The 113,695-nt window shown below is 42.4% G+C and carries 114 protein-coding genes and 9 tRNA genes (2 of these 123 running past the window's edge); 84 read left to right on the top strand and 39 right to left on the bottom strand.

Translation table 11 applies throughout. The features are described 5' to 3' along the window. From LRM42_RS03025 to rpmH, 3 genes are all read right to left on the bottom strand, one after another. A protein-coding gene (locus LRM42_RS03025; RefSeq protein WP_243816692.1) for a YidC/Oxa1 family membrane protein insertase crosses the window boundary here: on the bottom strand, window positions 1–363 show its beginning. The gene continues 558 nt to the left of window position 1, outside the view; 363 of the gene's 921 nt are visible here — the first part of the coding sequence; it begins with the start codon at window positions 361–363; its stop codon lies off the left edge, out of view. Window positions 364–387: 24 nt separating this feature from the next. Beyond that, window positions 388–735: a ribonuclease P protein component gene (rnpA, locus tag LRM42_RS03020; RefSeq protein ID WP_129631947.1), complete on the bottom strand. Its 348-nt coding sequence runs from the start codon at window positions 733–735 to the stop codon at window positions 388–390. Between the two features lie 61 nt (window positions 736–796). After that, window positions 797–934 (bottom strand): 50S ribosomal protein L34, encoded by a 138-nt coding sequence (gene rpmH, locus LRM42_RS03015; protein ID WP_129631950.1) that lies wholly within the window; start codon window positions 932–934, stop codon window positions 797–799. 223 nt (window positions 935–1,157) lie between these two features. On the opposite strand from rpmH, the gene dnaA reads away from it, so the two are divergent. Next, on the top strand, window positions 1,158–2,513 hold the full coding sequence (gene dnaA / locus LRM42_RS03010; protein WP_243816691.1) for a chromosomal replication initiator protein DnaA: 1,356 nt from the start codon (window positions 1,158–1,160) through the stop codon (window positions 2,511–2,513). 245 nt (window positions 2,514–2,758) lie between these two features. Then, the gene (dnaN, locus tag LRM42_RS03005; RefSeq protein WP_178143072.1) at window positions 2,759–3,856 is read left to right on the top strand and encodes a DNA polymerase III subunit beta; all 1,098 of its coding nucleotides are present in this window, start codon (window positions 2,759–2,761) and stop codon (window positions 3,854–3,856) included. Here dnaN and LRM42_RS03000 read toward each other — a convergent pair. The 12 genes from LRM42_RS03000 to LRM42_RS02945 all read right to left on the bottom strand — a co-directional run bounded on the left by LRM42_RS03000 (window position 3,846) and on the right by LRM42_RS02945 (window position 20,379). Next, window positions 3,846–4,496 (bottom strand): hypothetical protein, encoded by a 651-nt coding sequence (locus LRM42_RS03000; protein WP_243816690.1) that lies wholly within the window; start codon window positions 4,494–4,496, stop codon window positions 3,846–3,848. The two genes, dnaN and LRM42_RS03000, sit on opposite strands and share 11 nt — an antisense overlap. A gap of 2 nt (window positions 4,497–4,498) precedes the next feature. Then, a complete protein-coding gene (locus LRM42_RS02995; protein WP_243816689.1) occupies window positions 4,499–5,107 on the bottom strand; it encodes a hypothetical protein in 609 nt (202 codons plus the stop codon). Then, window positions 5,107–6,327 carry a phage tail tip lysozyme gene (locus LRM42_RS02990; RefSeq protein WP_243816688.1) on the bottom strand — a complete coding sequence of 407 codons (1,221 nt, stop codon included), beginning with the start codon at window positions 6,325–6,327 and terminating at the stop codon, window positions 5,107–5,109. Before LRM42_RS02990 ends, LRM42_RS02995 begins: the two co-directional genes overlap by 1 nt. Beyond that, window positions 6,320–6,808: a hypothetical protein gene (locus LRM42_RS02985; protein WP_243816687.1), complete on the bottom strand. Its 489-nt coding sequence runs from the start codon at window positions 6,806–6,808 to the stop codon at window positions 6,320–6,322. The genes LRM42_RS02990 and LRM42_RS02985 overlap by 8 nt, the downstream gene beginning before the upstream one ends. Continuing rightward, window positions 6,778–9,762: a M15 family metallopeptidase gene (locus LRM42_RS02980; protein WP_243816686.1), complete on the bottom strand. Its 2,985-nt coding sequence runs from the start codon at window positions 9,760–9,762 to the stop codon at window positions 6,778–6,780. The genes LRM42_RS02985 and LRM42_RS02980 overlap by 31 nt, the downstream gene beginning before the upstream one ends. 17 nt (window positions 9,763–9,779) lie before the next feature. Continuing rightward, window positions 9,780–11,639 (bottom strand): VirB4-like conjugal transfer ATPase, CD1110 family, encoded by a 1,860-nt coding sequence (locus LRM42_RS02975; RefSeq protein WP_129631974.1) that lies wholly within the window; start codon window positions 11,637–11,639, stop codon window positions 9,780–9,782. Then, complete coding sequence (locus LRM42_RS02970; protein ID WP_243816685.1) at window positions 11,639–12,514, bottom strand: TraC-like domain-containing protein; 876 nt, start codon at window positions 12,512–12,514, stop codon at window positions 11,639–11,641. Before LRM42_RS02970 ends, LRM42_RS02975 begins: the two co-directional genes overlap by 1 nt. Before the next feature lie 9 nt (window positions 12,515–12,523). Next, window positions 12,524–13,435, bottom strand: a complete 912-nt coding sequence (locus LRM42_RS02965) for a PrgI family protein (protein ID WP_243816684.1) — start codon at window positions 13,433–13,435, stop codon at window positions 12,524–12,526. A gap of 30 nt (window positions 13,436–13,465) precedes the next feature. Next, window positions 13,466–16,000 (bottom strand): type IV secretion system protein, encoded by a 2,535-nt coding sequence (locus LRM42_RS02960; protein ID WP_243816683.1) that lies wholly within the window; start codon window positions 15,998–16,000, stop codon window positions 13,466–13,468. A 69-nt stretch (window positions 16,001–16,069) separates the two neighbouring features. Further along, on the bottom strand, window positions 16,070–19,027 hold the full coding sequence (locus LRM42_RS02955; RefSeq protein ID WP_243816682.1) for an MFS transporter: 2,958 nt from the start codon (window positions 19,025–19,027) through the stop codon (window positions 16,070–16,072). A 50-nt stretch (window positions 19,028–19,077) separates the two neighbouring features. Continuing rightward, entirely contained in the window at window positions 19,078–20,139 is a 1,062-nt protein-coding gene (locus tag LRM42_RS02950; protein ID WP_243816681.1) for a hypothetical protein, read from the bottom strand. Window positions 20,140–20,301: 162 nt separating this feature from the next. Continuing rightward, window positions 20,302–20,379: transfer RNA gene (locus LRM42_RS02945), tRNA-Asp, on the bottom strand. Window positions 20,380–20,482: 103 nt separating this feature from the next. Between LRM42_RS02945 and LRM42_RS02940 the strand changes: the two genes are divergently transcribed. The 6 genes from LRM42_RS02940 to LRM42_RS02915 all read left to right on the top strand — a co-directional run bounded on the left by LRM42_RS02940 (window position 20,483) and on the right by LRM42_RS02915 (window position 22,850). Next, entirely contained in the window at window positions 20,483–20,854 is a 372-nt protein-coding gene (locus tag LRM42_RS02940) for a hypothetical protein (RefSeq protein WP_243816680.1), read from the top strand. Beyond that, window positions 20,854–21,285, top strand: coding sequence for a pilin (locus LRM42_RS02935; RefSeq protein WP_243816679.1), 432 nt, complete (start codon window positions 20,854–20,856; stop codon window positions 21,283–21,285). The genes LRM42_RS02940 and LRM42_RS02935 overlap by 1 nt, the downstream gene beginning before the upstream one ends. Window positions 21,286–21,295: 10 nt before the next feature. Then, window positions 21,296–21,571, top strand: coding sequence for a pilin (locus LRM42_RS02930; protein ID WP_243816678.1), 276 nt, complete (start codon window positions 21,296–21,298; stop codon window positions 21,569–21,571). Window position 21,572: 1 nt separating this feature from the next. Further along, window positions 21,573–21,995 carry a pilin gene (locus tag LRM42_RS02925; protein ID WP_243816677.1) on the top strand — a complete coding sequence of 141 codons (423 nt, stop codon included), beginning with the start codon at window positions 21,573–21,575 and terminating at the stop codon, window positions 21,993–21,995. A gap of 2 nt (window positions 21,996–21,997) precedes the next feature. Beyond that, window positions 21,998–22,411, top strand: a complete 414-nt coding sequence (locus LRM42_RS02920) for a hypothetical protein (RefSeq protein WP_243816676.1) — start codon at window positions 21,998–22,000, stop codon at window positions 22,409–22,411. 61 nt (window positions 22,412–22,472) lie between these two features. After that, complete coding sequence (locus LRM42_RS02915; protein ID WP_243804133.1) at window positions 22,473–22,850, top strand: pilin; 378 nt, start codon at window positions 22,473–22,475, stop codon at window positions 22,848–22,850. 100 nt (window positions 22,851–22,950) lie between these two features. Here LRM42_RS02915 and LRM42_RS02910 read toward each other — a convergent pair whose 3' ends face one another. Next, window positions 22,951–23,445, bottom strand: a complete 495-nt coding sequence (locus LRM42_RS02910; protein ID WP_243816675.1) for an Hsp20/alpha crystallin family protein — start codon at window positions 23,443–23,445, stop codon at window positions 22,951–22,953. Window positions 23,446–23,645: 200 nt separating this feature from the next. Here LRM42_RS02910 and LRM42_RS02905 point away from each other — a divergent pair, with 200 nt between their 5' ends. After that, window positions 23,646–24,224 (top strand): ComF family protein, encoded by a 579-nt coding sequence (locus LRM42_RS02905; RefSeq protein WP_243816674.1) that lies wholly within the window; start codon window positions 23,646–23,648, stop codon window positions 24,222–24,224. Here the strand turns inward: LRM42_RS02905 and LRM42_RS02900 are convergent. The 5 genes from LRM42_RS02900 to LRM42_RS02880 all read right to left on the bottom strand — a co-directional run bounded on the left by LRM42_RS02900 (window position 24,219) and on the right by LRM42_RS02880 (window position 25,929). Continuing rightward, window positions 24,219–24,671 (bottom strand): 23S rRNA (pseudouridine(1915)-N(3))-methyltransferase RlmH, encoded by a 453-nt coding sequence (locus LRM42_RS02900; protein ID WP_243816673.1) that lies wholly within the window; start codon window positions 24,669–24,671, stop codon window positions 24,219–24,221. The two genes, LRM42_RS02905 and LRM42_RS02900, sit on opposite strands and share 6 nt — an antisense overlap. An 8-nt stretch (window positions 24,672–24,679) precedes the next feature. After that, window positions 24,680–24,767 (bottom strand) — tRNA-Ser (locus LRM42_RS02895). 12 nt (window positions 24,768–24,779) lie between these two features. Continuing rightward, window positions 24,780–24,856 (bottom strand) — tRNA-Arg (locus tag LRM42_RS02890). 111 nt (window positions 24,857–24,967) lie between these two features. Next, window positions 24,968–25,486 (bottom strand): hypothetical protein, encoded by a 519-nt coding sequence (locus LRM42_RS02885; protein ID WP_243813279.1) that lies wholly within the window; start codon window positions 25,484–25,486, stop codon window positions 24,968–24,970. 35 nt (window positions 25,487–25,521) lie between these two features. Next, entirely contained in the window at window positions 25,522–25,929 is a 408-nt protein-coding gene (locus LRM42_RS02880) for a hypothetical protein (RefSeq protein ID WP_129635082.1), read from the bottom strand. A gap of 72 nt (window positions 25,930–26,001) precedes the next feature. On the opposite strand from LRM42_RS02880, the gene LRM42_RS02875 reads away from it, so the two are divergent. After that, window positions 26,002–26,094, top strand: a tRNA-Ser gene (locus tag LRM42_RS02875). A gap of 17 nt (window positions 26,095–26,111) precedes the next feature. Beyond that, window positions 26,112–26,201, top strand: a tRNA-Ser gene (locus LRM42_RS02870). Between the two features lie 74 nt (window positions 26,202–26,275). On the opposite strand, the gene LRM42_RS02865 is transcribed toward LRM42_RS02870, so the two are convergent. Next, window positions 26,276–27,358, bottom strand: a complete 1,083-nt coding sequence (locus LRM42_RS02865) for a VanZ family protein (protein WP_445083039.1) — start codon at window positions 27,356–27,358, stop codon at window positions 26,276–26,278. 141 nt (window positions 27,359–27,499) lie between these two features. On the opposite strand from LRM42_RS02865, the gene LRM42_RS02860 reads away from it, so the two are divergent. Then, the gene (locus LRM42_RS02860; RefSeq protein ID WP_243816671.1) at window positions 27,500–27,841 is read left to right on the top strand and encodes a hypothetical protein; all 342 of its coding nucleotides are present in this window, start codon (window positions 27,500–27,502) and stop codon (window positions 27,839–27,841) included. Between the two features lies 1 nt (window position 27,842). On the opposite strand, the gene LRM42_RS02855 is transcribed toward LRM42_RS02860, so the two are convergent. The 3 genes from LRM42_RS02855 to tsaD all read right to left on the bottom strand — a co-directional run bounded on the left by LRM42_RS02855 (window position 27,843) and on the right by tsaD (window position 32,575). Then, window positions 27,843–30,398 carry a valine--tRNA ligase gene (locus LRM42_RS02855; protein ID WP_243816670.1) on the bottom strand — a complete coding sequence of 852 codons (2,556 nt, stop codon included), beginning with the start codon at window positions 30,396–30,398 and terminating at the stop codon, window positions 27,843–27,845. Window positions 30,399–30,559: 161 nt separating this feature from the next. Next, window positions 30,560–31,486: a lipid II:glycine glycyltransferase FemX gene (locus tag LRM42_RS02850; RefSeq protein WP_243816669.1), complete on the bottom strand. Its 927-nt coding sequence runs from the start codon at window positions 31,484–31,486 to the stop codon at window positions 30,560–30,562. Window positions 31,487–31,504: 18 nt separating this feature from the next. Further along, window positions 31,505–32,575 (bottom strand): tRNA (adenosine(37)-N6)-threonylcarbamoyltransferase complex transferase subunit TsaD, encoded by a 1,071-nt coding sequence (gene tsaD / locus LRM42_RS02845; RefSeq protein WP_243816668.1) that lies wholly within the window; start codon window positions 32,573–32,575, stop codon window positions 31,505–31,507. A gap of 41 nt (window positions 32,576–32,616) precedes the next feature. On the opposite strand from tsaD, the gene LRM42_RS02840 reads away from it, so the two are divergent. Next, complete coding sequence (locus LRM42_RS02840; protein ID WP_243816667.1) at window positions 32,617–33,933, top strand: UDP-N-acetylmuramoyl-L-alanyl-D-glutamate--2,6-diaminopimelate ligase; 1,317 nt, start codon at window positions 32,617–32,619, stop codon at window positions 33,931–33,933. On the opposite strand, the gene LRM42_RS02835 is transcribed toward LRM42_RS02840, so the two are convergent. After that, a complete protein-coding gene (locus tag LRM42_RS02835) occupies window positions 33,890–35,179 on the bottom strand; it encodes a Mur ligase family protein (RefSeq protein WP_243816666.1) in 1,290 nt (429 codons plus the stop codon). The genes LRM42_RS02840 and LRM42_RS02835 overlap by 44 nt on opposite strands. Window positions 35,180–35,262: 83 nt before the next feature. Here LRM42_RS02835 and LRM42_RS02830 point away from each other — a divergent pair, with 83 nt between their 5' ends. From LRM42_RS02830 to groL, 4 genes are all read left to right on the top strand, one after another. Then, window positions 35,263–36,123 (top strand): hypothetical protein, encoded by an 861-nt coding sequence (locus tag LRM42_RS02830; RefSeq protein WP_243813288.1) that lies wholly within the window; start codon window positions 35,263–35,265, stop codon window positions 36,121–36,123. 7 nt (window positions 36,124–36,130) lie between these two features. Then, a complete protein-coding gene (locus tag LRM42_RS02825; RefSeq protein ID WP_129637131.1) occupies window positions 36,131–36,460 on the top strand; it encodes a hypothetical protein in 330 nt (109 codons plus the stop codon). A 94-nt stretch (window positions 36,461–36,554) separates the two neighbouring features. Next, a complete protein-coding gene (locus LRM42_RS02820; protein ID WP_243804154.1) occupies window positions 36,555–36,824 on the top strand; it encodes a co-chaperone GroES in 270 nt (89 codons plus the stop codon). A gap of 16 nt (window positions 36,825–36,840) precedes the next feature. After that, entirely contained in the window at window positions 36,841–38,484 is a 1,644-nt protein-coding gene (gene groL / locus LRM42_RS02815) for a chaperonin GroEL (RefSeq protein ID WP_129632049.1), read from the top strand. Window positions 38,485–38,545: 61 nt separating this feature from the next. On the opposite strand, the gene LRM42_RS02810 is transcribed toward groL, so the two are convergent. Then, entirely contained in the window at window positions 38,546–39,055 is a 510-nt protein-coding gene (locus LRM42_RS02810; protein WP_243816665.1) for a hypothetical protein, read from the bottom strand. Between the two features lie 77 nt (window positions 39,056–39,132). On the opposite strand from LRM42_RS02810, the gene LRM42_RS02805 reads away from it, so the two are divergent. Then, window positions 39,133–40,173, top strand: a complete 1,041-nt coding sequence (locus tag LRM42_RS02805) for a bifunctional phosphoglucose/phosphomannose isomerase (RefSeq protein WP_243816664.1) — start codon at window positions 39,133–39,135, stop codon at window positions 40,171–40,173. Between the two features lies 1 nt (window position 40,174). Here the strand turns inward: LRM42_RS02805 and LRM42_RS02800 are convergent, their stop codons facing one another. Next, complete coding sequence (locus LRM42_RS02800; protein WP_243816663.1) at window positions 40,175–41,386, bottom strand: ABC transporter permease; 1,212 nt, start codon at window positions 41,384–41,386, stop codon at window positions 40,175–40,177. Continuing rightward, window positions 41,383–42,177 carry an ABC transporter ATP-binding protein gene (locus tag LRM42_RS02795; RefSeq protein WP_243816662.1) on the bottom strand — a complete coding sequence of 265 codons (795 nt, stop codon included), beginning with the start codon at window positions 42,175–42,177 and terminating at the stop codon, window positions 41,383–41,385. Before LRM42_RS02795 ends, LRM42_RS02800 begins: the two co-directional genes overlap by 4 nt. Before the next feature lie 78 nt (window positions 42,178–42,255). Between LRM42_RS02795 and LRM42_RS02790 the strand changes: the two genes are divergently transcribed. Next, window positions 42,256–42,345, top strand: a tRNA-Ser gene (locus LRM42_RS02790). Window positions 42,346–42,366: 21 nt separating this feature from the next. Next, window positions 42,367–43,440, top strand: a complete 1,074-nt coding sequence (locus LRM42_RS02785) for a hypothetical protein (protein ID WP_243816661.1) — start codon at window positions 42,367–42,369, stop codon at window positions 43,438–43,440. Between the two features lie 4 nt (window positions 43,441–43,444). Here LRM42_RS02785 and LRM42_RS02780 read toward each other — a convergent pair whose 3' ends face one another. Further along, window positions 43,445–44,683, bottom strand: coding sequence for a bifunctional folylpolyglutamate synthase/dihydrofolate synthase (locus LRM42_RS02780; protein ID WP_243816660.1), 1,239 nt, complete (start codon window positions 44,681–44,683; stop codon window positions 43,445–43,447). Window positions 44,684–44,881: 198 nt separating this feature from the next. On the opposite strand from LRM42_RS02780, the gene LRM42_RS02775 reads away from it, so the two are divergent. From LRM42_RS02775 to LRM42_RS02730, 10 genes are all read left to right on the top strand, one after another. Then, entirely contained in the window at window positions 44,882–47,284 is a 2,403-nt protein-coding gene (locus LRM42_RS02775; RefSeq protein ID WP_243816659.1) for a ribonucleoside-diphosphate reductase subunit alpha, read from the top strand. Window positions 47,285–47,297: 13 nt separating this feature from the next. Next, window positions 47,298–48,275, top strand: coding sequence for a ribonucleotide-diphosphate reductase subunit beta (locus LRM42_RS02770; RefSeq protein WP_039327939.1), 978 nt, complete (start codon window positions 47,298–47,300; stop codon window positions 48,273–48,275). A gap of 14 nt (window positions 48,276–48,289) precedes the next feature. Beyond that, window positions 48,290–48,685 carry a pyridoxamine 5'-phosphate oxidase family protein gene (locus LRM42_RS02765; RefSeq protein WP_243816658.1) on the top strand — a complete coding sequence of 132 codons (396 nt, stop codon included), beginning with the start codon at window positions 48,290–48,292 and terminating at the stop codon, window positions 48,683–48,685. A gap of 57 nt (window positions 48,686–48,742) precedes the next feature. Beyond that, window positions 48,743–48,916, top strand: coding sequence for a hypothetical protein (locus tag LRM42_RS02760; RefSeq protein WP_165000163.1), 174 nt, complete (start codon window positions 48,743–48,745; stop codon window positions 48,914–48,916). A 62-nt stretch (window positions 48,917–48,978) separates the two neighbouring features. After that, window positions 48,979–49,884 carry a hypothetical protein gene (locus tag LRM42_RS02755; RefSeq protein ID WP_243816657.1) on the top strand — a complete coding sequence of 302 codons (906 nt, stop codon included), beginning with the start codon at window positions 48,979–48,981 and terminating at the stop codon, window positions 49,882–49,884. Between the two features lie 18 nt (window positions 49,885–49,902). Continuing rightward, window positions 49,903–50,913 carry a hypothetical protein gene (locus tag LRM42_RS02750; RefSeq protein WP_243816656.1) on the top strand — a complete coding sequence of 337 codons (1,011 nt, stop codon included), beginning with the start codon at window positions 49,903–49,905 and terminating at the stop codon, window positions 50,911–50,913. A gap of 86 nt (window positions 50,914–50,999) precedes the next feature. Further along, window positions 51,000–51,158, top strand: coding sequence for a hypothetical protein (locus LRM42_RS02745; protein ID WP_164999857.1), 159 nt, complete (start codon window positions 51,000–51,002; stop codon window positions 51,156–51,158). A 45-nt stretch (window positions 51,159–51,203) separates the two neighbouring features. Then, complete coding sequence (gene argS, locus LRM42_RS02740; RefSeq protein ID WP_243816655.1) at window positions 51,204–52,835, top strand: arginine--tRNA ligase; 1,632 nt, start codon at window positions 51,204–51,206, stop codon at window positions 52,833–52,835. 31 nt (window positions 52,836–52,866) lie between these two features. Beyond that, window positions 52,867–54,045: a hypothetical protein gene (locus LRM42_RS02735; protein WP_243816654.1), complete on the top strand. Its 1,179-nt coding sequence runs from the start codon at window positions 52,867–52,869 to the stop codon at window positions 54,043–54,045. Between the two features lie 27 nt (window positions 54,046–54,072). Beyond that, the gene (locus LRM42_RS02730) at window positions 54,073–54,522 is read left to right on the top strand and encodes an MscL family protein (RefSeq protein ID WP_243816653.1); all 450 of its coding nucleotides are present in this window, start codon (window positions 54,073–54,075) and stop codon (window positions 54,520–54,522) included. 4 nt (window positions 54,523–54,526) lie between these two features. Here LRM42_RS02730 and pyrH read toward each other — a convergent pair whose 3' ends face one another. After that, complete coding sequence (gene pyrH, locus LRM42_RS02725; RefSeq protein ID WP_243816652.1) at window positions 54,527–55,231, bottom strand: UMP kinase; 705 nt, start codon at window positions 55,229–55,231, stop codon at window positions 54,527–54,529. 247 nt (window positions 55,232–55,478) lie between these two features. Between pyrH and LRM42_RS02720 the strand changes: the two genes are divergently transcribed. The 4 genes from LRM42_RS02720 (at window position 55,479) to LRM42_RS02705 (ending at window position 60,059) form a co-directional block, all read left to right on the top strand. Beyond that, window positions 55,479–57,959, top strand: coding sequence for a helicase-related protein (locus LRM42_RS02720; RefSeq protein ID WP_243816651.1), 2,481 nt, complete (start codon window positions 55,479–55,481; stop codon window positions 57,957–57,959). Window positions 57,960–58,095: 136 nt separating this feature from the next. Next, window positions 58,096–59,160: a hypothetical protein gene (locus tag LRM42_RS02715; protein ID WP_243816650.1), complete on the top strand. Its 1,065-nt coding sequence runs from the start codon at window positions 58,096–58,098 to the stop codon at window positions 59,158–59,160. A gap of 12 nt (window positions 59,161–59,172) precedes the next feature. Further along, entirely contained in the window at window positions 59,173–59,724 is a 552-nt protein-coding gene (orn, locus tag LRM42_RS02710; RefSeq protein WP_243816649.1) for an oligoribonuclease, read from the top strand. Then, window positions 59,721–60,059: an MmcQ/YjbR family DNA-binding protein gene (locus LRM42_RS02705; protein ID WP_243816648.1), complete on the top strand. Its 339-nt coding sequence runs from the start codon at window positions 59,721–59,723 to the stop codon at window positions 60,057–60,059. The genes orn and LRM42_RS02705 overlap by 4 nt, the downstream gene beginning before the upstream one ends. On the opposite strand, the gene LRM42_RS02700 is transcribed toward LRM42_RS02705, so the two are convergent. Beyond that, window positions 60,056–60,667 carry a hypothetical protein gene (locus LRM42_RS02700; protein ID WP_243816647.1) on the bottom strand — a complete coding sequence of 204 codons (612 nt, stop codon included), beginning with the start codon at window positions 60,665–60,667 and terminating at the stop codon, window positions 60,056–60,058. The genes LRM42_RS02705 and LRM42_RS02700 overlap by 4 nt on opposite strands. Before the next feature lie 53 nt (window positions 60,668–60,720). Between LRM42_RS02700 and dnaG the strand changes: the two genes are divergently transcribed. Further along, window positions 60,721–62,454, top strand: coding sequence for a DNA primase (gene dnaG / locus LRM42_RS02695; protein WP_243816646.1), 1,734 nt, complete (start codon window positions 60,721–60,723; stop codon window positions 62,452–62,454). An 8-nt stretch (window positions 62,455–62,462) separates the two neighbouring features. After that, on the top strand, window positions 62,463–63,413 hold the full coding sequence (rpoD, locus tag LRM42_RS02690; RefSeq protein ID WP_376787544.1) for an RNA polymerase sigma factor RpoD: 951 nt from the start codon (window positions 62,463–62,465) through the stop codon (window positions 63,411–63,413). Here the strand turns inward: rpoD and LRM42_RS02685 are convergent, their stop codons facing one another. Further along, a complete protein-coding gene (locus LRM42_RS02685; RefSeq protein ID WP_243813306.1) occupies window positions 63,414–64,001 on the bottom strand; it encodes an AAA family ATPase in 588 nt (195 codons plus the stop codon). 62 nt (window positions 64,002–64,063) lie between these two features. Between LRM42_RS02685 and LRM42_RS02680 the strand changes: the two genes are divergently transcribed. The 6 genes from LRM42_RS02680 to LRM42_RS02655 are packed head-to-tail and all read left to right on the top strand — an operon-like array spanning window position 64,064 to window position 70,290. Then, a complete protein-coding gene (locus LRM42_RS02680) occupies window positions 64,064–64,591 on the top strand; it encodes a hypothetical protein (RefSeq protein ID WP_243816645.1) in 528 nt (175 codons plus the stop codon). A gap of 42 nt (window positions 64,592–64,633) precedes the next feature. Further along, on the top strand, window positions 64,634–67,171 hold the full coding sequence (gene polA / locus LRM42_RS02675; RefSeq protein ID WP_243816644.1) for a DNA polymerase I: 2,538 nt from the start codon (window positions 64,634–64,636) through the stop codon (window positions 67,169–67,171). 21 nt (window positions 67,172–67,192) lie between these two features. Beyond that, window positions 67,193–67,840 (top strand): hypothetical protein, encoded by a 648-nt coding sequence (locus LRM42_RS02670; RefSeq protein ID WP_243816643.1) that lies wholly within the window; start codon window positions 67,193–67,195, stop codon window positions 67,838–67,840. A gap of 10 nt (window positions 67,841–67,850) precedes the next feature. Next, window positions 67,851–68,729 carry a bifunctional DNA-formamidopyrimidine glycosylase/DNA-(apurinic or apyrimidinic site) lyase gene (gene mutM / locus LRM42_RS02665; RefSeq protein ID WP_243816642.1) on the top strand — a complete coding sequence of 293 codons (879 nt, stop codon included), beginning with the start codon at window positions 67,851–67,853 and terminating at the stop codon, window positions 68,727–68,729. Then, window positions 68,726–69,628: a DNA polymerase III subunit delta gene (gene holA, locus LRM42_RS02660; protein ID WP_243816641.1), complete on the top strand. Its 903-nt coding sequence runs from the start codon at window positions 68,726–68,728 to the stop codon at window positions 69,626–69,628. Before mutM ends, holA begins: the two co-directional genes overlap by 4 nt. Before the next feature lie 29 nt (window positions 69,629–69,657). Next, entirely contained in the window at window positions 69,658–70,290 is a 633-nt protein-coding gene (locus tag LRM42_RS02655; RefSeq protein ID WP_243816640.1) for a DNA alkylation repair protein, read from the top strand. Between the two features lie 56 nt (window positions 70,291–70,346). Here LRM42_RS02655 and rpsT read toward each other — a convergent pair whose 3' ends face one another. Next, window positions 70,347–70,694 carry a 30S ribosomal protein S20 gene (gene rpsT / locus LRM42_RS02650; protein WP_275973074.1) on the bottom strand — a complete coding sequence of 116 codons (348 nt, stop codon included), beginning with the start codon at window positions 70,692–70,694 and terminating at the stop codon, window positions 70,347–70,349. A 159-nt stretch (window positions 70,695–70,853) separates the two neighbouring features. Here rpsT and LRM42_RS02645 point away from each other — a divergent pair, with 159 nt between their 5' ends. From LRM42_RS02645 to rpsO, 3 genes are read left to right on the top strand one after another with little or no spacing between them, the layout of a single operon-like run. Further along, window positions 70,854–72,548 carry a hypothetical protein gene (locus LRM42_RS02645; protein ID WP_243816639.1) on the top strand — a complete coding sequence of 565 codons (1,695 nt, stop codon included), beginning with the start codon at window positions 70,854–70,856 and terminating at the stop codon, window positions 72,546–72,548. 3 nt (window positions 72,549–72,551) lie between these two features. Beyond that, window positions 72,552–73,208 (top strand): tRNA pseudouridine(55) synthase TruB, encoded by a 657-nt coding sequence (gene truB, locus LRM42_RS02640; RefSeq protein ID WP_243816638.1) that lies wholly within the window; start codon window positions 72,552–72,554, stop codon window positions 73,206–73,208. 38 nt (window positions 73,209–73,246) lie between these two features. Further along, window positions 73,247–73,513 (top strand): 30S ribosomal protein S15, encoded by a 267-nt coding sequence (gene rpsO, locus LRM42_RS02635; RefSeq protein WP_129632131.1) that lies wholly within the window; start codon window positions 73,247–73,249, stop codon window positions 73,511–73,513. Window positions 73,514–73,571: 58 nt separating this feature from the next. Here the strand turns inward: rpsO and LRM42_RS02630 are convergent, their stop codons facing one another. After that, window positions 73,572–74,180 (bottom strand): sortase, encoded by a 609-nt coding sequence (locus LRM42_RS02630; RefSeq protein WP_243816637.1) that lies wholly within the window; start codon window positions 74,178–74,180, stop codon window positions 73,572–73,574. 116 nt (window positions 74,181–74,296) lie between these two features. Between LRM42_RS02630 and LRM42_RS02625 the strand changes: the two genes are divergently transcribed. The 14 genes from LRM42_RS02625 (at window position 74,297) to LRM42_RS02560 (ending at window position 89,222) form a co-directional block, all read left to right on the top strand. Next, entirely contained in the window at window positions 74,297–74,653 is a 357-nt protein-coding gene (locus tag LRM42_RS02625) for a hypothetical protein (RefSeq protein WP_243816636.1), read from the top strand. Between the two features lie 41 nt (window positions 74,654–74,694). After that, complete coding sequence (locus LRM42_RS02620; protein WP_243816635.1) at window positions 74,695–75,486, top strand: hypothetical protein; 792 nt, start codon at window positions 74,695–74,697, stop codon at window positions 75,484–75,486. A 275-nt stretch (window positions 75,487–75,761) separates the two neighbouring features. Next, complete coding sequence (gene pnp / locus LRM42_RS02615) at window positions 75,762–77,879, top strand: polyribonucleotide nucleotidyltransferase (protein WP_243816634.1); 2,118 nt, start codon at window positions 75,762–75,764, stop codon at window positions 77,877–77,879. A 39-nt stretch (window positions 77,880–77,918) separates the two neighbouring features. Continuing rightward, a complete protein-coding gene (locus LRM42_RS02610; RefSeq protein WP_243816633.1) occupies window positions 77,919–78,842 on the top strand; it encodes a hypothetical protein in 924 nt (307 codons plus the stop codon). A 60-nt stretch (window positions 78,843–78,902) separates the two neighbouring features. After that, window positions 78,903–79,484: a uracil-DNA glycosylase gene (locus LRM42_RS02605; protein WP_243816632.1), complete on the top strand. Its 582-nt coding sequence runs from the start codon at window positions 78,903–78,905 to the stop codon at window positions 79,482–79,484. An 85-nt stretch (window positions 79,485–79,569) separates the two neighbouring features. Continuing rightward, window positions 79,570–80,004, top strand: coding sequence for an RrF2 family transcriptional regulator (locus tag LRM42_RS02600; protein WP_146423662.1), 435 nt, complete (start codon window positions 79,570–79,572; stop codon window positions 80,002–80,004). Next, window positions 79,997–82,081: a YhgE/Pip family protein gene (locus LRM42_RS02595; protein ID WP_243816631.1), complete on the top strand. Its 2,085-nt coding sequence runs from the start codon at window positions 79,997–79,999 to the stop codon at window positions 82,079–82,081. The genes LRM42_RS02600 and LRM42_RS02595 overlap by 8 nt, the downstream gene beginning before the upstream one ends. A 142-nt stretch (window positions 82,082–82,223) precedes the next feature. Then, window positions 82,224–84,383 (top strand): ribonuclease J, encoded by a 2,160-nt coding sequence (locus LRM42_RS02590; RefSeq protein ID WP_243813318.1) that lies wholly within the window; start codon window positions 82,224–82,226, stop codon window positions 84,381–84,383. Between the two features lie 106 nt (window positions 84,384–84,489). Continuing rightward, the gene (locus LRM42_RS02585) at window positions 84,490–86,703 is read left to right on the top strand and encodes an FtsK/SpoIIIE family DNA translocase (RefSeq protein ID WP_243816630.1); all 2,214 of its coding nucleotides are present in this window, start codon (window positions 84,490–84,492) and stop codon (window positions 86,701–86,703) included. Between the two features lie 130 nt (window positions 86,704–86,833). Then, entirely contained in the window at window positions 86,834–87,187 is a 354-nt protein-coding gene (gene rpsF / locus LRM42_RS02580) for a 30S ribosomal protein S6 (RefSeq protein WP_165000188.1), read from the top strand. Window positions 87,188–87,222: 35 nt separating this feature from the next. Beyond that, window positions 87,223–87,645 (top strand): single-stranded DNA-binding protein, encoded by a 423-nt coding sequence (locus tag LRM42_RS02575; RefSeq protein WP_129632164.1) that lies wholly within the window; start codon window positions 87,223–87,225, stop codon window positions 87,643–87,645. A 13-nt stretch (window positions 87,646–87,658) separates the two neighbouring features. After that, window positions 87,659–87,856, top strand: coding sequence for a 30S ribosomal protein S18 (gene rpsR, locus LRM42_RS02570; protein WP_129632167.1), 198 nt, complete (start codon window positions 87,659–87,661; stop codon window positions 87,854–87,856). Between the two features lie 73 nt (window positions 87,857–87,929). Continuing rightward, on the top strand, window positions 87,930–88,490 hold the full coding sequence (gene efp, locus LRM42_RS02565; RefSeq protein ID WP_243816629.1) for an elongation factor P: 561 nt from the start codon (window positions 87,930–87,932) through the stop codon (window positions 88,488–88,490). A gap of 9 nt (window positions 88,491–88,499) precedes the next feature. Then, window positions 88,500–89,222, top strand: a complete 723-nt coding sequence (locus tag LRM42_RS02560; RefSeq protein WP_243816628.1) for a TlyA family RNA methyltransferase — start codon at window positions 88,500–88,502, stop codon at window positions 89,220–89,222. Here LRM42_RS02560 and ychF read toward each other — a convergent pair. Then, window positions 89,212–90,291: a redox-regulated ATPase YchF gene (ychF, locus tag LRM42_RS02555; RefSeq protein WP_243816627.1), complete on the bottom strand. Its 1,080-nt coding sequence runs from the start codon at window positions 90,289–90,291 to the stop codon at window positions 89,212–89,214. The two genes, LRM42_RS02560 and ychF, sit on opposite strands and share 11 nt — an antisense overlap. 44 nt (window positions 90,292–90,335) lie before the next feature. Between ychF and LRM42_RS02550 the strand changes: the two genes are divergently transcribed. The 17 genes from LRM42_RS02550 (at window position 90,336) to LRM42_RS02470 (ending at window position 105,904) form a co-directional block, all read left to right on the top strand. Next, the gene (locus LRM42_RS02550; protein ID WP_243816626.1) at window positions 90,336–93,314 is read left to right on the top strand and encodes a hypothetical protein; all 2,979 of its coding nucleotides are present in this window, start codon (window positions 90,336–90,338) and stop codon (window positions 93,312–93,314) included. 44 nt (window positions 93,315–93,358) lie between these two features. Further along, the gene (gene pilM, locus LRM42_RS02545) at window positions 93,359–94,405 is read left to right on the top strand and encodes a type IV pilus assembly protein PilM (protein WP_243813323.1); all 1,047 of its coding nucleotides are present in this window, start codon (window positions 93,359–93,361) and stop codon (window positions 94,403–94,405) included. Further along, complete coding sequence (locus LRM42_RS02540; RefSeq protein WP_129637147.1) at window positions 94,402–95,127, top strand: PilN domain-containing protein; 726 nt, start codon at window positions 94,402–94,404, stop codon at window positions 95,125–95,127. Before pilM ends, LRM42_RS02540 begins: the two co-directional genes overlap by 4 nt. Beyond that, window positions 95,127–95,795 (top strand): hypothetical protein, encoded by a 669-nt coding sequence (locus LRM42_RS02535; RefSeq protein WP_129637148.1) that lies wholly within the window; start codon window positions 95,127–95,129, stop codon window positions 95,793–95,795. The genes LRM42_RS02540 and LRM42_RS02535 overlap by 1 nt, the downstream gene beginning before the upstream one ends. Next, window positions 95,792–96,022, top strand: a complete 231-nt coding sequence (locus tag LRM42_RS02530; protein ID WP_129637149.1) for a hypothetical protein — start codon at window positions 95,792–95,794, stop codon at window positions 96,020–96,022. The genes LRM42_RS02535 and LRM42_RS02530 overlap by 4 nt, the downstream gene beginning before the upstream one ends. A 13-nt stretch (window positions 96,023–96,035) precedes the next feature. Then, window positions 96,036–97,796: a GspE/PulE family protein gene (locus LRM42_RS02525; protein ID WP_243809661.1), complete on the top strand. Its 1,761-nt coding sequence runs from the start codon at window positions 96,036–96,038 to the stop codon at window positions 97,794–97,796. A gap of 11 nt (window positions 97,797–97,807) precedes the next feature. After that, window positions 97,808–98,878 carry a type IV pilus twitching motility protein PilT gene (locus tag LRM42_RS02520; RefSeq protein ID WP_129632198.1) on the top strand — a complete coding sequence of 357 codons (1,071 nt, stop codon included), beginning with the start codon at window positions 97,808–97,810 and terminating at the stop codon, window positions 98,876–98,878. A 3-nt stretch (window positions 98,879–98,881) separates the two neighbouring features. After that, on the top strand, window positions 98,882–100,096 hold the full coding sequence (locus LRM42_RS02515; RefSeq protein ID WP_243816625.1) for a type II secretion system F family protein: 1,215 nt from the start codon (window positions 98,882–98,884) through the stop codon (window positions 100,094–100,096). 81 nt (window positions 100,097–100,177) lie between these two features. Continuing rightward, complete coding sequence (locus tag LRM42_RS02510) at window positions 100,178–100,657, top strand: type II secretion system protein (protein WP_243816622.1); 480 nt, start codon at window positions 100,178–100,180, stop codon at window positions 100,655–100,657. Between the two features lie 72 nt (window positions 100,658–100,729). Next, entirely contained in the window at window positions 100,730–101,080 is a 351-nt protein-coding gene (locus LRM42_RS02505; RefSeq protein ID WP_243816624.1) for a prepilin peptidase, read from the top strand. Beyond that, on the top strand, window positions 101,058–101,225 hold the full coding sequence (locus LRM42_RS02500) for a hypothetical protein (protein ID WP_243816623.1): 168 nt from the start codon (window positions 101,058–101,060) through the stop codon (window positions 101,223–101,225). The genes LRM42_RS02505 and LRM42_RS02500 overlap by 23 nt, the downstream gene beginning before the upstream one ends. 81 nt (window positions 101,226–101,306) lie before the next feature. Then, a complete protein-coding gene (locus tag LRM42_RS02495) occupies window positions 101,307–101,786 on the top strand; it encodes a type II secretion system protein (RefSeq protein ID WP_243816622.1) in 480 nt (159 codons plus the stop codon). Window positions 101,787–101,858: 72 nt separating this feature from the next. Beyond that, complete coding sequence (locus LRM42_RS02490) at window positions 101,859–102,740, top strand: prepilin peptidase (RefSeq protein ID WP_243816621.1); 882 nt, start codon at window positions 101,859–101,861, stop codon at window positions 102,738–102,740. Between the two features lie 32 nt (window positions 102,741–102,772). Then, complete coding sequence (locus LRM42_RS02485) at window positions 102,773–103,513, top strand: type II secretion system protein (protein WP_243816620.1); 741 nt, start codon at window positions 102,773–102,775, stop codon at window positions 103,511–103,513. Further along, complete coding sequence (locus LRM42_RS02480) at window positions 103,506–104,087, top strand: type II secretion system protein (protein WP_243816619.1); 582 nt, start codon at window positions 103,506–103,508, stop codon at window positions 104,085–104,087. Before LRM42_RS02485 ends, LRM42_RS02480 begins: the two co-directional genes overlap by 8 nt. Next, window positions 104,071–104,769 (top strand): PilW family protein, encoded by a 699-nt coding sequence (locus tag LRM42_RS02475; protein ID WP_243816618.1) that lies wholly within the window; start codon window positions 104,071–104,073, stop codon window positions 104,767–104,769. The genes LRM42_RS02480 and LRM42_RS02475 overlap by 17 nt, the downstream gene beginning before the upstream one ends. After that, complete coding sequence (locus tag LRM42_RS02470) at window positions 104,762–105,904, top strand: hypothetical protein (RefSeq protein ID WP_243816617.1); 1,143 nt, start codon at window positions 104,762–104,764, stop codon at window positions 105,902–105,904. The genes LRM42_RS02475 and LRM42_RS02470 overlap by 8 nt, the downstream gene beginning before the upstream one ends. Before the next feature lies 1 nt (window position 105,905). Here LRM42_RS02470 and xerA read toward each other — a convergent pair whose 3' ends face one another. Next, window positions 105,906–106,829 carry a site-specific tyrosine recombinase/integron integrase gene (gene xerA / locus LRM42_RS02465; protein WP_243816616.1) on the bottom strand — a complete coding sequence of 308 codons (924 nt, stop codon included), beginning with the start codon at window positions 106,827–106,829 and terminating at the stop codon, window positions 105,906–105,908. Between the two features lie 86 nt (window positions 106,830–106,915). Here xerA and LRM42_RS02460 point away from each other — a divergent pair, with 86 nt between their 5' ends. The 7 genes from LRM42_RS02460 to LRM42_RS02430 all read left to right on the top strand — a co-directional run bounded on the left by LRM42_RS02460 (window position 106,916) and on the right by LRM42_RS02430 (window position 111,272). Further along, a complete protein-coding gene (locus LRM42_RS02460) occupies window positions 106,916–107,440 on the top strand; it encodes a nucleoside-diphosphate kinase (RefSeq protein ID WP_129743549.1) in 525 nt (174 codons plus the stop codon). A 41-nt stretch (window positions 107,441–107,481) separates the two neighbouring features. Beyond that, window positions 107,482–107,558, top strand: a tRNA-Arg gene (locus tag LRM42_RS02455). A 5-nt stretch (window positions 107,559–107,563) separates the two neighbouring features. Further along, window positions 107,564–108,094: a PH domain-containing protein gene (locus LRM42_RS02450; RefSeq protein ID WP_146554927.1), complete on the top strand. Its 531-nt coding sequence runs from the start codon at window positions 107,564–107,566 to the stop codon at window positions 108,092–108,094. Next, complete coding sequence (locus LRM42_RS02445; RefSeq protein ID WP_243816615.1) at window positions 108,072–109,070, top strand: SurA N-terminal domain-containing protein; 999 nt, start codon at window positions 108,072–108,074, stop codon at window positions 109,068–109,070. The genes LRM42_RS02450 and LRM42_RS02445 overlap by 23 nt, the downstream gene beginning before the upstream one ends. Window positions 109,071–109,122: 52 nt before the next feature. Then, window positions 109,123–109,198, top strand: a tRNA-Thr gene (locus LRM42_RS02440). Window positions 109,199–109,202: 4 nt separating this feature from the next. Further along, window positions 109,203–109,580, top strand: a complete 378-nt coding sequence (locus tag LRM42_RS02435; protein WP_178143152.1) for a hypothetical protein — start codon at window positions 109,203–109,205, stop codon at window positions 109,578–109,580. A 3-nt stretch (window positions 109,581–109,583) separates the two neighbouring features. Next, on the top strand, window positions 109,584–111,272 hold the full coding sequence (locus LRM42_RS02430) for a glycosyltransferase family 2 protein (RefSeq protein WP_243816614.1): 1,689 nt from the start codon (window positions 109,584–109,586) through the stop codon (window positions 111,270–111,272). On the opposite strand, the gene LRM42_RS03980 is transcribed toward LRM42_RS02430, so the two are convergent. Continuing rightward, the gene (locus LRM42_RS03980; RefSeq protein ID WP_445083038.1) at window positions 111,190–111,675 is read right to left on the bottom strand and encodes an NrdR family transcriptional regulator; all 486 of its coding nucleotides are present in this window, start codon (window positions 111,673–111,675) and stop codon (window positions 111,190–111,192) included. The two genes, LRM42_RS02430 and LRM42_RS03980, sit on opposite strands and share 83 nt — an antisense overlap. 369 nt (window positions 111,676–112,044) lie before the next feature. Then, a tRNA-Val gene (locus tag LRM42_RS02425) sits at window positions 112,045–112,121 on the bottom strand. A gap of 60 nt (window positions 112,122–112,181) precedes the next feature. Between LRM42_RS02425 and thrS the strand changes: the two genes are divergently transcribed. Next, on the top strand, window positions 112,182–113,695 hold the 5' portion of the coding sequence (gene thrS / locus LRM42_RS02420) for a threonine--tRNA ligase (protein ID WP_243816613.1). Its footprint extends 298 nt past the window's final position; 1,514 of the gene's 1,812 nt are visible here — the first part of the coding sequence; its start codon is at window positions 112,182–112,184; the stop codon falls past the right edge of the window.

Raw genomic sequence — 113,695 nt, 5'->3', positions numbered from 1 at the left:
ATCAGCGCGACTGGAAACAAAAATCTGCACCACTCGATACATCGCAATCAAAATTGGCAGCTGAATAATCATAACGCCAATTGAGCCAAAGGCACTGACGTTGTGTTTTTTATAAAGCTCCACCATCGCTAGGTTACGCATTTGTGGATTTTTTGCGTATTGTTTTTTGATTTTCACTAGCTCTGGCTGCATTTTACGCATTGCCTTTGCTTGATGAAGCTGCTTCTTAATTAGCGGCCAAAGTAAAAGTCTTACAATAATCGTAAAGATAATGACGCTAACACCAAAATCCGGAATCAGACTATAAATAGTCATTAGCAAATTTAAAATCGGTCGAACAATAAACTCATCAAAAAAACTCATGTCTTAATTATAGCAAAAAAGCGCCTATTTATACAGTTGAGCTTGAGAGAAAAGATTCTTTATTGTCTGCTTCAAGTCTTTATGTGGCATCGATAAAACTTCCGCTGAAAATATAATAACAGCCACATCTTGGTCATTTTTCATATTAGGCAGCTCCAGGCGAATAATTTCATAAACACGTCGACGTATACGATTCCGACGCACCGCTGATTTTAGGACTTTTTTACTAACAACAACCGCAAACCTGCTGTGATTTCGATACGGATTTTTTACGTATTTTATCGTGGCTATAGACGAACGAACCGCCTGTCCATTTTTATAGACAAACTTAAGACTGCCATGACCATGAAACCGATTACATTGTTGTAACATACTTTACAATTATATCAAAAAATCCCGCCTTCATCGACGGGATAATTTTTAGCTATTAAAATTAAATAGCAATTTTAGCGCGACCCTTTAGGCGGCGGCGCTTCAAAACCAGCCTACCAGCCTTGGTAGAAACTCGTGCCCTAAAACCATGCGTCTTTGCACGGTGTCGGGTGTGTGGTTGAAATGTTCGCTTTGGCATATCAACAAATAGTATATATTCTTTCAGTACTTTTTGCAAGTCGACAATGACTTTTCCACTATCGGCGTATATTTTTCCACAGTTTTAACAGATGAGAATTTTAATTGTGGAAAACTCCACCCCTGTTTTGAATATTACCATTTCTACTCCGTTTATACTTGTGGAAAACTCCCCATATTTGCTATAGTAAAGACAGTTAACAGAATTTGAGGGAGTAATTTTCGTGGATAGTCATGCGGTTTGGCAGGGTGTTTTAGGTGAGATTGAAGTAACTGTATCGTCTTCGTCATTTACTGCGTGGTTCAAAAATACCAAATTGGAAATAATCTCCGACAAAGAAGTTCTTATAATTGCGCCGAATATTTTTGCTAGGACTCAACTTGAAAAGCGATTTCATCCGCAAATATTAGAAGCCTTGGCTCACAACGGCATCAATGCTCCGTCTATTTCCTATAACGTCGAATCTAGTAATAAAAAACCGCGCGTTAATCGTGAAGTTGATAAAAGTGGACAACAAGAAACAGCGAAGCCGCTGATTTTACCATCGAGGAAATCTCATTCTAGTAATCTTAATCCCAGGTACACCTTTGACAACTTCATCGTTGGCTCAAGTAACGATTTGGCCTATGCTGCTTGCCAAGCGGTCGCCGCACATCCAGGAGAAAAATATAATCCGCTCTATCTTTACGGCGGTTCTGGACTTGGTAAAACTCACTTAATGCAAGCTGTTGGTAACGAGATAGTTAAAAAACAACCTTCGGCGCGCGTGCTTTACATCACTACGGAAACGTTTGTTAACGAGTTTCTGGATTCTATTCGTTTCAAGAAAAAAGGTTTTTCCGATAAATATCGCAATGTCGATGTATTGATTGTCGATGATATGCAATTTATCGCCGGGAAAGAAAAAACTCAGGACGAATTTTTTCATACATTTAACGACCTTCATCAGAACAATAAGCAAATTATCATTAGCTCAGACAAACCACCAAAAAGCATTCCTACTCTAACCGATCGTTTGCGCAGTCGATTTGAATGGGGTATGGCGATTGATATTCAGATGCCCGATTATGAAACTCGTTGCGCTATTGTTAAAGCGAAAGCCGAGCTCAGCAACACTGAACTAGATTCCAATGTCGTAGAATATCTGGCGACCAATTTTAAGACGAACATTCGCGAACTGGAAGGCGCTTTGAATCGACTGCTTGCTTATGCGGAAATGCAGAATTTCACGCCTGATTTGGCGGCAGCTGAAGGAATTTTGGGAGATATTAAACGCAACAGACCACAACATATAACCGCCAAACAAATAATTGATAAGACGGCGCGCTATTATAATATTGATGTAAAAGATATGTGCTCATCAAGACGAGATAAATTTATCGCGATGCCAAGACAAATTGCGATGTTTCTTCTACGTAGTGAGCTGAAAATGAGTTTTCCGAAAATTGCCCAAGAGCTTGGACGAAAAGACCACACAACCGCTATGCATTCAATTGAAAAAATCACCAAGGAAAGCCTTACAAATGTCAGTATTCGCGAGCAAATTAACGACATTAAGGATAAATTATATGTTCATTAATTGTGGAAAAGCTGTGCAGATGTTGTGTTTTTGCGGCGACTTACCAACACACAGATCTGTGGAAAGAAAACGACAAGTCAGCAGACAGTGGAATAATACACAAATATCCACTATAAAGTCCACAAATAACACACAGAGTTTTCCACCTATTTTATCGCCACTCTACCCCTGTTTGAACACATTTTTTACCCAGTTTCCACAGCACCTATTACTATTAAGACTAATTAAAAATTAAGGAAAGTATAATGAAAGTATCAGTCACCCAAGAAAAACTCGCAAAAGCACTTAATCTAATCAAAGATATCGCATCAAGTCGTAATGAACTGCCGATATTGAATAATATTTTACTTCGTACTGACGGAGGAAGATTATTGATTGCTGGAACAAATTTGGAAATTGCTTCTACTCAATACATTGGTGCGAAAATTGAAGATCATGGATCTATTACAATCCCTGCCCGATTGGTGTCAGAATTCATCACAAACTTACCAAGCGGCCCAGTGGAACTTGAAACCAAAAACGAACATTTGCATATAACTTCAGGAAAATTCTCATCAGTTATCAATGGCGTAGTGGCTGATGAATATCCTGAGCTGCCTACAATTGACGAAAAAACCGCTATGCAATATGAAATTGATGTCGAGGATCTTAAGAAAGCCATAGTCCAAACGAAGTTGGCTGTCAGCTCTGACGTTACGCGAGCGGTGCTCACGGGAGTTTATTGGCATAATTATGAAGGGTCGCTATACTTGGCTGCTACTGATGGCTACAGGCTGGCAGAAAAGCGCCTAATAAAGTCAGACAATGAAGTGTCGGCTATTATTCCCGCTTCTACTCTGGCGGAAGTCAGTAAGAGTGTCGGTGATGAGAAGAAAATTACGGTTCTTTTTGACGATTCTCAAGTTTGTTTTAAGACGGGAGATATGGAAATTGTTAGTCGATTGATTGACGGGAAATTCCCTGATTATCGCCAATTAATTCCAGCAACCGCCGAAACTGAGATTGTTATTAAGAAGTCTGATTTTAGTCGAGTTACGAAAATTGCGGCGTTATTTGCGCGTGAATCTGGCGGTGGAATTACAATTACCGCATCAGAGGAAAATTCCCTGCTTTCTATTCATTCGATTGCGTCTGAGCTTGGCGAGAACACTTCAGAGGCAACAGCTAAAATATCCGCAGATGGTCAAGTAACTCTTAATTCACGCTACCTAACGGAAGTTTTGAATATTATTGACGCGGATGAAATTGTATTTTCGTTCAATGGTAAATTGTCGCCGTGCGTAATTCGCGAGCAAGTAAAAAATCCTGATTATACACACATTATTATGCCGCTTAAGAGCTAGTAGAAAACGGAGATAATCTGGAGGCTGTTTCTGATAAAATATCTTCTGGTATATCTTTAGTGTTGTATATAGTGTTGATTATTTGTGGCTTAGTTTTAATCACCCATTTGTTATTTTCTTTCTTCAGAATAACAGTGTAGATATCGCCGGAATTTCTATCTATGACGTCTCTCTGATAACTGGCTGCATACCAGTCAGCATTATTTCCTAGGATAATTTCTTTTTGAAGTATAAAAGATGATTTTAACTCTGGATATTTGGCAAATAACACCTCTGAAATATCACTTCTATATTCATTTATTTTACTAGACATGAATTTTTGGCTATATTCAGTTTTTACAGATATATTTTCATCCGATCCTTTTACGGTAAATTCCGTGGAATTCTCATTGATAGATCCAGATTTAGATGACGTCTTTATTATGTATTTGCCGTCTGATAACTGTATCTTAGAATTACCGTTTATCGACGTAATTTCGGAAGTGCTTTTGCCTGTGTTGCGATATATTTTCGCTGACAGATTTTCCTTGTCGAAAGTTATAGATATAGTGTGTGTTGGCTGGATGAACATAATCGCTAGTAATATTAACGTTAATATTGCCAATGTAATGCTGCCGATGATAATATTCCTTCGATTCATAATTACTCCGTAAATGTATTAGCGTAGTTTCTAAATGTGATATTTAGTTTTGACGGATCAAATCCCTGCTCTTTAATCTTATTGAGAGCAGCATTTCTATATCCTTCTATGGTATCGATTTCTACGATAACTCCATTCTTATGATTAGGGTCTGCTTTATATCCAATTGAATAAATTAAGTTTTTTATTGGTAATTTTTTAATTATAGGATTGGCGTATTCTAGCTTTTTTTGTTCATTAGCAAGTCTGTCTGTTGTAGCTCTGTCTATTTCTGACGTTTTGGACGAAGATTGTAATTCTTTAATAGCATTCTCTGTCGTGGGTGTGAGTGAAAAAATTATCCTTAACGGATTACCCTTTTTTACTTCGACATTAATATTCTCATCTTTAAAGCCACTTCTTGATGCTTTAAAATTGTATGTTCCTGGTTTTAAATATACGACTTGCGAACCGATAAATTTTTGATTGCCAGTAGTAATTTCAGCTTTATCGGGCGAGGTTAGTAGGTAAATTGGAGTGGTGTCATATCTATTTACGTAGGTTATGGCGCCATATACTAATGTACTGGCTGATAATAATATTAATATACTGCTAATTATTTTTTTATTCATCATTTCTTCCTAAACCAAGTTACGCTTGGTGATGTTAAGCTCTCGTTGCCTGCCTTTGGGGCGTATTCACACAATGAGGCGGACGCTATATTTGAGTTAAATCCGTCTATGTTACCAACAAAAACAAATGTATGTCCTGGACTATGGGCGACATCCCCAGGTTTAAGGTCGGCTACGTTAATTGAACTGCCGTTGCCAAGAGTTTGCCAGTTGGCTTCTGCCCACGCTCTCTGTACGCCAGTCGGTCCAGCTTTGCCGCCCTCACCTCCATAGTTGTAATTTTTATCAAACCCACTGTCGTTCAAAATTGTTGTTACAAACGCGCCACAATCGACACCGCCGCCATAACACGTACCGCCAGTAAATCTGTTCTCGCTTTTTGCCTTTTCTATAGCTTTTTCGTAATCAGGTTTTTTATCTGTACGAACTTTTGTTTCTGGCCAGGCATAACGTTTGACATAGTCAATAAAGTCGCCGCCACCACTTGATGAAGAACATCCTCCTCCACTTCCGCCTGTACCATTAAACCTTTCATAGATTTTTTGAGCGGCGGTACCGCGTATATTTTTAACTTCATCTTTTGTCATAGCCGACTTTTCAAAATCGTCATGCCAAAAAACAGTGGCGTCATCAACTGTCTTCAGGGTTTTTAATAATTCCCATGAATTTGAAGCGGTACCAAATCCACGAGCAGTAACGGGTCTTTCTGTCCCCTCTTGCACTAAATACTCTAATTCGAAGATCAATAGCTTGTCATTGTCTTCTACTGGAATAGAATCGACCATACCCTTGTCGTTAGGTGTGCCACCATACTCTTGGCTGTAATATTTTTTTAACTCAGACGGTATTTTGTTAGCTATAAGCGTTCGCCTTCCGAACGTCCACTGGGCGAGTCCCCAACCACCAGACCCCCATCCTTGACCTACTTCGTGTCTGGTAGGACTAAATCCTGACTCTGCCTGAATATTAGCCATCACGCCAGCTGTTTGTTCGGCGCTTAATCCTGCGTTGCGTAGATATCCCCAAATCTTTTCTTGATTATCAGATCCTGATACTCCGTTAGAAGATGATCCGGAACAAGTTGTTGAATCATTTTCTTTATACCAAAGAATATCGTTTGTTACGTATGAATCGGGATATCCTGCCGCTAAAGATACTGGTTGTATAGTAATAGCAAAAGATATAGCAAAGCAAAGAGCGATAGACAACTTTTTATACATCAGACTGGTTCCTTTTATATTCGTTTATAATATCTGCAGGAACGCTAATACTTTTTAAGGCGTCTGGAGATTTTCTATCATTAACGCCTGTTATGACTGAATTATTTCTTAGAATTGCATATATATTATAGGTAGATTTGATTTTCTCGCTATAAATTTCTAGTGCAACCAACTTAAATTCGCCCTGCTCTTTTACTATTGAATACTTTTTTAATTCACGATTACCGTAGGTGCTGGAAGTAGAGTTTAGTAGTTCGGTGATAACTTTCTGTTCTGATGATTGCTCGTGAGCGTTATTTGGACTACTTGAGTTTTCGTTGGTATTTTGGGATGATGACAGAATAGTTGTGTATTGATTGCTGTCAGGGTTTTTAATAATAAGGAAAGTTGCCGTAATGCTTATTAAAAATAATACGGATGATATTAGTATGACTTTATTTTCTTTATTCATTAGACCTTCCTCGCATATTCCCAGTGCCATTGTTCGGGGTTACTCCCACCCGGCTCAGCCCAAGCGGGATGTACATAACCGTATTTGTGGGCGTTAGCCTTTAGCCAATTATATGCAGAAGATCCAAATGGACCAACTTCAATATCCACGGCAAGTCCCCATCCGTGGTTTGATACGCACGGAGGAGCTGGAGCTGCTCTTGATCCTAGCTCTTTACTATATCTAATTTGCGTTGCACAATCTCGATACGCTTCATTAATTGTTAAGTCTGACCCGTTATCTGCTTTATACGCTTTGTTCATTTCTTCCATGGCCGCTGCAGCTTTCTTATTCATTTTATTGCCTGGTGAAAAAGATAGAGCTTGTAGTTCTGAGTCTGGAATTTTACCATTTTCGTAGCTACCCCACTTAGCCTGTGCTTCTTCTAATTGCGGCTCACCAACCGCCTCGCCATTGTCTGGAGTTTTAGTCGTGGTTGAAGGAGCGTCTTCTTCGTCGTCTTCGCCATTGATTGATTGGGCAATTTGGAAGTCAATTAGCAATACTGACATTGCGGAAAGCTTTCTATCGTCGTATTGCTTAGCGGAATTTTCAGTTCCAAATGACTCATTGGTAATATCTTTCCCTTCTTCATCTTTATATGTTTTTTCAGTAATTTTTGCGACACGTGTTGAATCTGATGGCGCTGTACACCCGCCATTGCTAAACCAATAACTTCCGGTGCTAGCATCTCCACAGTCTTCTACAAAGTCATGAAGAGGAGTGTCTTTAACTATGTATCCATTATTCATGAGATCGGATATATCTGCGCCATCTGGAATGTCCATATCTTTCTGTATCCATCCTTCATCTTCGGCAATTTGAATAGCCTCCTCTACTGACATGTTTGCCTGGCTGTTGGTTATGCCAGTACACGGTAATCCTGCCATGTTCACGGCTGGATCTTCCGATGATCCGCTGCCCATAGAAAAGTCTTTTGCATATCCGCAATATTTATCAGAATACATACCGCTTGCTGCTTTTGCGGTGGATGAATAAGATAATGCCATAGAAGGTAGCCTGAGAATATTAGATAGCATTGCTACTGGAGTTTTACTATAAGTCCCATTAGCCATCATCATATTGCCCATATTATGGAATATACTGCCCAAGAATGTATATCTACTGGACGTATCAAATGGGCTTAATGAAGCAATATCCATTTCTTTTTGGAATTCTTCGTTTGCTATTTGGATTCCATTGAATTCTGCCAATTGACTCATTTTAAGTCCTGGCAACATCTGTCCCATAGATCCGCTTGCAAAGAACGCTGCCGCTCCAACGCCAAGTGCATCACCCAAATCCTTATACTGAGCATTATTTGATGTAAGCATACTTACTGCCAATTCTTTGAGGACTCTCTTTACGGTATCGCCAACGGCATACTTAAGTAGTTCTGTGGTTACTGTGGCTAATGTCTTTTTTGCAATCCAGTTTGCTAATGATGTTAATCCAAAACTGGCTGCCCCAGTAGCTTCTACTGCTAGGTCTACTAATTGAGAAGTATACATAGCAACTGGACTTAGTATATAATTGCACACTGGTTCGCTAGCCTCTTCGGCGGAATTGAGAGTGCGAACTATAGGATTTGTAGCCACTGAATATCCTGGAATGTAGTTTTTTGCAATTCCAGGCTTGTCGTTATTTACGCCCATTGCTGCTAGTAAATACGGAGAATCCAATGCCGATCCTTCGGCGTTATCGGACCCTTTCATCTTTCCTCTTTCGGTTAACATAGTGCCGATGGTTTCCATCGTTTCTTGAGAGAATCCACTGCCACTAGAGTCGAGTCCAGAAGCCTTAGCTTGTGAACCAGGAGATAATATTACATCCATAACTAGCCCTAATAAAGGCACTAGCTGAATTGCTGCTACTCCTGATGCGATGATGTTGGGAAGTTTTAGTGCAAGGCATATTCCTGCTGCTGCGACGTATACTAGCCCGCCTTTTTTTAGTTTCTCTGTTGATTTTGTAACTCTTTCATTGATTCCACCGATAGCCTTGTCGTCGTTAAAGCCTGGTAATTTTTCTTTAAGTTTATTTGCCTTTTCTTTTACTCCGAGTTTTTTGTCAATTTTTGAAATTGCACTATTTCTTTTAAGACCAAATTTCTTGTAGAGCTTACTTATATGTTTTCCAGTCCAGGAGCGGAAACGCATTTTAAATAAGCCAGTTCTGCCATAGACTTTACTGGCAATTTTACGATTCTCTTTCTTCAGCAATTCGTCTTTTAATTTCGACGACTCAATAGGTTTCCCATCGTTTAATCCTTCCACCTTCCAATGGGTTGGATTTTTTTCTGGATAACCAGTTTTCTTCAGCTTCATTTCATTGCCGTCAGCGTCGACTGGAATAATTCCCGATTTATTGAACTTCGTTAATGCTTTATAGGACAACTTTCCTGTTCTACATCTTATCTTCTTACTACTATTAGCACAGATTCCTGGACCATCTTTAGAATCCAGGAATCCGTTCATAACCTGTTTAATTCTGGATATTTTAGAGGGTGTGGCGGAGTCGTTCTTCCAGGTTAAGCTTTCCATTATATTTTGTAACATTGTTGCTGGACTAAGGAATATTCCCAGAATTCCACCGCCCAGTCCCAATATTCCGGCAATAGCTGCAATTGGTCCGCGTTTTTTCAGTAAAGACTTGAATGTTACTGGACTTTTCTTCTTCCCGGCAGACGGCTGATAAAAACCGTTGCCTGGAACAGAAGATTCTTGGTCATTAACGGCAGCGCTGGCGGAATCGTTTTGATTAGGATTCAAATCCGAATCTTTATTATCAAACTGAGATTTAAGGTCATCTATGACACCTCTTTCGCGAGCATTTAACTCTGACCCACTGTCAGAACCAGCCGAGATTTGATCAAACTTAGCCTGCTCAGCAGGATTTAATCTGCTGTCAGTTTCGGAATCCGTCGTATAATCAACTCGTGCCATATTTTCTCGCTATTTTTCTACACCGCTCCATAGCCGCCGATTGGTGAATCTGACGGTTTTATTTGTTGTGATACGGGATTTGTATTGATCAAATTATATTCGGTATCGCTAGCCTGAATCTGAATGTGAACATGATTTTGTCCAGCAAAGAATAAACCTTGTCCAACCGGGAAATTAGCTAGTCGTTTCTGCTCTTCATCTGTCAATTTAAACACTTGCGCCAAAACATCAACGGCGCTGGCAGACTGCTTCAAAAGTAGTTGCATTGAGGAGTTGGAAACGATTGCTCGCCCCATTTTACTTCCGACGAAGTCTTCCACATCCTGCGTGATCGTCGTTAAGCCTAATTGATATTTGCGGGCGCGCTTGGCTAATGAGAATAAGAAGTTGGCGGAATCGTCATATTTCATTAATTGCCAAGCCTCGTCAACAATCAGCATACGTTTCCTCTGGTCGGTACGCGTAATATTCCAGATGTGGTTCAGAACAATATACATCGCCGTTGGTCGCAGCTCATCTTCCAAGTCGCGAATGTTAAAGACGACCATATTATTATTAATATCAATATTACTCTGTTGTGAAAATATTCCCGCAAACGTTCCAGAGGTAAACTTACGGAGTCGCTGAGCCAGACTTGGTCCAGTTCCGCCCATATGAAGCAAAGTGTCGTATAAGTCAGAAATTGTTGGTGGCGTAGAATTGTGCGTCAATGGGTCTGAAGTAATACCAACACGTGCGTAAGTGTCAATCAATGCTTGATCAATATCAGCTTCTTCTGCTGGTGATAGTCCTGCTACGACTTGCCCGCCGGCTCCTACTCCTGCACCGCCTAGCATTTGCCTGAGTAGTCCGTGTAACGTAACCAAGTTAGCTCGCAGTGCGTCATCTGCTTCATCAGTGTCAATAACACGCGGCAAATCAAACGGATTGATCCTCGTGTCACTACTTAAACTCAATCGAATATAACTGCCACCAACCGCGTCACATAGTTTTTGGTACTCATTTTCTGGGTCAATAATCACAATATCAGCCCCAACCATCATGCTTCTCAAAGCTTCCAACTTAACGGTAAATGATTTACCAGCACCAGACTTAGCGAACACGACCATATTGGCGTTTTCCAGAGAGAATCTGTCAAAAATCACCAAGCCATTATTATGCATATTAATTCCGTAAAGTACGCCCTTATTGTCTGTCAAATCGGCTGAAGTGAATGGGAAGCTGGTTGAAATTGCGCCAGTATTCATGTTGCGGCGAATCTGTAGTTCATCGGTCAATTGTGGAATAGAGCTATTCAATCCCTGCTCCTGCTGGCTGGAAGCTACTTTTGAGAACACCAATTGCTGGCCAAAAATAGTTTCAATTTTATGCTGGATGAAGTTTAGCTCGTCCAAGCTGTCGGCGTAAAGCGTAATATATAAGCCGTAGCGGAAGAACTTTTCGGCGCCAATCTGCAATTGATCGCGCAATTCTTCGGCGTCTTGCAATGCTGCCTCCAAGCCTGGATCGCGCACCTTTCCCTTTTCCATGTTTATATTCATGGTTGCTTCCAGCTGAGTAACTTTTTTACGCAGGTTATTCAGGACAATTTGCGTATCAACTGGATAGATAAACATACTAATATCCAGCACCTCATCGATGTTAATTATCGAACTAAGCCAGCCGGTGTAAATTTGACGAGGATAGCCATAAACATACATTGTGCGACCGTATTTTGAGCCAAGTCGGAAATGGTCGGAATGAAGCTCAATACTACTTGGCGCAATAAAATCACGCAAAGTTCGAACACCGGTTAAGAAGGCCTGTTCGACTTCGGCTTGTTCTCGTGCTCGTTGCTGAGCAGCAATATCAACGGCATCTAATTTCTTCTTTGCCATTATGACCTTCCTCCTCTCGGTGACGGACCAGTTCCCTTAGTTACGTAAGTGGTCGTAAGCTCGCTCGGGTCAATGTCCTCTAACGATTCACGTGACGACGTGTCGGGATTATATGAAGTGTAGAATAGCTCACCCAGTTGCCTGGTGTTTAGTTGCCAGCTTTTTACGCCCATTTGGAATAGTCCGTTCATAACCGAATCAATGCGGTTTTTAATTTCATCTTTGGCTTTGGTGTAAGTAACTTGGTCAATTTTTGTTACGGTTGCCTCTTTTTTTCCGCTGAAGAAGCTATTGAACAATCCCTTAGTCTGTTGCTTGAAGGCATTTTCCTCGCCAGCTGGATAATATGGAACGACAACATAAAAACTCTTATCCATAATGTTTGCCTCTTGTGCCAGAATATCAATGAAATCCATATAATCGTCCATTAGGACGTTGAGGAGCATATTATCTTGATTGCGGCGAATTTCAGCCAATCTGTCCAGATACGGACCAATGTCCACGCGGCGTGAACGGATAAGGACTTGAATTGGGAAATATAGAGAGTTGATAAAGTTTTGATAGCTGAACTCAATTCCCTCTCTTTCGCGTGAACTCATAAGGTCGAAGTTGATTGATTCACATTCTACTACCGCTCGAAAACTACCGTCGCTCATGATGATCATATTTTCGCGCATTTCAGAGAAAAGCAGCGTATTCTGGGTGCTAATTGGTCCTTTTTGCTTTTTGTCGTCAGGGGTTTTATCTGGAGACGGCGCAGTTGGATTTGGTTCCGAACCAATTGCCCCTGGTGATTGCTGAGGGACATTAGGAAGAGCCGCATTGGTTTGCGGAACCTGCTGATAAGATTGTTGATTTTGTAACTCTGGTTGCATAAACCCCACCTAACGTAGTGAAATCACCACTTCCTCATCTGATAATTTATTTTCTTGCTGAATTCGATTTGCCTCACGCGCAATCGTTTCAATCGAGAGGTCACGGTTATTTGCCAGTTCTATTATAGCAGGTGACACCTCGTTTACGCTAGTTTGCGGCGTGGGTGTCGGTCGAGTTTGAGTCGGAGCGCTCGCGGCAGGCCGTTCGGACGCTGGATTTAATACAGATTGACGCATTGTTGGGTACGGATTCATTTGTAGCGGTGTGGCTGGAGCAGGATTATCTGGTTGGGATGGTTGCGGTGGCTGCGCGGGAGACGGCGTAGCGGATTGTCCTGTTTGCATCTTTTGGATGACTTCTTGTCGCCTACGAACATCTGACTGATTTATTAAGTGATTGATATTTTGTGCCGTAGTGCTATTTTCATCCAATATGTCGTTAGCTGCCTGTCCTTCGTTGAATAAATCGGCACGCATTGAACTATTTGGATTATTGACGCCACGAATTGACCAACCCTGACTGTCTACCAAATTCGCCAAATATGACAATCTTCGCTGAACTTCGGCTTGATCGTAATTATTACCGTAAGTCTTCTCCTCGACTTTTGGCGCGATAACTTCGACCAATCTTTCAATTCCATCAGGCTGCCATAGACGCTTTTTTGGTTTTAGCATAAAAGAAATGACTGCTGCCAAATAAACTTCCATCGGTTGATCTTTTTTAAGCGGTAAAGCTAGCGCTCCAAAGAATAAAATTATCGGCACAGGAATTATTGCCAAAGGTAGTAAAATTGTACTCAAACCGTACGCAATAGCGATTCCGATAACAGCTATAATTAAGAACACAAACTGTCGGAAACTAAACGGCCCGAGCAGTTTGTCCTCCGCCTCGACATCTTGAGGAACTTTATACACCGACATACTGCTTATATTATATCAAAATCACAGCTATTATAGTATGTTTAGGAAATTCTTAAATTCCTCTTTGGCTGCGTCAGTTGCATTAGCTGACAACCTCTTATCGGTAAGAATTGTGTTGATGACTTTCTTAAGATCTTGACGTTTCTTATCAGTAATAATAGATGTATTATTTACAGCTTCTATTAACAATTTAACGGCATCAGCATCCGTAGACGCTAAGGTCTCAGGCTTGTATTTACCGCCCTGTAGCCATTCAGCAAAGTGGTTCATTAGGTCTCCCCTGTTATTAATATCGCCCTTCAGCATATCATCGATGAGCTTACCTCCCATAAAGGACGCCTTATTCCTTACACCAGATTCCGCTAGCGCTGAAGCTGCAGAAGAATAGAATTCTGGCGGTAATTCGCTAAGAAGCTCGGCGACTTCTGCTGCGGTACCGTATTTAATCTGCTCCTCAATTGCGGCTTCACGTACAAATATGTTATTACTATCCAGTACTGTTCCATCTGAAAGCGTCACGGAATTGCCTAAAGCTATCTTTTGTCTTTGCCCAGCGCTCAGCTTATAATGCTTCATAATCTGATGAGCTTCATCAACAGACTTGGCATATTCGCTACGACTGGTTGCTATGGCTGAAGCTAAGGCCGCATTTACACCAATCAAATTGCCATTTGCATCTTTGAATACGTTGCCGCCAGCCTTCTCTTGAAGTTCCTTGCTGTTTTTCAATTGCTCTGCAAATTCACTGTGCTGTTGACGTTGAGCATTATTCTTAATCAGACCTGCTGTTGCAATTTCGGTTTCTAGGTCTTTAATGTCATTCATAAATGCAGTTTGCTGCTGATGAGCTTTCAAATCTTGTCGAGTTGCATAGGTAGCTGACACGGTTCGTAGAGCACGATCGTACAGAGGTCTCTTCCCATACGTATCAGTTGGTGCATGACCCAGTGTAGCTTCGGTGTAGCGATTATCATCTTGTGCGGATAACAGATCTGCACGCCTGGAAGCCTGTCTGGCTTCTAAGTCTAACTTCTTATACCTGGCTGTATCTCTAAATGAATTCTCGGCATTTTTCTGTGAAGTTTCCAGGTCTTTTTTACGTAATCTACTGTTATGATCTGCCCAACGGCGTAAACGATTTGGGTTGAATCGCGCCATATTGGGATTAGCCAACTTCTTGTTTTTAATAGTTTCGCGGCGATCTTTAGCCCAGTTCTTAGACCTGTCGTATAAGCCCTTGTTTTTGTCGTTGACAATTCCAGCAAATTTACCTAATACTCCGCCACTGAACTTCATAATTAGAGGAGTTATAGCCAAAGGTATTATTTGAACCAGCATGCCTAGTATATGCATTATTGCGCCATTTGAGCCAGAGGCATTTTGTATAATTATTATTCCCGCCAGTTGAGCCCCACCGAATACTACAGCAAATGCTGGGAAAAATACTAGCATTGTTAAGAATGAATCTCGCCATTTTTTAAACCACTTTTCTGTTCCGGGCAGTAAGTAGCAAACAAATGCTAGTGGTGAAACTATAATTAGTATAATAATAAGTGCTTGGCGAGCCGCCATAATTAGGAGTACGAATAGTAAAGTTAAGCCAGCTAATGTCGCGGCAGGTACTAGCATCGGTAATAATTCCGTAGTAAGTGCTAGTGATACGGCGTATCCTGCTCCTACCGCCAGCGCTCCATTTGACAGTGCTGTACTGATAACTTCTGACCACGTCCATGTACTTGTATTTTCCCCTACGGTGGATATTGTGTTTTTAATTCCCATAAAAGCGTCCTGGAAAGCGTAGCCGGCTATGTTTGACAGATCCAGTAAAATAGCACAAATCGTAAATGATAAGTTGACCAACACCGCCGCAATTACTAATCTAGGGAGCATTTTCTTAACGCCGTAATTGCTAATTCCTACAGAGGTTAATTGTGAGTAGATAATCACCAAAAACGCCACGATAAACGCCACGTTGCTGATGTTGCGCATAATGACCCACGCCAGATAAATTCCGCTATTTTGGTTGGTTGTTTCTAATGGCTTAGTTTTTAAGAACTCCTGAAGCGCACTGTACATATAGTCTATGCCATCAGCCAGCCAGTTGGAGAGTGGACAGATAATCCACCCTATTCCCTGCACATCACAGGAAGTACCTGTTGAATTTTCTGAGGGAGATTCAATTGAAATAGTTGAGTTACTGGTTTGTTCATAGGTGTTCGGTGGCGTAAATGAATAAACTGCGTAAGTTGCGGAACTTAACGAAGATATTTCGTTTGCTGGGAAATAAATAACCTTGGTTTCTTTTTTATTCTTATCTTCATTAACATAAACAAGCGAATTATCAGGTAGGTTGAATTGTTTGATCTTTTTATCATCACTTACCTTTGTATATTTTTCTTTGTTGTAAGTTAAATTATGACCACTCCATTCTGCATCTACAGCATAAACAGAGGTTGAGTGCGTTAGGGTATTAAGAAAAATGCCCACCAGCATCCCTGCTATCAGCAATACAAACCACTGCAGCCACTTGTTAAGAAGCTGCTTACGGGAAATTAACCACTCCATCTGGTGTTATATTAGCATTTTTGATGGAAAAAGTCAAGAGAGAGCGTATGAAGCATGCGTCTAGCTACCTCATCGTCTAGAATCCTCTAATGCCTTTCTTACATCTTCTTGAGATGTAGCAATAATTATTCCCCCCCCAGAACTACTATTATTCTCATTATTATTCTCATTATTAGCAATTTTATTTAATGCTTGAACGACTTCTGGGTCAAGCTTAGAAAAAGTTGATCCTGATGGGTTTATTGCACTTGTCGCTTGGTCACTGCTTATACCGCCACCGTTAATCCTATCAAGCTGGGAACTTTTTGTCATACCAGTAAATTTATCTAGGGAAATAGACTCTCTCGCTGCCGCATTATGAGCACCGTCCATAGATGAGCCTTGTCCGCTTGCCCACTTTAGTAATCCAGGGTCCTTATCGAATACACTGCTATTAGACTCTTGAATATTGCTTCTAAGTTTCGCACCCATGTCGTCGCTCATGTAGCTTTCAGATTCACTAATCGCCTGATTATGTGCGTCAATACCCCCTGGACCTCGACTAGACAAGAGTATGTTTTGTGCGGCTCGAGCTTTTACATCGTCTCCGTTTTTGATGGCATCAGATAAGGCAGATTTCAATTCTTGTATGGAAGCATTTCCGAAACTTATTTGTGCGTTTTTAACTTCTGTAGAAATTAATGAATGAGTCATCTCTTGAATTCGCGCCTTTGATCCAGGCAATTCTAAGCTACGCAGTCTGCTATCATATTTTCCAGAGGCAAGAGATTCTTTGAACCCTCTATCTGCGTATGCTTCATAGTTTGCTTGATCAATTTGACGAAGTTTTTTATTGTCGCTGAACCGCTTCATGGCTTTATGGGCGCCGATAGTGAATGGATTTTTTCGTCCACCTATACCCTTACTTAAAAACTCTGCCCTCCTAGATGACATCATGCCTGAAGCTGTATTTGACACTAATCCGCCAAGCCGTGAAACACCCAATTTATTAGCAAAGCCACCAATGCCACCTACGATTTTGCCCATGATTGAGTTGGATTTTATAGCTATAACAGCTACCATAAATGTTCCAATAAATAGTGCAGCTAAAGCCATGAGTCTCTGTATGCTACTAGACTCCCCTTCTCCTAGCGTGAGTGAAGCTGCAAACTTTAGTCCGCCATAATATATAGATGCTAGAGGATAAAGAAAAACCAATCCAGTAAACATGCTTTTCCATTTGTCAAATAGTTTTTGAGTATTTGGCAATACCCAAGCCACTAAAGCTACAGGAGAAAAAATAGCCAATATAGGAATAAGCATAGATCTTACTTGTAGTGCTAACAGGCCTGCTATAATTCCAATAATTGCTGGGATGATCATGGCGCCCAAGAACAATATTATGGCAGGCCAACCCAATACTGCACCAGCCGCTAAGGTGACTCCAACACTACCAGCAACGGTAGCAGAAAGAAGTATAGAATCTAATAATACAGACCATCCATTTGCTGCTTTAAGCCCAGAGTATGATTCAAATCCACTAAATATACCGTCTATACTTTTACCGGTGATATTAGCAATATCAATTATCACCTGCATGAGATAGTAAGATATATTAATAGCTACCGCCACAATAACAAGTCTTGGTAGCATTTTTTTGATACCGTAATTGGATATTCCAATGTTTGATACCTGAGATATAACAATTCCTAAAAATATAACGACTAATATAGCGTTAGCTAAATCGCGCACCTTTGTCCACGAGTCGTAATAGGCTCCACTTCTATCAAGGGGGTTGTTGATTAGAAGAAATTCAAAAATAGACCAAGCCCCATCCGCAAAACTAATAGCGACGTTTATCACTGGACATATAAAATATCCCAATAGTCCGCTATCCAGCACATCTCCGCAGTCCTTTTTATCTTCTTTGTCTGACGCGTCAGGATTCTCCACCTTTGCAGACTGACCTTGCTTACAGGCGTTTAGTTTTTTGTCGTCACTCTTGTATTTTGTTTTGCAGTATTCAGAATCACCCTTATGTTCTATTCCGTCTTTACAGGCCTCTAGCTCTTCCCCCGCCAGCCCCGCGCATGCAGTGTCTGTGGCTGACTGTTTTAGAGCTTCTTGATACTTTGGCGCTGACTCCACTAGGCGCTGGTATATATTCATACACTGCCATTCAGAAATATTTGCGTCATAATGCTTCTGTGGCCATTCACGGTTATTTGATCCACCCACATTATAACCCTGCCCGTCGCCAGGTAGGTAATATGAGTTAGTCAAATTTCCGTTACCATCTATATTTGGTATTTCCCAATCTTTTGAGCTGTGTCGTTGAGGTTGAGGATTGTCGTCTTTTACGCAACCTTTTATCATGGACCTTGAGACAAGATATTTTATGCTAGGATCGGAGTTTTCTATACCATTTTTATAACCTGATAAATTTGTTAGTACTTCAAATATCTTCCCTTTTGAATATATGTTAACGTCGTCTTGTCTATCATCTTTTCCTCCTGCAGACTTCTTTTTTTTACCAAATGCACCACTTCCATTTATACATTCGTCTTCGGACAGGGTGTAGTTAGTGCCTCTCCTGTATCCTATTTTGCAAAGCAATACCTCTACAGCGGAGGATCTTCCTTGTGGCTGTATATTGAATTGACTAACAGCTGTACTCATAAGTTCAGCTGAGTTGCAATCAAAATATCCTCCCGAGTTATTGTATCCTGTAAAGCCTGGAAAAGTTCCTACGTAAGCTCCGTCGCCAACGTTATTAAATATTTTTCCCTTTTTCAGCTCCTCTACGTTGCTGTTGGGCGCCTTACTTCCCGCACGGACAAAACATGTATCTAATGCGCGCGCATAAACATAGAACTTATATTTTTCTTGAGTACTGAGACCGTCAAAATACCCAGCGGCAAATGCAGGTAAAGAGGTTAATAGCGTAGAAATTGGTAATATAAATAAGGCGCTTACGCACAAATATAAAACTATATTCTTAAAGACGTTTCTACGATCGTACCCACTCATAAACATAATCACCTTCATTTAATCATATATGAAGGTGATTATGCAAATAATTATACAAAATAAGTACTTTATTGATCTTGGACTTTTATTGTCGTCTCTTTGCCGTCTTCATTGTAGTTGAATTCGGAGCTGTTCTCCATGTGTATTATCCATGCGCCTTCGCCTAGATTTGCATTGGTGCTATGGCTATTGTCGCCATATAGATTATCGCCTTTTTTGTGGTGAGTAACCAGTGCCTTAAGTAAACTGTCTGGTTCAACATCTCCTGAATAATTGTTGAACCCATCAAGCTGATAAAAATTAGTACCAAAAATTCCGTACCTATCGATTTGCACATCTCCAGCACCGGTCCCATAGGGATTCCTCAAGTCTTTGCCGTGATACCATGCTCCGTAGCACCCCCCTTCACTAGCTTTTGCCTGTAAAACGGCAGAAGCTTGAGTTCCTGGAACAGGAGCAGGAACGGGATAGTCATCATCTGGATGATCTAGGTTATATCCTATAGATTTTCCAAGGTAATACATGGAATCCTTAAAACCTTGACGATAATCCTCGTCTACAAAAGTTTCTGCCATAGAATCGGTAATAGTATTTACTGATGTTTTGTCAAGACCATATTCTGGGTTTTGCAACATACTTGTCACAGCAATTACTGACCCTACTTGAGAGCCTAATTTATCTGCAGCATCTTTTTTTTCAACTGAAATACAATTCTGAAGTGTAGGGATTTTTTCGTCTATATGCGGAAATGAAAAGCCTTGTTTTTTAATAAATTCTGTTAATGTTTCTAACGGTTCTTCACCTCTATTTAGCTTATCTGCCGTTTCGTCAACATCTACGGGTTTTTGAGGCATAACTTCTCTGTATTCTTGTCGTACCTGCTCTGGGGTTTTTAATAGTGATGGAGAGCTTGTCTCTTCTACTGAAGGTGTAGGATCTTGAGTTTCTTGCGACGTGGATGTTGTATCTGGAGTTGGCTCACTGTAGCTTTCACCACAGGCTGACAGTGGAGCTACTGCAGCTAACAATGCTGCCGCTGTAGCGATGCCCTTTAAGGCCTTTTCTTTAAGTAAAGTTGAAAGTTGTATCTCTGAATCACTTGGGTTAAATTGTTCACGATTTCGAACCATAACGCTTGGGATCCTTCCTCTGACATTGTCAGATATTTTATTATAAAAATTCCTTAGACCTTACAGTCCAATTGGCTATATCATAACATAAACTATACAAAAATGCAATAAAAATGGTATATTTTCCATAAAAAAACACCCTATCAAGGGGTGAATTATCTGTGGCGCGCTCGACCGGATTCGAACCGGCGATCTCCTCCGTGACAGGGAGGCGTGATAGGCCAACTTCACTACGAGCGCATATCAATATCCCTTATATTATCAGATTACTTCTGTCTTTTCAAGGAAAATGTTTGCTTTTTTCGCTTGACTATTTTACAATTTAGGTATAAGAGAAAATTTTATGACAAAAAGAAATATTGTAATCAGTATATTTATCGCAACAGTAATCGCAGGAAGTGTTTTTATACCCAGAATAGCTTTGGCTGCCAAATGTGGTGGCGCGGAAACCTCTGTTATTTCTTGTGACGGCGAAGGCAGCACAGCAATTATCAACATAATCAAGCAAGTTATTAAAATCTTAACCGCTGGAGTTTTGGTCGCGGCGGTTGGTGCTGTTATATATGGGGCATTCTTATATACCACTTCTGAGGGTAGTCCAGATAAGATAAAAAAAGCGCGTGAAGTTTGGACTAATACTGTTATTGGGATAATAATGTTTGCGTTTATGGTGGCAATTACTAACTTTATTATTCCAGGAGGAGTTTTCGATTGATGAAGAAAATTATAATAGCAATGTCTTTAATGATTATAGGGTCGTTTGGGGCGAGTTTAACTTTCCCAGATACTTCTTTTGCTGAAAGTAATAAATGTGATAAAAAAGGCAGAATTTTAACATTGAAGCCGTGGTATGACGGATTAACGAAAGACGACTGTTCTATTAAAGATCCTGGTTCAGACGCTGATTCACAGGCAAATTTTATCTGGAAAATCGTGCTTAATATCGTTGATGATTTATTGCAGCTTATTGGCTACACGACCGTTGGGTATATTATGTACGGTGGTTTCTTGATGATGACTAGTAACGGCGCTCCAGATAAGGCTGCTCATGGGCGAAAAACTATTATGAGTGCCGCGATCGGTCTGGTTATTGCCCTAGCTTCTGTTGCGTTGGTTAACTTTATATCATCAAAGATAGGGGTATAAAATGAGATATATGGAATTTTTTGCTGGATTATTAGGAAAGGCAGATGATCTTGGTGTGCCACAGAATAATGATGTAGATATTATGAAGTTTGTTAATTTGGCACTCTGGGTGGCTGGTGTCGTGGCTGTTATTATGGTGATTATTGCTGGAATAAACTATTCCCTGTCTTCTGGCGATCCAGCTAAGACGGCTAGCGCAAAGAATACTATTCTATATGCAGTCATCGGTTTGGTAATTATTGCTAACGCGATTGCTATAACAGGTTATATTATAGGAAAGGTTTAAAATGAAGATTTTTACGAAAATTCTGACAGCTGGAATGTTGATGGTTAGTCTCCTTGGTGTGTTTACTCCAGTGGTATCTGCAGCTAACGGTATTAATATTTGCTCAGAGGAAAATGAAAACTCTGTCTATTGTAAAAATAAAGATAGCGGCGGAGATCAAGTGGGCGGTATTATAAAAACTATCGTTGAAGTTCTACTTATGGCTGTCGGTGCTATTTCGATTATTATGATAGTTATTGGTGGTATTTTATTTGCGCTTTCCAGTGGTGATGCTCAGAAGGCTGCAAAAGCTAGGAGTACTATTTTATATGCTGTCGTTGGCTTAATAGTCTCTGTATTTGCTTCGGCGATTGTCAATTTTGTGTTTGATGGGTTTAATAAGCCCGTCAAACATGATGAATCTAGTAATCATAATAAGGAGTAAAAATGAAAAAAATGATATTATCGGCGTTAATTGTAGCTTGTTCGGTGTTTGGATTTTCAGCCATATCAGTAGCTTCTCTTCCGACAAACGTTTCCGCGCAAGCTGCTAATAGCGTCGTAAAGAAAGGTATAAAAACTGCTACTACGGCGGATATGGAAAATAAAAGCATTGCAGGTGAAGGTGGATTAATAAGTATATTGATTAATTTTCTACTGTGGGCTGTGGGTATTTTATCTGTTGCTATGATTATCTTTAGCGGATTTCGCTATATCACTTCAGCTGGAGATGCCGCAAAAACGAAGTCTGCTCAAACTGCTCTCACTTATTCGATAGTTGGTTTAATTGTAGCTGTTCTTGCATGGGTTATAGTTAAGATGATTTTGAGACAATTCGGAATTGAGGTAAAGGCTAATTAGTTTTGCAAATAACAGATAAAAATGTATAATAGTAATATCATTAAACAAGGAGAAAATAACAATGAATAAATTAAAATTAATCTTGGCGGGACTACTGGTAGTACCAACTGTTGCTTTGGCTGTAGCTCCAGCTGCAAGCGCTGAAAGTGATTTTACCTTAACTAATGGTGTAAGCAGTGCAAGAGGAGAAGGTGTGAGTGAAACCGCTTCAGATCCTCAAACTTTGGTTAAGCAATTTGTAAATATATTCTTGTTTGCCGTTGGTGCATTGAGCGTTATTATGCTTATCTGGGGTGGTATCCGCTACACTACTTCAGCCGGTGATAGCAATAAGGTTCAGGCGGCTAAGAACACAGTTTTGTACGCAATTGTCGGTTTGGTGATCGCTATTTTAGCATACGCAATCGTCAATATGGTTATCGATAAGTTTAAGGGTTAATCTACCCTACCGGTAAAAAAGAGCCTCGCTGACGAGGTTCTTTTTTTGTGGCTAAAAAAATACCGCCAACTTGTGACGGTATTTTCTGTGAAATGATTTTTTACAGAACTTGAATCTTCTTTGCTTTTTCTTGCTTTATCTTTTCAAAAGTAATTGTCAAAACACCATCTTTTAATTCTGCCTTAACGCCTTCTTCATTTACAGCGGTTGGCAATGCTAATGTACGACTGAATTCGCCCCAGTAGCACTCTTGGATGTGCCATTGGCGAACATCTGCTTCGTCACCGCTAGACAGTGTGCCGCTAATTGTTAAGATGCCGTCAGAAATGCTTACGTCTAGGTCGTTTCGATCTACGCCGGCAGTACGAGCTTTGATAACTAGGTTATTTTCTGTCTCAAAAACGTCAACAGCTAATTGACCCATTGCATCATCAGCTTCATCTTCCCAATTGTCATCGGATCGTGTTGTTGGTGTACTGTTGCTTCTATTATTGTCGTCGTTAAAACCAGGTAGCAGATCGTCGTTATCATCGTCAATAAACGCCGCAGCCAATTCCTGTTCTGTTAGTAATGTATCATCTTGCTTTCGGGCCATAATTTCCTCCACTTTTATAATAGGCTCATTGACAAAGTCTTTATTAGTATAACTGTAATGTGCGTTATAATCAACAGAGAAAGGCTTAAAACGTAAAAATTACAATGTTTGACGCGCTATTATCAATCATCGCTCCTCACCACTGTTATAAGTGTGGTAAAACGGGTGGTATTTTATGCTTAGATTGTAAAAAATACATCATGAGTCGGAAGTATGATATGTGTGTATTATGTGGTGATTTATTGGAGAATGGCAACTTATGTAAAAAACATAAGCTCCCCTGTGATATGATCTGGTGCTTTTCACGACGTACAGGTGTTGTCGCAAAGATTATTGATGATTATAAGTTCAGTCGCGTTCAGGCAGCGGCTGGATTGTTAAGTGAGTTCTTAGACGAAGCTCTGCCTGAATTGCCGTCAGAAACAGTAATTATTCCAATTCCTACAATTTCTAAGAATATTCGGCGTCGTGGATTTGATCATATCCGAAAAATTGCTATTAAATTATCTCGACGTAGAAAAATAGAATGTCGTTCCCTGCTTCGGCGTAGGAATAACGTAACTCAGCACTTTACGAAGTCTTCCACTCAGAGAAAACGTCAAGCAAAGGAGTTTTTTGAAATTGCGGGTAAAGTTGATAAAAATAAGCGATATATCATTATTGACGATATCTTTACGACTGGCTCAACTGTGTTGGCGGCGGCGGAATGTTTTAGAAAAAATGGCGCTAAACACGTGGAAATTGCGGTTATTGCCAGGCATGGGCGTCCGAAGCTATGAGTGATGATAATGACTGCCGCGATGGATTTCTTGGGCGCGGTATAATTGCTCAGCTAAAATAAGACGAACTAATTGGTGTGGAAATACTAAGTTCGATAACGACCAGACGACGTTGGATTTTTGGCGCAAGTCGCTAGTAACTCCGTAAGCGCCACCAATAATAAAAATAATATGCTTATTGATGTTATCTGTAATTAAATTAGATAATTCTGGTGACGATAAGTTTTTACCGCGCTCATCGAGCAAAATAACGAAGTCATCCGAATTAAGGCGTGAAAAAATACGCTCAGACTCTTCCTGGCGCGCTCTGTCGCCTTCAAAGCTTGAATGCGGTAGAATAATCATTTCCGCAGCAAAAGGTGCTCGTAGACGCTCTAAAAAACGAAAAATGCCTGGCTGAACCCAGGCTTCGTGCTTTTTTCCGATTGTTATAATGGTGATTTTCATAATATCTATGGCGGAGAGAGAGGGATTCGAACCCTCGATGAGTTGCCCCATACCGCTTTTCGAGAGCGGCCAGTTCAACCACTCCTGCACCTCTCCATAAAGCTAATGTGGTACACCCGGCAAGATTCGAACTTACGACCTCTGGCTCCGCAAGCCAGCGCTCTATCCAGCTGAGCTACGGGTGCATACAGCCTTTCGAAAAAAAACGATTGGCCGCAACAAAAAATATAAGGTACCTTCATTGCTATAAAGCACTGAACTTTTGTATTCTACCACATAAAATATAGTCAATCAAGCTATAGCTTTATCAGCCGAATAAACTTCTCTAAGGCGTCTGGTTTAATTTCTTGCATTGGTAGGCGTGCTCCGAGCATATCGACAATTCTCTCGCCCTCTGCTTCGGAAAAGTAAATAGTTAAACCTGGCGAAAATCGTTTTACTGGCAATAATAGAATCGAATGTTGGTTGTTTTCGTGAATTAATCCAAATGCGCGAAATTCGCTAAAATCGTGTAAAACATCGGCGATGTAAATACCTTTGGGACTAATCGCGTAGTTTATTATTTGAGGAGTTTTGTTTGATAATACAAACAAGGCTACAGCCATAATTGGCAGTAAAACTGCGAAAGTCCAGTTCTTAAACACTAAAATCGCTAAAGCCATTAATCCTATCAGCACAATGACAAAAAACACATACCACAATTTACCGCGTTGAACCTGCACGCCTTCTGGTGCGTTCCAAGCTATTGGCTCGGTTAAATCAATCCTGTCAGGTGATGGCGTTTCAAAGTCTTGGTTTTCTGGACTATCGTTCATGACGTTAGTATATCACGATGAGAATTAGTGAACAATTAAACGTTAGTGGTTGATCCGCCGCTTAAAGCTGCGCCGAGGATGAAGTTAATTATGGCGTAAGCAAAGACTGCGATTAGTAGACCGATGATTGCATATAAAATTGTGTTTTTGGCGTTTGTGACGGATTCTTTTTTACCGCCAGATATTACATAGCGGAAACCGCCGAAGATTAGCATAACGACGCTTAAGACGCCGACGCCAAATAGCATAATATTGATGGCTCGCCTTACGATTGATGAATCGCCATTAGCTAAGTTAGATGGCGTATTGTCGCCGCGTGCTGCGTTGATTCCGGCTGGCGCACCGCCTTCACCTAATGCGGAAACTGGAGCAGTTACTAAAGCTACGCCGAATCCGATTGTAAGTAATCCTGTTATAATTTTAGAAATATATCCTTTTACCATAATTCTATTATACCCTATTTGCAATAAAGCTATTAATAATTACACTTCTATGGTACACTAAATAGTGAATTTGGAGGAGTACCCAAGTGGCTGAAGGGGACGGTTTGCTAAATCGTTAGTATGGAGAGATCTGTAGCGGGGGTTCGAATCCCCCCTCCTCCGCCAAAATTCAGAGATAGTACGGAAGGGTGACCGAGTGGTTGAAGGTACCGGTCTTGAAAACCGGCGTGCGGTAAAACGTACCGAGGGTTCGAATCCCTCCCCTTCCGCCAAGATAGCGCTATTGAATTTGAAAAATAGGAGATTCATATGGGTCTCCTATTTTTTATTGGTTATGATGGAGATTTTATTTCTCTTGTTTGACTTGAATCGTACTTTCGTAACTTGCGCCAGATAGACGATCAAACATAAAACGTCGGTTAAATAGCGCTACGACAATTGTAATTAATACGAATAATACGAATGCTAAGAACGCAATTGCGAGCAGACAGAGAAACAATAGCGAATCTGCTTCCTTATTAAATTCATTCGCTAGGTAAAACAAGCCTGCGGGAATGATGCAAAAATATATCGTGAGTAAGATTCCTCTGAAAATTGTGCGAATCCATTTTTTATTTTCAAATGTTAACCCAAACTTTAATAATGCGCTACCAAAAGTTTTACCATTCAGTAGAGGAATTAGGCTAAAATAGAGGGCTAAAAATAGCGAAAACGGAAGTTGGGTTTTTGATACGGTGTAAGGAATACGGATGATAACAGCGTCGATTATTAGAGATAAACTAACGCGGACTGCAGAAACTCGCGAACCCGCCTCAAGGGATTTTTCATCTATTTCTTCCCTGGACGGAAGTAGCCATGTCGCAAACCAGCCCAGAAAGTAACCGATGCATCCGCCTATCGTGTTCTGGATGATATCATCGACGTCGGATAATCGATAAGGTCCTGAATAGATGAAATAAAGCCCGGATAATTGAGTTAGCTCAAAGAATAAACTTAAAATAGCTGTTAATAACAACGTTTTTTTAAGGCTACATTTGAAATAGTAGCGCAGGTAAATTCCGAACGGAATGAGCATTAAAACGTTGAAAGCAGGAACGTAAAAAGTGGAATGTTTTATCGCCGTAATCCAAGTTGAACTATTTGTTAATACAAGTGGACTATTCTTTATAAAATCTGCGACGAATGAAAACGGAATTAAATTTAGATTTTCCGCGTAAGTCGTGTGAACGGATTCTGGATTTGGTAACGGTAAAATAACTAAGAAATACACAGTTAATAAATACAGAATAAAGGAATAGAAAATCAAAGTCCGCAGCTTATTGACGGAGCCGTATTTTCGATAGTTTGCAATCATATATGGCAATGTAATAAGAAACGCCAAAATTGGAAAAAGGATTAGTGCGGCCTTAATGGAAATTATATATCCCATAAACTCCATTATACTAAACATTTTCTCTGTAAAATTCAGGATGACTATTTCTATGCTGGGAAATATACTTGACAAAAAACAAAGCTTATGCTAGCATTGTAATCAGTATTCTAAAAATAGATACAAAAAGAAAGAATAAAAATGAATTTAGTACAACAGTTTTTCACCGTTACAACTATGTTTGTCAGTTTGAATGTAGCGTTTGGTGTGCTGCTGCACGATACCAACGTCGATAAAGCGTTTTTGTCATCTTGGAAAACATATAGCGTTCAAAGTGACGTTAAGGATGAAATAAAAATGCCAGAAACAAAGCCTCATACTCATCCAGAACACTCTCAATTGTCAAATGTATTGAAAGAAGGTTCAGCGCGACCGCGAACTACGCCTCGTAACAACGATAAGAAGCGATTGCGCCAAAAATATGCCGCTCGTGGTCAACATACTTTTGACGGATATCATCTTGATTTTGAAGGTGTAAGCTAGGCTATTTTAAGCTAATTACTTCCAGTTCCGAAACAAGCCGAGTAATGATTTTTTCTTGCTCGGCTAATTGCTCGCGAGTTTCCTCGACAAGGTGGACTGGCGCCTTCTCAACGTAAGTTGGATTTTCCAGGCGCTTCTTTAATCCCGCCAATTTCTGACGTGCTTCGGCTAGGCGCATTTCCAAATTTTCCTGATGTTGGTACAGAGTTTCGCTATCAATATCTAGCCACGCTTCCCTGTTTGCCGCCGCTAATCTCAGTCCACGCGGCTGATCTGTGTGCTCAATTGCCTCAAGCCGCATAAGATGTTTAATTGTGTCTTGATTGTCAGCAATAAGACTGTCGTTGCCGTATAGCAATCGATATTTCTTATTCCCTGGCAGTTCAGCAATCACCCAGCGACCTTCAGCGACCAGAAGTTTAAGTTGCTCGAATTGCTCAGCGGCAATCGGATCGAACTTTTCTGGAGTCGGCCAAGCTTCACGCATCAAAATGCCGTCGGTGTAATTGAGTGTTTGCCAAATTGTTTCCGTAACGAACGGCGCAAATGGATGAGCGATTTTCAAAGAAGTTGCCAAAACCCAAGATAGTAACGGACGATTGATCGCGGTCTTAGACGATTCAATGTACCAGTCAGCCACGTCGTCCCAGATGGTGTGATAAACAGTTTCTGACGCCTCTGAGAAGCGATATTGCTCTATTCTAACGGCAATGTTGTTGGCAGCGTCGTTCAGTTGGCGAATAATCCAGTGATCGGCCGGAGTTTGTGGCTCTAAGTCGACAATTTGGTGATTATCGCCAATTTGCGCCTCGACGAACCTGGCAATATTCCATAGCTTATTGCAGAAATTACGTGCCGCAATGACTGACCCCTTGTTGAAAGCTTGACTTTGAGCCGGCGCCCGTCCAGCGATAACTCCCATGCGCGTTGCATCAGATCCGAATTCCGCAACCAATTCCATTGGATTGATAACGTTACCCTTAGACTTAGACATTTTTTGATTGTGTTCATCGTTGACCATTCCGTGTAGATAAACTTCTTTGAACGGCAACTTCCCTGTTCGGTATAGACTAAGCATGATCATTCGTGAAACCCATGCGCGCATAATATCCATACCAGTTTCCATCATGTCAGTTGGGAAATAATTGGCTAAATCGCCGTCGGTCAGATAATCCGTTACAATATATGGCCATTGACCAGATGAGAACCAAGTATCAAAGGTATCCTCTTCCCTGATATATGTTGTGTCATTTACAACAATACTCTGCTCGTTAGTGCGAGTATCAAAAATCCAATCCTTAGGGTCGTTTTCATTTACAAACGCAGGAATTGGTATTCCCCATGGAATCTGTCGTGAAATATTCCAGTCTTTCAATTGCTCAAGATATGCGATTAGCTCTTTGCGCTTGGATGCTGGATAAAAAGTAATTTCTTCTTTTTTAAGCGCGTCAATTGCTGGCTGTGCGAGTGATTGTGTTTTAATAAACCACTGCTCTTTAATCATCGGCTCAATCACGCTGCCACACTTATAGCAATGTCCAACGGCGTGTTCAATTTCAGTTTCGCCGCGGCGTAGCTCTAGCGCTTCCAACGTCTCCAAAACTCGAGCGCGAGCTTCTATTGGTGTTAATCCTAAGAACTGCGCTGGCACGTTTATCATCTTCCCTTCTGGGCTGATAATTGACTCTATAGGTAAATCATGACGTTTTGCAATTTCAAAGTCGTTCGGGTCGTGCGCTGGCGTAATCTTAACCGCACCGGTACCATAGCTCATGTCGACGTATTCGTCCGCGATGATAGGAATTTCCTTATCGACAATCGGCAGTAAAATGCGAGTTCCAATCAATTTTTTGTATCGCTCATCGTCTGGATGAACCGCTACGGCAACGTCGCCGAGCATAGTTTCTGGGCGCGTAGTAGCTATGATAATCTCGCCAATTTTATCTAGCGTCGGGTAAGCTATTTTCCACAACTTCCCTTTCTCGTTCTTATGTTCTACCTCGATGTCGGCAAAGCTGGTTTGGTGCTTGGTACAGTAATTAACAATCCTCTCACCTCTGTAAACTAAGTTGTCGTCCCACATTTTCTTAAACGTATCGTATACGGTGTTGATGACTTTGTCGTCCAGAGTGAATGTCAAATGCTTCCATGATGCACTAACACCTAATGCGCGCAATTGCAGCTCCATATTGCCGCGTTTTTCTTGTACAAAATTCCAAACTTGACTATACAGTTGGTCACGTGAAAAATCGAAGCGACTCTTCCCTTGCTTCGTCAATTCTCTTTCATACACAACCCAAGTTTCAAACCCAGCGTGGTCGGCACCTGGAATAAATACGGCGTCGTCACCCTTCATTCGGTGATAGCGAATCAGAATATCCTTCAGATTCATGTCTAGTGCGTGCCCGATGTGAAGATTACCGTTCGCGTTAGGTGGCGGCATAATGATTGAATATGGCTTGCCTACCCCTGTTGGCTCTAATGCGCCGCTGGTTTCCCATAGGGCATAAATATTCGGTTCGTAATCGTTTGGTATGTATTGTTTAGCTAGCTGCATAAATTATTCCATGGTTTTTCATGTGAAAAAAGACAAAAGAAAACAAAGTAGCTTTTCACGTGCAAAAGCCCTTATTTATGTAATCCTCTAATTTCTCCACATGTTTATATTACATCTTAATTATACCACAAATTTATGTGGTGTGATGGATGAAATTAAGGTTATTTTCTGATCGTTTGATATGCTCGATATAGCCAATATTGAAGTGGCTTTAAGGGAAGTTCCCAGGTTGACCCAGAATAGACATCTTCGCCGCCGAATGATCGCTTGAATTTCGTAAAGCCAGCCCACGGGTGATTTTTTGGTGCGTTTTCAGGAGCAATTCCGTATAAATCGACTTTCTCCATTTGGCGATGTTTTGCATCGATTATCGCTTCGGTGAGCAGGGCGGTTCCAGCGTTAAGTTTGCGATATTCTGGTGTAGAATTTGCTGCTGCATGCGCGTAAATTCGAGTTGTTTTTGAGTCGAAAAATAGGGCAGTAGCAATTACTTTATTATCACATGTCGCGTACCAGAATGAAGCGTCCTTTGATGGCAGCAGGGAACCAGCTTGCTTATGAAAATATGAATCTGGGTGCGGCGACATACCAGTTCGTTTGGCGACTTTGTGTATCAATTCTAAGAAATATTTAATATCGTCTGGGTTTTGAGATTGATGGACCGTTACACCTTTTTTGTGATAATTCCTATAACAATTCCTTACAGGTTGCGCCATGCTTGCTATAATCTCTTCCTCTGGCTGCTGGAGATTGATAATATGCGTATGTTCTGGCTGCAAATGGACGTAAGTGGCTTTCTTCCAATTCTCATCATATAATACCTTAGAAAAGGTGGGTTTAACCGGTCCGACTCTAAGGAAAGTAACGCCAAGTTTTTTACCTAGGTCAACGAGATCTTTTAATGCCAACTGCAAATTTTTCTCATTAGTGGCGGTTGGACCAAAAGGGCAGTATAAGCGAGAATTGCCCGTGCCGTGCTCTAATATTGCGAAATATTCCCATCCTTCACCTCTGTTGTGAAAGACTTTTCGACCGAGCGATTGTTGAAATTTTTCCCAGGCTGATGATTGTAGAAAATGTTGATTCATGTTGTAATCCTCACAACGTTATATTGCTGTCATTGATAAACTTGGCTGAACTTCTAAGTCGTATGGATCTGTCGGTTCGTCAATTTGAGATCTGAAATAACCGAGAGTGGCAATCATTGCGGCGTTGTCTGTACAGAGTTGGATAGGGGCGTATTCGATGTCAATCGGCAAAGCTTCGCGTAATTGACGGCGCAACTCTTGATTAGCTGCAACTCCGCCAGCGATTACAACGGAGGCTGGCTGGAAATTGTCAAACGCCTTTTTGGTTTTATTTACGAGAGTTTTTATGGCTGTATATTGGAAACTCGCTGCCATATTACGTCGTAATTCGTCATCTACGAGCGCTGGAAGCTCACGAGAAGGAAAAGTGAAGTCTTTACCGACTTCGTGCTGAACGGCTCTCAAAACGGCTGTCTTAAGCCCAGAGAAAGAAAAATCGTATTCGCCGGATAGTTTGGCAATAGGCAAGTGGAACGCGTGTGGATCGCCAAGTTCGGCGGCTTTAGCAATGGCTGGGCCGCCAGGATATGGCAAGCCGATGATTTTAGCAACTTTATCAAACGCTTCACCAACCGCGTCGTCTTGAGTTTGTCCAATAAGCTGATAATCACCGTGATTTTTAAATAGGACAAGTTGCGAATGTCCGCCTGAAACGATCAACGAAAGCATAGGGAATGACGGCTGCTGTTTCGGCAATGTTAGAGATAAATTGTCAGATTGCTTATTGATAAAATTGGCGTACACGTGAGCTTCTACGTGATGAATCTTAAAGAGCGGCTTATTATGGATAATAGCGAGAGTTCTAGCGGCGAGAGTACCGATTAATAGCGAGCCAATAAGCCCCGGCGCGTAAGTAACAGAGATGGCGTCGATATCATCCCAAGTGCAATTTGCGTCAGACAAAGCTTTTTTAATGACGGGATTTACAACTTCCAAATGACTACGAGCGGCAATTTCTGGAATAACTCCGCCGTATTCTGCGTGAATATCGATTTGTGAATTGACGACATTTGAAAGCAAGCGTTCGCCATCTTCAACTATTGACGCCGCTGTTTCGTCGCAACTGGATTCAATTCCCAAAATCCTCATTTGTTTTTATTATAGCAAATATAAGTGGTAAAATGGGTATTATGAAAAACGAGTTGGTAAAAATTGCTAGAAAAACGCTACCTCAAGGAGCTTTGGAAAAAACCGAAAACGCCTATAGAGTTGCGCGCACGAAGATGATTAGCCTGAGATACGGCAATCCAGCTCGTGGCTTGAGAATTATTGCAGTAACAGGGACGAACGGGAAAACTACGACTGCTTGTTACATCAATGAGATCTTGAAAGAGGCTGGCTTTAAGACTGCATTATTTACGACGGCGGTGATTGAAATTGCTGGCAAGGAAAAGATAAATGATTTGAATGCGACGGTGCCGACTGTGGCAAGACTGTTTAGTTTTTTCCAGACGGCTCAGCGTGAAGGCGTGGAATATGTGATTTTAGAGGCAACAAGTCACGCTTTATCACAGCATAAGTTTGACGGCGTGCCAATTGAGGCGGCGGTGATGACTAATTTGACTCAAGACCATTTGGATTATCACAAAACGATGGAAGCTTACGCGGCGGCTAAGGCTAAATTGTTTAAGAAAAATCCGAAATATATCGTGCTGAATCGTGATGACGAGTGGTTTGAATATTTTGATAAGTTTACGGCTTCTGGTGAGAAAATGACTTACGGAACAAATCCGGAAGCTGAAGCTCACTTGATGCATGTTAAGTTATATAAAAAGGGAACAGAGGCGAGTCTGCTGATTGATCATCAAACTCATTTGGAGTTGGCGACTAATTTGCCTGGCGAATTTAACGTGATGAATATGTCGGCTGCGGTGTCGTTGGCGTATTTGTTGGGAATAAAGTTAGAAGATATCCAAGAGGGCGTAGCGAACTTGGAGGCTATTCCTGGACGATTCGAGCGAGTAGAGAATAAGCTTGGAATTGATATTATTGTGGATTATGCTCACACACCAGACGCGCTGGAAAAATTGCTAAAAACCACTCATAAAATTACCAAGGGGCGATTAACTTTGGTGTTTGGTGCGTGCGGTGACAGAGATAAGACAAAGCGACCGATTATGGGCGAACTGGCGGCTAATTTGGCGGATAGGATTTTCCTAACTGACGAGGAAAGCTATAACGAAAATCCAGATGAAATTCGGGCAATGATTCGTCAGGGAATTGAGCGAACGAAAAAGGCTCATAAAATGACGGAAATTGCTGATCGAAAACAGGCGATTTATCAAGCTCTGAGGTCAGCTGTTCGTGGTGATACGGTTCTGATTACGGGTATGGGTCATGAGCAGTACCGAATTGTGAATGGCAAGCGAATTCCGTGGAATGACAAGAAGGTCGTTCAGGAAATTATTTCTGAGATTGAGAAAAAGAGTCGTAAAATTTCGCTTTAATTTGTTTCCAGCTTTGTGATTGACGAACTAATTTTTCTGCATCGCTTGGGTCGAGTAGCAATTCTTTCACGGCGTCTTCAAGGTAAATGCCGCCCTGTGAGCCTTTGAATAGAATTGTCGTATCTTTAATGTCGCTATTTTTCAGGAATTCTCCAGCTTCAAGCGCCGTGTCAAAAGAAATTACTTTACAGCCATTTTTCTTAGCGATTGGCGCGAGGTGTTTCTTAGCCAGTTTACCAACGGTGACGAGTAATTCTAGCTGTTTAGTGTCGCAAATTTCACCGATTTTTTTATGCTCTGATTCAGATGTTTCGCCCAGTTCATTCATATCGCCCAATACGGCAATTTTATGATTGGCAGAGATGGAATAGAGCGTTTTTAACGAATTTTCCATGGCAATAGGGCTAGCGTTATAAGTGTCGTCCAGTAATGTACAGCCGCGTATGCCGCGTAAAATATTCATTCTACCTGAAACTGGTTTGATTTTTGTTAAAACCGCCGCAACTTCTTCAATATTCATTCCGCAGGCTAATCCCGCCGCCGCCGCGCCAGTGATTGAGCGGATGTTGTGTTTGCCCAATACAGAAATATTTATATCCTGAGAAGTTTCTTCGGAGTGTTTTAAATTGACAATACAACCAGTATCTGTAGTCTTTTTAATTTCCAGGAAAACATCAGCGGATTCGTCGCCGTAACTCACGCGATTTCCAACTATGAGATTATGATATTTTTTATCGATATCGTGAAGGTTGAAGATGGTTTTTTTAGCGACTTGGCTAATGGACAATTCCTCATGAGCTACCGTATCCATATTTTTGAAAAACTCCATATGCTCAGGAGCAACAGAGGTAATTATGGCAATGTCGGGCTGAATATAGCGCATAAAAGTAGCCATTTCACCAGGGCAATCAATACCGCATTCTTGAATAATTACATCTGGCGATTCGGGGTTTTTTACGCTGGCGTGTGCTGCGAAGAAGACTTTTAGCCAGGCTAGGGGAGATTTGGCGTTTTTTGGCCCGTCTACGCCTAAGATTTCCAGCGGCGCACTTAAGGTTGTATTCAAATTGCCGCGACTATGGCGCACGGTGAATTTTTCTGATAGAACAGTGGCGGTTGCTGATTTTACGCTAGTTTTACCAACGCTGCCAACTACGGCAATTAGCTTGGCGTCGGGATGAGATTTAAGATATTTTTTTACATAAGAGCCGAGAATTGTTTCTAAGAGATGTTTGAATAATTGCATGGAGTTATTATAACAGATTGAGGAATAGTAGGGAGAAGGGCGTGGGGTTGCTTTTTTAATGATTTTATGGTATTATAGCAGTTATGAATACAAGCAGATCCAATAGAGAGCGAATGAGATTGAGTGAGGTTGCTGCTGAGGTCACGAGATCTTCTGAGTATATGGAAATATGCTCAAAGTTAGGTGGGACGGCATTAAAAACGGTAGGGGCAAAGCGGCATGTTGTGTCTAAAGCTATAGATATTCAGCGTAGTAAACAAGAAAGTCAATATGAAACAGACGAAGACAGAGCTCTGAAATTAATACAAATTATGCCGTATTGGCTTGATGCTCAGGTAAAGCTTAATAATCATAAGAGTGATATGTCTCACAAAGAGATAAAAAAGTGTAAAGAAACAGTTACGACATTCAATAAAATCATACGTACTATGATAGATGAAGAGCAGTGTAGTAGTATGAAGGAAACTATGGATTCCATCAATGAGGTTATGTTAATGCTTAATTATACTCGCTCGGAGATTGAGTACGCTAGTCAGTCGTTTTATGCTGTGATTCAGGGAATGCGCCATGAAATTGCTGCTGAAAGTGCCTTAAACTGGACTCCGGGAGTTGAACTTGCTGAAATGACTAGTACTGAAGATGATCTTAATGGAGGAGATATTCGTGTTCACTATGTCGATGATCAAGGCGAAAGGTTTGAATTTAACATTGATATAAAAGCGACTAAAATTTCTGCTTATAAGGCAAAAGAAAGGAATCGTAGACCGGGTTATTATGTAATCTGGTCGGAATTTGATGATGATGATTTTTGTGGTAGAGTGCTTCCTGAAGACAGAACTATCAAGAGTAAATGTTCTTACTATGAGAAAAAAATTAAGGAAATAGTTGCCATTGAAAGGCAAAGGCGTAGCAAAGCTCAAAGAACGCTGGGAAGGGCAGTCTAGGTAGAGTATGGAAGCTTATAAAGTTATTAAGCCAGCTAATCTTCAGGAGCTTGATGCTACATTACGCACTAATCCGTTGGGTTCAGAATTTCCAATAACGATTGAGGGGAATCTTGATGGTAATGATATTGCAAAAAGAAGAGGTGTTGTTCCTAAGAAAGAGGAAGCTACCTTTTCAGCTGCTTCTATTGATGTTGGAAAGAGCAGTGAAAATACTAGAATGATTATAACAATGGGGGAAGTTGCTATTAAGGGGGTTGCCTTTACGGGAAGAATCTCTGCATCGGAAAAAGGCGATGATGGTGATGATAATTTCCCTGAGCTACTAATCGTATAATACCGAATAATATCTAGATAATTAGCACTCACACTTGACGAGTGCTAAATTAGTGCGTTACAATAGATACGTTGTTAACGAAATGGAGGATAACGTGAGTACACCTATTAAGCCTCTTGGCGACCGTGTTGTAGCGGTGCGTGAAGAAGCAAAGACTCAGACAGCGAGCGGAATTTACTTGCCTGATAACGCTAAAGAAAAGCCAGTAGTTGCGGAAGTTAAATCAGTTGGCGGCGATGTGAAGAACGTCAAAGTCGGTGATCGAATTGTCTATAAGGAATATTCGACTACGGATTTGAAAATTGACGGCACAGAATATTTGGTTGTTCGTGAAGAAGATATTTTAGCAACGGTTGTTGGATAAAAAGGGGAGTTTAATTATGGCAAAAAAAGTTTTTTATGATGACGATGCGCGAAATCGCGTGCTTGGCGGTGCTAAATCGCTATACGACGCAGTTAAGGTAACTTACGGTCCGAAGGGTCGCAATGTTGTGATTGCAAAGGGTTTTGGCGGTCCAACGGTTACTCATGACGGCGTAACTGTGGCTGAAGGAATTGAATTGCCAGAAAACGATGACGAAACGCTGGGCTACAAAGTCGGTGCCGATTTAATCAAGCAGGCTGCTAAGAATTTGAACAAGCAAGCAGGCGATGGCACAACGACTGTAACGGTGTTGACATACTCGATTTTGAAAGAGGCAAATCGATTGATTGCGGCTGGACATAATCCGATGGAACTTAGAAAAGGCATCGAGCAAGCTGGCGCGGAAATTGTTAAAGAATTGAACAAGCTGGCTGAGCCGATTGAAGGCAAGTCTGACCGCGTGGCTGAAGTTGCTACGATTTCGGCGGGAGATGCGGAAATTGGTAAATTGATAGCTGGCGTTATTGAGAAAGTTGGCAAAGACGGCGTGGTTACTGTTGAGGCTGGTCAAGGTTTGGAGCTGGAAGCTGAAGTTGTCGAAGGTTTTAGTTTAGATAAGGGTTGGGTGAGTCCGTTCTTTGTTACTGACGCGGGTCGCCAGGAAGCTGTGTACGAAAAGCCAGCAATTCTAATCACCGACAAGAAGATTTCTAGCGTGCAAGAATTCTTGCCAATGTTGGAAAAATTGGCACAAAGCGGTAAAAAGGACGTGGTTTTGATTGCTGATGAAGTTGAAGGCGAAGCATTGAGTATTTTGGTGCTAAACAAGCTGAAGGGTGTATTCAACACCGTAGCCGTTAAGGCGCCAAGTTTCGGTGATCGTCGTAAAGATGTACTTCGTGATATCGCTGTGCTGACTGGTGCGACTGTGATTTCTGAAGATCACGGATTGACATTCGAAAACGCTGGCTTGGAAGTTTTGGGTTCGGCGCGTAAGGTGATTGTTGGTAAAGACGAAACGACAATCATTGAAGGCGCGGGCAAGCCTTCAGGTGTGAAAGAGCGAATTGCTGAGATTAAATCGCTTTCAGAAAATGCTTCTAGCGAATATGAGAAAGAGCAATTCGACAAGCGTGCCGCGGCATTATCTGGCAAGGTTGCGGTTATTAAAGTTGGTGGCGCGACTGAGACGGAAATTGACGAGAAGAAATTCCGCGTTGATGATGCAGTGGCGGCTACTAAGGCGGCTTTGGCTGAGGGAATTGTCGCTGGTGGTGGCGTAACTTTGGTCAATTTAGCTGGCAATCTAAAAGTTAGCGGCGCGGATAGTTTGTCGGTCGGTCGACAAATCCTAAAAGACGCTCTGAAGCAACCGTTCTTGCAGATTATGAAAAATGCTGGGTTGAATGCCGACGCGCTGCTTGCTCAAGTTGAATCTGGTAAACCTGGATTCGGCGTTAACGTTATGAAGCCAGAAGATGGTCTAATTGACGTGAAAAAGGCTGGTGTTATTGATCCGGCTCGTGTGACTAAAGAAGCTGTTCAAAATGCAGTGTCAATTGCGTCAACTGCAGCAACTATGGGCGCTTTGGTGGTTGATATTCCAGAGGCTGAAGTTGCAGCTGCTCCTGGCGGCATGCCAGGAATGGGTATGATGTAAATCTACCCCGAGCAATAAAAATCCCGCCGAAAATGGCGGGTTTTTATTTTGGAGAAATGACTTAACGAGGATTTGAGAAATAGTCGATTTCTTTAATGATATCCAGTAGAGCCTGAGCACGACGAGCTTCGTCAACAATAGCTACGGCAGCGTCGTGTGCTGGCGCGATCAAGGTTTTATCGTCAGTGGAGCGAAGAAGTAGTAGGTAAGTATCAAACTTTTCTTCTGGAGAAACATCTAGCTTGTCGACTAATGGACGCAACTCGTTCAAGGCAGTTTGCTTAATCGTATCAAGCGCAGGATCTGCAGTTGCAGTTGGAGTTGGTGCGCTGACCACTGGAGTTGGCGTAACTGGCTCTGGAGCGGCAGGCTTCGTTATGTCAGTAGCAGGCTCATCGCTCTGGTCTGTAGCGACAGGGTCTGGTGAGATGGTTGCAGGATTAATTACAGGTGAAGCTGTAGCATTTGTTTCTTCGAATTGTAAATTATTGTCTGTATCTTGTGATACACCAGCTAATACCTTAGCCAGTTCTTGGTCGTCACTGAATGATTGATTAGCTTGAGAATCCATTATAACCCACCTTATATATTAAATTGTTTAAGCTTATATATGTTACACTATAACATGAGTTAATCAAGGAGCGCAAGATGTTAGATGATATGAATGTGATAAAACAATATGATCCAGGCGACGTTTTAAGCGGCGTTTTGAATATTCCAGAACAAGCTCGATATGAAGTGTCGATTCACGAAAGTGCGAATCAGCGCCGAGATTTTAAGAATATTGTGATCGCGGGAATGGGCGGTTCGGCTTTAGCGGCTGATATGGTTCGAGTTTTGACCGCGGGCTGGTTGCATATTCCGCTTGAAGTGGTGAAGGGTTATGATTTGCCGGGATTTGTGAGCGAGGAAACGTTGGTTATTGCGGTTAGTCATTCGGGCAATACTGAGGAAACTCTGAGTTGTTATCAGCAAGCATTGGAGAAGAAGGCGTGTCTGGCGGCTATGTCGACTGGTGGAGAGTTGATTGAGCGAGCGAAGAATGACAACGTAACTTACGCCCAAGTCCCAGCTGGCGCGCAGCCACGAATGTCGACGGTTTACCATCTGCGAGGATTGTTGAAATTATTACAACATTTTTGGGTGATTGATAATGATTTGTACGATCAGGTGAAAAATAGTGCTGATTGGTTGGCGGGCGAAATATCTAATTGGACAGCTAAAACGCCAGAAGCTGATAATTTGGCAAAGCAGATTGCGAAATTAACAATTGGCAAGACGTTGGTTGTTTTTGGCGGTGAATTGACTTGGCCGCTGGCGTATAAATGGAAAATTAGCTGGAATGAATCAGCGAAGAATTTGGCGTTCTCGAATCAATATCCAGAATTTAATCATAACGAGTTCATTGGCTGGTCGTCGCATCCTGTAGAGAAGCCGTTTGCGGTTTTTGATATTCGTAGCAATTTGGAGCGGGACAGAATCCGCGAGCGAATGGAGCTTAGCGATCGATTGTTAAGCGGCAAGCGACCAAAGGCGCACGTGTTGGAACTTCGAGGAAAGACGCTTATGGAGCAATTGCTGTGGGGCTTGGTGCTGGCTGACGCGGCTAGTATTTACACAGCCATTCTCAATGGAGTTAATCCTGGTCCAGTTCAGTTGATTGAAAAATTGAAAGCGGAACTTAGTTAATTTAATATCGTAGAGATTCGATAGGGTCGCGTCTAGTGGCGCGGGCTGCTGGATATACGCCAGAAATTACGCCGATGATTATGGATAGTCCAATTGATAAGACGGCCGTTTGCCAATAAATATAAGGCGTGAGCGGTAAATATAAGCTGGCAATATAAGCTCCTGCCAAGCCTAAGCCGTAGCCCAATATTCCGCCGAGGAATCCGATGATTGCTGCCTCGATTAAGAATTGATTGATGATGTCCCAGCCCGTGGCGCCGACGGCTCGTCTGACGCCGACTTCACGCTGACGCTCGGCGACATTGACAAGCATCACGTTCATAACGCCTATTCCACCGATCAACAGAGAAATAATGCCGATGACAGTTAAGATTATCGAGAGAAACCTCGCGACATTAGACTTCTTTTCGTTTATCTCTTCGCCAGAAACGATTCGATAATTTTTATCGCTATCATGATTCTTCTTCAAAATATCGTCAGCCGATTTTATGACTGAATTGAGATTTTTATGGTCTTTGGTAGTTACGATGATTTGCTGAATTTGCGGCGTGCCTTGGGTAAATTTTTTAATCATAGACAATGGAATAATGGCGGCGTTATTAAAATTCACGTCCAAATAACTGGCTGGATTTTCAATATTCTTCAACACGCCAACAACGGTCAATGGTTGATTTCGGATGTAAATAACGTTTCCGATGGACCTTTCAGTGCCGAACAGATCGACCGACAATTGCTGGCCGACGACAACTCCGCCAATGTCGTTAATAAATTGCCCAGTAGCAATTTGCAAATTGGCGACGTCTTTTAGCGATTCCGTACTGCCGATTAACGCGGCGTTTTGGATATCGACTTTACCTTCGCGGGCGCGCAGTTCAGCGTGTAAAAATGCGATAGGTGCGGCTTTTGTGTTAGCGATTTTCTCTATATCCCTGGCGTCCGTTTCAGTCAATGTGTTGACTGTCGTCGTGTTGTCGGATTCGGTCAGCAGATTCGGGACGGCTTTTTGATTGCCAGACTTAACAATGGCGACAGGAGCGTCTGATTGGTTGGAATTATCGCCGAATAGGTGATTAAATCCGCCAGTTAGAGATAGAACCATGGTGATGCTGGCGATGCCAATAGCTACGCCTACAATTGTCAAAAATGTTCGTCCGCGATTAGCTCGTAGCGCCTGAGTAGCGTTCTCAAAATGATTTTTTACTAATATTTTCACGATTTTTTCGCCCTCGATTTCTTTGAAAATTTTTGCTTCTTAGGTTTTTCTTCTTTTTCGTCGTCGACAATTAACTTCTTAGTGAACTTGCGCTTTTCCTTATGCTCGTCAGTGTCGATTTTTCCGTCCAACATAGTGATGACGCGACTGGCATAATGAGTCAATTCTGGGTTGTGAGTAACCATAATTATAGTATTGCCGCGACGATGTAGGTCGGACAATTCTTCCATAATGAGATGACTCGATTTGCTATCCAAATTTCCTGTTGGCTCGTCCGCTAAGATAATTGACGGACTATTAACCAACGCTCTGGCAATTGCTACACGCTGAACCTGACCACCAGATAATTGATGCGGCATGTAATATTCGCGCTGTCCCAGATGAAAAGTTTTTAGAATGCGGCTAGCTTCTTGGAGTCGTTTGACTTTCCCAAGCCCTTTATACGTTAACGGCAACGCTACGTTTTCAATTACAGTCAGGCGAGGAATAAGATTGAAATTCTGAAAAACGAAGCCGATGTGCTTGGAGCGAATTTTGGCGCGTCGTCGTGAGCTGAGATTATCGACAGCAACATCGTCCAGATAGTATTCACCTTCTGATGGCTGGTCTAATAGTCCAAGGGTGTTTAATAAAGTAGTTTTTCCGCAACCACTTGGGCCCATAATAGCAATAAATTCGCCCTTTTTAACGGTTAAATCGACGTTATCTAAGGCACGAATCTCAGCATCACCAAAGCCAAATTTTTTGGTGACATTAACAAGCCTAATGCGTGGTGGAATAGTTTCTTTCATCTTTGACTTATTATAGAGAATGAACATCAGTAAGTGCAACCATAAGGGGCAATAAAGTTGTGGTATAATTATCAACAAGGAAGGGTGCAGGAGTGGTTGAACTGGCACGCCTGGAACGCGTGTAACGGAGCAATCTGTTCGAGGGTTCGAATCCCTCTCCTTCCGCCAAGAGATATTTGAGGGGGTATTATGGAAATATACGAGCATCATACAGAAAAGCGTATAGAACCAAGAGAACATTATACGTACTTAATCAATATTTTGATAGACGCATATAATGCTGGTAAGTTACCAGAGATAAAAGATATTATTATCGAACCTGAATATGGGTATGTGGCGTCAATTGAGTATAATTCTGGAGAACACAGAGTTTTATATGGACATGATCCTGGGTTTAATTCAGGAAGTGCAGAGCAATTAGCTAATGATAAGGGGTATACAAAGTTTTTGCTTAGAGAAAATGGCATAAATTGTGCAAGAGGTTCTGAATTTCTTTTACCTTGGTGGGCGGATATGCTGCGTCAATCAGACCGTCAGCAGTTTAATCACTCTATGCGTGACACAAAAGAAGCCCTTGGCTATATTGATAAATCTTTAGGATTTCCTGTCTATGTTAAACCTAGCAGAGGTTCTCAAGGAGTTGGTGTAGCTAGAGTTGAAACCGCCGAAGAACTTGATAAGCTTCTTAATCAGTATAACGAGGAACGTGTTAAAGTAGCTGTCATTGAAGAAGAATTAAAAATGCCTGACTATCGCATATTGGTTTTTGATGATGAGGTAGTTAATGCCTATGAGAGACGACCTTTTTCTGTTGAGGGTGATGGAGTAAGTAATTTAGAACAGCTAATTGATTTGAAACATAAGACCTTAGTAGATTCTGGTAGAGATATACATTTTGAAAGGCAGCTACCTATAATTATGAATAAATTAGGGAAAATGGGTCTGTCTATGACCGATATTATACCGGAAGGCGCAGATGTTCGTTTGATGGATATATCAAATTTATCAGCAGGAGGAACGCCAGTTGATGTCGGTGAAGTTATGCATCAGCGGTGGCGAGATCTAGCTGTCAGGGTGGCAAGAATCTTTGATTTACGAATATGTGGGGTTGATTTGGCGTGTAAGGATATTACGCAATCAGATAGCGAATACGGCGTAATAGAGGTAAACGCAACGCCTGGTGCCAAACAATTTATGGCAAGCGGTGCGGCTCAGCAGGAAAAGCTAGAAGATGTTTTTGTTAAATTCTTCCGAACATTATAATGATCTACCTTGCCGCAAATTCACTCACCAAATAAAACGACCCGGTAACAACGACGTACGTATCAAGCTGTTGGGCTTTCTTGATGGCTTTTGTGAGAGCTCTGTCTGGATTGTATTCAATCTCGACTGCAGATTTCATAACACGGCGGATGGCTTCTGGCGGTACGTTGCGGTGGTTTTTACCGTAATCGGTACTGAACGTGGTGGCGTAAGTCAGCTGTGCCAAGTTGTCAATCATGGAGAGTGATTTCGCCAACGACAACTGCTTATTCTGCCCGAATGCTGCCACGAAAACAGGCTTTTTCTCTGGATATATTTTTCGTAATGAATCAATCAAGGCGCGGATTTTCTGGGGATTATGCGCAACATCAAATATGATGTCAACTCCATCAACATTGTGCTTCTCTAACCGTCCGGGAATAGTGATATGTACAGATTTTTTCAGAGCCTCTTTTGGCAGAGGCGGCTTTTTATCTAGCGCCAGCAGCTTTTCAACGGCGCGGTACGCCAATGTCCAATTCCGCTGCTGAAAATCCGGCAGTATTTTCAGAAAATCGTCAATAATTGGCGAAGCAATAGAGAACTGTGAGTGCTGTGACTCTGCATGTTGCCGAATAATCGTTTCAATTTCAGAAGTTTGTCGGTTCATCACGACTGAATCGCTTTGATGGATAATACCAGCTTTTTCTTGGGCGATCTCTGTCAGAGTATTGCCTAATAATTCCGTATGGTCTAGTCCGATATCAGTGATGACGCGTACAGTTGGCGAACGGAAAATCACGTTGGTTGTATCTAGCCGACCGCCAATCCCAACCTCAATTATGATATAATCAACGTCTATTTTCTTAAATAGCCAAAAACTAAAAATCGTCAAAAATTCAAAATACGATAGATGCAGGTTGTGTACTGTGTAAAGATTGGCAAACGCTTGAAAATAATGCAAATATTCTTGTTTAGGCAGCGGCTGCCCGTTGATAAGCGAGCGCTCGGCGACGCTGGCAATATGCGGCGACACTAATGTACCGGTGGTATAACCAGCCCGGTTCAGTAAACTGGTAGCATAATAAGCAGTCGAACCCTTGCCGGAGGTGCCAGCGATGTGGATGGCGGGAATTTGATTTTGCGGACTACCAAGGGTTTCCAAAATGTGCGCTACATATACCAGCCGATTATGTTTTTCGGGCGGATGGGTGATTAACTCGTCCAAAAAATAAGTGGCGTCGCGCATTGAGACAAATTTCATACCGTATCTGATTATAGCAAAAATAGGTTGTAATTTTTACTAAATAGCTTGCAAAACACTAGATATAGCGGCTATAGTTATTATTGTACGCTATATATATAGCGAGCCCATAAATAAACAAAAACACAAGCTACGAAGATAAGCCACCAGATGAGGTGTTGGTGGTTTGTTTTTAAGAGGGGAAATTAAGGAGGGTATGTGAAAGAAATTAACGTAGTCAAACGCGACGGAACGAAAGAGCCGTTTGATGCTAATAAAATTAACACGGCTATTTTAAAAGCGTGCGAAGGTTTGCCGGACCAAATTTCTAAAGTTGTTCAAGTTGCGACTGAATTGCAATTGACATTATTTGATGGAATTACGACCGAGCAATTGGACGAGGCTGTCATTCAAACAGTTTTGCAAAACGTTAAGGACGACCCAGATTACGATAAAATCGCGGCACGATTATTACTGAAAACTGTCTATAAGCAGATTTTGGGCGATTATGAAACGGCGGAAGAATTGAAAAAGCTTCATGCGCGCGAATTTCCGAAGTTCGTTAAGGCGGCGGTAAAAGAAGGTTTGCTAGATAAGCGCATGGCCGACGGTCGATTTGATTTGAAAAAGCTGGCGGCGGAACTTGATCCAGCGCGTGATGATTTGAGTAAATATTTGGGTGTGGTTACCAATAAAAACCGCTACGCTCTTCGTAAGCAAAACGGTTCACCAATTGAAACACCTCAGTTTACGCACATGCGTATTGCTATGGGACTTAGTTATAACGAATCTGACCCAACGACTGCAGCGATTGAGTTTTATAATCACATGAGTAATTTGGAGTACGTTCCTGGCGGCTCAACGCGAGTTAATGCTGGCGGTTCGTTCCCGCAACTCAGCAACTGTTTTTTGCTTAATGTCGATGATGATATGGAATCAATTGCTAAGGCTGTTCGCGACACAATGTGGATTGCTAAAGGTACGGGCGGAATTGGCATTGGCTTTACAAAGCTACGTGCAGCGGGCAGTCCAGTTAAAACCACCAACACTGAATCGACTGGACCGATTCCATTTATGAAGATGATTGATACGGCGCTTTTTGCGGTTTCTCGTAAGGGCAAAAAGGCTGGTGCGGCTGCAATTTACATGGAAAACTGGCACCTTAATTTTGATCAATTTGTTGATCTTCGTCAAAACTCTGGCGACCCATATCTAAGAACCAGATTTGCAAATACCGCGGTATTTATTTCTGACGAATTTATGAAGCGAGTAGAGAAAGACCAAGATTGGTATTTGTTTGATCCAGCGGAAACTCCAGATTTGACGGAATTATATGGCGAAGAATTTTCGGCGCGATATAAAGAATATATCAAGATGGCGGAAGCTGGGAAATTGCGAACATTTGATAAAGTTCCAGCTCGTCAGCAGTTTAAGCGCATTTTGACTAGCTTACAAGCAACTTCGCATCCGTGGCTAACTTGGAAAGATACGATTAACGTGCGAGCATTAAATAACAATACGGGTACGATTCACCTCAGTAACTTGTGCACGGAAATTACATTGCCGCAGGATAAAAATAATATTGCGACGTGTAATTTAGTGAGTATTAATTTGTCGGCATTTCTTAGCGAGGATAAGACTTGGGATTGGGATAGATTGAAAGAAGCGGCTCGTGCGGCAGTGCGACAATTGGACAATTTGTGCGACATCACTCAAACGCCAATTCCAGAAGCGATGCATTCGAATCAGCAAACTCGAGCAATTGGCCTGGGAATTATGGGTCTTTCTGACGTGTTGGAGAAGTTGGGCTATTGCTACGAATCGAAAGAAGCGTACGATTTGGTTGATCAATTAACGGAGTTCATTAGCTATCACGCGATTGACCAGTCGGCTGATTTGGCAAAGCAATTGGGCAGCTATCCAGCATTTGCGGGCAGTGGTTGGAGCAAGGGAACCCTTCCAATTGATACGGTTGATAAGCTGTCGAAAGATCGCGGCGTGAAGGTGAAAATAGACCAAAAGACGCGACTGGACTGGGATAGCTTGCGAAAGAAAGTGAAGAAGGGAATGCGAAATGCGACTCTTATGGCAATTGCGCCGACGGCTAACATTGGTCACGTGGCGGGAACGACTCCTGGAATTGATCCGCAATTTGCGCAGATTTTCAGTCGCTCGACTTTGAACGGTAAGTTTTTGGAAGTGAACCATAATTTAGTTCGCGATTTGAAGAAGCTTGGTTTGTGGGACAATTTGAAAGATGAGATTTTTGCGGCGCAAGGCGATATTCAAGATATTGACGGTATTCCTCAGAATATCAAGGATGTTTATAAAACAAGTTTTCAGCTCAGTCCGTACGCGTTTATTGAGGTGGCGGCTAGGGCTCAGAAATGGGTCGATCAGGCGATTTCTCGAAATATGTACCTGGAGACGCGAGATATTGATGAATATGTGAAGATTTATTCGGAAGCGTGGAAGCGTGGCTTGAAGACGACATATTATCTACACGTTAAGCCGCGTCATCAGTCGGAGCAAACGACGGTTTCAGTTGATAAAATTGCAGAACAAAAAGTCCGCACAAATAGTAAAGTGCGCGGATTTGGATTTGCGAAAATTAATAAATAAGGAGGAAATTAAGATGGGAATTTTAGGTTCAGGATTACGCGATGGATTATCACTTCACCCAATTCGTTACCCTTGGGCGTATGATCTTTATAATCAAGCAGTGGCTAACACGTGGTTTCCAAACGAAGTCCAATTAGTTCAGGATTTGGCAGATTTTGAAAAATTGTCTGACGATGAAAAACACGCATTGAAAACAGTTATTAGCTATTTGAACCCAAACGAGTTATTGATCAATAAATCATTGGCGTTTGGTATTTATCCATACGTGAACGCGGCGGAAGCTCAACTATATTTGTCAAAACAGATGTGGGAAGAAGCTAATCACTTCATGACGTTTGAATACATTATTGAGACATTTCCGTTTGATCGCGAGGAGATTTACGCTGCGGGATTTGGTAAAAAATCATTGGCTGATAAGGCTGACTTCCAGAATAAGCATTTGGACGTGATGCTTGATCCGAATTTGGATATTTATTCTCTGGAAGGCAAGAAGGACTTTGTTAGGTCTTTGGTGGCGTATAACATCGTGCTGGAGGGGATTTGGTTCTATTCAGGCTTTATGGTTGGCATGAGTTTCCGTCAGCGTAATCTGCTACGTAATGTTGGCTCACTACTGGACTGGATTACTCGCGACGAAAATCTTCATTTGACGTTTGGTATCAATTTGCTTTTGACAATTTTGGACGAGAACCCAGAATTGCAAACACAGGAATTTGCCGAGGAAATTCGTGGCTTGATTCTGCAGGCGGTAGAACTTGAGAAGGCTTACAATAAGGACATGTTGCCAAAGGGAATTTTGGGATTGAACGCTGATTACGTTAACCAGTATGTTATGCATATGACCGACCGACGCTTGCAGGAGTTAGGTTTTGAGCCTGAATATAACGTGCCAAATCCAGCCAAATGGATGGCAGCCGCCAACGATACGCTGGAATTGGTGAATTTCTTTGAAAGCACGAACACTAGTTATGAAGTTAATACCACGAAGTAATGGGAGTTGATGATATGAACGAATTAGCGAAAGAAATATTAGATACAGTCGAAGTTGGTGCGTTGGCAACGGTGAATGTTGATAGAACTCCTCTGATAACGCCGCTGCACTTTGCGCGATTGGGTGATTCGATAGTTTGGATATCAGAGCCGACTGCGCGCCATTCAGAAAATGCGTTTCGAAACGGTAAGGCGGAATTTGTGGTTTGGGATGATAAAAAGCGAGCAGTTTTCTTAAAAACTAACGTGACTGAACTCCCAGAATCTGAGAAAGAGGCGGCAATGGCGGCTTATAAAGAGAAGTTGGCTGATTTTATGCCACGTTGTCAAAATCCGCAAATATACATTGCACCAATTGGTGAACTTGATGAAAAAACTACAACGGGCAATTGGCTGCATTTTATTGCATAAGCACTATATCTAGCGTAAAATTAGTTAAGTAACTACTAAATATAGGGGAAAATGAAAATGAATGCAAGTCAAATTATTACTGATGACATGACTTTGGAAGAAAAATTGAGTGCCATTGACGCAGCTCTTAAAGCGGCGCAGGAAGCGGCTGACGATCAAGCAAAGTCGAACGGTACTGTTGCGGCACCAGTTGACCCAGCAAGTTTGACTATTTGTGACGGTTGCGAATAGAGTTTCGAGCAGCGTTTTACTATTGACAGCATAGCCAATTATGTTGTATAATTAAGAGCATCATGAAAAAAATTGAGACTTTTTCAGGATCTGAGGCTATAAAAGAGATTAAACAGTGCGCTAAAAAGGGCGCATCTGAAGGTCTGTATGATCCAACCCCAAGAAGACTGCGCGTTCCTCTTGAATTGGTTACTGATTTGCTTTTTGGTAATGTGGGGGATGTTGTCGTTGAGGGGGCTGATAATCTTTTTAAGGCAACTAAGAAAACCGAGGAAAACAAGGGTGTTATATTTGCTACGAGTCACCTAACGGACGTTGATGTTTCGACTGTTGCTAGCGTAGTTTCTGAGTTTAGACATATAGGCGTGACAGTAGCCTCCACTAATATGGGTCTTTGGCATCAGAGGATACCATATAAACTTGTTGGGGTGGATAACTTTTTTCAGGTTCCGTATGTAAGAGATCCGTCTGTGGAAAAAGATGCTATTGATAATAAGTACGCGTTGCCGTTTAATGGTGACGATTACTTAGGTCTGCAAGAAAAAATAACAGATAGTGGACTTTCTGTTATTACTGCAGCACATAACCCGATGAGCAATATTGGGATGAAAAATGACGGTGAACTGCCAGAAAAGGCGGGTAAATTAGCTCCTCATCTAAGCCTAGCGACGGGTGCTGCCATAATTCCTGTACTTATGCAGGTTGAGGGTCAGAAGAGAAATCCAGACCAATTTAATGACAATGCGATACATCCAAAACAGTATTTAGGTGAAAAAACTGTGCGACTGGTATTTGGTGAGACTATTAAGCCTAGTCCTGATGAAGTTGAAGCTTATGCCAATGTTTCGCGTGAAGCGTCTTACTCAGAGGCGGCTCGTGAAAAGCAGCGTCGCATGTTGGAGGCGTTTGGTGGGGAGGCGATATTGGGGTATATGCGTGATAAATATGATCCGGTATTGGCTGCGTAATAAGGAGAGATAGTTAAAATGACTGCAGGAATAGATAAATTTACTCCAACCCCAGAAGAACAAAAATTGTTCGATGAAGTTTTCTATCAAGAGTCTGATATTGACGTAAAAGAAACTGAGCCACAGAGAGAGGGTTTTTCTCTGTCGGTTGCGCTTGATTCTCTTAAGAAATGGGTGCGTGGTAGACGAGAAAAGCACAGCAAACCTTTTGGACTAACTAACAATTCGGCGGTAGAAAAACTTGAGGCAGCCGGAGAAGAGTTGGGACTGCCAGAAACAGACGTTCGACTTTCCTCTGGACTTAAGCTATTGATGGGCTTAATGCATGGCAAAAAGGAAGTTGAAATAATTGGCGAAGATATCTTAATTGAAGCCGCCAAAAGGGCTAAAGAAGAAGGTAAGGGAAGTGTTATAGCGCCAACACATTTCAATGGAGAAGATGTTCCTACGGCTAGTTATTTGGCGTCTTTGTTGAACAAAATTAATATTGGCGTAGCGTCGACTAATAGAGATTGGATTAAGAAGGGCGTTGGCGGAATCAACCTAGAAGCTATACAGTATCTTGCGTTTGGCGCTAAAAACTTTTTTGGTGTGCCATATGAATGGGTAGATAAAAAGAGTAAAAAACCGGTTCACTTTTCAACAGACCATTACGAAGAAGCGGTTAAATTTGTTGAGGATGGTGGATCTTTGGTTTTGGCTGGATATTCAGCGGATGACTCAGTAGGCTCAAAGCCTCGCAGTGAAATGGGCTCTGCAGCGATTCATACGGCATTGAAATCTGGCGCAGACTTGATATTTGTTTACGTATCGTCAGAGGACAAGAAACTTACTATTAGGGTCATGGAAGATGAGGATGGTATGCTTGCGGCGTTTAGCAATTCATATAGAAAGGCGCTAGAGATGAAGGACTCTGATGTATCCGAGCGTTTATTATCGTCATGTAAAGAGTACTTGAAAGACAGCGAAATAGGTAGGGTTATAGCAGAAGAATATAAGCGCCGATCGGACAAAAATAAAGCCAAGTAAGTGGTCGCAAGGTTATAGTTATTGACAAAATAAAAATAATGTGATATCATTTTACTGTATAAAAAATTAAAACAAAAAGGAATAAAATGGCTGAAGAAAAAGATATTCACGGACTTACCGAAGGTGTATTGAGTCGAGACGATATGTCGGCATTGACATATGTATTGCAACACGTGAAAGGGTCTAGTCCAAGTTCGGCGACGAAATTAAGTCTGGAACTGGAAGAGCTTGACGAAACAGCGTAGGGATTTAGCTAGATAATAGTCCACCTCTGTTGTATACTAGACAGTATGGAACAGATTATTTCTCAGGTAGTGAAACAACTTTTTGATCAAGATATATCGATACAATTGACGCGTCCTGATCCGAAGTTTGGTGACTTTGCTACAAATGTGGCGTTGCAATTGGCTAAGCCGCTAGGGAAGAATCCGCGTGAAATTGCGGAGATGATTGCTGAAAATCTGCGCAAGGAAGAGGAGTTTAGCGAAGTAAGCGTGGCTGGTCCAGGTTTTATCAATGTAAAACTGAGCGATCAATCCGTTCTAAATTCTTTGAAAAAAGAGCCAACGACGAAGCGCGCTGGTCAGACGGTTGTAATTGAAACCAATTGTCCGAATCCATTTAAGGCTATGCACATCGGACACGCTTTGAATGCGATTTTGGCAGACACGATGGCTAATTTGTTGGCAGTTGATGGCGCAATTGTGCATCGAGTGAGTTATCACGGTGATGTCGGAACGCATGTTGGTAAAAGTATGTGGGCGATTTTACGTGAGATTGACGGCGATGTGAATAAATTGAACGAAATTCCAGCTGATAAGCGAAATGAATTTATGAGTCGCATGTACGTTGAAGGTGCGCGTGCGGCGAAAGAATCTCCGGAGGCGAAGGCAGAAATTGATGAACTAGCTAAGCAATCATTCGTTCTGGATGATCCGCTATATAAACAAGTTTACGAAATCTGTAAAAGTTGGAGTTTTGACGAAATTGACTCTAATGTTGGGCGACTTGGAAACGTGCCGATTGAGCGACGTTACGTTGAGAGCGAAACTGAAGAATTGGGCAAATCTCTGATTAAAGAGAAAACTCCAGAGGTGTTTACCAAATCTGACGGTGCGTATGTCTTTAAGGGCAGCAAATACGGCGCGTTCGACAACGTGTTTATTGGATCTCACGGCAATGGTCTTTACGGGGCGCATGATATGGGATTGATTCAGTTGAAGTATAAGGATTATCCGAACTTGGACTTGTCAATTACAGTAAACGGCGAGGAACAAGCAGCATACTTCCGCGGCGTGATTGCGGCTAGTGAATTGTCGATTCCGGCTTTGAAAGGAAAATTATTTAATTACGCGACTGGCTTGGTTAAATTGACGACTGGAAAAATGAGCTCGCGAACGGGTGAGGTTGTTACAATTGGCTGGCTGTTCGATGAGTTTAAGAAGGCAATTGAAAATGCTGGCGGCGAGCCAACTGACGACGTGATCGCTGGCGCGCTTCGTTATCAATTCTTGAAAGTGAAGATCGGCGGCGACGTCATATTTGATATTAATGACGCGGTAAGTTTGACGGGAAACACGGGAAGTTACTTGCAGTATGCGCATGCTCGAGCGCGAGGTATTTTAGCTAAATCCGATAAAGAAATTGCCTTTCCGACAGAGTTGTTTGACGAGGATAAGATGCTGGTCAGGAAGTTGAGTGAGTACGTGGACGTGGTTGACCGCGCCAAAGAAAGTCTGGAGCCTCATCACATCTGTACATATTTGTTTGAATTGGCGCAAGAATTTAATCGATATTACGAGAAAAATCAGGTTATTGGTAGTGACAAAGAGGCGCATCGCGTAGGAATCGTGGCAATTTACGCCGATATTCTTAAGGCTGGATTGGCTATTTTGGGAATTGTGGCACCAGAACGGTTGTAAAATATACTATATTAGTATATAATATAAATTCGTGAATGAACGACCGAGTAAACAATTAGATGAGCAACCATATACATCATTTTATGATCGATATTTATCTACTCAGCTATTAACTCCGAGAAGTGATATAGCAGAGAAAAGAGGCATTAAGCGAGAACTCTTGTTAGAATCAGAGAAGCTTTGTGACATAGAAAGTGTGTACGAAAAGTCAGATAAGACGTTTGATGATATAGCGGAGGCTGCTAAATCTGTTGCAGAGCTTGTTTGCGAAACACTTAATTTTAGGTCAACGGGTAATTTTTCAAGTCTGCTTGAAGCGGTAAATATTGCCAAAGACGAAGCTGCTAATTGTTATGGACACACAATCGTTGCGTCAGAATGTTTAGAAAAATTAGGAATTGAACATTTCATTAGTTATGCAAATCAACATACGTTCATTACGCTATTTGACCGTAGTAGTAATAGGTCGTTTATAATAGATGTTTTGACAGAGGAGTTGCGCTGTGAAATGACTGACGCCATTGGCTTTGATGGAATAGATCCAGCTGAGCAGTTGTATTATGGTGAACTCAGAGCTAATAGTACTTTATATACAGATTTATTATTGCAGAAATTGCCTTCATCCGTTAATAGAAGTGATTTTGTAGCTCGACGAGAATGGTTGATGTTCTCGGATGGTATGAAATATCGAGATGGCTACGGAAGAAATGCACGACTACAGATGCTTACTCTGCCGTCTATTCCAGGTAGATTATTATTGCTAGATGAATATAATGCTCGAATTGATCAGTTGAATGGGCGATATAAAGAGGCTGCGGATAAAATAGTAGACTTGTCTGGTATATATTTAGATGTTGATTCTCGGAATGATTTGAAAGAAGCGGATAAATTATGTAGAGAATTAATAAAACAAGGCAGTGGTGATTTGGCTATTCAAGTAGCGTCCGTGGTAAATGATAGTTTGTTGTCGGGAGATTCTTCAAAGAACAGACTGTTTTTTCCTGATGTTATGCGTAAAGTAGCTAAATATGATAGGGATACTAACTTATTGAATGAGGCGATTAGGTTGTACAAGGAAATTATCAATAGTAAACCTAAGTATGATAGCTTGGCTGTAGGGAAGTTAAGGGCTGCCGAAAAGTTGCTGAGGTCTATAAAGGCTGCTGGTGCGATTGTGTGCGATGCTACCTGTGATAAAATTAGTGAATAAATATCTAATAAAAGGAGTTTTATAGTTATGAAATCTTCAGAATCAACTAAAGGTTCGAAAGTATCAGCTAAGAAATTAGCTTCGAAGAGTGTAAAAGCCGCGGCGAAAGTTGCTGCCATCAAAGAAAAGAAAATTGTAAGTGCAGCTATAAAAGATACTCATATGAGCGGATTTATCGACTTTATTCGCGAGCAGGGTGTTGTTGGTTTGGCTGTAGGTTTGGCAATTGGTACTGCAGCTGGCGATACGGTTAAAAAGTTGGTGACGGCATTTATTGACCCGTTAGTGCAGTTGATTGTTGGCTCTCAACAAGGATTGCAATCAGCTTCATTTACGGTTGAAGTTGCTGGACGTAAAGGTGAGTTTTTATACGGCGCGTTCGTTAGCTCGTTAATTACGTTGATAGCCGTTGCGTTTGTTGTATATGCAATTGTTCACTTCTTGAAACTCGATAAATTAGACAAGAAAAATGGCTAAAATCTTAACTAATAAGCGTGCCTACTGATTCTCCGCGGGTTGCGCGGAGAATATTTCCGTCTGTGAGCAAATCACAAATTACAACTGGAATATGCTCGTCCATAGCTAGCCCAATTGCTGCCTTATCCATAACAGCAATGTTAGGATTTGTTAGGGCTTCTTGGTAAGATAAATGATCAATTTTTACAGCGTCAGGGAATTTCATAGGATCTTTATCGTAAACTCCGTCGACTTTCGTTGTTTTAACCACGGCGTCACACTGCATTTCTAGTGCTAGATTTAACGCTGCGGTATCAGTAGTCAGAAATGGTCTGCCAGTGCCGCACGCCACGATTACAATGCGGTTTTTCTTAATATGGCTAATGGCGCGTCGGAAAGTATAGTGGTCAATAAATTGATTCACTTCGACTGTGGACAATGCGCGAGTTGGAAGTCCTGCGTCGTTTAATACGTCCGCCAGTGCAATGGCGTTCATAAGCGTAGAAAGCATCCCAATATTGTGAGCGGAAACAGGTTGAATTCCTTGACCGATGATTTGATTGCCGCGAACGTAATTGCCACCGCCAACCATAATTACAATTTCAGCACCGTCATCCAGCGCTGGTCGAATTTGTTCAGCAATCCAGCGAGCGCGTTTTGGGTCAAAGCCGCTGGTAAATTCGCCTTGAAGTTGTTCACCTGATAATTTGAGTAGGATGCGTTTTGTCATGACACCAGTGTATCATAGCGCGCTTGAAAAAATAACATAAATGCAAAAGGGAGGCGGCAGTGTAATACGAATTGCGATTTGCTATTTAAGTTAGACAAACTAGACAAGAAAAAGCTAAGACGCTTACGTTTGCTATTTTACTTTCTCCTATCTACAATGTGAGTATAAAGGAGAGAGTAGTGTGAAATATGGAGTTCGGCGTCCGAGCTATTTACGTAGATCGCAAGAACCTAGCAGTAGTCATTTATTGAGTCGAAATAGTGAAAGACCCAGTCAACCGTCGTATAGTTATGGTGAACCGCCCGAACAGAGGCGACAGCGTTTAAAAGAATTGCGGGAACGGTACAGTAAACTACCGGAAACTCCTTTTGCTGACTATGATCTTGGTGACAAAAAACTACCTGCATATAAACACAAAGCAGAGATATTAGACACATTATCGGAAAGTAAAATATCCTGGCTGTGCGGACCGACGGGTAGTGGTAAAACGACACAAACCGCTCAGTATGCACTGGAGCGGTTTGATCGTGTCGTGGTGTTGATGCCGCGGCGGGTTATCGTCGATAATGTTACTGAATATGTCGAGAAGAGTTTGCGTGAACAGCTTGGCGAACAATATCCTAATCACTTGGTGGGCAAGATTCACGGACGTGCCACTGAAGCGACGCCGGACACTAGGCTCTGTTTCATGACTCCAGCAACGTTTACGAAAAAGCTGGAACAATTTTCTAGCGACTGGCAGGACGAGAAGACGCTTATCCTGGTTGATGAAATACATGAAGCCAATTTGGAGATGGAATTTGCTACCGCTCTGGCGGCAAAATCGATAGAGAATACCGGCAAATGGCATATGGCTTTTTCTAGTGCCACGCCTGACACGGAAGTTTCTCAGGCGATGTACGAAGATATTAACGGGTCAGAACTAACAGTCGTAACCATTGAGGGTCGGCCGCATGATATTGATATTGAAGAAGATAAGGTGAATACCGTATCCGAAGCCTACCTTGAATATGGTAAGGACTCGAAAAAATCACTAATCTTTGTTGAAGGCGTGAGGAGTATTGATGAGACCATTGCGTCAATCAAACGTCATACTCGCCATCAATCCGGGAAAATACGATTTTTCAAACTACATTCTGGCATATCAGAAGCTGCACGCCGAGAGATTTTTACTGCTGAACCGGCAGAAGATGAATCATTTGTCATTGTTTCAACTTCGGCTGGACAGTCTGGTATTACCATACCCGAGGTCGATTTGGTGCTGTCAAATGGACTGACGAAGAGTAAGGAGATTGGTGAAGAAGGCGCAGAAGGGCTGCCTCCTCGATTATGTACCCAGGCAGAGCTGATGCAACAGGCGGGGCGGGGCGGTCGTGATATTGATGGCGCTAAGTTTGTATTGGCTCGTCCGATATCTTACGATAAGATTTATTTGCCAGATGAGCTGAAAGGATTTTATGATATTGCGTCCCGTGAACAGCATATTCCACCGGAGATATATCACACGAATATTGTGCGCAACGTTTTGTCGGCTATCCATCTGAATGGTGATTTTGAGGATCTGAACCGATACCTGATGCATCCTGTTGCTAGTAAAAAAGTTATTCAAGAGTCGTACGATTTGCTGGAAACCCTGGAAGCAATTGATGGAGAGGGGCAGATCACAAAAATTGGTGAGTTTATGGATAGTTTACCATTGTCGCCAGAACTTTCTCGGGCATTAGCAGAAATGATTAGAACTGGAGGAAGTTTGCGGGAAGTACTGGCATTATCAGCAATTGCGGCTTCCGTTTCTGGCGGTGGTTTTGCCGCGTGGCATCAACCAAAGGAATTGTTCCAGGAATTTGTCAGCCCCGATACAACAGATGACTTTTTTGCCGAATACGATGCTTTTTTGAAAACCAGAGAGATTTATGACGGCTGTCGTACTGACAATGATGTCTACCTGACTAATAGTATTGATCCCAATAAGGCGGATAATATTCACTATCAATTTAGTAAAATATGTCGGCGCCTGTCGGTTAATCCAAACGATATCGACATGGGTGAACTAAACAGCGAGGAAAAACACAATATATCGGTGGCTTTGGTGCGCGGGTTTCAGGAATTATTGTATACCAAAGCTGGTAGTCGGCGCATTGGACGAACAACGGTCAACCAATACACCAACATTCACACTGGCGAACGTGGTATTTCTGAGTATGAAATTAGTTCGCACAGCTTAGTGCGACGTATGGGCTCGGAGGCGTTGACGTTAGTGCTGGCTTTACCGTGGTGGTATGATGCGCATGATGGTCGTCGATACACACTCAACACAATTTTACCAGTAACCAAGAATCAAGTTGTTCAAGCCTTGAGTAGCAGCGCTGTGTCTGAATCCCTTGGTGATAGAGTTGCTCCTAATGGTGACTTGGTTCGTGTGACGCGGCCGAAAGTCGGATCGCTGATACTCGGTCCAGAGCGGCAGCAAAAAATCCCCGCCATAACAGATGAGCAAATCGCGCTGATAGTGGACGCAATGAAAAACAAGGCTAATAAACAAGTAAGAGTATTGTTTGATTTACAACATCAGCGAGTTATCACCAAGAGTCAATTGCATCAGGTCCTAGACGGGTCTGCGGTAAATAGTCACAATGTCCATGAGGCGGAGGCTAAGGTTTGGGCTGAAGTGCAGAATGTGTTAACGAGCGAGCAGCAAGGAGCTTTTTATGGTCAGATAAACAGATAACGAGTGTGTAATAGATAGTATGAGTAAGGCGAAAAAATATTATGGATCGACCTGGAGATGATTGGACTAGATCCAGTGCGTGATGAGAGGACTTCTTTGATTGACTTTTTAAATCGTTTATGTTATAATAGCGAGCATGGAAAAATTAAGCCTGACTCCGAGTGATATAGAGGCGAAGATGCATCAACCTTGCGCCTTGCAAGTGCTTGATAGCGGCGAGCGCTGCGTAGAATTTGGAGGAATTAGCTGCCAGCTGAAATATTATGATTGCGAGCAGCCTGGCAACCCGGAAGCTCGCTGCAATGAAATATATGAATATGAATTACCTGCCGATGCTATTGAGCGGGCTAATTTGGGTTTTGGTCTAGACGAACTACCGTCATTTATTGGTGTAAAGGGTGGGGCGGCTCGTCAGGTTTTGGAGTCTCTAGTTCATAGCGACCGTCAGTTACCGCCTCCTCGCGATGTCGATTTGGTAATTTTAGAAGAAGTTATTGCTAATGGCGATTATGATCCAGATGAGATTCGGGCGGTAGCGAGCGATCTTTCAATGCGTTTTTCGCCACGTGATGCAATGAATGGCTATGGCGCGGAGTCTGTACAATCTACTGCCGAGTTTATGAGGCGGCATGATTTTACAATCAATCAAGTGCTCATATACAAGAACAACGGTGCTTGGAGGCTATTGGCTAGCACTCAAGCAGTGTTGGATACTGCTGAGCATATTATTAGACCGACAGTTTTTGAACACGACATTGATTATGGCTATCGAATTGGCAATAAATTAGCCCTCAAGGCAGTGAGGCTTCTGTCTGATATGCAAGTTCAGGGGATTGACTATGCAACCATCAAGAGTGTTCAATTGCCAGATGATGTTTATGGTGATCCAAGGGATAATTATTTCATGCAAGCGCTACAGCTAGATAAGGCGTTAGAAGTCAGCGACGAATTGGCCGAACGCTATGTGGAAAATCTAAGGTTTTATGGAATGATACCGTATGGTTGTGAAGATATGAGTGCTATTGAGATGTATTATTATCTAGTGAATGAGACGGATTTTGTCCCGTCTGATGGCGTGCTTGAATCCCTTCGGATTGAAAGAGAAAATGGTGGTGCGGCAAAGTTTGATGACGTTGTTGAAAGGCTATTAAGACAGGTGCCAGAGCGGTTTTCTCGAGATTACTACGATGCCAAAAAGTAGTATAATAAAGATATGAAAGCAAGTTTTAAGCCAAAGAAGATTTTATGGATAGATCTAGAGATGACCGGGTTGGATCCGGTACGTGATGAGATTTTGGAAGTGGCGGCAATTGCGACAGATTGGAATTTTAAGGAAATTGCGACGTACGAAGGAATTGTGCGCCACGATTCGGAAAAGTTGGCTAAGTTGTTGGACCGAAATGCTGGTTTTTGGAATGAGCATCCGGAAGCGCGACGCGGGCTGGAGGAGCAGAATGAATCGGGCAAGCCTTTGGCAGAAATAGAACACGAATTGTTGGCGTTTTGCGATGAGCATTTTGCGGGCGAGACGAAGATTCTATTAGCAGGCAATTCAATCCATCAAGATCGTCGATTTATTGACCAATGGTGGCCAACGTTGTCAAAAAGACTACATTATCGTGTGTTGGACGTGAGTGCATGGAAGGTGGTGTTTGAAGGTAAATACGGTAAGAAATTCGCCAAGCCGGAAGATCATCGAGCGCTGGAAGACATCCGCGGCAGTATTATGGAGCTTGAATATTATTTGAAAAAGGTGAAAGTATGACATATAAACAATTTGAAGAATTTATCCTGAGTTTGCCGGGCGTATGGCTGGATTATCCATTTGGCGAGGATATTGCGGTGTATAAATTTGGTAGAGATAATGACGGTGCGGGGAAAATGGTAGCGTTGGTGGCGGAATGCTCAAAGCCGCTCAGAGTAAGCCTAAAATGCGATCCGTTGTTGGCACAGAATTTACGAGAAAAATACGAAACGGTTTTACCGGGCTATCACTTAAATAAGAAACATTGGAATACAATTATTTGTTCAGGTCAATTGACTGACGAAGAAGTCTTTGATTTGGCGAGGTTGAGCTATCGATTAGTCTCGGAAGCTTAATCTGCCTTAATAATTTGATTGATCTGCTTCTGAATATTTTCTAAATCGCCAGCAGTTTTTACTAGCCATTCGCGCATCTTTTTTGACTTGGTGGACTTGTATACCTTTTTCATCATATTGATTGTATCTGTTATTTGCACATTCATCTCATGAGCATAGGTAATATCTAATTGCGCGTTCAGAAGGGCTTCGTCCAATTTTTTCTCTAATTTTTCCGACGGATCTAAGGCGAGGATGTCCTTTTGTTTTTCCTTATAATTGATGCCAGTTGCTTGAAGCGCTTCGCCCATTGAGGCATCCGCAGTAGTCAGCACTGCAACCAGAGAGCTATTGGTGGTTTGTAAACTGGTTGAGCGGAACTTATTATTGTATTTTTTGGAAATAGTGAGTAGCTTATTAACGCGCGCCGCGATTTGTGACGGGTTGGCGTTCGGCATGGAATCTTGTGAAAAAACGAATATCGCGATTAGGGTTATCAAGCCGATAAAACTCAAAATAGCGATGATGATTTTGGTTTTTTTATCAAAACCTTCCGCTGGCGGAGGTGTGGCAATTTGATTCAGATAATCGATACCTTGAGGTTGGTTATTCAAATTGTCAGGATACATATTTCTATTTAACCACAAACAATAACAGAGGTAAAGAGTGATATAATAAAAATATGAATGATGCCAAAGAAGAAGTGCGGGCGCGACTGAACATCGAGGATGTGATTGGTGAGTATGTTCAGTTGAAGCGAGCGGGGCGCAATTTGAAGGGTTTAAGTCCGTTTACCGACGAGCGAACTCCAAGCTTTATGGTCAGTCCAGAAAAGCAGATTTGGCACGATTTTTCTTCTGGAAAAGGTGGCGATATTTTTACGTTTGTGATGATGGTGGAAGGAATGGATTTTCGTCAATCACTGGAGCATTTGGCTCGAAAGGCGGGCGTTGATCTGACTTTGTTTTCTAATGGCGACGGACGAACAGCCAAGCGTCGTGCCAGGGCTAGGGAAGCGCTGAAGCTGGCTGCCAATTTTTATCAGCAGAATTTGGTGAAAAATTCGACAGCGTTAAATTATGTGGTAAAAAAACGGCGATTAAATCGTCAAACAATTGGTGATTTTTTGATTGGCTATGCGCCGGAGAATGGCGACACGTTGACGAAAGCATTGGAAAAAAGAGGATTTTCTAGGCAGGAATTGGCAGACGCTGGCTTGTCGAATCGGTTTGGTGGCGATTTGTTTCGCGGGCGAATGATGGTGGCGTTGAGTGACGGCAACGGAGAAGTCGTGGGATTTACGGGCAGAATTATTCGTGACGATCCGCGCGCGCCAAAGTACTTGAACACGCCGCAAACGCTATTATTTGATAAATCGCGACATATTTTTGGTTTACATCAAGCCAAGGAAGCGATTCGAAAAAGCGATGTGGCGGTGATTGTTGAGGGCAATTTGGATGTAATTAGCAGTCATCAAGCGGGCGTCAAAAACGTGGTTGCGACCTCTGGAACGGCAATGACGACACAACATTTGAAATCGCTTAGTCGATTGGCGGGGCGGATTCGCTTGGCGTTTGATGGTGATCGAGCGGGAGTTAACGCGACGGAGCGGGCAATCAATTTGGCACAGGAAGTTGGCGTGGAGTTGGAAGTGGTGAGTTTGCCCGATGATGTCAAAGATCCAGACGAATTGGTCCAAAAAGATTCGGCGCTTTGGCAAGCGGCGATTGACCAATCTCAGCCAGCGGTGGATTGGGTGATTGCCAGATACGCGGAAATGGAGAATTTGAAGTCGGCGGAAGGTAAGCGAAGATTTTCGACCATTGCGCTGAGGATTGTCCGAGGCTTGAAAGATCCGGTGGAGCAAGAGCATTATTTGTCGGTGATTTCTGAAAAAACTGGCGCGTCAATCACCGCACTGAAGGCGAAATTGTCGAATGAAAAAGTCGCTGAACATCAATTGAAAAAGGCGAAAATTGAGAAAGAAAAACCGACTCCAGTTCAGGATGAAACTGAGGATATGCTGGCGGGGCTGGCAGCGAGTGAAAAATCTGTGCGGCGCTGGTTGGCAGCGATTTCTGGAGAAATGCTGGACGGCGACGGTGCGCGGCAATTGATTGGCTATCTGCGGAAAAACCCAGACGCGGATTTGGGCGAGGTTCCGCTGGACTTGCAAAAAATCGAACAGTATGTGAAAATAGTACAGTTGAAAAGTGAAAGTCGTTACGCCAATTGGGAGCAAAAAAGCTTGAACGAAGAGATGGCTCGGCTAGTCAGACAGATAACAATCAAACATCGCGAAAACAAAAAGAATCAACTATTAACGCAGCTTAGAGAGGCCGAGGCGTCGGGAGATGAGGTTTTGTCTCAGAATTTGCGCCAGAGCTTAAATAATCTGATTAAGGAGAAAATGTGAGCGACGATATCACGACGAAGCCAGTAAACTTAAATGAAGATGATGATTTTGATCCAACACTTATAGACGAAGAAGAATCGGAAGATTTGGATTCGTTAACAACTGGGCAATATTTGGACGACGTGTCGGATGACTCGGTTAGGTTGTATTTGCGTGAAATTGGTAAGATTCCACTACTTAGCGCTGAAGAAGAGATGGACTTGGCGCGCCGAATTGTTGAAGGCGATAAGAAGGCTAAGGATAAGATGGCTGAGGCGAATATGCGTTTGGTGGTGTCAATTGCTAAGCGTTATTCTGGTCGTGGTTTGGACTTTTTAGACTTGATTCAAGAGGGAAATACTGGACTTTTGCGTGCGGTTGAGAAGTTTGATCCGGATAAGGGATTCAAGTTTTCGACTTATGCAACTTGGTGGATTCGCCAGGCAATTACGCGTGCGATTGCTGACCAAGCGCGAACGATCCGTATTCCAGTTCACATGGTGGAAACGATCAATAAATTGCTGCGTACTCAGCGACGAATGACACAGGAATTGAACCGTGAGCCGACAATTGAAGAATTGTCTAAAGAGCTGGATATGGAACCAGAGAAAATTGAATATGTCATTAAGATTAAACAGGACATTTCTTCTTTGGACGCTGGCGTTGGTCGTGATGGTGAAGATGACGATTCTGTGCTGCAAGATTTTATCGTTGACGAAGATACGGTTTCACCAGAAGATTCCGCTTCAAATCAATTATTAAAAGAGCAAGTTCAGGAAATTCTATCAAGTTTGAGTGATCGCGAGCAGAAAATTGTTCGAATGCGTTTTGGTTTGGACAATGGAAAAAACCACACTTTGGAAGAAGTTGGTCAGGAGTTTGCGGTTACGCGTGAGCGAATTCGTCAGATTGAAGCTAAGGCGCTAGCGAAACTTCGCAAACACAAAGACGCGAAAAAACTTTACGAATATCTGGATTAATTAACACTGTTCGGGTGATTTACAAAAATGGACGTCGTGAGTTGCGGCGTCTATTTTTTGATGTAATTGCTCAAGGCTGCCGTCGTTAATGATGAAATAATCAGCAATAGCAATTGGTCCACCTTTTTCCAAATTCTCGATTTCTGACCAGTCGCGCTGATCAACTTCGTGCGGTTGCATTGGGCGCTCTATGCGTTTAGCCATTCGTTGATAACGGAGGTATTTCGGTGTAACAATAGCAATAACGACAACTTGTCCAGGAAATTCGTGCTTAAGGAATTTGTATTCACTCCAAGTGTATAATCCGTCCAAAACGATTTTATTTTGCCCAGCGTTTATTAAATCGTGGATGTTTTTTATGACGCGTTTGATTACGAAATCTTTGCCCTCACGGCGACGAATTTCTTCGCGAAATTGTTGTTGATTGTCCCAAGTTTTTTCAATTCCAGCCTCGTCCATGGCTTTATAAATAACGCCACCGAAGTAAATTTTTGGAAATCCTTTTTCTGTCAAATATTCGACAGCCGAACTTTTGCCGCTGCCCGCCAATCCAACCAGGGCGATAATTTTTGCATATGGTTGTGTCATGTACTAATTTTAACAATTTGTTGACATTCTTCCAAATAGAGAGTATGTTTGTGATAAGTATTATGGAAACGCTTCATGGACATACTGAAGAGTTACCTCAGAATTCTCCTTCTGGCCTTGATGCTGAGGGTCAAGAAAATCCAGCAAATAATTATAAGATAATGGCTCAGGTTGAAGAGCTGGAATCGAAATTTGATCATAATCCAGACGGTAGCGAGAAATGGCAGAGACTTATTGGCGAGCCTATCGAGGATCAATATAGTCAGCGTTGGATGATTTGGGAAAATCCTGCCACTTCGTCATCTAATCCGAAAGATCGATATCAAATATATAAGATACCCAAGAATGAAGATGAGTTTAGATATGCTTTCATAAAAGAGCTTGAGGTTGATCGATACCCTAAGTACCATAAAACGTCTTACGAGTTTTTTGTTGGACCAGATGACGGTAGAGATGAGACTATAACCGTGTTCTTTAATGACGATGGAGTGATTGAGTATGTCCATTGCTATAGCTATCTGGAGGAGCGTAAGAGGTTGTACGAGAAGCACGAAAGAGTCCAGAAGAAACTTTTGCTGAGGCGTCAATAATCAATTCTCTGACGATAGCCGCTTAAATGCTACAATAGAACTATGAAGCGTCTAGTAGTTATTGATGGAAAGTCGGTGTTTTACCGAGGTTATTATGCTATGCCGGGATTGTCGATGGCTGACGGAACTCCGACTGGTGGAGTGTACGGATTTGTCAGTTTGGCAATTGAGCTGATTAAAAAATTGGAGCCGGATTACGTGGCGGTAGCTTGGGATAAACGAGGCACGAATATTCGCAAGCGGCGGGAATTGTATCCAGAATATAAAGCTGGTCGCAAACCTGCACCCGATGATTTTTACCAGCAAATTCCGATTTTGCATGAGCTGCTTGATGCGTTTGGTTGGCCGCTTTATGAAATTGATGATTATGAGGCGGACGATATTATGGGTGCGTTTGCCAGGCAAGCGGAATCTCGCGGAATTGAAACGTGCTTGATAACGTCGGATTTGGACGCATTGCAATTGATATCGTCAATGACCAAAGTTTACGCCATGAAAAACGGTTTAAGGAACATCGAGGGATTTACGGCGGAACATTTTGAAGAAAAATATGGAATTCGGACAGAACAATTCTTAGATTTGAAGGCTTTGAAGGGCGATTCTAGTGACAATTTGCCGGGCGTGCCGGGAGTTGGTGAAAAAACGGCGGTTAAATTATTGCAAGAATATGAAACTCTGGACGGAGTTTATGAACATCTGGACGAGCAAAAAGGCGCGTTGCGAACGAAGTTGGAAAATGGTCGTGAATCTGCATATTTGACCAAGCAAGTGGCGGAAATTTGGACGGATGCGCCAATTGAACTGGACTGGAATGTGGCGGATGTTAATGATTGCGATTTTGCGCGAGTAACGGAAATTCTGCAGAAGTTGGAGTTTAATTCGCTAATTGGACGATTGCCGCGAACGATGCAAGCGGCGGAAAATGAGAAAAAAGAAGAACCGAAGTTGGATATTCCGCGAATTGAAAAATTGCCCGATATGCCGATGTTTGAGGCGGAAAATATAATATATATCGATTCGTCGGAGCCTGACGTAATTTACATAAGCTCAAATCCTGAGTCGGCGTGGACGGCGAAAATTGATGAGATTAGTCAATCCGTGTGGCAATTATTGGCGCAGGGAACTGTGATCGCGGCTGATGTCAAACGGTTATATCACGCGTTGGATAATTATGGCGTGGCGGTGCGTTTTCATGAAGTTTGGGATGTTGAGCAGGCGGCATTTTTGATTGATCCGCTGAAGCGTGATCGTAGTTTGAATGCACTGTCTGGTGATTTTTCTGACGACAATTCCGCGCCTTATCAATTGGCTCGCTTGCACAAAATTTATCGTGAACAAAAAGTTTACATGTCGAACAATTCGCAAATTGCGCGTGTGGCTTACGAGTTTGATTTTCCAGTAATTTGGGCGCTATTCCAGATGGAAAAACGTGGGATGAAGTTGGATGATACGCTATTAAAACAGATGGGCGATGAGCTGGCGGCGGAAGTTGATGAGCTTGAACAACAAATGTATTCCATGGCAGGATACGAGTTTAACGCGTCTAGTCCAGCGCAACTTTCTGAGGTTTTGTTTACCAAATTGCAATTACCAACTGCGGGCATAAAAAAGGGAAAAACTGGATATTCAACAGGTCAAAAAGAGTTGGACAAATTACGTGGACAACATCCGATTATCGAGTTGATTGAGCGATATCGAGAATTGACCAAATTGATCAGCACGTACATTGAGGCGTTACCAAAATTGATGGCGGCTGATGGGCGAATTCACACTACATTCAATCAGGATGTAACCAGCACGGGGCGACTGAGCAGCACAAATCCGAATTTACAGAATATTCCGGTTCGGACTGAACTGGGTAGGAAAATTCGCCAGGCGTTTGTTCCGAGTGATGGCAAAGTTTTTGTCGGCGCAGATTATTCACAATTTGAGCTGAGGCTGGCGGCTGTGCTGGCAGGCGACGAGAAATTGATTGAAGACTTTAATAGCGATGTTGATATTCACGCAAAAACGGCGGCGGAAACATACGGAATATCGATTGACGAAGTAAGCAAATCTCAGCGTCGAGCGGCGAAAGTGATCAATTTTGGTGTACTTTACGGAATGAGTCCGCACGGTTTGGCGGCGGCTACGGGAATGTCATTTACAGAGGCGAAAAAGTTTATTGATCATTATTTTGAGGTGCGAAAGCCGATTCGTCAGTACTTGGATAAAATTTTAACTCAAGCGCGGGAGCAGGGATTTGTCGAAACGTATTTTGGCAGGCGACGACCAACGCCTGATGTAAAATCGAGCAATTTTATGGTGCGATCTTCGGCAGAAAGAGCTGCGATGAATATGCCAATTCAAGGCACGGAAGCGGATTTGATGAAATTGGCAATGATTCGGCTGGAGGATAAATTGTCGGGCTTGGCTGATGCGATTTTACAAGTTCATGATTCAATTTTGGTGGAATGCAAACCCGAAGACGTCCAGAAAGTCAGCGAGATTATGAAAGCGGAAATGGAAGGCGTTTGTCCAGAATTGCCAATTAAATTGAAAGTAGATGTCGGTACGGGCGTAAATTGGGGTGAAGTGTAGAAAATATGGTATAATTACGCCATGAAATACACTCAACGACGAAATTCATTTTCTCGATTTGTACCAATTTTGCTGGTTATTGTTATCACGGTTGTGGCGGTAGCAGCGGTTATTGCGATTGGTCGAGCATTATTTGGTAAAAACGATTCAGGTCAAACAACGGATCAGAATGTTAACGTAGGGCAAGTTGCTTTGTTATCGACGGACGTGGGGAGCGCGGTTCGATTGACGGTGCGCGGACCGATTGTAGCGAACGAGAATTTCCGCTCATACAGCATCACTATTTCGCCAGAATCTCGCGAAATGACAACATACGAGGGATATTTGGACAAGCCGATTGCAGAGAAAAAATTGGACAATAATAGCAAGGCTTATACCGAGCTGGTTTATGCGCTTGATAAGCGAAAAATGATGGAAGGCACGCCGCTAACTGAGCGGCAAAATGATTTGCGGGGGATTTGTGCTAGCGGTAAAATTTACAAATTCGAAACTTTGAAGGACAATTCCGTTGTGAAGAGTTTGTGGACGTCGGATTGTAGCGGCTCTAAAGGCTCGGCGCAAGCTAATGTAAACGAGATTTTGGATATGTTTTTGAAGCAAATTCCTGACGGCAAGAAAATGGCGGCTGGAATTGGTCTAAGTCAAGAAGAAGCTTTGTTTAAGTTGTAGGACTCGCCGAATGCCTGAGCTACCTGAAGTTGAGACAGTTCGTCGCGGTTTGGCGGATTTGCTGCCAGGTCAGGCTGTTGTGCGAGCGACGGTATTTGATTCGCCAAAAAGCTTTCCGAATTCACCCACAGACGTTCAGCAATTTTTATATGGTGCGCATGTAACGGCGGTGCGACGTCGTGCAAAAGTGCTGATGATTGATCTTGATACGCGTTATTCGCTGGTGATACATCTTAAGATGACTGGGCAATTGATTTTTCGTGGGGCTAATAGTTTTGCTGGTGGTCATCCGAATGATAGTTTGATTGGTGAATTGCCTGATAGATCGACACGAGTGCAAATTGATTTTACGGATGGTTCGCATCTGTTTTTTAATGATCAGCGTAAGTTTGGCTGGATGAAATTGATGCCGACTGATGAGATAGAAAATTTGCCATTTATGCAGAAAGTTGGGCCGGAACCGCTCGATAAAAAAACCGAGGCGGGTGACTTTATTAAGCGAATTCGTCGTCGGCAAAATTCGATGATAAAGCCAGCGTTTCTTGATCAGTCGGTGATCGCTGGAGTTGGTAATATTTATGCTGATGAATCTCTGTGGGCTGCGAAAATTCACCCCCAGACGCGCGTTAGAAATGTTAGTGATGACCAATTGGAAGATTTGTTTAACGAACTTCGCCAGATTTTGCAATTGAGCATTGATCAGGGCGGCTCGACGGATAAAAATTATGTTGACGCTGAAGGCAGGAAGGGTAATTATCTGTCATTTGCACATGTATTTCGTCGGGAAGGTCAGTCGTGCCATCGGCATCCTGACCAAGAGATTGTAAAGATGAAAGTTTCTGGACGCGGTACGCACATTTGTCCAGTTTGCCAAGTGGAGGCGAAGTGATTTACCTTTTTTACGGCGAAAATGAATTCGAGAAACGGCAAGCAATTGCTAAGCTGATCGGCAACGAAAAAGCGGCGCGACGCGATGGTGAAGATTTGACGCTGGCTGGAATGCAGGAAATAGCAATTGGGCAGACGCTGTTTATGAACTCGTCGGTGTATTTGATTTCAAAACTAGGCGAAAATTCTGAGATTTGGTCGCAACTTCCAGATATGAAGTTTGATGATGGCAGGACGATTATTTTGGTGGAAGATAAAATTGATAAGCGAACGAAAACGTATAAGTGGCTGCAGAAAAATGCCAAAGTTCAGGAATTTTCACCGCTTAGTGATCGTCAAAAACCGCAGCTTTTAAAGTGGTGCGTGGCGGAGGCGAAGGTTCGCGAGTGTGAATTAACGAATCATCAAGCAGAGATAATTGTTGATCGTTTGGGATTTGATCAGTTGCGACTGAGTAACTTTTTGGACCAATTGGCGCTGGCGGAAAAAGTGACGGATGATTTAATTGACAACTTCATACCTCTGGCGAGGACGGAGAATGTATTTGATTTGTTCATTTCGGCACTGGCGGGTGATTACGATAAGGTTCATGATATAATTAGCTATTTGGAGTCGGAAAGTGGCGTTGATGGCGCTTATCAGACAATGGGATTGCTCGCCTCGCAGGCAACTAACTTGACGGCGTTGGTTTTGGCTGACGGCGACAGTAAGTTGGTGGCTTCGGATTTTTCGGCTAATCCGTATGTTTTACGAAAATTGGCGTCTTCAGCAAAAGGTGCCGATAAGGAAAAACTAAAGAGGATAAATGACGCGCTACTTCGGGTAGATTTGCAAATGAAAACAACTTCTGTAAATCCGTGGCTGCTTGTGGAGGCGGCGCTGGTTGGAATTGGAAAATAAACTAAGGAATGGGGAGGTTGCTGGATTCTATGGACGATGTTCGCGCAAAAGAATATATCGCAAATTTAGAAAAGGAATTTTCTTTAATTGAAAATGGCTTCAAAGAGGAAGAGAAAAGAGCCTTAGCTGATTATAAATCCAATGATGATGAACATATCAAGAAGTTGGCGTTTTTAGCTTATAAATCTCACACATATCAAGTAAGAATGTACGGCGTATTTCTTTTTGGATACTTATCAGAACAAGATGATGTCTTAACATTTATGCGAGATGAAGTTTCCAAAGATGACAATTGGAGAGTTCAAGAAGTGCTGGCGAAGGCATTTGATGAATTTTGTAAGCAAACAGGCTATGAAAAAGCACTTCCAACAATTGATGAATGGTTAAAAAACAATAATCCGAATACGAGGAGAGCAGTAACAGAAGGATTAAGAATATGGACGAGCAGACCATATTTCAAGGAAAATCCAGATGAAGCTATTAAACGAATCGCAGCATTAAAAGAAGATTCCAGTGAATATGTTAGAAAATCAGTTGGCAATTCTTTAAGGGATATTAGTAAGAAATTTCCAGAGTTAATTAAAGCTGAACTTAATAACTGGAATTTGGAAAGTAAAGAAGTCGAACATGTATATAGATTGGCGAGTAGATTTATCGACTGATGTTAAATAAAAATACCCCAGTTAATTCCGGGGTATTTTCTAGTAATCTTTACAGATTATTTTTCAGCTTTCTTAGCAGCTGGCTTCTTTGCTGGAGCTTTTTTAGCGGCAGTTTTCTTAGCAGCTGGCTTAGCAGCTGGTTTCTTGGCAGCTTCTAATGTAACACCTGCTTTTTTAGCAATTTTGCTCAATGCGCTCTTTCGGCGAGCAGCGGTATTTTTCTTAATCAAGCCTTTTTTAACAGCGGTGTCGATTTCGCTTTGTGCTGCAGCAAGAGTCTTTGCGCTTGGCTCTGCAGAGAAAGCTTTAACAGCAGTCTTAATGTCTTTTTTAATGCTGATGTTTCGCTCGCGGCGCTTTAGAGTTTGTTTAGCACGCTTGATGGCGGATTTGATGATTGGCATGTTTCTCCTTTACCTCTATAGATTTGTATCGCTAATCAGGAAGAATTATACAGAAAATAGCATAAATTGTAAAGAGGTGGCTTAGATATTGACTTTATGGTACTGCTTATGGTATAGTGATGCCAAGCGTAATTACAAAAAACAAACATAGGAAAAATCATGTCAAACGGATCAGCAAAGCAAAAAGTAATCCAGAGCATCAAGGATGTAACTAATATTTTAGTGACGGTGAGTTCTAGCCCGTCAGTCGACGAATTGTCGGCAGCATTAGGATTGACGATTTTCCTTAATAAATTAGGGAAGCACGCTACGGCTGTGTTTAGCGGCGACATTCCGCCGGCAATTACGTTCTTGAGTCCTGATAAGACGTTTGAGCAGACCGCAGATTCTTTACGTGATTTTATTATTGCCTTAGATAAAGAGAAGGCTGACCATTTGCGCTATAAAGTTGTTGATGACGCCGTAAAGATTTTCATTACGCCATATCGTACGACAATTACCGATAAGGATTTGGAATTTTCACAGGGCGATTATAACGTTGAGTTGGTTTTAGCGCTAAATGTTGAAAATAGTGAAAGTATTGATACGGCTTTGACTGCGCACGGTAAGATTTTGCACGATGCTACGGTTGTGGCTATAACGGCGGGCGATGTAAAGAGTGGTCTGGGCTCTGTTGATTGGCACGAATCTAACGCGAGTGGCGTGAGTGAAATGGTTGTTGAGCTCCTTGATGATCTGAAAACTCCGAAGGTGACGTTGGACGAGCAGATGGCGACGGCTTTGCTTACGGGAATTGTTGCAGTAACTGACCGATTTAGTAATGGAAATACTTCATCAAAGGTTATGACCACGGCCGCAGAACTTATGGCAGCTGGCGCAAATCAGCAATTGGTGGTTTCAAAGATTGCAGAGAGCGAAGTAGAGGACGAGCCACAGAAGATTGAAAAGATCGAAGAAAAATCTCCAGAAAAAGAGGAGGCTTCAGAGGATAAAACTGAAGAAATAGAGAAAGATGAGGAAGCTGTACACGCGGACGGAACTTTGTCGATTAGTCACGAAAAGAAGGGCGATGTTGATGAAGTAGCCGAACAAACAGCAAAGGAAAAGCAAGAAGAGTCTGCTAGGATTGCCGAAGAGAAATTGGCTAAAATTGAGCCGATAAAGGAAGAACCGCAAGCCGAGGAAGAAAAGCCGAGTGAAAAGATAGTTTCAAAGGGCGAGCTTTCTTTTGAGGAAACTCCACTGATGGGTGGCACTCTGAACGCAACAACTACACAGGCTGCCGAGGATAAGATTAGGGAATTGGCTAGCGATCAAAATAAAACCATCTTAACGCACGGTAAATATGTGGGTGATAATACGCCGTCGTTTGGCAATACTCCGTTAAATGCGGCTATGGGCACGTCTGATGAACCACCAAAGATTGATCCGTTTGCTACAACTAACGCCGCTGAGCAAAAATTGTCGACGATACCTGTTGCGCCGCAATCTGAAGAGTCGATTATTTCGGCAATTACCAACGACACAAATCAATTGAATAATCCAGTAGCGCCAGCTCCGAGTCAGCCGATTGCGCCAATTGAGCCAGCAATAACAAATCCTGAGAATAACATTCCGGGCTTTGACTTGCCAATGCCACCAGCAATGCCAGATTTCGGCGCTTTGCCGCCGATGCCGCCAGCGCCTACGGGTGTTGATGTAAATGGATTGCCACAGATTGCACCATTAGGGGTGGCTCCTGAGCCGGTAGCCGCTCCGCAAGCTCCAGCGCCTGCGCCGATCACCGCGATGCCAACTCAGCCAGCTCAAAACGCAGACTTCAATCCAGCGCAATTTCACATTCCAGGACAATAGTTGATGGACGAAGTGATTCTCATAGACAAACCTCAGGGAATGACTAGCTTTGGGGTGGTAGCGCGCTTGCGACGAGTTTTATCTAATCAGGCGGGAAAGAAAGTGAAGGTTGGCCATACGGGTACGCTTGATCCGTTTGCTACGGGGTTAATGATTATTGTGACTGGAAAGAAATGCCGCGAAGCTGAAACTTTTACTAAGTTAGATAAGTGGTATGAGGCGGAAATTATTCTGGGCAAGAATAGTTCTACGGGCGACCCAGAAGGCGAAATTACTGATGTGTCTGATTATGAGCCGAGTTTGGATGAAATTCAGCGGGTGATTAGTCAATTTGTGGGAAAAATTGAGCAGACGCCGCCGATTTTTAGCGCAATAAAAATTAACGGTGAAAGAGCGTATAAATTGGCGCGTGAAGGTAAACAAGTTGAGATTCCTAAGCGTGTGATAGAAATTTACTCATTGGAGTTATTGGCATACGAATATCCCAAATTAAAGATCAGAACTCACGTTTCAAGCGGAACTTATATTCGAACGTTGGCAGTGGATATTGGCGAGAAATTAGGGACGGGCGCGTATTGCGAGAATTTGCGTCGTACGAAAATTGCCGACTATTCTATTGATCAGGCAAAGACTCTGGCGGACTTCGGGATTACTAGCTAATTGCAAAAAACAGAGAAGCTTGGTATAATTACAGAGCTATGATTAGCAAAGAGAATAAAGCGAAAGCAATTGCTTTGACTCAGGTCAATAAAAACGACGTCGGTAGCCCACAAGCTCAGGTGTCAGTTTTGACGGCTCGTATCAAAGAAGTCACAGAGCATTTGAAGGCGAATAAGCACGACTTCATGGCTCGTCGCGGCTTGATCCAAATGGTTGGTAAGCGCAAGCGTTTGCTGAAATATTTGGAGCGAACTGATTTTGAGAGCTACAAAGCAGTTGTTGCCAAATTAGGTTTGCGTAAATAATTTACGTTAAAAACTGCTTAAATCCCCTTTGACGAAAAGGGGATTTTTGTTGTTCTGGCTATTTTTTCAATTTGGCGATAATCACATCTCGTCCGTCGTTTGCGCCGCCCAAAGTGCAGGAATAAAGAGTTAATTGCGGCTGATCTGTACGTTGTTCGATCTCTATGGCATCTGGTTTAACGCTTTGTTTTTCGCTGATGACGTAATTGTAACGCACGCCGTTATAGTCAATGATAATTTCATCGCCGACAGTTAATTTATCAATATTATAAAAAGGCGATTTTCTGAGCGTCTGCTGAGGAGTTAGGCCCATAATAAAACGGTGTGCAGATAAGACAAAGTTGCCGCCATCTTTTGGGTTGCCGTTTTCTGGTTTACGCCACCACGCACCATGTTCCATTGTTTCGGCGCCGCCAGTACTATAAGGCAAATTTATGTCGATTTTCGGTATGTAAAGTCGATTTTCGGTAATTTTATTCTCAGTTTTAGTGATGAGCTGAGTGGTGTGGTTGTCTTTTGGGTTGATGTTTTGCGACAAAATAAGGGGCGTGCTGATGAGAGCAAGCAAATAAACTCCACCAAGAATCATTAAGATTGCGATTATAGTTAAGACATAGCTTTTCCAGCTTTTCTGGCGATTTTTTACTGAATCTAGCTGAAGTGACATGAGTAAATTATAACACTATACCTATACGATATAATCATGGTAGGGAATAGGAGTAATGTGTTGTATTAGATAATTGGGGTTGAATTATTATAATTTTTATGTTATAATTAATCATTATGAATAGAGAATCTACACTTCCCAATAAGCCACTCTGGGTGCCAGAAAGAGAATTTCTTGGCGAAGGAAATCGCCAGACCATAATTGATATATTAGGCGTTATCGCAACAGACTGTTCTAACCAACAATTTGCTGAAGCCGCGCAGGCAGTTGCTAGTGATATTGAAAGTGGTGGTGAGTTAGCGCCAGGTTCGCGAGATTTCATGTGGGCGCGCTTTATGGGTGTCCAGCATGGCACTATGGAAGGTGGCGACGGTAAGGTACGGGTTAATGAGGAAAACTATTCTAGGTTGCGACCGTTGGCTGAACAGCTACACTATGGTGATATGCGTTTTCTAGAGTCGATAGTACCGTAGAGTATGGTAGTAGTATTGTTCTAGGTGGATCAGCAGAAGAGATGCCAAAACGTCTACAGGCTGCGCGAGGTAAAAATCCACGAGATATCGCTGTTCAGGACACGTATTTACTAGTTGGACAGCGTCAGCGCTGGAATAGTATACCAACCGAAAAAGATCCTGATGCCATTTTGGCGGCAGTATCAAGATCGCTTGGCGGTGTTGACATGGATAGGCTCAAGGAAAAATCACCTTGGCTGCGGGATGAGCTACGCAAAAAGGTTGAGGCTGGTAGTTGGGATGAAGCATTCGCCACGGAGATGGCTATTGGACGACTGGGTCTTGAGGCTTACTTTGATAGGCATGGCTTAATTGACTGGGAGAATGGTATTGAGGAGACTGCACCTAGCGACAACCAGCCAAGTATACCGGGTGTTCCGGATCGAGAAAATGTCTTAGTAACGTATCACTTGCTCGATGGTACTCGTGCAACATTGCTAAATGCTGTTGCGGTGCCGAGAAAGCGCGGTGTTCCACGGCCAACGAGTGATAGTCAGATCAAAGAACTACTAGATCTAGGTGTCCTAGAGCGCAATAAAGAACATCCTATCAGCATCATTACAGATTCACCACACTATCTTCGAGCCGCTACTGATGTCGCTATTCGGATATTGGCGCACCCCGAGACAAGGGATATAGTCATTGCTCCCCCCGTCTCGCCGTATAGGCCTTCAAGCCCAGAGAATGTCCTAAAAGCACTAGGAGAGATTCCGGCAACCTATAAGGCCGATAAGCGTGTTCACGCCGTATTGCGTGGCGAAGATCCGGACGCTAAAGAGCTGGCTGATTTGTAGGAAATACGAAGCAGCAAACAGAGTTAAACGGTTAGGCCAGGCGCTATAGGAGCAAATGTAACGTGTATTGTATGGTGAGCTGCCGTTCATCAAAGGAGATTGATTTTCAGAGTGAATTGTGTCTAGTTTTGGCTTTCTATAAAGCCTATAAAGCGCACACCGCTGTGATATAATAAAATACGCGAATATAACCCGCAGACGGTGATGGATGTGTGGTGTGTTGACCGGTAAACCAGCACGCACCTGTTACTGTCTTTGCGAGAAAGAGAGGATTTATGGCAATTATTAATCCAAGCGGCAAGGAGATTTTTAGTGTTACCACTGATTTTTGTGGTCGGCCGCTGACTTTAGAAGTGAATCGCGTCGGTTTTAGGACGACTGGTAGCGTTTTGGTGCGCTATGGCGACACTGTAGTTTTGGGTAGCGCTCAGGTTAGTCCGCGTCCAGTGCAATTGGATTATTTTCCATTGTCAATTGATTATGAAGAAAAATTTTATGCAGCGGGTAAGATTTCTGGCAGCCGATTTATTAAGCGCGAAGGTCGCCCAAGCGATGAAGCTGTGCTGATTGGTCGATTGATTGATCGTCCGATTCGTCCGCTTTTCCCGAAGGGTTATCGACAGGAAATTCAAGTCGTCGCGACTGTTTTGAGTATGGATCCGAGTTTCCGTCCAGATGTAATTGCGATGATCGCTGCGTCTAGTGCGTTAATGTTAACTGGCACGCCGTTTGATGGTCCAGTGGCTGGTTTGCGCGTGGGTCGAGTGAACGGCGAATTTAAGGCGTTTTTGACTCCGGAAGAACGCGAAAAGTCAGATCTCGATTTGGTCGTGGCTGGTATTGAAAGTGGTATAACAATGGTCGAGGCTGGCGCCAAAGAAGTTTCGGAGGACATTATTGTTGATGCGATGGCGTGGGCTCACCAGATGATGCAGCCAGCGATTGCCTTGCAACGCGAATTGGCGGAAAAAGTTGCGCCAGTACAGCAGGAATATGATCTAATTTTGCCAGACGAATCAATTCAGCAAACGGTTAACGCGTGGGCTGATGGGAAATTTGGTGAGAAAATCCGTCGTCCATATCCAGAGCGCAATGAAATGATAAGCGAAATTCGCGCTGAGTTCCATGAGGCGATGGCGGAAAAATTGGGACTAGACGAGGAAGAATATAGCGAAGTTCGTGGCGATTACGACGAAGCGTTTACTCTGGCTCTGCATAAAGATGTTCGTCGGGGAATTGTTACTGAACGAGTTCGTCCTGACGGTCGACAATTGACCGAGATTCGTCCGCTCAGCTCGGAAGTTGGATTCTTGCCGCGCGCTCACGGTTCCAGCTTGTTTACGCGTGGTGTGACCCAGGGAATGAATATTGTGACTTTGGCGCCGCTTAGTTATTCGCAATTGATTGACACTATGGAGATTACCGACGGTGAGCGACGTTATATGCATCATTACAATGCGCCGGGCTATACGGTTGGCGAGGTCAAGAGAATGGGCAGTCTAGGTCGACGTGAAATTGGTCACGGATACTTGGCGGAACGTGCTTTGCTCCCAGTTTTGCCAACTGAAGAGGATTTTCCATACGCTATTCGCTCGGTGACAGAAATTATGAGTCAGAACGGTTCAACTTCGATGGCGGCGACTTGTTCTAGCTGTTTGGCGTTGATGGACGCCGGTGTGCCAATTTCGGCTCCAGTGAGTGGAATTGCGATGGGTCTAATGATGGACGGCGATACTCCGTATGTGTTGAGTGATATCGCTGATGCTGAGGACTTTGCTGGTGATATGGACTTTAAGGTAACTGGAACTTCAAAGGGTATTACGGCTCTTCAGATGGATATGAAGGTTCATGGACTACCGGTGGCGATTTTACGTCAAGCGATTGAGCAGAGTAAGGCGGGGCGTGCACATATTTTGGAACATATGCTTAGTGTGCTTCCGGGGCCTCGTGAGTCGCTTAGTCCGTATGCGCCACGAATTGAGAAGATTAAGATTGACCCAGATAAGATTGGCGTGATTATTGGTAAGGGCGGCGAGACGATCAATAAGATTACTTCGGAAACTGGCGCTGAGATTGATATTAAGGAAGATGGTTTGATTACTGTGGCTAGCCCAGACGGCGCGTCGATTGAAAAGGCGATGAACTGGATTAAGAGTCTGGTTGAGGAGCCAGAAGTTGGCAAGATTTACGAAGGTAAAGTTGTCGGTATTAAAGATTTTGGCGCGTTTGTGAATATACTTCCTGGTGTTGACGGAATGGTTCATATTTCGAAATTGGCAGAACATCGAGTTGAAAAAGTGACTGATGTCGTGAAAGAAGGGCAAACTGTTCGCGTGAAAATCACTGGAATTGACGAGCGTGGTAAGATTAATTTGACGATGATTGGTTTATAAATATATAATAGCGAAAGCGTAATTTTAGGAGGAAATTTTATGGACAATAGTAATAACAACAAACCTCAAGTGCCGCCTCAGCCGCAATTCCAGCAGGCTCCACAGCAGCCTCAGGCTCAGCAACCTCAACCACAACAACAATTCCCACAACAACCAGTCATGGGAACTCCATACCAAATGCCACCAAAAAAGAAAATGAGCAAAGGTGCCATGTGGGGAATCATCGGCGGAATAATTGGATTAGTCGTAATTATCGTTGGTGTAGTCCTGGCTGTCTTGCTATTAGGTGGCCCAAGCAAGGCGGATTATAAAGCTGCTGTAGACAAAGTGAACGATACGATCGAAATTTACAATAAAGCTTCGACGTCACTTTCATATGTTTCTACTTCAGAAACCAAGTCTTCGTTAGAGTCTACTCGTAAAAAGCTTTCCTCCACAAAGGATGAAGTTGACGGTAAGTTAAGCGAGCTAGGCAAGATGAAGGCTATTACTGGTGACAAAGAAGTTCGTGAGAAGTATGACGCTTTGAAAAATAAGCTAGGTAAGTTTGATTCTGCGGTGGATGCTTTTGATGAAGTTTACGGAAAGATACTTCCAGCAGTAGCTGATTTTTCTGATAGTAGCAACAGCTCTAATATATCTACCTTAGAGAGTGCGGTTAAGAAAGCTCGACAGGATCTTAAAAACGCCGATATCAAGAACGAGCACAACAAGAAATTCGTCAAGGACTTTACTGCTCAATTGGAAAAACTTGAAGAAATGTTGCCAAAAGTTGCTGAAATGAAATCTGATTACAAAAAATATGACTCTAACTATATCAGTGATTTTTACGACACTCTTACTGCGATACAGAAGACTGCCCGCGAATGGTCTTCGGGACTACAAAAAATAGCAGAAGAGGGCGAAATTAAGGACGAGCTAAATAACCTAGGAGCTATACTGGTAAACAAGGTAAATAAATAGTTCTGCTAAATATCAGAAGCGCCTCGTTCCTTGCGGGGCGTTTTTTGATAGAATAAAGATATGGACAAGCAGGCTATATTGGACGCGTTGGCGGAAGAAATTGTAAAAGAGAAGGTTTGCTCGGATTTGGCGGATCAGGCGACGCAATTAGTTATGGGCGATGGAAACCCTGATGCTGATATCATTTTTATTGGCGAGGCGCCAGGGAAGAATGAAGATTTACAAGGCAAACCGTTTGTTGGTGCTGCGGGAAAATTCCTTGATGAAATGCTAAAATCTGCTAATTTACAGCGGTCAGATGTGTATATTACCAATATTGTTAAATATCGACCGCCGAACAATCGTGACCCGTTACCAGAGGAAAAGCGCCAATTTTGGCCATATTTACTCAGGCAATTAGAAATCATTCAGCCAAAGGCTGTTCTGACCTTAGGGCGGCACAGCGGCGGTGGGTTTATTCCGGGATTGCAGATTGGTAAAGAACACGGTCATCCACGTAAAGTGCGTTTGCACGAGCTCGAATTCGTAGTGATTCCGTTATATCATCCGGCGGCTGCGCTTTATAACGGCGGCATGCGTCAGACTTTAATTGATGATTTTATTCAGGCTGTGGAATTTGTGAAGAATAATAGCGGCGCTTAATTAGACTATTTTCTTGCAAAAGTTTCCTAGACGTAGTATAGTGGATAGTCGATATCTATTATATCTAAGTCGAGAAAGGATTTGTATGAGATTATCGGGAGCTGTTGAACAAGCGTGTTGCATTATGGCAATTCTGGCGGATCCGAAAAGGACGACGCCGGTAACTAATGATGCGCTGGCAGAAAAGATGCTGGTTTCGCCGACGTACTTGAAGAAAATTAGTCGGAAATTGGTAATAGCAAAGCTAATCACTTCAACTCAGGGAACTGGCGGCGGATTTATTTTAGCGAGAAAAATGAACGAAGTTACGCTGCATGATGTTGTCCTTGCAATTGAAGGAGAATCGCCATTTTTCCAACCTCAGGGAATTATTGAGAGAGTTTTTCAATCGCGTCCTCGTCAGGTGGAAATTGGCATGAATATGATAGAAAAGGTTTTTTCTGAAGCGCAGGAAAAGTGGAGTGAGTATTTGAAAACTGTGACGCTGGAAGATGTAGCAAAGGAGGTTACACATGATTAAAAATAAGATGTTACGAGCCGAGTGGAAACATTTGTTTAGTAATAAAATATTGCTGATATCTATGGCTGTGATTTCGTTTATCCCGATTTTGTATAGTGGATTTTTCCTAGGCTCAATTTGGGATCCGTACGGACAAACAAAAAACTTGCCGGTGGCGTTTGTGAACGAAGATAAGGGCGCTAGCTTAAATGGCAAATCGCTGAATGTCGGCGAATCTGTCGAGAAAAAACTGAAAGATAATCACGATTTGGGCTGGGAGTTTGTCAGTAAACAACAAGCAGACGAAGGCGTGAATAGCGGGCATTTTTATGCAGTGGTAACTATTCCGTCTGATTTTTCGCAGAAAGCGGCGTCAATTACCGAATCTGAACCTCAGCAAGCGGTTATTAATTTTACGACCACGCCAGCGAAAAACTATATCGGTTCGCTAGTCAGTAATCAAGCTGCCGCCAAGGTCAAATCTTCGGTGTCTGAGCAAATCACTCAGGCGTACGCTAAGGGAATCTTGGAGAATTTGGACAAGCTTGGAATAGGGCTGGACACGGCAGCTAACGGCGCGTCAACTTTGCACGACGGATTAGGGCGATTGCAATCTGGCACACAAACATACGTTGGCGGCGTTAAGCAATTAGCGGTAAATCAGCAATCCTTGACTGGCGGATTAGCGCAACTCAGCGACGGCTCTCGTAAATTGCAGGCGGGATTGGGGCAATTGTCGAACAATTTGCCGACCGAATCTCAGTTGTCGCAATTATCTAACGGCATGAAACAATTGCAATCGGGCATAAATCAGTTAAACGCCAGCGTGAGGAATCCATCGCCAGCGCTCGTGGCTCAACAAAACAAGGTAGAAACGACCGCGCAAACTTTGGTGCAAACAATGCGAGCTTCGGAGTCCGACTTGTTGACGGCGGGTGGCACTTTGCAGGCTTTGAGCACGCAAGCAGCCGCTTCTGGTAGCGATTCTACGACGATAAGTTCGTCGCAAATTAGCAATATTTCTCAAGCATTCACAAAAACTAAGGCAATTATCGCGCAGACGGGGACGCTACGTGAAGATCTTCAAACGCTAAAACAGCAACTATCAGCACAACAAACGCAACTTCAGGCTGGAGTTTCTGTATTGAACAACGGCGTGAATCAATTGACACCAAACGCAATCACCGCATTTAACGGCTATAACAGCGTGCGATTTGCGAATAATCAATTGTTGGCGGGCTCGGCAAGCTTAACAAACGGCTTAAGTGAAGCAAAATCGGGCAGCCAAAAATTGGCGAATGGCGCGAGTTTATTAGAAAGTCGCTCGGGTGCGTTAATTGATGGAACTTCGCAACTGGCAAGCGGCGCGGATACGCTGGCGAATAAATTGGCGGACGCCTCTAATCGCATAAAAATTCAACCAACTGGCGCTACGACTCAGCAGCAAATTGCAAATCCAGTGAAGTCGGAAATGACCGAAAAAGGTAATGTTCCAAACTATGGATACGCTTTGTCGCCGTATGTTTTGTCGCTAAGTTTGTTCGTTGGAGCACTCGTTCTGAACGTTATTTATCCGATCCGCAAAACTTTTTCCGAGCAAGAAAGTGCGATTCGTTGGTGGCTATCTAAAGCTTCGGTGGCTGGCGTGGCAGCCTTTATGCAAGCAACAATTTTGATGTTGGTGATGGTGTTTTTCTTAGGGCTAACTCCAGAGCATCCAGCGCATTTCATCGGGGCAATTTATCTGACGTCGTTTGCATATATGTCGATTGTGTCGCTTTTGGTGATTGTTTTGGACAATCCAGGGCGGTTCCTAGCGATGGTTCTTTTGGTGCTCCAATTGGGATCCAGTGAAGGAACATTCCCAATCCAAACTGCCAACGGCTTCTTCCAAGCAATTAATCCGCTAGTGCCGATGACTTACTCGATTCGTGCATTACGTCAGGCTATTTCGGGCGGGCTAGATAACGCATTTTACGGCGGCAGTATGTGGGTTTTGGTTGGATTCTTGTTGGTGGCTAATTTATTGACAATCGGCTTCTTCGCTTATCGTGGCAAGCGTAAATTCGCACACACGTCGGTGGATGGTGATGATTAATTGACCTCTGTTATAAAACATTGTTCTTTGACAAAAAATGAGCGGTTTGCTAATATAAGAGTACTAACTAGAGGAATTTACATCAGTTCACCTCTATACCTGGTTTTTGAATTATATTGTAATAAAAAAGGAGTATAACAATATGGGTCAGCGGCGACTAGCAACACCGCAAAAAGATGACGCCAATAAGCGTCCGCAGTCAAAGAAAAGCAACAATGCAGTTTTGAATAGCACAACTACTCGTAAGGGTGAAGTTTTCCGAGCTCAGCGACGAACGAGCGAGAATGTTAATCTCAGGGCTTCACAACACTTAATTGATATTCCGGTAAACAAGTCAGTTTACAACGGATACGGCGGCGAGCAATTTAGTGCCAAAATGCAGCCAAAGCCTGTTCGCGGTGGTCAGCCGAAACTTCGGATTATCCCAATTGGTGGCGTGGGCGAAATGGGAATTGGTAAGAATATGAACGCCATCGAATATGATGATGAGATTATCATCGTAGATATGGGCTTTTTGTTCCCGGGCAGTGATTATCCAGGCATTAATTACATCACGCCAGATATTACTTGGCTGGAAGAGAATAAGCATAAAATTAAGGCGCATGTTTTTACGCATGGACACCTTGATCACATTGGCTCGTTCCGTCATTTTATTCATCGTATTCCAGCGCCAGTTTATGGCTCTAAGTTTACGATTGGCATGCTTGATCGAACGATGGACGATTCAGAAGTGGATTTCAAGCCAGATTATCGAGTGATGGATCCGCTGAGTCACGAAATTGTTCAAGTTTCTAAGCATTTTTCAATCGAGTTGGTGCGAGTCAACCACTCAATTCCTGATTCTACGGCGGTGATTATTAGAACTCCGATGGGTGTGATTGTCGATTCTGGTGACTGGCGATTCGAGGAAAGTCCAGTTGATGGTCAGAAGTTTGACCTTGAGCGACTTACGGAAGTGGCTTCAAAAGAAGGCATTTTGATGTTTATGAACGAGTCGACCAACTGTGAATCGGCTGGCACACACACGCACACGGAGTTTGATATTCAGTATTCCATCGGTCAGGTGATGGATAAGTTTAGTAATAGTCGAGTAATTTTAAGTTGTTTCTCATCGCAGGTGCATCGCTTGCAATTAATTTTGGAAGAGGCTCATAAGCACGGACGCAAGGTGGCGTTTGCTGGATTCTCGATGATTCAAAATCTGGAAGTAGCGTTGCGTTCGGGGACAATTAAGATTCCTAAAGACACCATTATGAAGATGGAAGATATTGTTAAATTGCCCGATAACCAAATTGCCGTAGTTTGTACTGGCTCGCAGGGTGAATTTAACGCCGTCTTAAATCGCATGGCGACGGGCGCTCATAAATATATGAAAATTAAGGGTTCGGACGTTGTGGTGTTTAGTTCAAATCCAATTCCTGGCAATGAAAAAAGCGTGGTGCGAACGGTTGATGGTCTGATGCGCGAAGGTTCTGACGTTATTCAGAACGGAAAGACTCACTTGACAGGAATCGGTCCTCTACACTTGTCAGGTCACGGATATTATGACGATCATGTCAAGTTGATCAATGCACTTAACCCAACTTATTACATGCCAATTCACGGTGAATTCCATATGTTGGTGCATAATGCCAGATTGGCGGAAAAGGAATGTGGAATTCCTCGTAAGAATATTTTTGTGTGCGATGCTGGAGATATTATTGAAATTGATATTGAAAGGCAAGCAAAGAAGGCTGGGCGAATTCACGTTGGTGGCGTGATGTATGATGACACTGGCGCGATTGTTTCTGAGGTTGTATTGAAAGATCGCATTCACATGTCGCAAGAGGGAATGTTTGTTGTGGTGCTGACCGTACAGCGTGGCACGGGACGATTATTGACTAGTCCAGACATTATTTCTCGCGGATTTATTTACTTGCGCGATTCTGAAGAGTTGATGAATATGATTCGCCAATACTTGAAGCAAAAAGCGGCACGTAGTTTTTCTGGCAAATATGATTTGGACGTTATCAAAAAAGAAATTAAAGATGAGATTACGCATATATTGTACGATCAGACTCGCCGAACACCGATTGTCATTCCAGTGATAAATGAAGTTGGTGGCTTGAAATCTGTTAAGTCGGCAGCTACGCCAACACATTCTGCCGTGAAATCGCCCGCGCGCGGTAAAAAGCCTGTCTCAGACGAGCCAAAAATGACCCTCCCAACTACGCCACGTCGCCGTTTCCCGCAGCGCCAAGTGCCAGATACTGAAGCAAACGACACAAAAGCCAGAGAACGACAGAATACTCGCCCGTACTAGAGTTCTAGATTGATTTTACTGGTAAATTATGCTATAATACTAAGCGTATTAAGTTGATTTTTACATCTGTTAATAAGTGTAAAATCAGTGTATAATAAAAACGATTATGGCAAAAAAACGAAAGAGCACGAAAAAATCCGCACCAGCCAAGCCGCAGCATAGTTTGCCGGCGGGTTTTTGGTCGCAAGTTGGCGCGGTGATGCTTATTCTTTTGTCTCTACTACTCGTCGTGTCGTGGTTTGGCGTCGGTGGTCCGGTTTTACAATGGATTGATATGGCGACCATAAAAACTATTGGTTACACCGCGTACGCCTTACCGATATTGCTGATTTATTTGGCGGTTGAGACTTTCCGAGCAGAAGAGAATCAATTGCCTGCAGTGGTGAAATTTGCGGCAGTTTTGGAAATTGTGTGGTTTTCTGGATTGTTTGGGTTAATGAAGACGGCTTTGCATCCGAATTCTGGTGGATTTGTGGGCGATATATTGAATACGGCAACCTTGAAAATGGTAGATTCGGCAATTGCTGTGATTATTTATCTGGTTTTGGCGTTTATAACAGTTCTATTTATTACTCAGACGTCGCCGTTTACAGTTTTCAGTAAACTTTGGGAGATGATTAAGAGCAATACCAAGGAGGACGATAATAATCGTTCTGTTATGAAGAAGGCGTCAATTGCTCAGCCGACGGAAGAAGAGAAAAAGACCGACTTGGGAGAAATTAAGTTAAATGCTGGTGTACCAATAATTGATACAGCCAAAGAGAAAAAGAGCTTATTAAAGAAAGTAGAGAAGCCAGAAAAGGTCAATGAAGAGCAGGCTTTGGTGGCAACTCGTGATCCGAATTGGGAGGCGCCAAGCTTGGATCTATTAGAGAAGAACGAAAGCGGTGCTGATGCTGGAGATACGCGCCAGAATGCCCAAATAATTCACGATACGCTGGCTGAATTTAATATTGAGGCGGCGATGGGCGACATTAATGTTGGTCCAAAAGTCACGCAATACACCCTAAGACCACCAAGTGGTGTTAAATTGACGCGAATTACGGCGCTGGAAACTAACATTGCACTTAATTTGGCGGCACAAAGTTTAAGGATTGAGGCGCCAATTCCTGGTCAGCGAGCGGTTGGTATTGAGGTGCCTAACCGCAAGGCTGCCGAAGTGCGACTGCGAAGTACGTTGTCATCAAAGCAATGGGCTGCTGCTCGTGATCCTTTGAGTTTTGGAATTGGTAAAGATATATCTGGTCAAGTTGTTGTGGGTGAACTGGGAAAGATGCCGCATTTGCTGATTGCTGGACAAACGGGTTCTGGTAAGTCTGTGATGATTAACACCTTGCTTTGTAGTTTGTTGTATCGCAATAGTCCGAGTGATATGAAGTTGATTTTGGTTGACCCGAAGCAAGTCGAAATGGCACCGTACGCCGATATTCCACATCTTCTTACGCCAGTTATTAATGAACCAGAGAAGACCATTTCAGCTTTGAAGTGGGCGGTGAATGAGATGGAACGACGCTATAAGTTGTTGGCGGGCGAGAAAATCCGTAATATTAAGGAATATAACAAGAGGCTGCAGTCGCGCGCTAAGAAGATTGCAATTGCTGATGAAAATGGCAATGTTCAAGAGCATGAAGATGGATCGATGCCGTATATCGTGATTGTGGTGGACGAGATGTCTGACCTTATGATGATGGCTAAAAAGGATGTTGAGACGTTAATTGTCCGTTTGGCGCAGAAATCGCGAGCAGTTGGCATTCACTTGGTGTTGGCAACGCAGCGTCCTAGCGTGAATGTGATTACTGGTTTGATTAAGGCAAACGTGCCGGCGCGAATTGCCTTTACGGTGGCTAGCCAGGTTGACAGTATAACGATTCTAGACCAATCTGGCGCTGAGAAATTATTGGGTCAGGGAGATATGCTATTTTACGTAACGAGTATGAGCAAGCCAAGACGTATCCAGGGCGCCTGGGTGACAGATGATGAGGTGAATAAAATTGCCGATCATTTGCGTATGCAGATGGCTCCGCAATACAACGATGAAGTGGTGGCTCAGCCAGTTCAATTGGACGGTAAGGGTGGCGTCGTGATGGACTTATCTGAAGGTGGCGATGATAAGTTTAAGGATGCGGTTCGTGTGGTGGTTGAGCGTCGCAAAGCCTCAACGAGTATGCTGCAAACGCGCCTGGGAATTGGTTATCAGCGAGCAGCGCGAATTATTGAAGAGATGGAAGAGCGGGGGATTATTGGTCCGCAGAACGGTTCTAAGCCGCGCGATGTTTTGATTTCTAGTCCAGAAGAGCTTGAGGAGCTGCTGGCGGAATAGCGATTGCTACGATTTATCAGTAGTAAGATTGGCAATATTGGCTGTTTAGTGATATAATAGCAATTGAATATTAACCTAAGCTTACGTGAGACAGCGTAAGCATCCGTAAATGGATTCCAGAGGAGGAAACATGAACGAATACGAACTAACTGTTCTTATTCACCCGGATTTAGAGGCTAATCTAGATTCAGCGTTGGATAAGGTACGTGGTTTGATCACTGCTAACGGTGGTGAAATTACCAAAGAAGATAACTGGGGCAAGAAAAAATTGGCCTACACAATCAAGCGTGAGGACTTTGCAGTTTACGTTTGTTTTGAGGTTAAATTGCCAGCGCCAGCTTTATTGAAAATTTCAAACACACTTAATATTACTGACGAAGTTTTGCGCTACCTATTGGTAAAAACTGATGAAAAAACTCGTCAAGCATTAAGCGAGCAAAAAGCGCGCAACGAAGAATCTGATTCAAGCGAATCAAGTAAATAAGCCTAACTGCCGTAAGGTAAAAGAGGGGATAGAATATGGCACGAAGTATCAATCAAGTGATTTTGTTGGGTAGATTGACACGCGATCCAGAACAGCGAACAACCGCTTCTGGCAAGAATGTAGTTAGTTTCAGCATTGCTGTTGATCGACAATCTCAAGACGATCAGGCTGACTTTTTCAATATCACAGCTTGGGATAAACTTGGTGATTTGGTAATGCAATATCTAAGCAAGGGTCGTCGGGTTTTGATCCAAGGACGACTGCGACAGGATAGCTGGGAAGATAAGGATACTGGTAAAAGGCAGAGTCGAATTGAAGTTACTGCTTCGGACGTAACGTTCTTAGACGGTCCAAATGGCGACAATTCGGGTTCTGCAGCACCAAAGACTACTAAAAAAGAGGAAGTCGTAACGGAAATTGACGATAAGCCAATTGACCTAAGCGAAATTCCATTCTAATAAGGAGATTAAAATGGCACAATTGAAGAAAAATCCACCGATCATTTTTGACTATAAAGATGTAAAAACTTTGCAACGTTACATCAATGTTTACGGTCAAATTGAGCCAATCAGCAAGACTGGTTTGAGCGAAAAGCAACAGCGAAGCTTGGCAGTAGCAATTAAGCGTGCTCGCCACTTGGCTTTGTTGCCATTTGTTACTAGCAACTAGGAACGTTTAATGCGCAATATCTCGTTGCTATGATATATTTGGCAGCGAGATATTTTATTGGAAAGGAGAAAATATGTATCAGCCAACTGATTTGAAAAAAGGCGTAGTTTGTCAAATTGACGGCAAGCCATATCGCGTCGTAGAATACGGCCAAAAAGTTATGGGTCGTGGCGGTTCGATTGTTAACGTGAAATTGAAAAACCTAATTGACGGAAGTGTTATCCCAAAGACTTTCAAGGGCCAAGAGCGAATCGAAGCTGCGGAAGTAAATAATAAAACTGCGCAATATCTTTATAACGACGGCGACAAGTTCTATTTCATGGATCCGACTAGCTTTGAGCAATTTGAGCTGGCTGCGGAAATCGTGGACGACGCTAGTAAATACCTGAAAGAAGGCGACGAATTAAGCCTTCAATTCTTCGACAGTCGAGTGATCAACGTTGAATTACCAAAGAATAAATATCTGGAAGTTACCTACACGGAAGATGTAGTTAAGGGTGATACGACTTCATCCGTATTAAAAGACGCCACTTTGGAGACAGGGTTGGTTGTTAAAGTTCCAGCATTTATCAAGCAGGGCGACATCATTAGCGTTGATACATCGACTGGTGAATATCGCGAGCGAAAGAAATAGTTCTATTTAATGAAACAGCGATTAGATAAAGCCCTGGTCGAGCGTGGTTTGGCGACAACAAGATCTCAGGCGGATAATTTTATTCGCCTGGGCTATGTTTTTTTGAATAAGAAAATTGTCCAGAAATCAGGAACTATGGTGTCTGATTCAGACGAGATAAAGCTCGAGAAGAAAGAAACTTATGTTTCGCGAGCTGGCTTAAAACTAGCAAGCGTGGCAGAGTATTTTCATCTTAATTTTCAGGATAAAATTGTTCTGGACATTGGTTCGAGTACGGGCGGATTTACTGACTATTCGCTGCGTCATGGCGCCAAAAAGGTATTTGCTGTTGATGTTGGAACGGATCAGCTCCATCCAAGTTTGAGGCCGAATCCAAAAATTGCTCTTCACGAAAAGACCGATATTCGTGATTTTTATGCTGATGAAGCAATTGATATTATCGTGGGCGATGTGTCGTTTATATCTCTGAGGGAAATTTTGCCGCATGTGGCTGAAAATTTGATGAATAGCGGTACTGTTTTAATTGCTATGGTGAAACCTCAATTTGAGGCGGGGCGGCATCAGGTTAATAAGGGAATTATTAAAAACGATAAAGTTCGTCGACAGATTTTATCCGATTTTGAAGATTGGGCGAAAAAGTATTTTGTTATTTTAGATAAAAAAGATAGTGAAGTGGCTGGCAGTAAGGGTAATCTTGAGCGATTTTACAAATTGAAATTAGCTAAACGTTAAACCTAAATTCAACGACGTCATTTGGCTGCATGACGTAGGTTTTTCCCTCGGTGCGAATTTTACCGTTTTCACGAGCCTTAACTTCCGATCCCGCTGCGACTAAATCGTTAAAATCGACAATTTGTGCGGCAATAAATCCGCGCTCAAAATCCGAGTGAATAACGCCCGCGGCTTGCGGTGCAGTCCAGCCCTTGTGAATTGTCCAGGCTCGGACTTCTTTTTCGCCCGCAGTTAAGTAGCTTTGTAGTCCGAGCGTATCGTAGGCCGCGTGAATAAGTTTGGCGAGTCCAGTTTCCTTGACGCCGTAGCTTTCTAATAACTCTTTGGCGTCATTTTCAGATAGGCCTTTCAATTCTTCCTCCAATTTTGCGCAGACAAAAACGGCTTTTGCGGGACTTACGAGTTCGGTCAATTGACTCTGTAGATCGGAATTGTTCAATCCTTCCTCGTCGACATTAAACGCGTAAATAACGGGTTTGGCGGTAAGAAGGTGAAGGTCGGAAATTGCTTCAAAATCCACATCTGACAGGGCGGAAATTGGTACGCCTTTTTGTAAATTGTCGATTAAAGATTGCAGATATTCAACTTTTTGGCGAGCTTTTGGGCTTGCTTTGGCTTCTTTTTGAAGTTGAGGCAGGCGTTTTTCAAGAGTTTGTAGATCGGCCAGAATAAGCTCAGTATTTATAACCTCAATGTCTTTCTTAGGGTCAATCGGTGCTTCGTCGTGGCGCAAAATTTTTGAATTTTCGAACGCACGGACAACATGGATAATTGCGTCGCATTCTCTGATGTTATGAAGAAACTTATTGCCCAAACCTTCACCCTTAGACGCGCCAGCAACCAGCCCCGCAATATCAACGAAAGTGACGGTGGCTGGAATAATTTTTTGCGCATGATAAAGATCGGCTAAAATTTGTAGGCGATTATCTGGTACGGGAACAATTCCTGTGTTCGGCTCAATTGTCGCAAACGGATAATTAGCCGCCAAAATATCATTATTTGTTAAAGCGTTAAAAAGTGTCGATTTGCCGACGTTCGGTAAGCCAACGATTCCAATAGATAAACTCATATATTTATTATATCATCTGCGGAATCTTTGATATAATTATAAGCATGAGAAGAAAATACTCATTGCCTAAGGTGGGCATGCTGGCAATAGTAGTGGCTTTATTTATTTCAGTAACGGCTTTTTTTATCTATACATATGCGGCGCCAAGCTCGCCAAATTGGACGATAACTGGTAAATCTTGGGTTACAAAACAATTTAATCCATCAGATACTACCAATTATGGGTCTAACTGGACTGTCGCTCCAGGGAGATTAAAGAATGTGAAGCCCGGAGATACGGTTGATTGGTGGCATAGTCTTTTTGTTAGCGGAGGAGCCACTGACAATGTCGTGACTGGTGTACAGCAAGATGTGTTCGATTTAAGCTCAAATCAGCCGATGGATAATGATGTCAGTCTGAACGACAGGGGGGCTTGGCATAATGAAGATCCTCGATGGTTTAACGTTATGACGGATTGGAAGGATTATGCTTGGAAACGAATGAATAATCCAGCGGGAGTGGATTATCGCACTACCTCTATGGAGGCGTTGAACGGTAAATCTCAGCTTGAGGATCTTCATGGTGAGCTTGGAAAGAATAAATTCATGTATACGCGAGTCATTAAAAGAGAGGATATGGGTAAGCGCATTTGTCAGCGAGTTTATTGGAGCAAGCGCAATTCTTTGGTGCCAACCGGCTGGGTGTATTCATCATATGCCTGTGTTGAAGTTCCGTATGATTATGACGTAGAGCCTTCGGTCAGTGTTAACTCGGATTACATTGACGCAGAAAATGTCACGAAAATTGAGGGAATAAATGCTGGGTTGAATAATAAGGGCACGTCAAAAACTCAAAATTCTTCGTATGCACTTGCTCGGTTTGTTGTAAGAGGGGCTGAAGTATCGGAGCTTACGGGCAAGGACAATGTGGTTTCGTTGCCTGGGGGTACTACTGATAGTGATTGGCCGTGCGCAATTGTGCGACTGATTAAAGGGCAATATAGAGATAGCTTAAATATTGATAGTGGCGCGTGTGGAAAAATTGTTCAAAACATTGGCAGTCAATTAAACACCGGTCAGACTCCAGTGGCTACAAATAAGATAGATGATCTGGATAGGGATAGGGTTAAGCTAAGTGCTAACGACAGTCTATGTTATGTGGTTATGGTCAGTAATTACAACGGTTCGGCTCCTTCGACGGATTTTAAATACGCGGTTAAGTGTATCAGATCCTCAAAAAGACCGAAGGTTCAGGTTTGGGGCGGTGATATTAAGACAGATAAAGAGGTTATTACCAGCAGGACATCAAACAATGTGAATATTCCTGATGAGAAGCTTAGTCGTATTGAGTTAGATAAGACCTCTATACGGGCAAAGGGGCTATGGGGTACAGGGCTAGATAAAGATGGTAATAAAATTGGAGGCGATGTTCACTTTAGCCCTGGCGAATACGGCTTTAAGGGGGGCAACGACGCTGATCTGCACTGGTCTATAGTATGTGCCGAAGATCAGTATGGCGGTAATGGAAATCAGAGGGCTTACGATAAGAGCGGTAATGTGGCTGATTTACCTAGTTGTCATGGCGATGCAACTAATCTAAAAGACGACTATAGGGCGACGACTGTAGTAACGACACAGTGGCGCAATCCCGGTCGGGGTGATGTGTTGCAAGATGGTTATATTACATGTACGCCCGATTCTATGTATCGCGATATAGTTGGTGACGCATCTCTCGTCTATAATCCTGATTATTGCAAGAGGGGCGTTTGGAGAACATCTGACTCTGCGAAGTGGATTAGTATAAACAGTTTTGGTCGACATACGCATTCTAATAGTAAACCAGATCCAGCGAATCTAAACTGTCGGGATGATTCTCGCCCTATAGCAGAAGTTATCTCGTGCTCGAATACGTATGTCTTTAGATTGAAGGGTATTAATTTAGAAGAGCTAAAAGATGCTAAGAAGCTGGAGATTGGTTTTAGTGGAGCTGTAGATAACTATGTTCGAGTGAAAATTAATGGCCATGAAATGAAGGTGTTGGGCAATGAAAACGGCGCAAGACCTGAGGGGACTCAGTATTCTGGTTGGGGTTTTCCGGGCTATGCTGGAAATTCTCGATTTACTGCCGAGACGCAGCCAGGTACTGTTTTATATAAGGATAATAACTTCATCGATATTTATGTAAAATCTAATCCGTCACATATGGGTCTGCTGATCGAGGATATATCATTGGCTTATAAGATGGCCTATACGAATCAGAATGTGTACGGTTCTTGGGGTGAATATGGAATTATTGCTAATGGTAAGGCGGATTCGGCTTCGGGGGCTGGATTGTCATCGTCGTTTAATGGTCGCTCGGGAGTGACTCCACGTGACTATAATAAGCTAACTTTTGCCAATATTCCAAAGTTTGGTAATTTCAGTAGCACCAGTTCGGTTCCAGATAATTTTACTTTACCGTCGGTTGGTGGCGTCAATGGCAGTATTTCTGGTAACGTGGATGTCAACAGCCTGGCTACGGGTGAATATAACGCTGGAAACGTAACCTTAACGGGGTCAAAATTAAGCGTAGGCAAGAGTATAGTCATAAAGTCCTCGGGCGTAGTTAGGATTTCGGGTGATTTGCTATACGCAGACACGAATGATGTGCGCCAATTGCCACAACTAATTATCTACGCGAAGAATATTATCATAGAGCCTTCGGTTGGGGAAGTGAATGCTTGGTTGATTACTCAGAAAGACGGATATGTTAGTACCTGTGGCGTGGTAATTAGCGCCGGAGGTTGGCTGAGTGGAGTTTCCGAATCTTCTTGTGGTAAACAGCTGAAGGTTAACGGGCCAATTAAAACTGGGCGCTTGTTCTTACGGCGAACATACGGCGGAAAACATGCTTCGTCTGCAAAGAATGATCCGAATATGCATCCTGGAACTCCAGCAGAAATCATTAACTTAAGAGCGGACACTTATATTTGGGCTTACAATAATTATCGAAACACTGGCGCGATTAGCACGATGAACGTTCGCGAATTGCCGCCAAGATATTAAAAGTTTGCAAATTAAAACGCTAATGTATATAATTGTTATTAGTTATGAAATTAGCAAAAGGGTTGGGCGAATTCTTCGGACTAGACATCGATACGAATGCGGTGCGGGTGGTTCAATTGTCTCGTACTGGCGCGGGATGGAGTTTGTCTCATTACGGTTATACGCCAGTTGATTCTAAAATAACGAGCGGCGATTCTCCAGAGTCTAAGCGACGCTTGGGTGAGGCTATTATGACCGCCGTTGGTCAGGCTGGGATTAAGGCGTCCAATGTAGCTGTCGGTTTGCCGTCAAATAAGACGTTTTCTACTATTATTGATGTGCCGAAAGTTCCTGAGCAGGAATTGAAGGCAATGATGAAGTATCAAATTGACCAATATATTCCAATGTCTTTGGATGAGGCAGAAGTTGACTGGGCTTTATTGGGCGATAGCTTGCACGCACAGAATCAGTATGAGATTTTACTGACAAGTACAGCGAAGTCTTACGCAGAAGAGCGTTTGGAGCTGGTTGAAAATCTTGGTTTCAATGTGATTGCTGAAGAGCCAAACGCTATTGCTATGGTTCGCTCTTTATCGGCTACCGATTCTCAGGATGCGCGTTTGATTATCAATATGGGTGAAAATTCGACGGATTTGGCGGTCGTCTACAACGGAGCGCCGCGACTTATTCGTATGATTCCAACTGGACTTTCATCTTTGGTTCGATCGGCGGTTCAGAATCTTAGCGTCCAGGAAGATCAAGCACGTCAATTTATTTTGAAATTTGGTTTGGCGCCGGATAAATTAGATGGTCAAGTGTTAAGGGCTATTGATTCAACTCTCGACAATTTTTCTTCAGAGCTGGTAAAATCTATAAAGTTTTTCCAAACTCGATATCCAAGCGTAGCGGTTTCTGGAATTTTGTTATCAGGGTTTGGTTCAGCTATTCCGCAACTTGATGGATATGTGATGAATAAAACTGGAGTCCAGTCAATTACCGCAGATCCGTGGCAGCGTGTTCAAGTTTCTCAATCGGACCAACAACAATTGGCGCCGATTGCTTCAGAATTCGCTATTGCTGTAGGGTTGGCACAAAGGAGTAATATATCATGATTGAGATAAATCTTCTCCCAAACGTTAAGCGCGAGCTATTGAAGACTCGGGCTATGCGCAATCGGGTTATTTCGATATCGTTCTTAGTGGGCGGTGCTTCGATTGCGGCGGTAGTTGTTTTGGCATTGATTTTGGGTAGCCAAATTGCAGCCGAGGCGGTCCAGAACGGAGTTATCAAAGATAGAAACGACAAATTGATGGCGGTCGAAGATCTCAATAAGGTTGTAACGATTCAACATCAATTAACAAAGATCAATGAGCAGCATTCTGGAAAGAAGCTTAATTCAAGGATTTTTGATGTTGTAACGGCGGTTAATCCGGTTGCGCCAAATAATGTTAGTTTTTCGGATATAAAAGTCAATCCTGAGTCAAAAACTATTACTCTGGAGGGTAGTGCGGTTAATGGCTATAGTGCGTTAGAGACCTTAAAGAAAACTATCTTGAATACGAAGATCCAAACCACTGACGGCGATAAAAGTTCCGAGGTTAGCCTGACCAAGGAGATAAAAGATGGCGATACTAGTTTTGGGGAGAACTCAGAAGGTAAAAAAGTGTTGCAATTCTCATTCTCGTTTGAATATGCGGAAGAATTATTAGCACCTGCAAATAACGGCACAGTTTCCGTATTGACGCCGACTGGCAAGGTTGATGTGACGGACTCACGTCAGGGAATTCCGGATAGCTTGTTTAAGAGTAACTCGAAAAAACAGGAGAAGAAATAATGGCGACCGATAATAAAGAAGTTGCAATACGCAAGCGTCAACAGATTGATTCGTCAAAAAAGACTATGTTTATTTTTGTGGCTTCTGCGGCATTTTTGGCTGGAATTGCGCTTGTTGTGAGTATATTTTTGGTGCAGCAAATTGTATTTCATTCGAAGATTCTTCTGGAGAAACAAAATACGATTTCTCGTCTAGATAAAAACTTGTCATCAGTTGATGAGCTAAAGAAGAATATTCGAGTTTTGGATACGAATACTGCGCTTAACTCTATAAAATCGAGTAGCGAAAGTAATGCTCTTCAGACGGTACTGGATGCATTGCCGGATAATGCGAACGCCGACGCTCTTGGTGCTTCGTTGAAGAATAAATTTATTGACACGACTACTGGTGTGACTATTCAAAATCTGACCGTTGCTCAATCTGGATCTGATAGTGAAAGCTCTGGGTCAACATCTGAAAATGCCGTATCATTTACTATGGAAGTGAGCGGTCCAGCTGAAAAATTGAAAGAATTGTTAACTAAGTTAGAGGCGTCTATTCGAGTCATTGACCTAAAGACTGTGGAAATCCAGCGAAATGAGGATAGATTGAGCTTGGTGGTTCGAGGTGTTGCTTATTACGAGCCAGCACAAACAATACAATTAGAGAATAAGGTGGTTAAGCCATGAAGAAAACAGATATAGCAATGGTAGTATTGATCGCGGGTGTGGGTGTGGCAATCGGCTATATTGTCGCCTCTAATATCTCGTTCTTAAAAGTCCCAGAATCTGGCACAAAAGTACAGACTATTCGAGAAATATCACCTGACGTCGAAAAGCCAAACCCAGCGATTTTTAATAATAATGCGATAAATCCAACTGTTGAAATATTCGTAGGTCAAGATGCAGCCAAATAGAGAAGGGGTGTAAATGGCTTTACTGACGGACGACATCCAAGATAAGTTGATCGAGCTGCTCGTAAACGAGGGGCTTATTGAGAAGTCTGTCATTGATGATGCCTTAAAACGTGCCTCTGAGAGTGGCAAGCCTCTGTTTAGTTTGCTTAGTGAAGAGGGGTTGCTTGACAATGAGCTATTAGTTCATGGCGTGGCTCAAGTTTCGGGCGTGCCGTATGTCAATCTGTCGAATAGCGTTATTAGTCAGGATATTTTATCTCTATTACCGTCCGACGTTGCTGAGAGATTTATGGCTGTGCCACTGGCCGAGGTTCAAAACCGACTAGCGGTAGCGATGATCGATGCGAATAATGTCCAGGCGGTGGACTATTTGTCGAATCGCATTCAACGTCCGATAAAAGTATTTATGGCTTCGGAAGAGAGTGTTCGCCACGTCTTGGATCAATATAAGACTGACTTGTCATCTGTTAATGTGGCTGCACAGGCTTCGCAGGAAGAGTCTTTGTCGGAAGCTGGCAATATTAAAACTATTGTCCAAGATTCACCGATATCGCGAGCATTGTCGACAATTTTGGAATACGCGGTAAAGAGTCACGCGTCCGATGTGCATATTGAGCCATTAGAGAAGGCTTTGAAGATTCGTTGTCGTGTTGATGGTGTTTTGCGTGAGATTATACAGCTTCCAAAGAGCATTGAGCCGGCGTTAGTTAGTCGTATTAAGATTCTTTCCAATCTGAAAATTGACGAGCATCGGATTCCTCAGGACGGTCAATTTGCGGTTAACGTCGCAGGTAAAGAAGTTGACCTTCGTATTGCTATCTCTCCTGTCGTTTGGGGCGAACAGGTGGTTATTCGTCTGCTTGATAAGAGTGGAAGTTCTTTCAATTTGGAAGATATGGGCTACGCTGGGCGTGCATTAAGAACGATTCGTAAGGGAATTAAGCGACCAAATGGAATGATTTTGACGTCAGGTCCAACTGGTTCTGGTAAGTCAACGAGTTTGTACGCGTTGATTAAGGAGATTAAAGACGACACTGTGAATATTGTGACACTTGAGGATCCGGTTGAGTATAAGATGGATGGCGTCAATCAGATTCAGGTGAACGCGGAAGTTGGCTTGACGTTTGCTTCTGGGCTGCGCTCAATTTTACGTCAAGACCCAGATATTGTGATGGTTGGTGAGATTCGCGATAACGAAACAGCAAATTTGGCTATTCAAGCGGCTTTAACGGGGCACTTGGTTTTCTCGACACTTCACACAAATTCCGCCGCTGGTGTGCTGCCGCGTCTGTTAGATATGGGAATTGAGCCGTTTCTTATCGCCAGTACGGTTAACACGATTATTGGTCAGCGTTTGGTGAGGCGAGTGGCGCGCCGTCGAGATATTTATCAATCGTCACCACTGGAAACGCAGGCAATTCGCGAGGCGGTTGGTGGATTATTGCCGCAAACAAGGGAGCAGGTTGCTCAATACGCGCAAGATTTGGGATATGAAAGTTTGCCGCTAGCGACGCAGACGTCGTTTGCCTTGGCAAAAGGAAAAGATACGCCGCAAACTCCTCGTGGTTATGCTGGTCGAGCTGGTTTGTATGAGGTCATGGATATTACCGAAGAGATTCAGAATTTGATTGTTAAGCGCGCGACCTCAGCGGAAATCCAGCGAATGGCAATCCAACAAGGGATGATTACGATGCGTCAAGATGGTTATTTGAAGGCGTTGAATGGAATAACGACAATAGAAGAAGTTAATAGGGTAGCGGCGGATACCGCGTAAAAGGAGGAAGCATGAATAATCAAGAATTGCGAATTGAGATTTTACTGGAAGAAGTTGTTAAGAAGCGAGCTTCAGACCTTCATATTCAAGTTGGTTTGCCGCCGATGCTACGAATTGACGGTGCGCTTATGCCAGCCGCCGGAACTCAGCCACTGGACGAGCCCGCGGTTGAGAGATTGGTATTTCAGATTCTTGATGAAGATCAGCGACAGATTTTGCTAAAAGATAAGGAATTCGACTTTTCGTTTGCGTTTGGTACACTGGGGCGATTCCGAGTTAATGCCTTTCATGAGCGTGGCAATTTGGCTGCAGCTCTACGTTTGATTCCAAATGAAATTAAGTCGGCGTCTGAACTGGGTATGCCACCAGTTGTTAATACGTTTGCGGATTTTCCTCGCGGTTTGGTGTTGGTTACTGGTCCAACTGGTTCTGGCAAGTCAACAACTTTGGCGGCGCTGGTTGATAAGATCAATTCTGAACGCTCACAACATATTATTACCATTGAAGACCCTATCGAGTTTACTCACAAGTCGAAAAAATCAGTGGTAGTTCAGCGGGAAGTTCATTACGACACTTATTCGTTCTCTGCAGCTTTGCGCTCGAGTCTTCGCCAAGACCCAGACGTTGTGTTGATTGGTGAGATGCGCGACCTCGAGACGATTTCAGCAGCGATTACAATTGCCGAAACTGGACACTTGGTGTTTGCGACGCTACACACGAACTCCGCCGCACAATCAATTGACCGTATGATTGACGTATTTCCACCGCACCAGCAGCCACAGATTCGCGCTCAGCTCAGTAATATCTTGATGGCAATTTGTTCGCAGCGACTAGTCCCGGCTATCGGCGGTGGACGAGTCGTGGCGGCAGAAGTTCTGATTGCTAATCCAGCGGTGCGCAACATTATCCGTGAAGGTAAATCTCACCAATTGGATGCCGTGATTCAGACTGGTGCTGACCAGGGAATGCAGACGATGGATAGAACTTTGGTCAATTTGGTGCAGAACGGTACTATTACGTATGATAGTGCTCGTGAGTTTGCTGTCGATTTGACGGAATTTGAGAGGTTGATGAGGGGGTAATAAATGAAAAAATACAATTATGAAGCCAGAGATAGCGCAAGTAATAAAATCGTTAAATCAGTTGTTCAGGCTGATAGCGAAAACGCCGCCGCGAAGCTCTTGACGGCTCAGGGTTTTGTGCCGTTAAAAATTGAATTACAAGACGATAAAACAAATTTCTTTGCGAGGTTTTCTGGTAGAATCACCACTAAGGATAGGGTTGTGTTTACTCGTCAGCTGGCTACACTTATTGGGGCAGGGCTACCTTTGGCGCAAAGTCTTCGAACAGTTCAAGAGCAGACTACGAATAAGCGTATGCAGGAAATAGTCCAGGAAATTATCTCTGACGTCGAAGGCGGTAAATCCTTGTCTGATTCGTTCGCAAAGCATCCAGAAGCTTTTAATAAAGTTTATGTAGCTTTGGTTTCGGCTGGTGAGACATCAGGTACGATGGATGATTCGCTTAAGAGGTTAGCTGCTCAGCAGGAAAAAGAGGCTGCTATGATGAGTAAGATTAGGGGTGCTATGATGTATCCGTCAATTGTCTTGGTAGTGATTATCTTAGTTGTCGGATTTATGTTGTTTACAGTTGTTCCGCAAGTTGAGGGTCTGTATCGTGACTTAAATAAGGGGTTGCCATTTGTGACTCTTATGATGATTAAAACGGCGAACTTTTTTAGTAGTCTTTGGTGGCTTGTTATATTGGCAATGATTATCGGCGGTTATTTCCTAGCACAATATCTGAAAACTGAACAGGGAATTAGGGCTAAAGACACCTTTAAGCTTAATGTCCCAATGTTCAAAGGGATGTTTAGGAAAATGTACATGGCGCGATTTGCCAGGACTGGTCAAGTTCTTCTGAGAACTGGCGTGCCAATGCTTGATATGCTTCGTATTACGGCTGACGCTGTTAATAACGTGATTATTAGTGAAAGCATACTTCGCGCATCGGATAAGGTTAAAGGTGGCAAGGCGCTCTCAGCTTCTTTATCTAATGAAGATTATTTCCTAGCAATGGTGCCGCAGATGATTAAAATCGGTGAGCAATCAGGTAAAATTGACGAGATGATGGGTAAGACCGCTCAGGTTTATGAAGATGAGCTTGATGAGGAGATTCGCGCCTTGTCGACGGCGATAGAACCAGTTTTAATGGTATTCTTGGCTATAGTTGCTGGTACGATGGTCGCGGCTATCTTGCTTCCAATTTATAGTTTGGTCGGCAACATCAATATTCGCTAGACTGACTTATATTTTTAGTGTATTATAAACTTAAGCATTTTTGCGTAAATATAGGTAAACCATAGAAAGGTGGGAAATCTAATGACAAAAAAAGATAATAAAAAAGGATTTACAATCATCGAGGTCGTCCTAGTCTTGGCTATTGCTGGACTTATCTTTGCGATGGTGTTTATCGCATTGCCAGCTTTGCGGCGTAGTCAGCACGACCAGTCAAGGAAGAACGACGCTTCAACAGTTGCTGCAGCTATTACCAATTGGAATTCAGCTAACCGTAACGGCGGTACGTTCAATGAAGAGTCTCTACGTAAGTATGTCGATAAGCTTGATCAGTATGATAAAAATTCAGAACTGAAGGTTGCTGCGACTGGATCATCAATGTCGGTTGCTGGTAATGAAATTAAGGTTATGCGAGGTAAGAAATGTCCTGCTAGCACGCCAGCTCCATCTGCTGACGATCCAGCAAATATAACTTTGCAAAACGGATCTTCACGCAACGCAGCAGTTGTAGTTCTATTGGAAAATAACGGTTCTCAAAAGCAATTGTATTGCCAGGACGTATAATCTATAGATAAATTACGAATCAGCCTCGGTATGGGGCTGATTTTTTTATGGTTTTTTGTTACCATAAGAAGTATGATTAAGTTTGTACTAGTGGGATTTTTAGGGGCTATTTTAGGCAGTTTCGCTGGAGCGCAAATTTGGCGCTTGCGGGCTCGTCAATTGGTGGAAGATAAAAAAGCTGGAGAAAAGGTTGACCAAAAGGAATTAAAGAAATTATCTCCATTGATAAAAAAAATTTCCAAAGATAGATCTCGCTGTTTATCTTGCGGACATGAGCTTAAGTGGTACGATTTGATTCCGGTGGTAAGTTGGGTCGCTGGATTGGGGCGGTGCAGATATTGCAAAGCATTTATCGGTTGGACGGAAATCTTGCTAGAACTAGTGATGGCTGGATTATTTGTTGCATCCGTGGCTTGTTTATGAAGATGAGCTTGATGAGGAGATTCGCGCCTTGTCGACGGCGATAGAACCAGTTTTAATGGTATTCTTGGCTATAGTTGCTGGTACGATGGTCGCGGCTATCTTGCTTCCAATTTATAGTTTGGTCGGCAACATCAATATTCGCTAGACTGACTTATATTTTTAGTGTATTATAAACTTAAGCATTTTTGCGTAAATATAGGTAAACCATAGAAAGGTGGGAAATCTAATGACAAAAAAAGATAATAAAAAAGGATTTACAATCATCGAGGTCGTCCTAGTCTTGGCTATTGCTGGACTTATCTTTGCGATGGTGTTTATCGCATTGCCAGCTTTGCGGCGTAGTCAGCACGACCAGTCAAGGAAGAACGACGCTTCAACAGTTGCTGCAGCTATTACCAATTGGAATTCAGCTAACCGTAACGGCGGTACGTTCAATGAAGAGTCTCTACGTAAGTATGTCGATAAGCTTGATCAGTATGATAAAAATTCAGAACTGAAGGTTGCTGCGACTGGATCATCAATGTCGGTTGCTGGTAATGAAATTAAGGTTATGCGAGGTAAGAAATGTCCTGCTAGCACGCCAGCTCCATCTGCTGACGATCCAGCAAATATAACTTTGCAAAACGGATCTTCACGCAACGCAGCAGTTGTAGTTCTATTGGAAAATAACGGTTCTCAAAAGCAATTGTATTGCCAGGACGTATAATCTATAGATAAATTACGAATCAGCCTCGGTATGGGGCTGATTTTTTTATGGTTTTTTGTTACCATAAGAAGTATGATTAAGTTTGTACTAGTGGGATTTTTAGGGGCTATTTTAGGCAGTTTCGCTGGAGCGCAAATTTGGCGCTTGCGGGCTCGTCAATTGGTGGAAGATAAAAAAGCTGGAGAAAAGGTTGACCAAAAGGAATTAAAGAAATTATCTCCATTGATAAAAAAAATTTCCAAAGATAGATCTCGCTGTTTATCTTGCGGACATGAGCTTAAGTGGTACGATTTGATTCCGGTGGTAAGTTGGGTCGCTGGATTGGGGCGGTGCAGATATTGCAAAGCATTTATCGGTTGGACGGAAATCTTGCTAGAACTAGTGATGGCTGGATTATTTGTTGCATCCGTGGCTTTTTGGTCTGGATCATTGACGGATATCTGGCAAGTCGCGTTGCTGGTCTTGTGGTTGGCAAGTTTGGTGCTGCTGGCGATTTTATTTGTTTATGACCTCAGATGGCTACTTCTTCCAGATGTAATTAATATTCCGTTTATCATTCTTGGCGCTATTTTTGCGGGAATAAAAGTATGTTTACCTGGCGATTTTTCAAAAAGCTTGATGACGTTATTTGGGTCGATCGCAATTCTGAGCGGAATATATATGATGCTATATTTATTCTCGAAATATCGTTACGGGGAAGATAAAACTTGGATTGGTTTCGGTGATGTTAAGCTTGGACTTGGACTGGGTTTGTTCTTAGGAAACTGGCTTTTGGCGTTTGCAGCTTTATTTATCGCAAATCTTATCGGCACGCTTCTTGTCTTGCCATCAATGATGCGAGGAAAATTGCAAGCAACTTCACGGATATGCTTCGGCCCATTGCTTATCGTAGGGTTTTTACTCGCTTGGTTCTTTAGCCGACAAATTTTAGAATGGGGCTTTCTTATTGTCTAAGTAAAAAACGCTTATGTTATAATGGAGAAGTGATGGGCAATAAACAAAAAGGTTTTACTATAATTGAAGTGATTTTGTTTGTGGCTATTTCTGGCTTGCTCACCTCTATGTTGATGATCGGCGTAAGTATGTCAATTAATCGCCAGCAATATCGCGATTCAGTGCAGTCTTATGCTGGTTTTTTGCGAAATGAGTACTCGAAGGTGGTCAATGTTGAGAATGAGCGATCTAAGAGCACTTGTCCAATTGAGGGCTCTGATGGTCGAGCTGAAACTCTACGTGGACAATCCGATTGTGTGATTGTCGGTCGCTATATTACCACTGAAGGTTCTCTGGGCTCAACGGACGGTAATCTGTACAAAGCTTATCCAGTTTATGCCTATAGGTCAGATAAGGGTAGCGCGTGGACTTATAAACGTGGTGCTGAGTCTGATAAATATATCGTTAATTGGCAAGCAAAAACTAGGTTCTCTAATCAAGCTAAGGATAGTGCGTATATTTCTATTTTGATGTACCGCCATCCAGAGACGGGGCAGTTGGATATTAGAACTGACACGAGTCGATTCGGTGACAATTTAACTGATTTCGTCAACAATAAAAATAGTGCTGGAGTTGTGCAATCTGCTGGCGAGCAGCGCCAACAGAGGGAAATTTGTGTTTATGATGACGGCTGGCTACCGGGAGAGAGATTATCTATTTTTCTACGATCACACGCAGGTTCTGCTGATGCTATAGTTATGGGTAATGCGACAGGAGGTTGTGCTGATGCGTAAGCTTAACAGAGGTGACACGCTTGTCGAAGTGTTGCTTGGAGTAACCATTTTTAGCCTAGTCGCCGTTATTGCATTAGAAACCATGAATCGCGGGATGGCTATTGCTCAGTATTCTTTGGAGACGACGTTGGTTCGCCAACAGATTGACGCTCAGGCTGAAATGCTAAGATATGCGCATGATATGAAAAATGGCACTTGGAGGAAATTGGTAGACAATAATTCGGTGAGCGTTTCTGTTGTTAATGGGAATGAAGGGAATTTGGGTGCCGAAAAATGTCCTGATGATTTTTCTACGAAAGAGTTTGCATTGGCTGCAACACCTTCGCTCGCTTCGAAGATTAGTATATTGAACAATCCTGGAGATTATAAAGCGGCAGAAACATACGCGCGGGTTGATAGTGATACTAAAAAAACGTATGGAATATCTGTTAGATTAGTTAAACCAAGTACGACTGTCGGGAGCAGGGATAGCAATAAATATGATGCGTACATAAAAGCGTGCTGGATACCAGTTGGCGGTAAAATGCCGGCGACTATTGGTACGATTGTGAGGTTGTATGATTCGGGGCTATAAAAAAGGATTTACACTTATCGAATTGATGCTCGCCATGAGTTTTATCTCTGTTCTTTTGTTGTCGATTGCTATGGTGGGTATTCAAGCGGGAAAAATGTATAGCAGAGGTATTGTGCTTCGTGATGTTAATCAAGCGGGGCGAGATATTTCAGATACGATTCGACGCGATTTTCTTCAGGCGAATGCTGAAAAGATTGACACTACTGGCTTGAGGGTGCCGAATAATAGCAATTGGTCGACTGGTCGACTTTGCCTTGGCTCTCATTCTTATGTGTGGAATAATCCAAAGTATTTGGACGATCCTAGCCTGTTGGGCGGAAATAGTCTGTTTAAGGTTAATGGTAATCCAGTGAATTTGGTGCGCGTAGTTGATGCGGATAGTGGATTATGTAAAAAAGATGCTTCTGGCAAATATCCAGAAACCGTCGATCTTGCGAAATCGTCCAATTTGCTCAGGAATATTAATAGCGGTGACGGTTCAATTGGTGTACACGAAGTTACGCTAGAAAAAATTACCTCAGATAGTTCAAGGGAGGCGCTATATAAGTTGACCTTTACGCTGGGAACGAGTAAGATGAGCGAGATAAGGAATTCTTCCTGTAAGGCTCCGACTGAAGATGATAGTAATTTTGAGTTCTGTGCTATAAATAAATTTGAGATGATTGTGAGGACAAATGGGTAAAAATACGCGACAATCGGGTGCTGTATCTCTTTTTGCGGTCATATTTGGCGCGATGTTGCTGACTATTGTTACTATTGGTTTTATCAAGTTGATGATTATGGATCAGCGGCAGTCCTCGAACAATGATCTGTCGCAGAGTGCTTATGACGCGGCTTTGGCTGGGGTTGAGGATGCTAAGCGTGTAGTACGTGCCGCCCAGACGGGGAATATTCAGGCGGCAGGAGTGCTGAATGGTCCAATTAATTGTAATATGGTCGCGGCATCTGGTGTTGTCGGAGGTAGCTCTTCTGGCGAAACTATTATTAAAACTGGTACAGATGCGGGTAAAAAATTTGATCAAGCGTATACTTGTGTAAAAATCACTATGAAATCTCAAGATTTTGTATATAAGTCTATTGAGGAAAAATCTCAAATTGTGCCACTACGCGCAACTGGTTCATTCAACAAGATATCTATCGAATGGTATAGGCGCGATGATGAGAGCAATTTGAATGGCGCCAACGCCGCTAACACTGAAATATCCACTTCTGGGGATTTGCCGACGAAAAACAACTGGAATGCTAATTCGCCACAATTGATGCGCGTGCAGCTTATCAATCCAGGATCCACCTTTAATTTAGCGTCTTTAGATTCAACTGGTGTCACTTCTTTCTTACGACCGAACGTTTTAAGGTCAGACGTAGCGGGTCAGAATGGTACTGCTGTTTCTGGTAAGATTTCTGATCATCCACGCGCAACTGACGGGAATGAACATAATAATGGAACAAGTGTGGTTTCTTGCAGTAAGACATTCAAGTTTTCTGGCGAATATTCGTGTAAGGCGGTGATTGATGTTGATGAGATTCCAGCCGGTAGCGAAACTGCGTTCTTAAGGTTATTACCTATATATAAAGGTGGTAGTGTGAAGATTTCTCTCCAGAAAACCGACGGAACGATTGTCAATTTTGATGGAGTCCAGCCAATTGTCGATTCCACGGGGCGGGCAAGTGATTTGTTTAGAAGAGTTGAAGCTCGATTGCAAATAGGAGACGATTTCGCATATCCTAACAATGCGATTGAATTAAAGAATAGTCTATGCAAAGACTTCTCTGTATCTGGCGGCGGATCTGCTACCTCAGGTCGATGTAAGCCATAAGCTAAGCTTCTGTATCGCTATGAAATCGGTCGTGAATATCTTTCAGATGCTGGTCGGTAACGTGCGTATATACCTGTGTTGTTGATATATTGCTATGTCCCAGCATTGATTGGACTGAGCGCAAGTCTGCACCGTTCATAAGTAGGTCGGTGGCAAAGCTATGGCGCATAGTATGTGGACTTACGTGTTTTGTAATTCCAGCCAGTCTAGCATATTGACCAACCATTCTCTGAATACTACGCGCGCTTAACCTGCGGTAGTCTCCGGAGGTGTTGGGGGTTGCGTGGCGTTTGCTATAGCTTAAAAATAGAGCGGGTAGATTATCTGTTCTAGCTTCCAGGTATGCCGATATATGTTCGGCAGCACTTCTTGAAATAAAAACAGGGCGATCCTTTTGTCCTTTTCCTCGCACCATAAATTCGCGCCTCTTTAGGTTTATATGATCTCGGTTTAAATTGACCAATTCTGAAACACGCAGTCCGCTGGAAAATAGTAACTCAACAATTGCTCGATCTCTCAGCCCAGATTCTGTATCGGTTGGTATTTGATCGATCATACGTAAAATCTCGTCATATTGTAAAAAAGTCACTTGTTTACGGACTACTTTGGGTAATATAATTCTGTCGGCCGCTAGACTTTTGATATTACGACGAGAAAGGTAGGTTAGCAGACCTCGTAATGCAATAAGATGATAACTTTGGGTAATTAAAGACAGTTCTTCGCCAGTGTTGTCATTTTTATAACGGTTTAACCAAAGGCGATACTGGCGTATTAGTTCTGATGTAATTTTCTCAACATCTATATCGCCAGCAAAATCAATGAATCTCTCCAGATATAGTTGATAATTTATGATGGTTTTTTGACTACGCCCACCTTCAACCTCTAGGTGCTCTAAAAAATCAGTTAAAGCTTCTGACATAAACATAATATTTATTCTATCGCTAATGAATATGTTTATCAAATTATTTATTTCTGCTACTATATTAGAAAATAATAAGCAGAGGAGTATCTATGGCAGAAAGCGAAAAAAACTACTGTGGTGTTGAGAGGACGTTGATTGTCTTTAAGCCTGACGCAGTTCAACGAGGTATCGTTGGGGAAATTTTACAACGTTTTGAGCGAGTTGGTCTAAAAATAGTTGGTGTAAAAATGACATCACCATCTAGGGATCATTACTATGCTCATTACGAGGACATCGGTAAATTGGCTACTCGTCGAGGCGAGGATACTTTGAATATAACATTAGATATGATGATGGACGGTCCAGTTATAGCAATGGTACTAGAGGGTGTTGAAGCTGTCGCTGTTGTTAGGAAGATTGTTGGTCCAACCGAGCCTAAGTCGGCTGACATGGGGACGATTCGCGGTGATTACTCGCACATTAGTTTTGGCTATGCAGATGAGTGCCAAAAGGGAGTTCCAAATTTGATTCACGCATCTGGCGATTCAGATGAGGCTGTTCGTGAGATCGAGCACTGGTTCAAGCCGGAAGAATTGGTAAATTATCACACACTAAGTGAAAAGTTTACTCGCTAAGCTAGTCTTTCCTGAGAGTTACCGTGGTATAATGGTTGTATGCCTCGGTAGCTCAACTGGATAGAGCAGATCCGTCCTAAGGATAAGGTTGTAGGTTCGACTCCTGCCCGGGGTACCATATATATGACAGAGCAAATTAAAGATAAACAATTTGATGGGCAGCGTGACGGAGAGCGACTGTTGTTTGTGTTTCGTCGTCACATAATCGCTATGAGAAAAGGATTTTATCTGCTTCTAGGATCAATGACGCTTGGTTCATTGCCTTTTTTAATTTGGCAAGATAATTTGAATCTTTTATGGGTATTTGTTGGTGGATTTATTTTTGGTTTGATGCTCTTTTTCTATCATTTTCTGATGTGGTTTTATACTTACTATATTGTTACCGATCAGAGAATTCGTCAGATTACTCAACATGGATTTTTTGGCAAAGACGTCATTGAGCTGAAATTGTCAAAGATCCAGAATATTAGTTATAGTATCCCGGGATTTAGCGGAGAAATGTTTAAGTTTGGTACAATAGTTATTCAAACTTTTGTTGGAGATCTTGTTATAAAAAACGTAGAACATCCAGATAAGATCTATAATAAATTACAAGACGCAGTGGAAATTTCGACAAAGAAGGAGGATATCAATGAAGAATCTATTGAACCGTAAAGATAAAAAACAACCAAAGGAGCTGCCTAAGAGAATTACAAACGACACAGTAGCTCAGCATCGCGAGAAGGTTTTGGCGGCTGGTCGTAAGCATAAATATCCCATCCAATACACCAAACGTCGATTGGTATGGATAACGATGCTCGTTAGTGTTGTTATTCTGATTGTTTTCATTGCTCTTGGTTGGGCACAGTTGTATGTCTGGAAAGATACAAGTGATATCGCATATAGGATAACTAAGATTTTACCTCTTCCTGTGGCTAATATTGACGGAGAAAATGCTGAGTATAGCGATTATTTATTGTATCATCGTAGTTCGTTGGCAGTATTGCAGTCTCAGGGGCAAGCAGATCAAAAGGACAAAGTTAAGTTCTATCAAAACCAGTCCATAGATAAGGCATTAGAGGTGGCATATGCCAAAAAACTTGCGAGAGAAAATAATATTACGGTAGATGATAAAAAGGTTCAAGATCTTATCAAAAAACAGCAGGAATCTAGCAAGCTATCACAGTCCGCTTATGAGTCTGTAGTGAAAGACAATCTTCATTGGTCAATGGATGAGCTAAAAACTGCTATGAAATATACTTTGTTAAAGCAGGAAGTGTCTTTTAAGATTGATAAGACAGCTAATAACCTAGTGTCTGACACTAAGAAGAGGTTGCAAGAGGGTAAATCATTAAAGGATATTTCTACGGAAATGGGTGACAAAGTGCAGCCTGTATTTGATCTATCTGTCTCTACGGATAATTCTGACGGAGGTCTAACGAAAGCGGCCATGTCGTTAACAAGGGGTAAAATTTCAGGTCCTATAAAGACTCTTTCAGGTGACGGATATTATTTTGTGACGCTTAATAATATTGAAGGCAATACCGTAAATTACTCTTATGTAAAAGTTCCATTGACTGAATTTAATAGCCAGTTTAACTACTTAAAAAATAACAATAAAGTAAAATATTTCATTTCTATCGATAAATAGGCTATCTAGTTTGAAAAAACTCCTATTTTTGCTATAATTTACTAAGGAGTTTGCCGTTGTAGCTCAGCTGGTAGAGCAGCTCATTCGTAACGAGCAGGTCGCTGGTTCAAGCCCAGTCAACGGCTCCATTTTATGAAAGACACTATAAAGAAATCGATAAAAATTGTTTTTAGCGACAGGACTGTGGCAACTCTTTTGATCGTTAACGTTGTTGTGGCTATTGTTATATCTATATTTTTAGGATCATCAATAAAACATAGCGAAGCTCAGGTTATTACGCGCTACACTACGTATGGTGATGCGAATTTTTATAGGAGTCATTGGTCTAGTCTATTTAGTTATTTTGCTTTGGCGTTTATGATAGTTTTTGGTCACTCTGCGCTAAGTGTCAAGTTAATTTCACTAGAGAAACGAAGCTTGGCTATATTTATTTTATGGTTGACGTTGGGTATTTTAGCTATTTTAGCTATTTTAGCCTATTCTATAATTAAAATTGCATCGATAGGATAATACATGGACATTGAAATCCCACTTGGTAAACGAACAAAAAAATATCGTTTTCTTGAGATGCTTCCTGGGATATTGAGCTACGGGGCTATTATTCTTTTGATTGTTTTGTCTATTTTAAGTCCTGTTCTGGCGTCAATTTATTTACTGTCTATAATCCTAGCTGCGTTTGTGAAAGCCATAGCAATCAGCTACAGGGTGATTACTGGCTATGGCAATATGGAAAAAGCGTCAAAAGTCGACTGGAATAGGCGATTGTCCGACTTGGAAGATCCGAAAGAGGCATACTCTAGGCTGAGAGATAGTCAATCTAAGGAGTTGTTATATCAACAACACGTAGATAACCTAAGATTCATGTCTGCTGCGGAAGATGGATACTATCCTAAGCCAAGTAATATTTACAACGCTCTTATTATGCCTGCATACAACGAGAGTATAGAAGTGATTGAGCCTGCTCTTAAATCAGTTTTAGATACAACATATGATAAGAAGCGTCTGATTATAGTTTTTGCGTACGAAGAACGTGGTGGCGTTGATATTGATACAACAGCTAAAATACTGAAAAAGAAATACGGTAAGTACTTTCATTCTTTCCACATTGTAAAACATCCAAAAGATCTACCAAATGAGGTAGTTGGTAAGGGTGGAAACATCACGTATGCAGGCAAGTGGTTGGAGCAATATTTACAACAGGAAGAAATAGCTTTTTCTGATGTTATTGTTACAACAATGGATTGTGATAATAAGCCACATAAGTATTACTTTGATTATGTGACATATGAGTATATTACTCATGAAGACAGAAAACATTTATCGTTTCAGCCTATATGTTTGTTTACTAATAATATATGGGATGTTCCTGCGCCAATGCGAGTAGTGGCAACGGGGAATTCATTTTGGAATATTATAAGCTCTATGCGCCCATATTCTTTGCGTAACTTTGCGTCACATTCGCAACCAATGAATGCTCTCGTTGAGATGAACTTTTGGAGTACGCGAACAATTGTTGAAGATGGGCATCAGTACTGGAGAAGCTATTTCTATTTTGATGGTAATTATGAGGTTGTGCCGATTTTTGTACCAATTTATCAGGATGCGGTATTGTCTAATGGATATAAAAAGACGCTGAAGGCGCAATTTGTTCAGTTGCGTCGTTGGAGCTACGGGGCTTCAGATGTGGCATACGTTGGTAATAACGTATTCAATAAAAATAGAACAGTAAAATTTTGGCCTAGTCTAGCCAGGTTCATAAGGTTGTTAGATGGACATGTAACACAGGCCTGTATTGCCCTAATTGTTGCTTTTGGCGGGTGGGCGCCGCTTGTGCTGAATGGTGAGGCTGCTCGTAGTGTTGCCGCACATCAACTGCCGGATACGGTTAGCTTAATACAACAGATAGCTATGGTGGGTATTCTGGTTTCAATTTTCGTATCATTTAAACTTCTGCCTCCGCGCCCAGAAAGATATAAAAAGAGTAGGAATATATTAATGGTCCTGCAATGGGCTCTGATGCCTGTAATTGCTATAGTATACAGTTCAATGGCCTCGTATAATGCCCAAACACATCTTTTGCTTGGTAAATATCTTGATAAGTTTGATGTGACAGAGAAGACTACTGTAGAGATGAACGATCAGAGCCGTGCTCAGAATAAGAAAAAGAAGGGCGACCACGACGCCTCTTCCTCTGAGAGATAATAAGATTATGTTGTGCTGCGTATTGCAGTGCGGCTATTTGGTCGAAATTCTGTAATGTTGAGTGGGTTATTTCGGCGATGTGTTGAGATGATATCGCGGATTTGTTTTGTAGGTGTATTAATTTATCTTGTATAGTATTGGCCAAGTCGTAGCTATATGAACCTGCCAATTTTTCGTTATGATTAAAACTTCGCGCAATACTAAGCATTAGTTTTCCTATAGAAAAATTATCTTCCTTGCCATCTTGTGATGTGACAACGAGGGAAATCGCGGGCTTTTCGTAGGTTGTAAAAGAATAGCCGCATTGGTCGCATATATGTCTACGCCAGGTTGTTGGGTATTTTTTATTTTGACGAGAATTTGTTACGTGGGTTTTTCCGTGAAAACATTTTATGCATATCATATCAATATATTGACATACAACTATAAAAAAATCCAGTGGAAAAGTGCTGTGTAAAATAAAAATCGCCTCGTTTTAGAGGCGATTACTTTATAAATCTGGTAACTTAATTAAGTATAGATCTTTCTTCGTTGATCTTCTTGTTATATTCGTAGTGAATTTTGGTTTTGCTCAATAAAGAACAGTGTTGCGGCTTTTTTGTGCTTAAACTAGGTGAGTCATGTTTACTCATGCTCTAAATTCTAACATACTTATCAAATAAAGTCAAGGTCTGTATGGCAAACGTGTAGGTTTGGTCATTTTCTATACTCCTTTACGACATTAAATAACTCTTCATCAGTAACTGATAAAGAGTTATACAATCGTCGTATCTGGTGGGCAATAGAGGATTCGAACCTCTCACCTCTTCAACGTCAATGAAGCGCTCTAGCCAAATGAGCTAATCGCCCAGATATAATAATATTATCATAACAGATGCCTACTATCAAGGAGCGTGGTATAATATTGATATGAGTGAAGAAGAACTAAAATCTATGAGACACAGCCTAGCGCACATTATGGCACAGGCTATTCAGCATTTATGGCCTCAGGCGAAGTTTGGCGTGGGACCGGCTATCGACAATGGTTTTTACTATGATATTTATCTTGACAACGGGACAATTTCTGAAGCTGATCTTCCGAAGATAGAAGAGGAGATGCGAAAGATCGTAGCGGCTAATTATCCATTTGAGAGGCGTGATGTGTCGGTAGAAGAGGCTATTGATTGGGCTATAAAGGGAGATCAGTCATTTAAGGTGGAACTACTGAACGATCTTAAGAGATTCGGTACTACCGTTGCTAGCGAATTGGCTGGAGAAAAAATGGGATCTGTGTCTGATGGCGATAGTAAAGTCGAGACTGTTTCTTTATATTCTCAGGGTGATTACACTGATTTGTGTAGAGGTGGGCATGCGGATAGCACTGGAAAAGTTGGCGCATTTAAGCTTACTAAGACAGCTGGAGCATATTGGCGAGGCAATGAGAATAATCCACAGATGCAGCGAATATATGGCGTAGCGTTTGCTACACAGGAAGAGCTGGATGAATATCTGAATAGGTTGGAAATTGCAAAACAGCGAGATCATCGCAAGTTAGGCAAGGAGCTTGATTTGTATACAACCTCTCCTCTGGTAGGGATTGGCTTACCTTTGTTTACTCCTCGCGGTACGATTTTACGAGATATAGTGGCTCAATATTCGAACCAGCTGAGACAGAAGTTTGGCTTTGAAAAGGTCTGGACGCCTCATATTACGAAAAAAGATTTATATGAAACATCGGGACATTGGGCTAAGTTTGGAGAGGAATTATTTTTAGTTAAGAGCCAAGAAACTAGTGACGAGATGGCTCTTAAGCCTATGAACTGTCCGCATCATACGCAAATTTTTGCCTCACGACCGCGAAGTTATCGTGATATGCCAGTAAGATATTTGGAGACGACAACAGATTATCGCGACGAAAAAACTGGCGAGCTGGGCGGATTGAACCGTGTACGCTCATTAACACAGGATGATAGTCATATATTTTGTCGCACTGATCAGATTGAGGATGAGATTAATAATTTATTATCTGCCGCTCGTGAGCTGTATGGATCAATCAATATGAAGCTCAGGGTTAGATTAAGCTATCGTGACGAGTCTGATTCGTATTTAGGCGACCTTAGTCTATGGGATTCCGCACAGAACCAGTTAAAGTCTGCTGTTGAGAAAGTAGGCTTGGATTATTTTGAACAAGAGGGTGAGGCGGCATTTTATGGTCCAAAGATTGACTTTATGGCAACGGATGCAATTGGCCGTGAGCATCAAGTTGCAACCGTGCAGCTAGATTTCGTGCAACCACAAAGGTTTGGTTTGGAATATGCGGATACTGATGGCAATTTTACAACACCAGTTATGATTCATTGCGCCTTATTGGGATCAATTGAGCGATTCTTAAGTGTGTTTATAGAGCACACTGGCGGATGGTTTCCGTTTTGGGCGGCTCCAGA

It is taken from the genome of Candidatus Nanosynbacter sp. TM7-075, from assembly GCF_022828255.1.
Classification (GTDB): Bacteria; Patescibacteriota; Saccharimonadia; order Saccharimonadales; family Saccharimonadaceae; genus Nanosynbacter.
This window is presented reverse-complemented; position numbering and strand designations above follow the sequence as displayed.

What these genes read in the sequence shown, in the direction of transcription:
- rnpA (WP_129631947.1), bottom strand. Translation starts at nt 735, where the DNA reads ATGTTACAACAATGTAATCGGTTTCATGGTCATGGCAGTCTTAAGTTT.
- rpmH (WP_129631950.1), bottom strand. Translation starts at nt 934, where the DNA reads ATGCCAAAGCGAACATTTCAACCACACACCCGACACCGTGCAAAGACG.
- dnaN (WP_178143072.1), top strand. Translation starts at nt 2,759, where the DNA reads ATGAAAGTATCAGTCACCCAAGAAAAACTCGCAAAAGCACTTAATCTA.
- LRM42_RS03000 (WP_243816690.1), bottom strand. Translation starts at nt 4,496, where the DNA reads ATGAATCGAAGGAATATTATCATCGGCAGCATTACATTGGCAATATTA.
- LRM42_RS02995 (WP_243816689.1), bottom strand. Translation starts at nt 5,107, where the DNA reads ATGAATAAAAAAATAATTAGCAGTATATTAATATTATTATCAGCCAGT.
- LRM42_RS02990 (WP_243816688.1), bottom strand. Translation starts at nt 6,327, where the DNA reads ATGTATAAAAAGTTGTCTATCGCTCTTTGCTTTGCTATATCTTTTGCT.
- LRM42_RS02985 (WP_243816687.1), bottom strand. Translation starts at nt 6,808, where the DNA reads ATGGCACTGGGAATATGCGAGGAAGGTCTAATGAATAAAGAAAATAAA.
- LRM42_RS02980 (WP_243816686.1), bottom strand. Translation starts at nt 9,762, where the DNA reads ATGGCACGAGTTGATTATACGACGGATTCCGAAACTGACAGCAGATTA.
- LRM42_RS02975 (WP_129631974.1), bottom strand. Translation starts at nt 11,639, where the DNA reads ATGGCAAAGAAGAAATTAGATGCCGTTGATATTGCTGCTCAGCAACGA.
- LRM42_RS02970 (WP_243816685.1), bottom strand. Translation starts at nt 12,514, where the DNA reads ATGCAACCAGAGTTACAAAATCAACAATCTTATCAGCAGGTTCCGCAA.
- LRM42_RS02965 (WP_243816684.1), bottom strand. Translation starts at nt 13,435, where the DNA reads ATGTCGGTGTATAAAGTTCCTCAAGATGTCGAGGCGGAGGACAAACTG.
- LRM42_RS02960 (WP_243816683.1), bottom strand. Translation starts at nt 16,000, where the DNA reads ATGGAGTGGTTAATTTCCCGTAAGCAGCTTCTTAACAAGTGGCTGCAG.
- LRM42_RS02955 (WP_243816682.1), bottom strand. Translation starts at nt 19,027, where the DNA reads ATGAAGGTGATTATGTTTATGAGTGGGTACGATCGTAGAAACGTCTTT.
- LRM42_RS02950 (WP_243816681.1), bottom strand. Translation starts at nt 20,139, where the DNA reads ATGGTTCGAAATCGTGAACAATTTAACCCAAGTGATTCAGAGATACAA.
- LRM42_RS02940 (WP_243816680.1), top strand. Translation starts at nt 20,483, where the DNA reads ATGACAAAAAGAAATATTGTAATCAGTATATTTATCGCAACAGTAATC.
- LRM42_RS02935 (WP_243816679.1), top strand. Translation starts at nt 20,854, where the DNA reads ATGAAGAAAATTATAATAGCAATGTCTTTAATGATTATAGGGTCGTTT.
- LRM42_RS02930 (WP_243816678.1), top strand. Translation starts at nt 21,296, where the DNA reads ATGGAATTTTTTGCTGGATTATTAGGAAAGGCAGATGATCTTGGTGTG.
- LRM42_RS02925 (WP_243816677.1), top strand. Translation starts at nt 21,573, where the DNA reads ATGAAGATTTTTACGAAAATTCTGACAGCTGGAATGTTGATGGTTAGT.
- LRM42_RS02920 (WP_243816676.1), top strand. Translation starts at nt 21,998, where the DNA reads ATGAAAAAAATGATATTATCGGCGTTAATTGTAGCTTGTTCGGTGTTT.
- LRM42_RS02915 (WP_243804133.1), top strand. Translation starts at nt 22,473, where the DNA reads ATGAATAAATTAAAATTAATCTTGGCGGGACTACTGGTAGTACCAACT.
- LRM42_RS02910 (WP_243816675.1), bottom strand. Translation starts at nt 23,445, where the DNA reads ATGGCCCGAAAGCAAGATGATACATTACTAACAGAACAGGAATTGGCT.
- LRM42_RS02905 (WP_243816674.1), top strand. Translation starts at nt 23,646, where the DNA reads ATGAGTCGGAAGTATGATATGTGTGTATTATGTGGTGATTTATTGGAG.
- LRM42_RS02900 (WP_243816673.1), bottom strand. Translation starts at nt 24,671, where the DNA reads ATGAAAATCACCATTATAACAATCGGAAAAAAGCACGAAGCCTGGGTT.
- LRM42_RS02885 (WP_243813279.1), bottom strand. Translation starts at nt 25,486, where the DNA reads ATGAACGATAGTCCAGAAAACCAAGACTTTGAAACGCCATCACCTGAC.
- LRM42_RS02880 (WP_129635082.1), bottom strand. Translation starts at nt 25,929, where the DNA reads ATGGTAAAAGGATATATTTCTAAAATTATAACAGGATTACTTACAATC.
- LRM42_RS02865 (WP_445083039.1), bottom strand. Translation starts at nt 27,358, where the DNA reads ATGGGATATATAATTTCCATTAAGGCCGCACTAATCCTTTTTCCAATT.
- LRM42_RS02860 (WP_243816671.1), top strand. Translation starts at nt 27,500, where the DNA reads ATGAATTTAGTACAACAGTTTTTCACCGTTACAACTATGTTTGTCAGT.
- LRM42_RS02855 (WP_243816670.1), bottom strand. Translation starts at nt 30,398, where the DNA reads ATGCAGCTAGCTAAACAATACATACCAAACGATTACGAACCGAATATT.
- LRM42_RS02850 (WP_243816669.1), bottom strand. Translation starts at nt 31,486, where the DNA reads ATGAATCAACATTTTCTACAATCATCAGCCTGGGAAAAATTTCAACAA.
- tsaD (WP_243816668.1), bottom strand. Translation starts at nt 32,575, where the DNA reads ATGAGGATTTTGGGAATTGAATCCAGTTGCGACGAAACAGCGGCGTCA.
- LRM42_RS02840 (WP_243816667.1), top strand. Translation starts at nt 32,617, where the DNA reads ATGAAAAACGAGTTGGTAAAAATTGCTAGAAAAACGCTACCTCAAGGA.
- LRM42_RS02835 (WP_243816666.1), bottom strand. Translation starts at nt 35,179, where the DNA reads ATGCAATTATTCAAACATCTCTTAGAAACAATTCTCGGCTCTTATGTA.
- LRM42_RS02830 (WP_243813288.1), top strand. Translation starts at nt 35,263, where the DNA reads ATGAATACAAGCAGATCCAATAGAGAGCGAATGAGATTGAGTGAGGTT.
- LRM42_RS02825 (WP_129637131.1), top strand. Translation starts at nt 36,131, where the DNA reads ATGGAAGCTTATAAAGTTATTAAGCCAGCTAATCTTCAGGAGCTTGAT.
- groL (WP_129632049.1), top strand. Translation starts at nt 36,841, where the DNA reads ATGGCAAAAAAAGTTTTTTATGATGACGATGCGCGAAATCGCGTGCTT.
- LRM42_RS02810 (WP_243816665.1), bottom strand. Translation starts at nt 39,055, where the DNA reads ATGGATTCTCAAGCTAATCAATCATTCAGTGACGACCAAGAACTGGCT.
- LRM42_RS02805 (WP_243816664.1), top strand. Translation starts at nt 39,133, where the DNA reads ATGTTAGATGATATGAATGTGATAAAACAATATGATCCAGGCGACGTT.
- LRM42_RS02795 (WP_243816662.1), bottom strand. Translation starts at nt 42,177, where the DNA reads ATGAAAGAAACTATTCCACCACGCATTAGGCTTGTTAATGTCACCAAA.
- LRM42_RS02785 (WP_243816661.1), top strand. Translation starts at nt 42,367, where the DNA reads ATGGAAATATACGAGCATCATACAGAAAAGCGTATAGAACCAAGAGAA.
- LRM42_RS02780 (WP_243816660.1), bottom strand. Translation starts at nt 44,683, where the DNA reads ATGAAATTTGTCTCAATGCGCGACGCCACTTATTTTTTGGACGAGTTA.
- LRM42_RS02770 (WP_039327939.1), top strand. Translation starts at nt 47,298, where the DNA reads ATGGGAATTTTAGGTTCAGGATTACGCGATGGATTATCACTTCACCCA.
- LRM42_RS02765 (WP_243816658.1), top strand. Translation starts at nt 48,290, where the DNA reads ATGAACGAATTAGCGAAAGAAATATTAGATACAGTCGAAGTTGGTGCG.
- LRM42_RS02760 (WP_165000163.1), top strand. Translation starts at nt 48,743, where the DNA reads ATGAATGCAAGTCAAATTATTACTGATGACATGACTTTGGAAGAAAAA.
- LRM42_RS02755 (WP_243816657.1), top strand. Translation starts at nt 48,979, where the DNA reads ATGAAAAAAATTGAGACTTTTTCAGGATCTGAGGCTATAAAAGAGATT.
- LRM42_RS02750 (WP_243816656.1), top strand. Translation starts at nt 49,903, where the DNA reads ATGACTGCAGGAATAGATAAATTTACTCCAACCCCAGAAGAACAAAAA.
- LRM42_RS02745 (WP_164999857.1), top strand. Translation starts at nt 51,000, where the DNA reads ATGGCTGAAGAAAAAGATATTCACGGACTTACCGAAGGTGTATTGAGT.
- argS (WP_243816655.1), top strand. Translation starts at nt 51,204, where the DNA reads ATGGAACAGATTATTTCTCAGGTAGTGAAACAACTTTTTGATCAAGAT.
- LRM42_RS02730 (WP_243816653.1), top strand. Translation starts at nt 54,073, where the DNA reads ATGAAATCTTCAGAATCAACTAAAGGTTCGAAAGTATCAGCTAAGAAA.
- pyrH (WP_243816652.1), bottom strand. Translation starts at nt 55,231, where the DNA reads ATGACAAAACGCATCCTACTCAAATTATCAGGTGAACAACTTCAAGGC.
- LRM42_RS02715 (WP_243816650.1), top strand. Translation starts at nt 58,096, where the DNA reads ATGGAAAAATTAAGCCTGACTCCGAGTGATATAGAGGCGAAGATGCAT.
- orn (WP_243816649.1), top strand. Translation starts at nt 59,173, where the DNA reads ATGAAAGCAAGTTTTAAGCCAAAGAAGATTTTATGGATAGATCTAGAG.
- LRM42_RS02705 (WP_243816648.1), top strand. Translation starts at nt 59,721, where the DNA reads ATGACATATAAACAATTTGAAGAATTTATCCTGAGTTTGCCGGGCGTA.
- LRM42_RS02700 (WP_243816647.1), bottom strand. Translation starts at nt 60,667, where the DNA reads ATGTATCCTGACAATTTGAATAACCAACCTCAAGGTATCGATTATCTG.
- dnaG (WP_243816646.1), top strand. Translation starts at nt 60,721, where the DNA reads ATGAATGATGCCAAAGAAGAAGTGCGGGCGCGACTGAACATCGAGGAT.
- LRM42_RS02685 (WP_243813306.1), bottom strand. Translation starts at nt 64,001, where the DNA reads ATGACACAACCATATGCAAAAATTATCGCCCTGGTTGGATTGGCGGGC.
- LRM42_RS02680 (WP_243816645.1), top strand. Translation starts at nt 64,064, where the DNA reads ATGGAAACGCTTCATGGACATACTGAAGAGTTACCTCAGAATTCTCCT.
- polA (WP_243816644.1), top strand. Translation starts at nt 64,634, where the DNA reads ATGAAGCGTCTAGTAGTTATTGATGGAAAGTCGGTGTTTTACCGAGGT.
- LRM42_RS02670 (WP_243816643.1), top strand. Translation starts at nt 67,193, where the DNA reads ATGAAATACACTCAACGACGAAATTCATTTTCTCGATTTGTACCAATT.
- mutM (WP_243816642.1), top strand. Translation starts at nt 67,851, where the DNA reads ATGCCTGAGCTACCTGAAGTTGAGACAGTTCGTCGCGGTTTGGCGGAT.
- LRM42_RS02655 (WP_243816640.1), top strand. Translation starts at nt 69,658, where the DNA reads ATGGACGATGTTCGCGCAAAAGAATATATCGCAAATTTAGAAAAGGAA.
- rpsT (WP_275973074.1), bottom strand. Translation starts at nt 70,694, where the DNA reads ATGCCAATCATCAAATCCGCCATCAAGCGTGCTAAACAAACTCTAAAG.
- LRM42_RS02645 (WP_243816639.1), top strand. Translation starts at nt 70,854, where the DNA reads ATGTCAAACGGATCAGCAAAGCAAAAAGTAATCCAGAGCATCAAGGAT.
- truB (WP_243816638.1), top strand. Translation starts at nt 72,552, where the DNA reads ATGGACGAAGTGATTCTCATAGACAAACCTCAGGGAATGACTAGCTTT.
- rpsO (WP_129632131.1), top strand. Translation starts at nt 73,247, where the DNA reads ATGATTAGCAAAGAGAATAAAGCGAAAGCAATTGCTTTGACTCAGGTC.
- LRM42_RS02630 (WP_243816637.1), bottom strand. Translation starts at nt 74,180, where the DNA reads ATGTCACTTCAGCTAGATTCAGTAAAAAATCGCCAGAAAAGCTGGAAA.
- LRM42_RS02625 (WP_243816636.1), top strand. Translation starts at nt 74,297, where the DNA reads ATGAATAGAGAATCTACACTTCCCAATAAGCCACTCTGGGTGCCAGAA.
- LRM42_RS02620 (WP_243816635.1), top strand. Translation starts at nt 74,695, where the DNA reads ATGCCAAAACGTCTACAGGCTGCGCGAGGTAAAAATCCACGAGATATC.
- pnp (WP_243816634.1), top strand. Translation starts at nt 75,762, where the DNA reads ATGGCAATTATTAATCCAAGCGGCAAGGAGATTTTTAGTGTTACCACT.
- LRM42_RS02610 (WP_243816633.1), top strand. Translation starts at nt 77,919, where the DNA reads ATGGACAATAGTAATAACAACAAACCTCAAGTGCCGCCTCAGCCGCAA.
- LRM42_RS02605 (WP_243816632.1), top strand. Translation starts at nt 78,903, where the DNA reads ATGGACAAGCAGGCTATATTGGACGCGTTGGCGGAAGAAATTGTAAAA.
- LRM42_RS02600 (WP_146423662.1), top strand. Translation starts at nt 79,570, where the DNA reads ATGAGATTATCGGGAGCTGTTGAACAAGCGTGTTGCATTATGGCAATT.
- LRM42_RS02595 (WP_243816631.1), top strand. Translation starts at nt 79,997, where the DNA reads ATGATTAAAAATAAGATGTTACGAGCCGAGTGGAAACATTTGTTTAGT.
- LRM42_RS02590 (WP_243813318.1), top strand. Translation starts at nt 82,224, where the DNA reads ATGGGTCAGCGGCGACTAGCAACACCGCAAAAAGATGACGCCAATAAG.
- LRM42_RS02585 (WP_243816630.1), top strand. Translation starts at nt 84,490, where the DNA reads ATGGCAAAAAAACGAAAGAGCACGAAAAAATCCGCACCAGCCAAGCCG.
- rpsF (WP_165000188.1), top strand. Translation starts at nt 86,834, where the DNA reads ATGAACGAATACGAACTAACTGTTCTTATTCACCCGGATTTAGAGGCT.
- LRM42_RS02575 (WP_129632164.1), top strand. Translation starts at nt 87,223, where the DNA reads ATGGCACGAAGTATCAATCAAGTGATTTTGTTGGGTAGATTGACACGC.
- rpsR (WP_129632167.1), top strand. Translation starts at nt 87,659, where the DNA reads ATGGCACAATTGAAGAAAAATCCACCGATCATTTTTGACTATAAAGAT.
- efp (WP_243816629.1), top strand. Translation starts at nt 87,930, where the DNA reads ATGTATCAGCCAACTGATTTGAAAAAAGGCGTAGTTTGTCAAATTGAC.
- LRM42_RS02560 (WP_243816628.1), top strand. Translation starts at nt 88,500, where the DNA reads ATGAAACAGCGATTAGATAAAGCCCTGGTCGAGCGTGGTTTGGCGACA.
- ychF (WP_243816627.1), bottom strand. Translation starts at nt 90,291, where the DNA reads ATGAGTTTATCTATTGGAATCGTTGGCTTACCGAACGTCGGCAAATCG.
- LRM42_RS02550 (WP_243816626.1), top strand. Translation starts at nt 90,336, where the DNA reads ATGAGAAGAAAATACTCATTGCCTAAGGTGGGCATGCTGGCAATAGTA.
- pilM (WP_243813323.1), top strand. Translation starts at nt 93,359, where the DNA reads ATGAAATTAGCAAAAGGGTTGGGCGAATTCTTCGGACTAGACATCGAT.
- LRM42_RS02540 (WP_129637147.1), top strand. Translation starts at nt 94,402, where the DNA reads ATGATTGAGATAAATCTTCTCCCAAACGTTAAGCGCGAGCTATTGAAG.
- LRM42_RS02535 (WP_129637148.1), top strand. Translation starts at nt 95,127, where the DNA reads ATGGCGACCGATAATAAAGAAGTTGCAATACGCAAGCGTCAACAGATT.
- LRM42_RS02530 (WP_129637149.1), top strand. Translation starts at nt 95,792, where the DNA reads ATGAAGAAAACAGATATAGCAATGGTAGTATTGATCGCGGGTGTGGGT.
- LRM42_RS02525 (WP_243809661.1), top strand. Translation starts at nt 96,036, where the DNA reads ATGGCTTTACTGACGGACGACATCCAAGATAAGTTGATCGAGCTGCTC.
- LRM42_RS02520 (WP_129632198.1), top strand. Translation starts at nt 97,808, where the DNA reads ATGAATAATCAAGAATTGCGAATTGAGATTTTACTGGAAGAAGTTGTT.
- LRM42_RS02515 (WP_243816625.1), top strand. Translation starts at nt 98,882, where the DNA reads ATGAAAAAATACAATTATGAAGCCAGAGATAGCGCAAGTAATAAAATC.
- LRM42_RS02510 (WP_243816622.1), top strand. Translation starts at nt 100,178, where the DNA reads ATGACAAAAAAAGATAATAAAAAAGGATTTACAATCATCGAGGTCGTC.
- LRM42_RS02505 (WP_243816624.1), top strand. Translation starts at nt 100,730, where the DNA reads ATGATTAAGTTTGTACTAGTGGGATTTTTAGGGGCTATTTTAGGCAGT.
- LRM42_RS02495 (WP_243816622.1), top strand. Translation starts at nt 101,307, where the DNA reads ATGACAAAAAAAGATAATAAAAAAGGATTTACAATCATCGAGGTCGTC.
- LRM42_RS02490 (WP_243816621.1), top strand. Translation starts at nt 101,859, where the DNA reads ATGATTAAGTTTGTACTAGTGGGATTTTTAGGGGCTATTTTAGGCAGT.
- LRM42_RS02485 (WP_243816620.1), top strand. Translation starts at nt 102,773, where the DNA reads ATGGGCAATAAACAAAAAGGTTTTACTATAATTGAAGTGATTTTGTTT.
- LRM42_RS02480 (WP_243816619.1), top strand. Translation starts at nt 103,506, where the DNA reads ATGCGTAAGCTTAACAGAGGTGACACGCTTGTCGAAGTGTTGCTTGGA.
- LRM42_RS02475 (WP_243816618.1), top strand. Translation starts at nt 104,071, where the DNA reads ATGATTCGGGGCTATAAAAAAGGATTTACACTTATCGAATTGATGCTC.
- LRM42_RS02470 (WP_243816617.1), top strand. Translation starts at nt 104,762, where the DNA reads ATGGGTAAAAATACGCGACAATCGGGTGCTGTATCTCTTTTTGCGGTC.
- xerA (WP_243816616.1), bottom strand. Translation starts at nt 106,829, where the DNA reads ATGTTTATGTCAGAAGCTTTAACTGATTTTTTAGAGCACCTAGAGGTT.
- LRM42_RS02460 (WP_129743549.1), top strand. Translation starts at nt 106,916, where the DNA reads ATGGCAGAAAGCGAAAAAAACTACTGTGGTGTTGAGAGGACGTTGATT.
- LRM42_RS02450 (WP_146554927.1), top strand. Translation starts at nt 107,564, where the DNA reads ATGACAGAGCAAATTAAAGATAAACAATTTGATGGGCAGCGTGACGGA.
- LRM42_RS02445 (WP_243816615.1), top strand. Translation starts at nt 108,072, where the DNA reads ATGAAGAATCTATTGAACCGTAAAGATAAAAAACAACCAAAGGAGCTG.
- LRM42_RS02435 (WP_178143152.1), top strand. Translation starts at nt 109,203, where the DNA reads ATGAAAGACACTATAAAGAAATCGATAAAAATTGTTTTTAGCGACAGG.
- LRM42_RS02430 (WP_243816614.1), top strand. Translation starts at nt 109,584, where the DNA reads ATGGACATTGAAATCCCACTTGGTAAACGAACAAAAAAATATCGTTTT.
- LRM42_RS03980 (WP_445083038.1), bottom strand. Translation starts at nt 111,675, where the DNA reads ATGATATGCATAAAATGTTTTCACGGAAAAACCCACGTAACAAATTCT.